Origin of the sequence: Embleya sp. NBC_00888 (genome assembly GCF_045207655.1) — a bacterium.
Lineage (GTDB): Bacteria > Actinomycetota > Actinomycetes > Streptomycetales > Streptomycetaceae > Embleya.
The window spans coordinates 1,438,050-1,553,392 of sequence record NZ_CP108784.1; the positions used below are offsets into that span (position 1 = coordinate 1,438,050).

A 115,343-nucleotide genomic window follows, 5' to 3' on the forward strand; every position below is an offset into this window, starting at 1 on the left:
AAACGCCCGTCCGGCCGCGTGCGTGGTGGTCCCGCCGACGAGCCGACAAATCCCATACAGGACAGTCAACGACGTCAGTCAGGGGGCGAGTCAGGCTCATCAGCAGAACCACCAGTCACATGATCACTGTCAGGGGGTGATGGTGATTGTGTAGCGGCCGTCTCGGGTGGTGGTGATTCGGGCCGTGTTGTCGCGGGTGTCGGTGTGGGTGCGGCCGGGGCCGGTGACGCGGATGGTCGGGGGCTTGGCGTAGACGTCCTTGGGGAGGGCGATCTCGGTGGGGCCCTGGGCGCCTCGGCGGGTGGTGAAGGTGAGCGTGTAGGTGCGGGTGTCCGGGTTGTAGCCGAAGCTCTCCGGGTTGCCGGCCACGGCGCGCGCGTAGGGCTGCACCAGCAGTTTGTTGTTGGGCTTCATCCGGCCGTCGGCGTCCAGCGTGCAGTAGCCGCCGCCGTTGCACCATTGCCAGCCCGCCCAGCCGGTGCCGAATCGGTCCATGGCCGCGGTCATCCGCTTGTAGAACAGCGGGATGTTGGGCAGCGACTGGTCCGGCGGCCCCCACTCCCCCACGATCACCGGGAGCTTGTTCGCCTTCGGGTAGGCGGTGATCGCGGCCTCGTAGTTCTCGATGAAGCCGCCGTCGGGGTCGTAATCGGCGCCGGTCTCCATCGCGGTCTCGTAGAAGTGCGGGGCGTAGACGACCTTGTCGTCGGTGATCGGGCCGAGCGCGGTGGGCAGGCCCAGGCCGACCACGGGGGTGGGTTCGACCAGGATCCAGTTGCGTCGGTCGACCAGGCGGATCGCGTCGGTGAGTCGGTTCCACATGTCGGTGATCTGGGTCGATTCGAGCCGGGCGGCGGCGGTGGGGATGTCCTCGCCCTCGCGGAAGCGGCCCATCGGCTCGTTCATCAGGTCGTAGCCGAGCACGGCGGGGTGCCGGCCGAACGTGGCGGCGACCTTCATCCACATCTGCGCGTGCGCGCGTCGCAGGTCGCGGTCGTTGTACAGGTGGTCGAAGGCGGCCTGCACGCCCGGCGTGTAGTACTCGGCGAACCAGTCGCCGGGGACCGGCTCGTACGGCAGGCCCTCGTCACGGGTGGTCCATTCCGGGTTGCCCCGGTGGTCGTTGAAGTACGGGCCGTAGATGTCCTGGTGGGCATCCAGCACGACCTTGATGTGGTACTTCTCGGCCCAGCCCAGGATGCGCTCCATCCGGGCCAGGTAGTCGCGGCTGTAGCGGCCGGGGCTCGGTTCCAGGTCGTCCCAGAAGAACAGCACCCTGGCCAGGTTGAAGCCCCGGTCGGAGAGTTCGCGGAACTGCTTCTCGGTGACGTCCTTGAACGCCTCGGCACCCCGGTGCTCCTTGTCGCCGATGTTGAAGCCGCGCCACTGGGTGGCCCGGCCTCGCTCGTCGGCGATGAAGGTGCGGTCGCCGACGGTGATCTTGTCCGGGCCGCGGCCGGGCCGGTCGTCGTGCGCGGACGCGGGGGTGGGCAGACCCGCCAGGAGCAGGCCGCCGGTGATCGCGGCGGCCACGTGCAGCCGGGTGCGGGTGGGGACGCGCATGGGACCTCCGTCGGAGTCGCGGATGGGGTGTGTGGGACCCGTGGTGCCGGGACTCTACTGAGCGGTAGTGGCGATTGACAGAGGCGCTCCGCCCCTCGGGCGCTCAGGGTGTCGCCCCGCACGCTTAGGGTGGTCGCCATGAGTGTCAGCCCCTCCGAAACCGCCTCCGACGAGGACGCCCCGGCCGTCGAGCCCGCCGCCGACGCCGCGGGTGTCGTGGTGCCCGCCCAGGGCGGTGAGCGCGGGCCCCGGCCGCCGGTGTCGTTGTCGCCGTCCCGGGCCGCGGACTTCATACAGTGTCCGCTGCTGTACCGGCTGCGGGTGATCGACAAGCTGCCGGAGAAGCCGAGCGCCGCGGCCACGCGCGGCACGGTCGTGCACACGGTGCTGGAGCGGCTGTTCGACCTGCCCAGCGGCGAGCGCACGCCGGAGCGGGCGGTGGCGATGGTGCGGCCGGCGTGGGACGAGTTGCTGGCCGAGCGCCCGGAGTTGGCCGAGTTGTTCGGCGAGGACGTCGCGGGTCTGGGCACCTGGTTGCAGGACGCGGACAAGCTGGTCGAGCGCTATTTCACGCTGGAGGACCCGAACCGGCTGGAGCCGGCCCGGCGCGAGCTCTACGTGGAGACGACGCTGGAGGACGGCCTGATCCTGCGCGGGGTCGTGGACCGGCTCGACGTGGCGCCGGCGGGCGATCTGCGGGTGGTGGACTACAAGACGGGCAAGGCCCCGTCGCCGATGTTCCAGGACAAGCCGCTGTTCCAGATGAAGTTCTACGCGCTGGTGTTGTGGCGGCAACACGGCCGGGTGCCGCGCCGGTTGCAGCTCGTCTATCTGGGCAGCGGCGACGTGATCACCTACGACCCGGACGAGGGCGAGTTGCTGGCGGTCGAGCGCAAGCTGCGGGCGCTGTGGCAGGCGATCGACCTGGCGACCCGGACGGGCGAGTGGCTGCCCCGGAAGTCGAAGTTGTGCGGGTGGTGCGATCACCGGGAGGTGTGCCCCGAGTTCGGTGGCACACCTCCGGTGTATCCGTTGCCCGTGGTGCCCGCGTAGCCGCCGGTCGCCGCCCCCGCCCCGGTCAGATCGCGCCGGGGCGGACCAGGCCGCTCTCGTAGGCGTAGACGGCGGCCTGGACCCGGTCGCGCAGGCCGAGCTTGGTCAACACGTGGCCCACGTGGGTCTTGACCGTGGTCTCGCTGACGTACAGCTCGGCGGCGATCTCCGCGTTGGACATCCCGCGCGCGACCAGGCGCAGCACCTCCACCTCGCGCTCGGTGAGCATCGCGAGTGTGTCGGGCGTGGGGTCCTCGGCGGAGGGCAGTCGTGCGGCGTACATGTCCAGGAGCCGCCGGGTGATGCTCGGCGCGAGCAGCGCCTCGCCCTCGGCGATCACCCGGATCGCGGTGACCAGGTCGTCGGCGGGCACGTCCTTGAGCAGGAAGCCGCTCGCTCCCGCGCGCAGCGCCTCGACCACGTACTCGTCGAGGTCGAAGGTGGTGAGCACGAGCACACGGGCGGTGTTCTCCCCGTCGCGGCCCGATCCGGCGATCCGCCGGGTGGCCTCGACGCCGTCCATGCGGGGCATGCGGATGTCCATCAGCACCACGTCGGGTTGCAGGGCGCGGACCTGTTCGACGGCCTGTTCGCCGTCGGCGGCCTCGCCGACCACGGCGATGTCGGGCTCGGCCTCCAGGATCATCCGGAAGCCGGTGCGCAGCAGTGGCTGATCGTCGACCAGGATGACGCGGATCGTCATGGGCGGGTCTGCTCCAGTCGGTCGGGGGCGACACCGTCCGGCGGGGCGGCGGTGTCGGCGGTGTTCGTGGTGGACAGGGGGATGCGCGCGAGGACCTCGAAGCCGTCCTGGGCCCGGGGCCCCGCGTACAGGCGTCCACCGTAGAGGGAGACCCTCTCACGCATGCCGAGCAGTCCGTGCCCGGTGCGGTCGCCGGTGGGTACGGTGCTGCCGCCTCGGCCGTCGTCGGCGACGCGAACCAGGAGTTCGGTGCGGCTGTAGCGCAGGAGCACGCGGGCCTCGGCGGGGCCGGCGTGCTTGAGGGTGTTCGTGAGGGCTTCCTGGACGATCCGGTAGGCGGCCAGGTCGATGCCCGGCGGCAGCTCGCAGGGGGCGCCCTCCAGGGACAGCTCGACCGGGAGCCCGGCCTCGCGGACCTGGGTGACCAGCGTGTCGAGTTGGTCCAGGCCCGGCTGGGGGGCGTTGTGGCCCTCGTTGGGCCCGCCCACCGCGTCGGTGGTGTCGCGCAGGATGCCGACCAGGCGGCGCATCTCCACCAGCGCGCCGCGGCCGGTCTGCTCGACCGCGGCCATCGCCTCCTTGGCCCGGTCCGGATTGCGCGCGACCATCCGCTGCGCGGCGGAGGCCTGCACGGTCATCACCGAGACGTGGTGGGCGACCACGTCGTGCAGTTCGCGGGCGATCCGGCCGCGCTCCTCGGCGATCGCGGCGCGGGTGTCCGCCTCGCGGGTGCGCTCCAGGCGGTCGGCGCGGGCCTCGAGTTCGGCGGTGTAGGCGCGCCGGAAGCCGACGCTGCGGGCGAACGCCCAGACCGCGAACATCGCGGCGAGGTTGGCGACGATGTCGAGGAACTCCACGTCGCTGTCGCGCAGTGCCAGCCACGCGATGGTGGCGCTCTCGGTGAACGCGAGGGCGCACGCGGCGGGTACCCGGGAGCGGCCGACCGCGACCGCGTACAGCGCGACGATCTGGCCGATCCCGGCGCCGGCGGATTCGTAGTTCGCGCCGGCCAGGATCAGCCCGGCGACGCTGACCGCGATCAGCACGCGCAGCGAGTGCGCGCCGCGCCACAGCAGCGGTACGGCGGTGAGCACGGCGAGCAGGACGCCCCACACGTCCGGGTCGCGGACGTCGTCGCGGCCGAGTTCGTGGAAGTACAGGCCGCCCACGGCGAATACCGTCAGCAGCAGCACCAGCGCCAGGTCGAGCACGGTGGGGCGCGGCCACGGCTGGCGGGTGTCGCGGCGGAGTTCCTGGACGAAGTCGGCCAGGCAGGCCCGTGCTCGGGCGAGCCGGGGCAGCGATGGGCTCGGTCCGGGCGGGGCTGGGGTCCCGGCGGGGGTGTCCGGGGCTGGGGTCACGGCGCGCACATCTCTTACGGTAGAGCCCCTGGCCGGGGGTTAAGACCCCCCAGGGGCCAGGTCTCGTCCCCTGGGAGGAGCGGTGGGCCGATCTCCTCCTCGGGGCGGAGTCGCGGGCCGTACTCAACGGTGTGGCGGCGCGGGCGAGGGGGTGCGGCGAACGCGAGGGACTTCCCTGAAGCCCTACCGTTCGCGATCACCAACACTGGACAACACACGGGGAACCCGGAAACGGGAACCGCGGGGATGTACTACGGGGGTAGTACGGGGGTCCGATCCTCTCGGGGTTCGGACGGAGCACGACCAGGAGACCTCTCGGCGGTCACGGGGACGGGGGAAACCGCCGCCGGGAGGTCGACAGGACCGACGGGGAAGCAGTACGGGTCGGAGCACGGGGGCTCCGGCACGGGGGAACGCAGTACACGGGGAAAACGCGGTACCGCAGTACACGGGGGAACGCAGTACGGGGGAAACACGGGGATGTGGGAGCGGACGGGCCTTCGGGCCCGTCCGCTCCCACCTGTTTGTGCCGACGATGTACGGCGGGGGTCGGCTCCCGATGCCTCGGGTTCGGCGTGCGAGGTGCGGGGCGCTGGGCGCGGCGCGTGGGGCGTGGCCGGCTCAGCGGGCGACGCGGGAGCGGACCAGTTCGCCCAGGAAGGCCAGGTCGACCTCTTCGAGGGAGTCGACCACGGTGCGCGTCGGCGCGGGCGTGATCGGTGTCATGCTCGGCACCGCCAACACGACGCAGCCGGCCGCCTCGCCGGAGGCGATGCCGGTGGGCGAGTCCTCGACGACCACGCAGGACCACGGCTGGGCGTCCAGCCGGCGGGCCGCGGTCAGGTACGGGTCGGGGTGTGGCTTGGTGCGGGCGATCTCGTCGCCGGCCAGGGTGAAGCGGAAGTGGTGGGCGCCCAGCGAGGGCAGCACCGCGTCGACGATCACCCGCTGGGACGCGGTGACCAGCGCGCACGGCACGCCGGCGTCGTCGACCTCGGCGAGCAGCCGTTTGGCTCCCGGGCGCAGGTCCACGCCGTCGCGCAGCGCGGCGACCATGCCGGTGTTGATCCGGTGTTCGAGTTCGGCGGGTGCGACGTCGAGGCCGGAGACCGAGAGCAGGTAGGCGACGGCGCGCTCCATCGGGCTGCCGAGCAGGTGCTCGGCGTGCTGCGCGGTGAGGGTGAAGCCGAGGTCGGCCATGACCGCGGTCTCGGTGGCGAACCAGTTGCGTTCGGTGTCGACCAGGGTGCCGTCCATGTCGAACAGGACCGCCGCGAGGCCGTGGCCCGGGCGTGATCGAGTCGTGGTCGTGAGCGCTGCCGTCATCGTGTGGCCGCCTCTCCCCCGGTACGGGAAATCGTGGTGTGGATGGGGTGGGTCGATCTCCTCACGCGGGTTCTCCATGGGTGCGATCCGCCGGTTGGCTCCGGCGGGTCCTCGATTGTGCGGCCCCGTCAGGGATTGGGCAACCGCCGAACGGGGTCGTATGCGGAAACGGTGACCGAAGCGGTCACGGCGAGCGGGTTCGCCAGCTCCGCGATCGCGGAGCGCAGCCGGCCGGGATCGGTGTGCCACGCGCTGGGGCCCATCGCCACCACGGTGGCGATGGCGGTGTGGTCGAGCGCCATGGTGAAGGTGTGCGTGTGCCGCTCGCGCACGGTGAACCAGGGCGCGAGTTTGACGTCGATGCGTTCCTGTTTGTCCGGGTCGACCTGGAGCAGGCCGAGCGCGGGCACGAGTTCGGCGAGGTGTCCCGCGGTGGGCGCGGCGACCAGCAGGGTGCCCTCGGCGGCCAGGATCCGGTGCAGTTCGGGCGGGTTGCGCGGGGCGAACACGTTGAGCACCCGGGCCGCGGCGCCGGTGCGGACCGGCAGCGGGCGCCACGCGTCGCAGACGGCGGCGCCCATCCGCGGGTGTGCGCGGGCGGCCCGGCGCAGCGCGTACTTGGAGATGTCCAGGGCCAGCCCGTGCCGCTCGGGCAGCGCGTCCAGCACACGGGCGAGGTGGTGTCCGGTGCCCGCGCCGACGTCGACGAGGGCGCCGGGCACCGCGCCGGCGCTCGCGGCGGCCAGCGCGTCGCCGATCGGGTCGTAGTGGCCCGCGCCGAGGAAGTCGACGCGGGCCGCGACCATGGCGGCGGTGTCGGCGGTGCCCACCGAGCCGGTGCCGGTGAGCAGGTTGACGTAGCCCTGCTTGGCGACGTCGAAGGTGTGCCCGGCGGCGCAGCGCAGGGTGTTGTCCGCCGCCGCCAGGTCCGCGCCGCAGTGCGGGCAGGCGAGGGTTCCTACGACGTCGCCGAGCATGTGCCTCGTTCTTGGGTGACGGGTGGGCCGGATTGCCTCAGCGGGCGTTGAAGTAGTTCGCCTCGGGGTGGTGCAGCACGATCGCGTCGGTGGACTGTTCCGGGTGCAGTTGGAACTCCTCGGACAGTTCGACGCCGATCCGCTCGGGCCCCAGCAGGCCGGTGATCTTGGCCCGGTCCTCCAGGTCGGGACAGGCGCCGTAGCCGAGTGAGAAGCGCGCGCCGCGGTAGTGCAGCTTGAGCATGCCGTCGAGGTCGTTCGGGTCCTCGCCGGCGAAGCCGAGTTCGGCGCGCACCCGGGCGTGCCAGTACTCGGCCAGGGCCTCGGCGAGCTGTACGGACAGGCCGTGCAGTTCGAGGTAGTCGCGGTAGGCGTTCTCGGCGAACAGTTTCGCGGTGGCGTCGGACAGGCGCGGGCCCATGGTGGCGATCTGGAAGCCGACCACGTCGATCTCGCCGGAGTCCTCCGGGCGGAAGAAGTCGGCCAGGCACAGGTGCCGGTCGCGGCGTTGGCGCGGGAAGGTGAACCGGGTGCGTTCGTTGCCCGCGTCGTCGAGCACGATCAGGTCGTCGCCCTTGGACACGCACGGGAAGTAGCCGTAGACCACGCCGGCGTCGAGCAGGTTGTCGGTGACGATGCGGTCGAGCCAGTAGCGCAGGCGCGGGCGGCCCTCGGTCTCGACCAGTTCCTCGTAGGAGGGCCCGTCGCCGCCCCGGGTGGGCTTGAGGCCCCACTGGCCCATGAAGGTGGCCCGCTCGTCCAGCCACGAGGCGTAGTCGTTCAGCTGGATGCCCTTGACCACGCGGTCGCCCCAGAACGGCGGGGTGGGCACGGGGTTGTCGACGGCCACGTCCGAGCGGGCGGGCATCTCCTCGGGTTCGGTCTCGATCACCTTGGCGGCGGCCACCTTGCGCCGGCGCAGCGCGGGCAGTTCGACGCCGGGCACGCCGCGCTTGACACCCATCAGGGCGTCCATCAGGCGCAGGCCCTCGAACGCGTCGCGGGCGTAGCGGACCTCGCCGGCGTAGATGTCGTAGAGGTCCTCTTCGACGTAGGCGCGGGTCAGGGCGGCGCCGCCGAGGATGACCGGGTAGCCGGCGGCCAGGCCGCGGGTGTTCAGCTCCTGGAGGTTTTCCTTCATGATCACGGTGGACTTGACCAGCAGGCCGGACATCCCGATCACGTCGGCGCGGTGTTCCTCGGCGGCTTCCAGGATGGCCGAGACCGGCTGCTTGATGCCGATGTTGACCACGTTGTAGCCGTTGTTGGACAGGATGATGTCGACGAGGTTCTTGCCGATGTCGTGCACGTCGCCCTTGACGGTGGCCAGCACGATGGTGCCCTTGCCGTCCTCGCCCTCGACCTTTTCGATGTGCGGTTCCAGGTGCGCGACGGCGGACTTCATCACCTCGGCGGACTGGAGCACGAAGGGCAGTTGCATCTGGCCGGAGCCGAAGAGCTCGCCGACCACCTTCATGCCGGCCAGCAGCGTGTCGTTGATGATCACCAGCGCGCTGCGCTCGCGCAGCGCCTCGTCCAGGTCCTCTTCCAGGCCGGCTCGCTCGCCGTCGATGATCCGGCGCTCGAGGCGCTCGTTCAGCGGCAGTGCGGCCAGCTCCTGGGCGCGGGTGGCGCGCACCGACTTGGCGTCGACGCCCTCGAACAGCTCCAGGAAGCGCTGGAGCGGGTCGTAGCCCTCGCGGCGGCGGTCGTAGACCATGTCGAGGGCGACCTCGCGCTGCTCCTCGGGGATGCGCGCCATCGGCAGGATCTTGCTGGCGTGCACGATCGCCGAGTCCAGGCCGGCGTCGATGCACTCGTTGAGGAAGACCGAGTTGAGCACGATGCGGGCGGCCGGGTTGAGGCCGAAGGAGACGTTGGACAGGCCCAGGGTGGTCTGCACGTCGGGGTGGCGGCGCTTGATCTCGCGGATCGCCTCGATCGTCTCGATGCCGTCGCGGCGGGTCTCCTCCTGGCCGGTGCCGATCGGGAAGGTGAGCGCGTCGATGATGATGTCGGAGACCTTGATCCCCCACTCGCCGGTGAGGGCGGTGATCAGCCGTTCGGCGACCCGGACCTTCCATTCGGCGGTGCGGGCCTGGCCCTCCTCGTCGATGGTGAGCGCGACCACGGCCGCGCCGTGCTCCTTGACCAGCGGCATGATCCGGCGAAAGCGCGAGGTGGGGCCGTCGCCGTCCTCGTAGTTGACCGAGTTGACCACGGCGCGCCCGCCGAGCAGTTCCAGGCCCGCCTCGAGCACCTCGGGCTCGGTGGAGTCCAGCATGATCGGCAGCGTGGACGCGGTGGCCAGCCGGCCGGCCAGCGCCTTCATGTCGGCGACGCCGTCGCGGCCGACGTAGTCGATGTTCAGGTCGAGCATGTGCGCGCCGTCACGGGTCTGGTCGCGGGCGATGTCGAGGCAGTCGTCGTAGCGGCCTTCGAGCATGGCCTCGCGGAACGCCTTGGAGCCGTTGGCGTTGGTGCGCTCGCCGATGGACAGGTAGGACAGGTCCTGACGGAAGGGCACCGACTGGTACAGCGACGCGGCGGCGGGCTCGTGCCGGGGGTGGCGCGGGGCGAGTTCGCGCCCGTGCACGCGTTCGACGACGGCCTTCAGGTGCGCGGGGGTGGTGCCGCAGCAGCCACCGACCAGGGCCAGGCCGTACTCGGTGGTGAACGTGTCGTGCGCGTCCGCCAGTTCCTCGGGGGTGAGCGGGTAGTGCGCGCCGTCCTTGGTCAGGATCGGCAGGCCGGCGTTGGGCATCGCGGTGACCCCGATGCCGGCGTGCTTGGCCAGGTGGCGCAGGTGTTCGCTCATCTCGACCGGGCCGGTGGCGCAGTTGAGCCCGATGAAGTCGATGCCCAGCGGCTCCAGGGCGGTCAGTGCCGCGCCGATCTCGGAGCCCATCAGCATCGCGCCGGTGGTCTCGACGGTGACCTGGGCGAAGATCGGCAGGTCGACGCCGGCCTTCCTCAGGGCGCGCTGCGAGCCGATGATCGAGGCCTTGGTCTGGAGCAGGTCCTGGCTGGTCTCGATGAGCAGGGCGTGCGCGCCGCCGTCGATCAGGCCGGCCGCGTTGATCTCGAACGCGTCGCGCAGCGTGGCGAAGGGGACGTGGCCCAGGCTGGGCAGCTTGGTGCCGGGGCCGATCGAGCCGAGCACCCAGCGCGGCCGGTCGGGGGTGGAGTAGTCGTCGGCCACTTCACGGGCGATCCGGGCGCCGGACTCGGCGAGCTCGTAGATGCGGTCCTGGATGTCGTACTCGCCCAGGTTGCCGAGGTTGGCGCCGAAGGTGTTGGTCTCGACGCAGTCGACGCCGACGTCGAAGTACTCCTTGTGCACGTTGCGCACGATGTCGGGGCGCGTGACATTGAGGATCTCGTTGCAGCCTTCGTGGCCCTGGAAGTCGTCCAGGCTGGGATCCTGCGCTTGGAGCATGGTTCCCATCGCTCCATCGGCGACGACGACGCGGGTGGCGAGTGCTTCGCGAAGCTGCTGCGGGGTGGCTGTCATGAGAATGCGTCTCCGATGGGTGCGACGGCTGTCGGCTTGCCCGGGTCCGTCGAGACGGATCGGGCCAGAGCGCCAGCTTAATGCGCTCGCCGCGCACGGCCCGGTGACGCGCGGGTGACGTCGCCCACTGGTCACCCCGCGCTCACCCGCGCTCACCGGGCCGTATGCGTCGCGTTCGCCGGGCGTCGCCCGGATTTCACTGTGGGCGAAGTCGACGCGGGCGGGTCTGGCCGAGGGTGCCTCAACCCGTAATGTGGGGACCGTACAGCTCTCGCGGCCTCGGGGACGGGTGCCCGCGGCGCACGGATCCCGGCCACGGCCGGAAGGAGGCACTGGGTGATCGAGCTCGACGACCTGCCCGAGCTGATCGACCCCGTCATGGTGGCCGCGTTCGAGGGGTGGAACGACGCGGGCGATGCCGCTTCCGCCGCGATCGAGCACCTCGACCGGGTCTGGAAGGGCGAGGTCTTCGCGGCCTTGGACGCCGAGGACTACTACGACTTCCAGGTCAATCGCCCGACGATATGGCTGGACGGGGACACCCGGCGGATCACCTGGCCCACCACCCGGCTGTCGGTGGTCCGGTTGGCCGAGCCGCGCCGCGATCTGGTGCTGGTGCACGGCATCGAGCCGAATCTGCGCTGGCGCTCGTTCTGCAACGAACTGTTGGGCTTCGCGCACGAGTTGGGCGTGGAGACGGTGGTGGTGCTGGGCGCGATGCTGGGCGACGCGCCGCACTCGCGGCCGGTCCCGGTCAACGGCACCACGTCGGATCCGGTGGTGGCCGCGAACGTGGGTCTGGAGCAGTCCCGGTACGAGGGGCCGACCGGCATCGTGGGCGTGTTCCAGGAGGCGTGCGCGCACGCGGGGATGCCGGCGTTGACGTTCTGGGCCTCGGTGCCGCATTACGTCGCGCAGCCGCCCTCGCCCAAGGCCACGCTGGCGCTGTTGCGCCGGCTGGAGGATTTCCTGGACGTGACCGTCCCGATGGGTGAGCTGGCCGAGGACGCGCGGGCGTGGCAGGTGGGGGTGGATCAGCTCGCGGCCGAGGACACCGAGGTCGCGGAGTACGTGCGCTCGCTGGAGGCGGCGCGTGACACCGAGGACCTGCCCGAGGCGTCCGGTGACGCGATCGCGGCCGAGTTCGAGCGGTACCTCAAGCGCAAGGGTGATCAGGCCGAGGGGTGATCAGGCCGAGGGGTGACCGGGGCTCGGGTGATCGGGCTGCGGTGTTCGGAGTCTGGTGATCGAGGCTCGGGTGATCGGGCTCCGGTGACGGGGCTCGGGTGACCGGGCCCCGGTGGCCGGGGCTCCGTTGATCGGACCAAGGGTGTCGGGGCCCGGTGGTCGGGGCCCGGTGGTCGGGGCCGCGCCATCGACCCGGGTGATCGGTCCTCGGGGTGGTCACGCCGAGCGTCGGCGCAGTTCCAGGGTCGCGAGCGGGATGAATCCGCCGGTGCCCGGTTCGGCGGCGGCGTCGGGGCCGGACAGTCGGCGCAGCATGGCCAGGGCGATGCGCTCGCCCTGTGCCTTGGCCCGTTCGGCGCGTGGTCCGGCGAAGCCGCCGTCGACGGTGGCCCGCCACAACTGGACCCAGCGGCCGAAGTGCCGGGCGGTCAGCGGCGCGGCGCGGTGCAGCGTGTGGTGCACGGCGAACGCGTCGCCGCGGTAGTCGGCGGTGCGCAGCAGCGCGCGCTCCCAGAAGTCGGTGATCCGGGGCAGGTGCGCGTCCAGGTCGGTGCCGGCGATCTCGGTGAAGTAGGCGCCGATCACCGGGTCGGCGAAGGCCGCGCCGTAGAAGCGGCGCAGGAGCGCGTCGAGGTCGGCGCGGGCGGTGATGTCGGCGCGGGCGGCGCGGGCGGTGTCCGGGCCGGAGTGGGCCTCGTGCCAATGTCCCCGGTCCGCTCGCGGCGGGTGCGGCGCTTGCGGGTGCGACGCCGGGTGTGGCGTGCCCGTCTCCGGTTTCCCCGGGCCCGGTGCTCCCCCGGCCGGGGCCGCGCGGAGCGTGAGGTCCGTCGGTTCGCGTGTGCCGTCGCCGTGCATGCCCGCCAGTCTAGGCCGCCGGTGTTCTCGGGGCCGGTGCCGAACGGCCCGTGCGGGTGGGGTCCTGGGACCCCACCCGCACGGTCTGTGCCGAGTCCGCCGTCCGCGCCGGTGGACGGCGGGCCCGTTCGTGGTGTCGTGACCGGGCACCCCGGTGGGCCCGGCCACGACCTGCGGTCACGAAGCGGTGAAGGCGGCCGCGTTCGTGGCCGCGCCCTAGGGGCTAGCCCAGGCCGCTGTGGATCGCGGACGCGAGTTCGCCGTTGGTGGTATCACCGCTGAACTCCCAGAAGAACGCGCCGCGCAGGTTCTGCGCCTTGGCCCAGCTCATCTTGGAGTTGACGGTGGCGGGGGTGTCGTAGCTCCACCAGTTGCTCCCGCACTTGGCGTACGCGGTGCCCGCGATGGTGCCGGTGCTGGGGCAACTGCTCTTGAGCACCTTGTAGTCCTCGATGCCCTGCTCGTAGGTGCCCTGGGCGGGGCCGGTGGCGGGGCCGCCGGGCGCGTCCTGGGTGACCCCGGTCCAGCCTCGGCCGTAGAAGCCGATGCCGAGCAGGAGCTTGCTCGCCGGAACGCCCTTGGTCTTGAGCTTGGCGATCGCGTCGGAGGAGTTGAAGCCCTCCTTCGGGATGCCGGTGTAGGAGGTCAGCGGCGAGTGCGGGGCGGTCGGACCCTTGGCGTCCCAGGCGCCGAAGAAGTCGTACGTCATCACGTTGTACCAGTCCACGGAGGCGGAGGCGCCTCCGTAGTCGGCCGCGTCGATCTTGCCCGCGGAGGACGCGTCGGCGGTGATCGCCGCGGTGACCAGGTTGTTCGTGCCGAACTTGGCCCGGGTGGCGGAGAGCAGCGTCTTGATCGAGGCCGCGCCGCTGGTGTCACAGGTCAGGCCGCACGCGTTGGGGTATTCCCAGTCCAGGTCGATGCCGTCGAACACGTCGGCCCAGCGCGGGTCCTCGACCAGGTTGTAGCAGGACTCGGCGAACGCGGCGGGGTTGGCCGCGGCCTGGCCGAAGCCGCCGGACCAGGTCCAGCCGCCGAACGACCACAGGATCTTGATGTTGGGGTACTTGGCCTTGAGCTGGCGCAACTGGTTGAAGTTGCCACGCAGCGGCTGGTCCCAGGTGTCCGCCACGCCGCTGACGCTCTGGTCGGCGGTGAAGGCCTTGTCGTAGTCGGCGTAGGAGTCGCCGATGGTGCACTTGCCGCCCTGGACGTTGCCGAAGGCGTAGTTGATGTGGGTGATCTTGGCGGCCGAGCCGGACGTGACGATGTTCTTCACGTTGTAGTTGCGGCCGTAGATGCCCCAGTTGGTGAAGTAGCCGAGCTTGACGGTGCTGCCGCCGCCGGGTCCGCCACCGCCGCCGGTGGTGTGCACGGTGACCGCGGCACTGGCCGGGCCGGTCTGGTCGACGGTGTCGCGGGCGATGACGGTGTAGGTGTAGTCGGTGCCCGCGGCCAGGCCGCTGTCGGTGTGGGTGGGCGTGGTGACGGTGGCGATCTTGGTGCCGCCGCGCAGCACGTCGTAGTTCTTGATGCCGTGGTCGTCGGTCGCCGCGGTCCAGGTCAGCTTGACGCCGTTGTCGGTGACGTTGCTCGCGACCGGGGTGCCGGGTGCGCCGGGCGGGTTGTCGCCGGGGTTGGTGGGTCCGCCGTCGCAGGATCCGCCGTTGATCTTGCACCCGGTCGGGTTGCCGGGGCCGGTGCCGTTGAAGCCGAAGGTCACCGAGGCGCCGGGGCCGACGGTGCCGTTCCAGCCGACGTTTTTGGCGGTGTAGTGGTCGCCGGTGCGCGTGACGGTGGCGTCCCAGGAGGAGCCGACGGCGGTGCCGGCGGGGAAGTCCCATTCCAGGGTCCACGAGGTGATCGCGGCCGTGCCGGTGTTCTTGATGGTCCAGCTTCCACCGAAGCCGGAGCCCCAGTCGGAGGTCTTGACGAACGTGGCGGTGGTACCGGCGGCCTGTGCGGGGGACGCGAGGCCGACCATCGCTGCCAGGGGAAGCAGCAGGGCGCTGATCATGGCGACAAGGGTGCGCCGGGACAAGGTCGTGCGTCGTTTGGTTCCTGTGCTCAAGGGAGCTCCTCGAGTGGGGCCAGACATACGGGGACGTGGCACCTCCCGGTGGGGAAACGATTCGACTACGGCCCCACCGCAGGTCCAGTGAGAGTAGGAAAGGTCTGGACCATGGGTCAATGGTCTGTACCAAAATGGTCTGGACCAACTGCCTTGCCCGGCACCGCAAATGCCACACGCGGGCCCCTCGGGGCCCGCGTGATCTGCGAGTTCGTCGAACTTGCCGAAATTTTCCGGGACGCCCGCCCGTCCGCCTTCAGCGCCGAGCCGGGGCGTACGGCGCGCCGGGCGCGGGCGCGGTGCCGTCCACGGCCGCGCGCCACCGGTCGTGCAGCCACATCTGGGTGCGCCGCCGGGCGGCCCGCTCGTCCCACTGCACGTCCCGCTCGTAGGTGAGCACGGACAGGTCCCCGGCGAGCACCGCCCAGGTGTAGAGCCCGTTGATGTGACGCGCGTTGACCCTCATTCCGCTCACCGAGGTGGCCCGACCGGCGGGCGTGCCGATGGTCTCGTCGTGCTGGGCGACCCACTGCACGGTCAGCCCCTCGGCGTGCAGCGGATCCACGTGGTGCCAGAACGCCTCGGCGGCGGCGTGCGCCTCCTCGGTGCCGGGCAGCGGGCCCGGGCGCGGGCCGTCCAGCCGGGTCCAGCCCAGCAGGGTGCCGTCGGCGCGGTCCACCACCACGCTGGCGTGCGGGCCGCCCGGGTGCGGGTGGGTGGCCGGTTGATGGCGCACGACCACGACGGGGCGTTCGTCGTGCCACGCGTAGTCGAGCGCCGTGAGTATCCAGTTGCGGGGTATCGACAGTCTGCACTTCGCCAGCAGAGCGGCGACGGCGGTGGTGACGTCGGTGTCCCTGCCGGGGAACAGGGTCATGGTGCGTCCTCGCGGTCGTGCGGGATCGGAACGGAGTCGAGGTGGATCAGGACGGTGCGGCGGCCGCGGCGGGCGCGGTGGGCTCGCGCACCGGGGCGGGACCGAGGAGCCGGGTCGGGATCTCGGTGCCGCTCGCGTCCGCGGGCGACGCCAGTTTGCCGCACACCTGTTCGGCGCCGTCGGTGAGGGTGAGCCGACCGACCCGACCGGGGCTCGTCCGCGCGTCGCCGCATCGGTCGGGCGAGCCGGGACCCCGGCCCCGGACGTGGCCGAGGCGCTCGGCGAGGGCGCCGGGCGCCGGGGCGCCGGCCGAGGGCGGCGCACAGGAGATCTGCATGAACCGGACCCTAACGATCGGCGGGCCGGATGAGAACAAGTTCCATCCTTTCCATACGGTCGCGTACGGACATTTGCCCGTGGTTGGGCGAGCTCGTACTTCGTGGGTGCTTCCGTTCGTGTGACGCGGGGCACGAACTCGAGGAAGCCCGTGTGCCGTTCGGCTAGGGTCCGGGCAACCCTGCTCGGGAAGGAGCGCGCGTGTCCTCGACCGTCGACACCGATCTGCTCGTCATCGGCGCGGGCCCCACCGGCCTGTACGCCGCCTACTACGCGGGGTTCCGGGGCCTGCGCACCGCGCTGTTGGACTCGCTGCCCGAACCCGGTGGGCAGATCTCCGCGATGTACCCGGAGAAGATGATCTACGACGTCGCCGGCTTCCCGGCGATCAAGGGCCAGGACCTGGTGGACGCGCTGGTCGAGCAGGCCGCGCCATTCGAGCCCGGCTACCTGCTGGGGCACCGTGCCGAGCAACTGGCGCAGGACGACGAGGGGGTCACCGTCACCTGCGCGAGCGGCCTGGTGGTACGCGCCAAGGTGGTGCTGATCAGCGGCGGGATCGGCACGTTCAGCCCCCGCCCGCTGCCCGCCGCCGACGCCTTCACCGGCGAGGGCGTGCGCTACTTCGTGCCGCGCCTGGCCGATCTGGCCGGGCTGGACGTGCTGATCGTGGGCGGCGGCGACTCGGCGTTCGACTGGGCGACCAGCCTGGAGCCGATCGCCAAGTCGATCACGCTGGTGCACCGGCGGGACAAGTTCCGCGCGCACGAGCACACCGTGCGGCGCGTACTGGACTCCACCACCGAGGTGATCACCTCCGCCGAGGTCACCGTGCTGCACGGCGACGGACAGGTCAGCGGCGCGGACGTGGTCGCCAAGGCCGACGGCGCGGTGCGCACGCTCCCGGTCCAGGCGGTGGTGGCCGCGCTCGGCTTCATCGCGGACCTGGGCCCGATGACGCACTGGGGCCTGGATCAGCGCAAGCGGCACATCGTGGTGAACCAGGCGATGCGCACCAACCTGACGCGGGTGTTCGCGGCCGGCGACATCGTCGACTACGACGGCAAGGTCAAGCTGATCGCCACCGGGTTCGGCGAGGCGGCCACCGCGGTCAACAACGCGATGACCGTGGTCGACCCCTCCGCGCACGTCTTCCCCGGGCACTCCTCCGATGTTCCCTAGTCGGGCCCGGTCACGGCACCGGCGCGGCGATATCGTCGCGCCGGTGCGGCATTTCCCGCGCCTGCCCGGGACCGGACTTTCCGGCCGGCCCCGACCGAAAAGCGGAATAGCCACTTGTTGTCTCGGCGGATGACTCGATAGGCTCACGCAGTCACAGATATCGATCCATTCCTGTCGAAGGACGTCATGACGCTCGTGGTGTCGGTCACCGCCTCCACGCCCGGGGTCTCCTCCCGGCGTGTCGAGGCCGTCGCGCCCTGCGGCGCGGCCGTGCGCCGTCCGCGAACTCCCCTGTGCACCCGCCGGCATGTCGATTTCGGCCGCGTGCACAGCTCGGCCTGTCGCACCCGCTGATCCCCGCGGACCGGGCTGCTCCGCCGCCGGACGCCCGCCGACGATCCCCGTGATCGCCGCCGGGCCGTCCGCCCGCCGTTCCACGACCTCCCCCTCGATTCGCCGCGTCCCGCGCCGGCGCGTTTTTTGACGCGTTCGCGTCCGATGCCGCGCGCTCGCGCGAATCGAGGAATATCCCTGCCCGAAATCACGCGCGCCGCCGCGTGAATTCGCCATGCCCGGAGATTCCCATGCGCATTTCGGCATTCGCCGCCCCCGCTCCCTCCCGAAGACTGCGTCGCGCCGCCGAAGCCGGTGCCGCCGCGGTCGCCCTCGCGCTGCTGGCCGGTGCCTGCGACAACGGCGGCGGTCAGGCCGCGAACACCGCCGAGGTCGGCCCGCCGCGGGCCGGCGGCACGCTCACCTTCGCGCTGGCCGCCGACCCCACGTGCCTGGACCCGCAGCAGTTCGGCGCGAACGCGAGCCTGAACGTGGGCCGCCAGATCGTCGACTCGCTGACCGACCAGGACGGCAAGACCGGCGAGATCAAGCCGTGGCTGGCCACCTCGTGGGAGGTGGACCCGCAGGCCACCCGCTTCACCTTCCACCTGCGCCCGGGCGTCACCTTCGCGGACGGTGCGCCGCTGGACGGCGCGGCGGTCAAGGCCAACCTCGACGGCGTGGTCGCGCTGGGCGCCAAGGCCACCATCGCGAGCAGCTACCTGACCGGGTACCAGGGCACCACCGTGCTCGACCCCACCACCGTGCGGGTCGAATTCTCGGCGCCCAGCGCCCAGTTCCTCCAGGCCACCTCGACCATGTCGCTGGGCCTGCTCTCCCCCGCCACACTGGCCAAGACCCCGGAGCAGCGCTGCCAGGGCGACCTGGTCGGCTCCGGACCGTTCACACTGCGCTCCTACAAGCCGAACCAGAGCGTGGAGTTGGCCAAGCGGACCGGGTACGGGTGGGGTTCGTCGCTGTTCGCCCACCAGGGCGAGGCGTACCTGGACCGGCTCGTGTTCAAGATCGTGCCGGAGTCCGGCGTGCGGGCGGGCAGCCTGGAGTCCGGCCAGGTGGACGCGATCAGCGACGTGCAGCCGCAGGACGAGGCACGGTTCGCCTCCGGGTACACCGTGCTGACCCGGCCCAACCCGGGCGTCGTGTTCAATCTCCAGGCCAACGTCTCCCGGCCGATCCTGTCCGAGGATGCGGTGCGGCGGGCGATCCAGAAGGCGGTGAACCGGCCCGAGCTGGCACAGACCGTGCTCACCCCCAAGTACAAGGCGGCGACCTCGCCGCTGGCCTCGGTCACCCCCGGCTACGTCGACCTGTCCGCGGAACTGGCGTACGACCCCGAGGGCGCCAAGCGGCTGTTGGAGGAGGCGGGCTGGAAGACCGGCTCGGACGGCATACGGGCCAAGGACGGGCGTCGGCTGAGCGTGGATGTGATCTTCGCGCCGCTGTTCAACGCGAGCCAGTCCGTCCTGGAACTGGTCCAGCAGGAGTTGCGCAAGGTCGGCGTGGACCTGCGGCTGCGCAAGCTGGCCGCCGGTGAGCAGAACCAGGTGCAGAGCGCGGGCGACTACGACTTCGCGTACTACAACGTCACCCGCGCGGATCCGGACATCCTGCGCACGCTGTTCGGTACCAAGACGGTCAACCGGCTCAAGATCGCCTCGGGCGAGCTGGACGTCGTGCTGGACGACCAGGCGCAGAACCTGAACCCCGCGCAGCGCGACGCCAAGGTCGCCCAGGCGCAGCGCATCGTCGCCGAGCGCGCGTACGTGATTCCGCTGTTCGAGTTGTCCCAGGTGCACGGGCTGGGCCCGAAGGTGCACGGGCTCGGCTTCGAGGCGTCCTCGCGCCTGCAGTTCCACGACACGTGGGTGAGTAACTGATGCGCGGGTATCTGGTGCGCCGCGTGCTCCAGGCGGTGGTGGTGTTGTGGGCGGCGTTCACCGTCTCGTTCGTGGTGCTGTATCTGCTGCCGGGCGATTCGTTGTCGATCAAGCTGGGTGGTCTGGAGGGCACCGCGACGCAGGCGCAGATCGACGCGGTACGCGCCGCGCACGGCCTGGACGATCCCCTCTACGTGCAGTACGCGCACGCGTTGGGCGACGCGCTCACCGGGGATCTGGGCACGTCGGCGCAGACCGGGGCGCCGGTGGCGCGCACGATCGCGGACGCGTTGCCGCAGACCCTGGCGTTGACCGGGTTCGCGATGGCGCTGGCGGTGTTCGGCGGTGGCGGGTTGGCGCTGGCGGCGACGTTCACCCCGTTGCGGGCGCTGCGCCAGGTGTTGTTGTCGTTGCCGGCGATCGGGATCTCGATGCCGGGCTTTTGGGTGGGGTTGCTGCTGGTGCAGGTGGTGTCCTTCCAGTGGGGGCTGCTGCCGGCGCTGGGCAACGACGGCTTCGAGAGCCTGGTGTTGCCGGCGATCACGCTGGCGCTGCCGGCGGGCGCGATGGTCGCGCAGGTGCTGGCGAAGAGCATGACCACGGCCCTGGAGGAGCCTTACGTGCAGACCGCGCGGGCCAAGGGGGCCGGCCGGCTGCGGATCCATCTGCGGCACGCGTTGCGCAACGCGTCGCTGCCGGCGCTGACGCTGGCGGCGGTGGTGACGGGGAACGTGCTGGTGGAGTCGGTGGTGGTGGAGACGGTGTTCTCCCGGGCCGGGGTCGGCCGGCTGACCGCGGCGGCGGTGGACACCCAGGATCTGGCGATGGTGCAGGGGGTGGTGCTGCTCGCGGCGGTGGTGTTCGTCACCGTCGCGCTGGTGGTGGATCTGTTGTATCCGGTGCTGGATCCGCGCGTGGGAAGGACGGTGTGACGATGGCCGTGGCCTTCCCGACGGGGGTGCTGCCCGCGGCGCGCGGGCACGCGCGGTTCGTGCTGCGCCGTCCCGGGTTGACGTTGTCGCTGGTGGTGTTCGTGCTGGTGCTGCTCGCGGCGCTGTTTCCGGGGTTGTTCACCGACGATGACCCGCTGGTGGGCACGCCCCGGGACAAGTTGCGGGGGCCGAGCGCGGAGCACCTGTTCGGTACCGATCAGCTCGGGCGCGACCTGTTCACCCGGGTCGTGTACGCCAGTTCGCTGTCGTTGCGGGCCACGTTCGTGGCGGTGCTGGTGGCGCTGGTGGTGGGCGGGGGGCTCGGCTTGTTGTCCGGGTTCTTCGGCGGGTGGTTGGACGACGTGGTGATGCGTGTGGTCGACGTGTTGCAGGCGATCCCGCGCCTGTTGTTGTCGCTGGCGCTGGTCGGCGCGTTGGGCTTCGGCACCACCAAGGTGGCGATCGCGGTGGGTGTGGCCAGTGTCGCGGGCTTCGCCCGGGTGATGCGGGCAGAGGTGTTGCGGGTGCGTTCGTCGGTGTACGTGGAGGCGGCGCGGGCGAGCGGGGTGCGTTCGGGCGCGGTTCTGGCCCGGCATGTGCTGCCGAACGCGTCCGGGCCGGTGCTGGTGATGGCCGCGTTGGAGTTCGGCATCGCGATCCTGTCGGTGTCGGCGCTGAGCTTTCTGGGCTTCGGTGCGCCGCCGCCGACCCCGGAGTGGGGCGTGTTGGTGGCCGATGGGCGCAACTTCGTGGCCACGGCGTGGTGGTTGACCACATTTCCCGGCCTGGTGATCGCGGCGACGGTGTTGTCCGCGAACCGCATCTCGCGGGCCTTGGACGGAGAACGGAGGCAGGACCGATGAGGGAGACGAGCAAGGGGCTCGCCGGCGACTCCCCCGTGCGGGAGTCCGAAGTCGCGGGTGTGGGAAGGGCGTCGGCCGCGTTGTCGGTGGTGGCGACCTCGGTGGACCCGTTGTTGGAGATCCGGGGGCTGCGGGTGTCCTACCGGACTTCCCGCGGCCCGGTGGACGCGGTGACCGCCGCCGACCTGAGCGTGGCGCCCGGTGAGGTGGTCGCGGTGGTGGGCGAGTCGGGTTCGGGCAAGAGCACGACCGCGCACGCGATCGTGGGGTTGTTGCCGGCCGGCGGCCGGGTCGGCGCGGGTCGGGTGTTGTTCGAGGGCCGTGACCTGTTGACGCTGCGCGAGCGCGAACTGCGGCGGGTGCGCGGGCGATCGATCGGGTTCATCCCGCAGGACCCGATGCTCTCGCTCAACCCGGTGCGGCGGATCGGCGATCAGGTCGCCGAGGCGCTGATCGTGCACGGTCTGGCGAGCGGCAAGGAGGCGGCGCAGCGCGCGGTGGCCGCGCTCGATGAGGCGGGCCTGCCCGAGCCGGAGGTCCGGGCACGGCAGTTCCCGCACGAGTTGTCCGGTGGCATGTGCCAGCGGGTGCTGATCGCGATCGCGCTGGCCTGCCGGCCCCGGCTGGTCATCGCCGATGAGCCCACCAGCGCGCTGGACGTCACCGTGCAGCGGCGGATCCTGGACCACATCGACGAACTCACCCACGCGCACGGTACGGCGATGCTGCTGATCACCCACGATCTGGGGGTGGCCGCCGACCGCGCGCAGCGGGTGGTGGTGATGTCCCAGGGCACGGTGGTCGAGCAGGGGCCCGCGGCGCGGATCCTGACCGATCCCGAACACCCGTACACCCGGCAGCTGATCGCGGCGGCGCCGAGCCTGACCACGCGTCGGGCCCGGCCGCGTCCGGTGCGCGAACCGGTGCCGCGGGCCGAGCCGTTGCTGACCGTGACCGGCTTGGTCAAGGAGTTCGCGCTGCCCCGGACCAAGGAGGGCGCGCGTACGCTGCGCGCGGTGGACGACGTGTCGTTCACGGTGCGCCGGGGCGAGACGCTGGCGCTGGTGGGCGAGTCGGGTTCGGGCAAGTCGACCACGGTGCGGATGATCCTGGGCCTGGAGACCCCGACGGAGGGTCGGGTCCTGATCGAGGGGCGGGAGGTGACCCGGCCCGGGCGCGGCGAGTTGCGCGCGCTGCGCCGGCGGATGCAGTTGGTGTACCAGAATCCGTACGCCTCGCTGGATCCGCGCTTCACGGTGTCCGAGATCGTCGAGGAGCCGCTGCGCGCGTACCGGGTCGGCACGCGCGCGCAGCAGCGGGCCCGGGCGGCGGCGTTGATCGACCAGGTGGCGCTGCCCGAGGGCGTGCTGCGGCGCAAACCGGCCGAGTTGTCCGGCGGGCAGCGCCAACGGGTGGCGATCGCCAGGGCGTTGGCGTTGGAGCCGGATCTGGTGGTGTGCGACGAGCCGGTGTCGGCGCTGGATGTCTCGGTTCAGGCGCAGATTCTGGAGTTGCTGGGCCGGCTCCAGGACGAGTTGGGGATCAGCTATCTGTTCATCTCGCACGACTTGGCGGTGGTGCGCCAGATCGCCGACCGGGTGGCCGTGTTGCGCGCCGGTCGGCTGGTCGAGAAGGGCGCGTGCGAGCAGGTGCTGTCGGCGCCCACGCACGCGTACACCCGCGAGTTGATCGCGGCCATTCCCGGGCGTCGGCGCCCGCAGCCGTTGGGAGCGGTGTCGTGAGGTTCGCCGTGTTCACGTTGGGCGCCAACGCGCCGCATCCGCTCACCGGGCACCGGGCTCCGGCGCACGAGCAGTTGGCGGAGTTGGTCGAGACGGCGGCACTGGCCGAGGAGTTGGGCTTCGACGCGTTCGGGGTGGGTGAGCGGCACGGTGAGCCGTTCCTGTCCTCGGCGCCGCCGGTGATTCTGGCGGCGGTGGCGCAGCGCACGTCGCGGATCCGGCTGTTGACCACGTTGACCGTGATCAGCGTGTTGGATCCGGTGCGGGTGGCCGAGGACTACGCGACGCTGGACCAGTTGTCCCGGGGTCGGCTGGATCTGATGGTCGGAAAGGGCAACGACCCGCGCCATTTCCCGCTGTTCGGGCTGGTCGAGGACGATCAGTGGGAGCTTCAGGAGGAGAAGTTCGAGCTGCTGCGCCGGTTGTGGAGCGAGGAGAGGGTCACCTGGTCCGGGCGTTTTCGCAGTCCGCTGCACGAGGTCACCACCTATCCGCGGCCGTTCCCGCGTGCGGACGGGCGGGCACCGGTGATCTGGCACGGCAGCGCGACGAGCCGGGCGTCCACCGAGTTGGCGGCCAAGTGGGGCGATCCGCTGTTCACCGCGAACGGCTTCCATCCGATGGCCAAGTACGCCGACCTGATCGACCACTATCGCGAGCGCTGGGCGGCGTACGGGCGTGATCCGGCGGACGCGGTGGTCGGGTCGGGCGCGGGTGGCTGCTATGTGGCGTCCACGTCGCAGGAGGCGCTGGCGCGCTATCGGCCCTACTACGACGCGTTCGCCAGGTCGGCGGCGGCACAGCACAATCGTTCGCCGTTCACGTCGTTGGAGGACAACGTGGCGAACGGGCCTGCCCTGGTGGGTAGTCCGGCGCAGATCGTGGACAAGATCGGCCGCTACCACGCGGCTTACGGGCATCAGGTGCAGGCGATCGGGACGGAGGGGCTCGATCGCGCGGAACGGCTGGCGGTGCTGGAGCTGTTCGCGGGCGAGGTGGCTCCGGCGCTGCGTGCGGCGATTCCTTCGCGGGTGTGGGACCGGGCTGCCTGAACGCGCGGGAGGGGGTGGGGTTTGGGCGGGCTCGGGCCCGGCGGGCGTGCGTGGACGCCCGTCCGGGATCCCGGGTCGCGCATGGGCCGGGCCGGCGTTCGTGGACGCCCGTCCGGGCCCCTGGGCGGGTCGGGTGCGGGTGGCGCCGAGGGGGTGGGTGCCGATGTGGCGGCGATCGGTGCGGGGCTCTTGCGGGGGGCTGTCTCGAGCGCGAATAATCACGAGTCATGGACGGCTGCGTGTGTCACGCGGGCCCCCGCTCGGGATTGCCCGGGGCGCGGGTCCTGATTGCCGTTCACCTTCTGATCCGCCGCCACATCGACTTCCTGCGCGTGTGCAGCGCGAGTTGTAGCGCGGTCTGAGTTCCACGCCACCGGTCCGCCCGCATCCGGGTCGGACCACGCCGTGCCGTGCCGTCTCGACCGTTGCCACACTCCACGACCCGCGCGAGGGAGACCCGTATGTCCACGACATCCCCGAAGGCCGCCGGACCGATCGACTTCCGCACCCACGGGCGCTACCGCGTCCGCCACCCCGGATCGCCGCTGCCGGGTCTGGAGGGCATCCGCCCGCCGATGCAGCGCTTTCGCGGCCGGCTCGGGGCTGGTTTTCGCGCCGAGCCCAATCGTTACCACCTCTACCTGTGCCTGGCCTGCCCGCGTTCGTTGCGGGTGGCCATCACGCGCGACCTCAAGGGTCTGGGCGCGACCGTGGGCACCTCGCTGGTGGACCCGATCCGCGACGGGCGCGGTTGGGCGTTTCGGGACGGGGACGGGCACGGCCTGGACCCGGTGGGCGGGTTCGCGTTCCTGCGTGAGGCGTACGAGGCGACCGAGTACCACTACGACGGGCCGGTGACGGTACCGGTGTTGTGGGACCGGTGGAGCGGACGGGTCGTCAGCAACCACGCGCCGCACATCCTGCGCGACCTGGCCACCGGCTTCGACGGCGGGCCCGAGTTGTATCCGGCGGAGCGGCGCGAGGAGATGTGCGCGCTGGACACGTTGTTCGAGGAGGACGTCACCGACGCCGCGCAGCGGGCCGGGCGGGCACCGGCGGGATCGCGTCGGGCCGAGGCCATGGGCACCGTGCTGGCCACCCTGGCGGTGGCCGAACGGCGGCTCGCGGTACGGCCGTTCCTGCTGGGTGACCGGCTCACCGCGGCGGACGTGCAGTTGTGGACCACGCTCGTGCACCTGGACGCGGTGCACAAGCGGCACCTGGACGCCGAGGACGTGCACCGGCTCGCGGCGCACCCGCATCTGTGGGCGTACGCACGGCGGTTGAACCTGATCCCGGCGTTCCGCGACAACCTGCGGCTGGACCACATCGCCCGAAACCACCGGAGCCACTGTCGGGGTCCGGCGGCCTCGGGCGTGTCGATCGCACTCAACGATTGGACGTGATCCCCGCGGCGTGGCGGTGCGGGCCCGGATCCCGGGGGCTCACACCGCCACGTCGGTCCGGTGCGCGCCGGCCGGGCGCGGTGCCGGCAGGCGCAGGTGTTCGCGCAGGGTGGTGCCCTCGTATTCGGCGCGGAAGACGCCGCGTTCCTGCAGGATCGGCACGACCTGGTCGACGAACTCGTCCAGTCCGGTCGGGGTCAGGTGCGGGACCAGGATGAAGCCGTCGCTCGCCCCGTCCCGTACGTGCACCTCCATGCGCTCGGCGACGTGCGCGGCGGTGCCGATGAACGTCTGTCGGGCGGCCACCTCGATCACCACCTCGCGCAGGCTCAACCCGCCCTTGGCTGCCGCGAGTTCGCGCCAGGTACGGGCCACTTCGAGCGGGTCGCCGCCGGTGCGGACCCGGCCCCGGGCGATCGTGGTGCCGTCGGTGACCGGGTCGAAGTCCGGCAGCGGGCCGTCGGGGTCCAGGTCGGACAGGTCGCGGCCCCAGACCTGTTCGACGAACTGGATCGCGTTGCGCGGGCTGACCTGTTGCCGGCGGATCCAGGCGGCCTTCTCCTGTGCCTCCTCGGTGGTCGCGCCGATCACCGCGGTCACCGCGGGCAGGATCCTGAGCTCGTCCGGGCCGCGCCCGTGGCGGGCGGCGCGGCCCTTCATGTCCGCGTAGAAGGCCCGGCCCGCGTCGTATTCGCCGTGCCGGGAGAAGATCACGTCCGCGTGGGCGGCGCCGAACTTGCGTCCGTCCTCGGAGTCGCCGGCCTGGATCAGCACCGGGCGGCCCTGCGGGGTGCGCGGCACCGTGAAGCGGCCCTCGATGGCGAAGTGCCGCCCGTGGTAGTCGAACCGCCCGGCGTCGGGGGTCGCGAACACGCCGCCTTCGGGGTCGGCGACGTGCGCGTCCGGGGCCCAGCTGTCCCACAGCGTGCGGGCGGCCTCGACGAACTCGATGGCCCGCTCGTAGCGTTCCTCGCGCGGCAGGAAGCCGCCCCGGCGGAAGTTCTCCCCGGTCCAGGCGTCCGGCGAGGTGACCACGTTCCAAGCGGCGCGGCCGGCGCTGAGGTGGTCGAGCGAGGCGATCTTGCGGGCGAGTTCGTAGGGCTCGTTGTAGGTGGCGGTGGCGGTCGCGGCCAGGCCGATCCGGTCGGTGATCGCGGCCAGTCCGGCCAGCACGGTGAGCGCGTCCGGGCGGCCCGCGACGTCCGACTCGAAAATTTTGCCCTGGTGTTCGCGCAGGCGCTGGCCTTCGGCCAGGAAGAAGAAGTCGAAGCGGCCGCGCTCGGCGGTGCGTGCGAGGTGTTCGAAGGAGTCGAAGTCGATCTGGCTGCCCGAGCGCGGATCGCTCCAGACGGTGGTGCTGTTGACGCCGGGGAAGTGTGCGGCGAGGTGGATGCGCGTGCGGTGCGCCGGGTCTTTGGATCGGGAGGCGCGGGAGCGGGTGTCGACGGACCTGGGGGCGCGGGACGGCGAGGCGCCCGGCTGCGGAGCGCGGGGGTGGGGGCTGCCGGACCGGGAGTTGTCGGGCTGAGAGCTGTGCGGCTGGGGGTTGCCGGGCCGGGTGTCGCTGAGCTGGGGGTTGCCGGGCCGGGTGTCGCTGGGCTGGGTGTCGCTGGGCTGGGCGTTACTGGGCTGGGGGTTGCTGGGCTGGGGGTTGCTGGGTTCGGGCATCGGTGACCCCTCCTCAGGTCCGGGCGTAGCGGTTGGCGGGCAGCGGCAGGCCCAGGTGGCCGCGCAGGGTGGGCGCGGTGTAGGCCGTACGGGTGTGGCCGCGTTCGCGCAGCAGCGGGACGAGGTCCTCGACGATCCGGTCCAGGTCGTGTGGCAACACGCCCGGGATCAGCGTGAAGCCGTCCACCGCGCCGCCCACGTACCAGCCGGCGAGTCGATCCGCGAGCGCCTCGGGGGTGCCGGTGAAGCCGAGGCCGCCGGCGACCGGTACGTCCGAGCGCGCGTCGAGCAGGGCGCGTTCGCGGCGGGCCTGCGCGTCGGAGCCGGCCAGGTGCACGGTGATCTCGGCGAGTACCCGCAGCTCGGCCGGGTCGCGGCCGTTGCCCTCGGCGATGGCGTGTGCGCGCTCGCGCAGTCGGCGGGCCTCGTCGGGGCCGGTCGCGTCGACGAAGAGCACGTCGGCGAACCGGGCGGCGATCTCCAGCGTGTCGGGGCCGTCCACGGTGATCCCGATCACCGGTCGGCCCTGCGGTGGGCGCGGTGTGATGGAGGGCCCGCGGACGTCGAACCAGGTGCCCTCGAAGTCGACGTAGTGCAGTTTCTCCCGGTCCAGGAATCGGCTGGTGGCCACGTCGCGGATGATCGCGTCGTCCTCCCAGCTATCCCACAACTTGCTCACCACGTCGGTGAACTCGCTTTGTTCGTCCGCGAGTTCGCCGGGCGTCGCGACGGGTTTGCGGCCGAAGTGGCGGGCCTCGATGCCGGTCCGGGACGGCAGCGGCCACCAGCCGGCTCGGCCTCGGCTGACGTGGTCGAGGGTGGCGATCGCGGTGGACACGTGGAACGGCTCGGTGTGCGTGGTGGTCGCGGCCGGGATCAGGCCGATCGACTCGGTGGCGGGCGCCACCCGCGCGGCCACCGAGACCGCGTCGAGCCGGCCCGGTACCCGCGGCGAAGGCGGCCCCAGCGAGTCGTCGAGGCGGATGAAGTCGAGCAGGCCGCGTTCGGCGGTGCGGGCCAGTTCGACCCAGTAGCGCGGGTCGAACAACTCGGCGGGGCGGGCGTGCGGCGAGCGCCACGCGGCGGGGTGGCGGCCCGCGCCGTCGAGCGCGACACCGAGGTGGAGATGGCCGGTGGTCATGCGAACTCCCTTGTCGTACGGGCGGGTCGGCCTGCGCCCCGGTCGGCGACCGGGGCGCCGACCGGAGCGGGTCAGGCGACGGCGGCCGGGCGGCGCAGCCGGGCGGAGAACGCGTCGGCGAGTTCCTCCAGCGGCGCGACGCCCTCGGCCTCGATCCCGCCGTCGGCACCGACGTACCGCTCGTGCACGAACCAGCCCTGCGCGACGTGGTCGGCGCCGAGCGAGGTCAGCACCGGGCGCAGCGCGTAGTCGAGCGCGAGCACGTGCGCGGGGGTGCCGCCGGTGAGCACCGGAAGGATCTCCTTGCCGCGCAGCGCGAATTGCGGGAGCACGTCCAGGAACGTCTTGAGCACGCCGCTGTAGGCGGCCTTGTACACCGGGCTGGCGATCACGAGCGCGTCGGCGTCGGCGACCCGGGTCAGTGCGGCGCGCAGGTCCGGGTCGGCGAAGTCGGCGTGCAGGAGCGCCCGGGCGGGCAGGTCGCGCACGGCGAGGGTGGACACGTCGTGTCCGTCGGCGGTCAGCCTGGCGGCGACGTGGCGGGCGACCACGCCGGTGCGTGAGGTCGCGGAGGGGCTGCCCCATACGGTCAGGACGGTTGCCATGGGTTTACCTCGGTTCGCGGTGGTTCCGGTGGTGGTTCCGGTGGTGGTTCCGGTGGTTCCCTGGTGGTTCTCTGGGGATTCCGGTGGTGGTTCTCTGGGGATTCCGGGGTCGATCAGGGGTTGGTCGGGGTTGATCAGGGGTGGTGCCGACGGCGGTCGAGTGGTAGGACCGGCGACGGTAGGGGGTGTCGGGGGTCACCGGAGAGGTGACCCGCAGGGGTTGGTCAGGGGTGGCGAGGGGTTGGCGCGGGAGGCCGCCGGGTGGGGCGGACGAGCGGTCGGCCCCGATCGGCGGCTTTCCCGAGGGTCGCCCCGGTGACCGGTCCCGGAGGTCGGTGCGTCCACGCGGGTCGCTCGAACGGCGATCGCGATCGGTGGCCGGCGGTGCCCTGCCCGGGAGTCGGGTCGGGTCCGGTCGGTCCCCGTGGGGTCGCGAACGGGCCTACGCGGGCGTCGCGACGTGCCGGAGGGCGTGTGGCGCGGCGGCCGGGTGTGGCGGTCGGGTCCCGATCGGGGCGACGCGGATGGCGCGGCCGGGACCGCGGCCTGCGGTCAGCGACAACAAGCGGCGCTGGTGACGCGCCCGAGGTCGATGTGGAGGCGGGCGGACAGCAGCCAACCGGCGGCGGACATGACCGCCCCGTCGCTGTGTCGCGCGTGCTGCGCCACCGGGATCCCCTCGCTGGGCCGTGGCGGAGCGCCACGGCGAGATGTTCCGGAACCTAACCCGCCGGGCGGTGCTCGGTCAATTGCTCGAAGGCGACCGCGTGGGATCGACGTTGACAATTCGTCGGGCGGCTCCGTAGCTTCGATGTCGTGAGCCCCGACCTCTTCCTCGTGTCGTGCCGCCACATCGACCTGTGTCGTGTGGCCGGCGGGCTGTGTCGTCCGCGCGGCTGACCTCGCCGCCGCGCTCCTCGGTCTGTCCCGAGGAATCCTGAGCTCCCGCCCGGGTTGCGCACCCGGCCTTGTGGCGCAAGGCCCTTCCCATCCGCCGAACCCTCGCCCCGGCGTCCCCGTGCCCGGACGCCGGTGACGGTTCGCGTTCTCTTGCCACACCCCCACGAGGGGAGAGCCATGCCCGACCATCCGTCCGGCCGCCTCCGCCCCGTCGCCGTCTGCATCGTCGGCGCGGGTCCCGGCGGCACGTCCGTCCTCGAACGCCTCTTGGCCAACGTGCCCGAACTGCTCGGCGACCGCCCGCTGCACGTGCACATCGTCGATCCCTACCCGCCGGGCGCGGGTCGGGTGTGGCGGCGGGCCCAGTCGCCGCTGCTCTGGGCGAACTCGTTGGCCTGCGACATCACGCTGTTCACCGACGAGGTGTCCACGATCGAGGGACCGATCCGGCCGGGGCCCTCGTTGGCCGAATGGGCCGCGGACCGCACCGAAGAGCTGCGCGAGGGTCGCGGGGCCGACGAACTGGAGCCGTTCGCTGAGGAGTTGGCCGCATGCGGGCCGACCTCGTTCCCGTCCCGGCCGCTGCTCAGCGCCTATCTCGCGTGGTTCTTCCGATCCACCGTCGAGGAGGCGCCGCCCAACGTGCGGGTGATCGTGCACCAGGCGACGGTGGTGGACGTCACCGAGGGCCCGCGCCGGCAGTTGGTGCATCTGGCCGGGCGCCGGCCGCCGCTCCGGGTGGACGCGGTGATCCTGGCCCAGGGCCACCTGGACAGCGAGCCGACGCCGCACGAGCGCAAGCAGATCGGGTTCGCCCGCCGGCACGGGCTCGCGTACCTCCCCACCGGGTACACCGCGGACCTGGACCTGGACGCGTTGCGCCCGGGTGAACCGGTACTGGTGCGAGGCATCGGGTTGGCGTTCGTGGACTTGATGGTGCGGCTCAGTCACGGCCGGGGCGGCACGTTCGAGCGGGACTCGACCGGTGTGCTGCGCTATCGGGCGTCCGGGCGCGAGCCGTTGCTGCTGGCGGCGTCTCGGCGCGGGGTGCCCTACCGGTCCAAGACCGGCTATCCATGGACCGGGGAACGCCCGCCGCTGCCACGGCACTTCACCGTGGAGGCGGCACGCGAGGCGGACGACCCCTGGCCGTTGATCGGCAAGGAGTTGGCCGGTGCGCACTACCACCGGTTGTTCACCGCGCACGGCGAGCGCACCACGATGGAATGGGCCGAGTTCGACGCGGAGTTCACCGCGGCCGCCGATCCGAGCGAGCTGATCGCCCGGGCGGTGCCGGATCCGGCCGACCGGTTCGACCAGGCGCGGCTGGATCGGCCGGTGCAGGGGCGGCGGTTCGCCGACGAGGGCGCGCTCCAGGAGTGGATGCACGCGCACATCGAGGCCGATCTGACCCGTCGGCACGATCCCGCGTACAGCCAGGATCTGGCGACGATACACGCGCTGTTGAGCGTGTACGGGGTGGTGCTGCGACTTCAGGACGCGGGTGATCCGGTGCCGGACACGACCCGGCTGTTGGGCTTCTTCAGCTACCTGGCCAGCGGTCCGCCGGGGCCGCGCCTGGAGGAACTGCTCGCGTTGGCCCGGGCCGGGGTGATCCGCTTTCTCGGCGAGGACGTGGAGATAGCGGCGGACGAGCAGGCCGGCGATTGGCGGGCGGCGAGTCCGAGTCTGCCGCGGGCGCGGGTGCGTGCCCGCGCTCTGGTGGAGGCCCGGTTGCCGGAGCCCTCGCTCAAGCGCACCCGGGACGTGCTGCTGCGCCGGTTGGCCGCGCGCGGCGACGCGTCCACGGACTCGGCGGGACGGCTGTGCACCCGGGCCGATGACCGCCGGGTGGTCAACGCGCGCGGCGACGCGCACCCCGGCCGGTTCGCGGTCGGACACGGCGTATCGGGCGGTGCCGGGAGCGCGGGGTTCTCCCGGCCCCGCTTCGACGCGCCGGCGTTTCGGGTCAACGACGCGTTGGTCCGGGGCGTACTCAATCATCTGCGGGACGTCGATCCCGCTGCCGATCGGACCCCCGATCGGCTGGAACTCGTGACAGGAGCCACCCGGTGACAACTCAGCTCGGCTACGCGAGCCCCGTCGACGTCGACACGTACGGCCCGTACGCGGTCACCGATCCGCAGTACCCGTTCGCCGGTCGGATCGGCGATCCGCAATTCCCGGAGGAAGCCGGCCGGTATCACCTGTACCTGTCGCACGGCTGCCCGTGGGCGCATATCGCGGCGATCGTGCGACATGCGCGCGGTCTCACCGAGATCGTGAGCGCGTCGTATGTGGACGAGGAACGCGACTCCCGCGGCTGGGCGTTCCGGGAGCGGTTCGGCCCGGACCCGGTGAACGGCTTCACTCTGCTGCGGGAGGCTTACGAGGCGACCGAACCCGGGTACGCGGGTCACATCTCGGTGCCGACCCTGTGGGACCGGAACAGCGGCCGGATCGTGGCGAACGCGTTCAACGCGATCCCGAACAACCTGGCCACGAGCTTCACCGCACTGATCGGCGAGCAGGCGCCGGACCTGTATCCGGAGGATCTGCGCGAGGCGATCGACGTCACCGACGCGGACTTCGCGACCGCCGCGCGCAAGGGCGGCCTGTGGACGTCGGAGGAGGGTGAGACGATCCACACGCTGGAGCGCTCGGACGCGCATCTGGCGGACAAGCGCTACCTGTTCGGTGATCGGCTGACCATCTCGGACATCCGGTTCTGGGTGAAGCTGCTGCGGTTCACGCAGACCTACCGGGCGGCGATCGGCGCGGACGGTCGCACGCTGGTGGACTACCCCAACCTGTGGGCGTACGCGCGTGACCTGTACACCAGGCCGGAGTTCCGCGAGACCACCGATCTCGCGGTGCAGGCGGAGAACGCGCAGCGCCGGTTCCCGGATTCGCCGGCCTCGCCGACCGCCGAGCACTGGGCGGCGCCGCACGATCGGGCGTCGCTGGGCTGACCGTCGACTCGCCGATCCGACGCGGGGTCGGGTCGGTGTCGGTCCTGCGGGATGCGCCGCACGTAGGGACGCGTGCGCGCTGGGGATCCCGGGGCGCGGGACCGGTTGGGGGGTGCCGCCGGGCGGAGGGGGTCCGCGGCGCATCCCCGGGGGGCGGGCGATCCGGTGTCGAGGCCCACCGGATCGCCCGACACCGGTCGGGTGGTGGCGACCGATACCGGTCGGGTCGGGTCGGGTCGGGTCGGGTGTTAACCGGCCGGATGGATGGATCGACCGGGCTTCGGCCCGGCCGGGTGGAGTGGCCGAGAGGTTAGGCAACGGCCTGCAAAGCCGTTCACGCGGGTTCGAATCCCGTCTCCACCTCGAAGGAGGAACAAAACGCGACCGTCGGACGGGGGCGCGGGGCGAAACGCCCTGTGTCACCCGGCCGACGGGACGCGGTGGTCTGGTCGGATGTGATGGAGTGGCCGAGAGGCGAGGCAGCGGTCCGCAAAACCGTGCACGCGGGTTCGAATCCCGCCTCCATCTCGCAGGACGGACCGCCGGTCGCGCCGTGCGGAGCCGAGGGCTTCGTACGGGCGGTCGACGGGACGCGGTTGTACAGGGTGGAGTGGCCGAGAGGTTAGGCAACGGCCTGCAAAGCCGTTCACGCGGGTTCGAATCCCGTCTCCACCTCGAAGGAGGAACAAAACGCGATCGTCGGACGGGGGCGTGGGGCGAAACGCCCTGTGTCACCCGGCCGACGGGACGCGGTGGTCTGGTCGGATGTGATGGAGTGGCCGAGAGGCGAGGCAGCGGTCCGCAAAACCGTGCACGCGGGTTCGAATCCCGCCTCCATCTCCAGTGTGGTGCGCGGGACTTGGGGTCCCGTTGCGGCCCGGGCGTGTGGGCCCTGTCGGGCGCGACGTTCGGCGCGGGGCCGGTGTTCGCGCGGTCGGTGTGGGCTTCGGCGCAGGGCCGGGTGTGAGCTTCGGCGCAGGGCCGGTGTTCGCGCGATCCGCGCGGGGGGCGACAAGGTCGGTACCGGGAACGACAAGGTCGGCCCGGAAACGACAAGGATGGGCCGCCGTCGGCGCGCCGGTGGGCGTGTGACGGGTGCTGGGAAGAAGATTCGGGCTCCGGGTGAACCTTGGTCCCCTTCGGGCCGCCCAAAGGATGGACGCCGTTCACCCGGAGTCCCGAGAATGTCCCGAACCTGTCCCTTTCGCTTTTCGGAGGCCCTGGGTGACATTCCGTCAACAATCGTCTCGACGACGATCCGTGCCGAGTTCGCGGCGGCGACGGATCGGTGTCGTGGCCACGACCGTGGCCGGCGCCCTCGCCGGCGGCGCGCTCGTCATCGCACCCGCTCCCGCCGTCGCGGCGCCGGCCGTGGACGTGCTGCTCGCCGAGGTGTACGGCGGCGGCGGCAACAGCGGCGCCAGTTTGACCAATGACTTCATCGAGTTGGGCAACAAGGGTTCGGCCGCGGTCGCGGTCGACGGTTGGAGCGTGCAGTACCTCCCGGCCGCGCCCAAGCCGACCTCGGCGTGGCAGGTCACCCCGCTGACCGGTGCGGTGGCACCCGGCGGCCGGTACCTGATCGGCGAGGCCAAGGGCGCCGGCGGCACGCTCGTGCTGCCCACGCCGGACGCGCAGGGCTCGATCAACATGTCCGGTACCGGCGGCACGGTCGCGCTGGTTCGCGGCACCACCGCACTGACCTGCCTGACCGCGGTGGACTGCCTCGCCGACGCGCGCGTCGTGGACGTCGCGGGCTACGGCGACGCGGTGGTCCGCGAGGGCACCCCGGCGAGCGGCGCCTCCAACTCGGCGTCGGTGGCCCGTACTTCCGCGCTCGCGGACACCGACGACAACGGCGTGGACTTCGCGGCGGGCGCGCCGACGCCGCTCAACGCGCGTGGACAGGGTCCGACCGACCCCGGTGGTCCGGGCGAACCCGAGCCGACCAACGCGCGCATCCACGAAATCCAGGGCACCACCCGGGTGTCGCCGAAGAACGGCGCCCGGGTGACCAGTGTTCCGGGTGTGGTGACCGGTGTGCGGACCTTCGGCAGCGCGCGTGGCTTCTGGTTCCAGGACATCCAACCGGACGGTGATCCCCGCACGTCCGAGGGGCTGTTCGTGTTCACCGGTACGGTCACCCCGCAGGTCGCGGTCGGCGACGCGGTCAAGGTGACCGGCAAGGTCGAGGAGTTCTACCCGGGCGGCATCGGCATCGGCGGCCAGTCGCTGACCCAACTCACCGGCGCGACCTGGGTGATCGACGCGTCCGGCCAGGCGTTGCCCGCGCCGGTCACGCTCGACGCGGCGACCCTGCCGGACGCGTACGTGCCGGCCGGGACGCCGTCGATCGAGGCGCTCGCGCTGGAGCCGTCGAAGTACGCGCTGGACCTGTACGAGTCGCTCGAAGGCCAGTTGACGCGCGTAGGCGAATCGCGTGTGGTCGGCCCGAGCACCTCGTTCGGCGAGTTGTGGGTCACCCTGGAACCGACGCAGAACGCGACCGCGCAGGGCGGCACGCTGTACGCCGGGTACGACGCGCAGAACGGCGGCCGGCTCAAGGTCTCCTCGCTGATCCCGTTCTCCCAGGAGCCGTTCCCACAGGCGAACGTAGGCGACACGCTCACCGGCACCACCACGGGACCGCTGACGTACGACAACTTCGGCGGGTACGCGCTGGCCGCGACCACCCTGGGCAAGGTGGTCAAGGGCGCACTGACGCCGGAGACCACGCGGGACCAGAAGAACACCGAACTCGCGGTCGCCACGTACAACGTGGAGAACCTCTCCCCCAAGGACGCCCAGGCCAAGTTCGACCGGCTCGCGAAGGGCATCGTCACCAACCTGTCCACGCCGGACGTGGTGGCTCTGGAGGAGATCCAGGACAACAGCGGACCGACCAACGACGGTGTGGTCGCGGCCGATCAGACGCTGGACAAGCTGGTCGCGGCAATCAAGGCGGCGGGAGGCCCGACCTACGCGTGGCGCTCGATCGAGCCGGTCGACGGCAAGGACGGCGGCCAGCCGGGCGGCAACATCCGCAACGCGTTCCTGTTCGACGCTACGCGCGTCGAGTTCGTGGACCGTCCCGGTGGCGGCCCCACCAGCGCGGTGGGCGTGCGCAAGGACTGGCTGGGGCGTACCCAGTTGACCCAGTCGCCCGGTCGGGTCTCCCCCGCGGACCCGGCGTGGGAGAACAGCCGCAAGCCGCTCGCGGCGGAGTTCCGCTTCCGTGGCAAGACGGTGTTCGTGATCGCGAACCACTTCGCCTCCAAGGGCGGCGACCAGGCGCTGGACAGCCGGTTCCAGCCGCCGACGCGCAGCTCGGAGGTCCAGCGGGTGGCGCAGGCGAAGGTGCTGCGCGGCTTCGTGGACGAGTTGTCGAAGTCCGACCCGAGGGCGAACCTGGTGGTGCTCGGCGACCTGAACGACTTCGCGTTCTCGCCGACGCTCAAGACGCTCACCGACGGCGGCGCGCTGCGCACGATGGTCGACACGCTGCCCGCGAACGAGCGCTGGGGATACGTGTTCAACGGCAACAGCCAGATGCTCGACCACATCCTGACCAGCCCTCGGCTCACCCGGTTCGAGTACGACATCGTGCACGTGAACGCGGCGTTCGCGGACCAGGCGAGCGATCACGATCCGCAGGTGCTGCGCGTGCACCCGAGCACGGGCAACGACTTCCTGGATTGCCTGGAGCGGTTGTGGGAGGAGCTGTTCGAGCGGTCCTGAGTCGGGTGTGACGCGATCCGAGAGTTGACGGAAGGTCACCTCGCGCCCGGTGCCGTGTTCGGCGCCGGGCGCGAGGGTTGTGGGGGCCGCGCGTGGGTTATGCGGCCGGGGTGGGTGGGTCGGTGGGAGCCGGTGGGTCGGTGCGGGCCGACGAGTCGGTGGGAGCCGGCGAGTCCGTGCGGGCCGGTGACTGGGGGCGGGCCGGCGACTCGGTACGGGCCGGTGACTGGGGGCGGGCTGGTGACTGGGGGCGGATCGGTGGGTCGGTGCGGGTCGGCGGGTCGGCCGGGGTGGGAACTTCGGTCGGGGACAAGGCTCGTGCGGCGGCTTCGGTGAGTGCGCAGGCGTCCGCGACGCAGTCGTAGTCGACGTGTTCGGGCAGGTCGGTGTGCAGGTGGTAGTGCGGGATCAGCTTCTGGTCGTCGATCGAGACCAGGGTCGCCGTCGGGTAGCCGTGGCGGTTGGGCACCACGCCGTCGGTGGAACTGCGCGAGCGCAAGCCGGTCAGCACCGCGATGTCGTTGCGGGTGGCGCACTCGGAGAGCAGGTTGTTGAAGGGGACGTCGTACGGCTCCATCCGCAACGGGCCTTCGGCCTCCAACAGGACGAGGTTGCCCGAGCCGACGGTGTCCACGTTCAGGAACCACGTGCGCTCACGGTCGAGTTCGGGGAAGTGCCGACGGGCGAATCCCCGGATGCCCTCCTGAAGCGCCTCCTCGGCACCGGCCGAGACGAGCAACACCCGTACGCCGTCGACGGGTTCGTCGCGCAGCGTGGCGGCGAGCGCGACCAGTACGGCGACCCCGGACAGGTTGTCGTTGGCACCGGGGACCGCGCGGCTGCGGCCGATCTGGGTGAACGCGGCGGTACTGACCGCGGCGAGGCCGATTCCGGCTCGGCGTACGCCCCGAAGCCCGGTGGCCGCGCCGAGCGCGATCAGCGCGGGGCCCGCGACCACCGGCCACCACATCGGCGGATTCTCGCTCGCCTTGTCCAGCAGTTGCGGGTAGCGGGTGGCGACCCATCGCGCGGCCCGCTCGTCGAACACCGCGCCCGTGGGCGCCGCGTCGTGGTGTGCGGTCACCACGAGGGTGCGCGGCGCGTCCGGGTCGCCGACGGAGGCAACCACGTTGTAGGCGCTGCGCGGTCGGCCGCCGAGGGCGCGGCGCGCGTACTGGCCGCGGTAGGAGATGTCGTCGGCGATACCGAGTGTGGCGGCGCCGGCGACCAGCGTCGCGGCCACACGGGAACGCTTCGCGAGCAGGCCGGCGAGGGCGGCGAGGGCGGTGAGGGTGCCGATCGGGCGCGCGTACGACGCGTACGCGGGCTCCTCCTCCACCACCGCGTCGCGCGCCCCGAGATCGCGCAGCAGCCCGGCTATCCGATGCGCGGCCTCGCGCTCGCCGGACGACGTGGGCAGACGCTCGATCTTGGCCAACGGCTCTATCACGGCCCGCAGTTCGGCCTCGGAGGGTCGGCGCGACCGGCTCCTCGTGCCGTTCGTGCCGTTCCCCCGACGCGAATCGTTTCCCTCACGGCTCGTCATCCCGCCACGATGCCACGGCCGGCCGGGTCGTGTCCGCCCCGAGGGGGACCTTTGTTACTCGCGAGTCGGGTCGGGGGCGGGCGGGTGCGGAGCGGGCGTTGCGTTGCGCCTGACGCGATGCGGCGCGATGCGTACGATGCGGCCGCAGCGCGATGCGTGCGATGCGATGCGTTTGGTGCGGCGCGGCGCGGCGCGTGCGGTCCGGCGCGTGCGGTCCGGCGCGTGCGGTGTCGCCACTCGATGGTGGAGCTCGTAGGTCGTTTCCACCACCTGGGCTATTCATGCGACTTATTGATTTCGTTCACAAATATCCCGCTCATTACGCTTCGTTCCGTCGGTGACGGCATGTCGGGCCGCCATCTCCCGATGGTTCGGAGATTCATGACCTTGCAAGAAGCGGAAGCGTTGTCCGCGCCCTGGTCGCGCGCGCCATCCCTGTCCTGCCCGGCGGTGCCCGCGCAGGGCTTCGCCGAACGGTACGCGGCGCCCGCGGCGCGACCCGGTGTGATGGCGGTGCGGCTGGCCGGCGGGCTGCCGGCGTGGGCGGTGACCGGGCATGCGGCCGCGCAGGCCATGCTCACGGATCCGCGGCTGGTCAACGACATGACCGTGGTGAATGCCCTCTCCGCGAGTACACCGCACGGGCTGCCGCGCACCCGCTACCCCGAGAGCTTCCTGTCCACCGAGCCCCAACTCCTGGCGCGCGACGGCGCCGAGCACCGCCGGATGCGCCGGATCGTGAGCCCCTACTTCCAGGCCGCCCAAGCGGGGCTCGTCGAGGCGGAACTCGAGTCCTGTACCGAGGACTTGGTCGATGCCCTGGCCCGACGGCCGCAGGGCGACCTGGTCGCCGACCTCGCGATCCCGCTGGCCGCCGCGGGTGTCGCCTCGATGTTCGACATCACCCCCGGCCGGGCGACGGCCGTCGTACGCGCCACCATGGCCGCGGGCCTGGCCGGCCACCCCGACGCCCCGCACGGCCGCGCCACGGGTCAGGCCTTCGTACTGCGGGTCCTGCAGATCGTGGCCACCGCCCGCAGGAAACGCCAGGACAATGCCGCCCGGGCACTGCTGACCGCCCACGGCGATGGGCGTCTGACCGGCCCGCAGACGGCCGCGATGGTGGGACTGCTGCTCGTCGGCATGGTGGAGTCACTCACGACTGTCATCCCCACCGCCGCCCTGATCGCGATGCAGCGCCCCGAGGTGCGGGCCGCGCTGCGGTCCGGCGACGCCGTACGCGTCGACGCCGTGGTGGAGGAACTACTGCGCCTGTCCACCCCGTTCCACCACAGCGCCTGGCGCATGGCCCGTGAGCCGCTGGTCCTGGACGGGACGCCCATCCGGGCCGGCGACGTGGTGGTGGCGTCCTTCCTGCACACCAACCTCGACGAGCGGCGCTGGCCCCGGCCCACCGAAGTCCGCCTCGACCGCCCGACGCCCCGCGGCCACCTCTCGTTCGGGCACGGCGCGCACTACTGCCTCGGCGCCGCCCGGGGTCGCGCGCAGACCCGCATCGCGCTGACCCGGCTGTTCACCCGCCTGCCCCTGCTCACTCCGGCCGCCGACCCGGCCGGCCTGTACTGGCACGGGGGCGGTCTGCGCCACCTGCACAGCCTTCCGGTGCACACGACCGGCGGTCCGGCCGGACCGGTCGGAGCGGTCGGACCCGTCGGACCTGTCGGATCGGGGGACGCCGGGTGAACACCGCCGGGAAGCCGTACGTCACCGCCGCTCTCCCGGCCGGAACCGGGGCCCGCGACTTCGGCCTGCGCACCCGGCACATCCGGCGCACCCTGCACATCCAGCACACGTGAGATCTCCCTCGGGTGCCCTTCCCACCGAGACCCGGGCGCCGTCCGCACGCCCGAGGAGCACTCATCCGGAGCGCCGGCGGCCCCGACCAAGGAAACGATCCAGCCGATGTCCGACCCCGACAAGGTCCTCCCCGTACGTCTTCCCGCGCTGACCAGCCTGCGGTTCGTCCTCGCACTCACCGTGGTGTTGTGTCACCTGACCCTCATCTCGGGCATCTTCGATGTGGGGCTGGACAGCCCGCTGGCGGTCATGGAGCCGATTGCCACCGGCGCGGTCAGCGGCTTCTTCGTGCTGTCGGGATTCGTCCTGACCTGGGCGCACACCCCGGGAGAGTCACGGCGGGCGTTCTGGCGCCGGCGCCTGTGGAAGATCGTCCCCAATCACGTCATCGGCTGGGCCCTGGCCGTCGCCTTCTTCGCCGTCATCAGCGCCACGCCGGCCACCGTGCTGGCCGACGGCGACAGCATCGGCGCCGCGGTGGCGGGCCTGTTCCTGCTGCAAAGCTGGATCCCGGACCCGGACTTCTTCTTCAGCTTCAACGCCCCGGCCTGGTCGATCTCCTGCGAGGCGTTCTTCTACGCCCTCTTCCCCGCGCTCCTCACCGCCGCGTCGAGGATTCCCACCCGGCGGCTGACCGCCTGCTGGGCGGTGCTGGCCGCGGCCACGCTGCTGATGCCGCTGGTCTCCACCCTCGTCCCGGGGCCACCCCTGTACGACTGGCTGCCCGTCAACGCGACCAGCCTCTGGTTCGTCTACCTCTGCCCGCCGGTGCGGCTCACGGAGTTCGCCCTCGGAATCCTCACCGCCCGCCTCATCCGAAGCGGCCGCTGGCCCCACCTGAACCGGGCGCAGGTCGCCGCCCCCGCGGTGGTCGTCTTCGTGGCGCCGGCCTATCTCCCCGCCCAATACGCCCTCGGCATGGCCATGGCCGCCCCACTCGCCCTGATCATCGCCGCCCTCACCCAGGCCGACCTCCAGGGCCGCACCCGGGTCATGCGCCATCCGTACCTGATCGCGCTGGGCGAGGCATCCTTCGCCCTCTACATGACCCACTACCCACTCATGCTGACGATCCGCCACATGCTCGGCGTCGAGAAAACCTTCACCCCACTACCCGGCACCCTGATCGTCACGACCTTGACCGCTGCCTCCATCGCCCTGTCCCTGGCGGTCTACCGCTACTACGAACTCCCCCTCATACAGCGCTGGTCCCGCCCGCGCCGCCCGGCTACCGCCGCCCCCGCCCGGGTTGCCGAAGCCCCGCCCCGGGTCCTCACTCCCCGTCCCCCCACCACCACACCGACCCACCAACCCGCCGACCCGACCGAACGTGACCCGCTCAACCGGGCGCCGACGTGAGGACCATCTAGCAGCGCTCGGAGGCGTCCACCGCTCCCGGCAGTTCGGGCGCGTCCTCCGTCGCCGCGACCGGCGTCGCGTTCTTGCGGGTCGCCAGCACCGCCCCGCCCAGGATCAGCACGAACGACGCCCCGATCGCCACCGTGAACTTCTCGTCCAGGATCAACACGCCGGCCGCCACCGCGACCGCCGGGTTGACGTACGTGATCACCGTGGCCCGCGCCGCGCCCACCTCGCGCACCAGCTCGAAGAAGATCACCATCGCGATCGCGGTGCACACGAGCGCCAGCACCCCCATCGCCCCGAGCGCCTTGCCGCCCGGCACGTGAGCGGGCCACTGCGCGGCGGCGAGCGGTATGTACACCAGCGCGGTGAAGCCCAGGCAGACCACCGTCATCGGCAGGCTCGGCACCTCCTTGAGCCTGCGCTCGGCCACCAGCGCCGCACCGGCGTAGCACAGCGCGGTCGCGAGCACCTCGACCGCCGCCCACGGATCCCCGCCGCCGAGCGTCGGCCCGGCCAGCACCGCGACCCCGCCGAACCCGATCGCCAGCCCGATCCAGCGCACCGCCCCCATACGCTCGGTGCCACCGGTCAGGTACACGAGCACCGCGCCGAAGATCGGCACCGACGCGATCAGCAGCCCGGTCGTCGAACTGGACAGCCGCCGCTCGGCGTCCGAGAGCAGCCACCAGGGCCCGACGAACTCGGTCACCGCGAAGACGAGGAGCGGCCACTTGTACGGGGTGAGCCCGCGCAGCCCCGCACCGCGCAACGCGAACGGCAACAGCAGCAGGGCCCCGAGGCCGGTACGCACGAACACCAGCACGCCCGGCGAGACCTCGTCCACCGCGACCTTGATCAGCAGGTACGGGATCCCCCAGATCACGCACATGCACGCGAACAACAACGCTCCACGACGACTCACGGCCGTGTCCCCTCAATCTCTGGATCGAAGAGGATGATCAACCACACGGGGCCGATCGGTCTAGAACGTTGTTGCGCAGCACGCTGCTGCGGTAGCCGGCGGGGGTGACGCCCAGGACCCGCCGAAACCATCGCCCCAGGTGTGCCTGATCGGCGAACCCGACCGCGAGCGCCGCCCGGGCGGGCGTCATCCCCTGGGCGAGCAGCGCCTGGGCGCGGGCGACCCGGTGCTGGGCGAGCCAGGCGTACGGGGGCAGCCCGACCACGTCGCGGAACGCGCGCAGGGTCTGGTAGCGGGACAGTCCGATCCCGGCGGACAGCTCGCTCAGCGAAGGGGGCCGGACGAGTTCGTCGGCGAGCCGCTCGCGGACCGCGCGGGCCACTCGGGCGGCGTCCGGCGAGCCGCGCCGATCGGCCCGGGAATGCACCGCGTGCCGCCCGACGAGCGCGCGCAGTACCTCCACGACCCGGGTCTCGCCCTCGAACGCGTCGCCGCCGGCGGTCAGGTGCGTGTGTACGGCGACCAGTTCGGCGGCGAGCGCCGGGTCGGCCACGAGCAGCGACGGGAAGTGCGGGGCGGGACCGGGCAGGTCCTCGCCGACCAGCGCGGCCGAGGGGTAGAAGACCCGGTAGGCGTACCCTTCCGGGATGCCCGGGCCGCCGGTGTGCGTCTCATGCGGTTCGGCGACCACGATCGTCCCGGGTCCGGACCGGTGCACCGCGCCGCGATAGTTGATCTGCTCGACCCCCTCGACGCACACCCCGATCGCGTACTCCTCGTGCGCGTGCGGCGCGTATCGGTGCCGCCGAAATCGCGCCGTCATCAGGTCGAGCGGGGTGTCCTCGACCCCGTACACGCGCGTCCACACCGCGGACTCCCCGCCCCGGCCGCCCCCGCCGACGAGGTCGTCGCCCGCGGCGCCCCCGGGCCCGCCCGGTCCCACGTCACCACTCATGTCGATTCGCTCTCAAGTACCCGTGCACGGGCCGCCCCGGCACGATCGGCTCGAACCACTCCTCCGGCCCGGGATCCGACAACCGCAGCTCGACCGACTCCGGATCGTCCGACGCCGCGTCACTGAACGTCACGAACGCCGCCTCGACGTCGTCGTCGTACAACCCGTGCCGCTCCAACAGCGACGCCGCCTGGTCCACCAACAACCGCAACGCCATCTCCTCCGCGAAGCACGCCGGCGGCGCCCACTCGGTCCCACCGAGCCGCCCGGTGACGGTCACGGCGGCCACCACGAACCGCCGGACGAACCCCTCCTCCAACAGTGGCAACGCGTCCAGCACGAAAAACGAGGCCCCGTCCGCCTCACGAAGATTCACCAGATCCGTGAACAGCAGGTCCACCAGCACCCCGACCGAGCTCGCCACCGCCCCCGCCGCGAGCCGGGCCTTCTCCTCCGGCACATCCGGCTGCGCGGTATCCGGCTCACACCCGAAGGCGTCCAGCCCGAAGGCCCGTACCCCCGCCGCCTGCCGCTCGATCCGCAGCCGCTCCTCCGGCATCGGCCGGCGCGCCCGCAACGCCGGATCCCCCGCCGGCGCGTCCGGCCCGTCGGCGGCCATCAAACTCTCGTACACCAACTCCTCGTGCAACTGCACCTCACTGCGCACCACCCGCCAATCCGCGAGCAGCACACTGGCCTCCAACACCGCCAACACGATCTGCCGCGCGGTGCGCTCGGCCGCCTCCAACGTCGGCGCGTCCACCGACAACAACACCGCGGCCCCATCCGACCGAGGCGTGACCCGATAGTCCACCAGGTCCACCCCGACCCCGTCCGCCTCCTCGAACCCCTCCACGGACTCGAGCCCATCACTCAGCAACGCCCCGACCCCGAGCCGCTGGAGTTCATCCAGATCGGGATAGGTCTCGAGCGGCACGACATCGACATTCACCGGATAAGCCACCCCAAGATCTTCCCGGACCCACCCCCCTCCCCACGCCCGACACCACCGAACAACCACGTGGCGGACCACCCCCCAAAGTGCGATATGGTTTCCGTGTTCGGCCAGCCGAACACCGGGACGTGGCGCAGCTTGGTAGCGCACTTGACTGGGGGTCAAGGGGTCGCAGGTTCAAATCCTGTCGTCCCGACCAGCGTTTACGCAGGTCGGAGGCCGTCTTCTCAGAAATGAGAGGGCGGCCTTTTCTGCGTTCTGGGGCGTGGTGGTCGCAGTGTGGTCGCACGACCGCCGCTCGGGTTTGGGGCTCACGAGCGATCGGCCCGCGACTGCGGCCGTGTAGAGCGGTTTGAACAGGTCGCGCAACCGGGCCGGGTGGTCGCGATGTGGACGCAACCGATTCAGCGGGTGCCTCGCCACGTCTGCCACGTCCACTCCCTCGGCAGCGGCGAGGGCTTCCTCGATGGCGTCGACGGCACCGTGGGCGGCCGACCGGGTCAGATGGGCGTAGATGTTCGCCGTCGTCGACAGCGTCGAGTGCCGCAACGTCTTGGACACCACCGTCAACGGCACGCCCGCGGTGATAGTCAGCGTCGCCGCGAGGTGTCGCAGGTCGTGCATCGTGATCCGCGGAACCCCCGCCAGGGCGGACCAGTGACGGAAGCGATCCAGCAGAGTCTGCGGCCGCAACGGCCGACCGTTGTCACGCGTGAACACGAGACCGGTGAACGGATCGGCAGGGTCCACACGGCGCGAGCCGCTCGCGCGAGCACGCCTGCGAAGGGCGGCGGCCACGCGCGGGGAGATCGCAACCCAGTTCCTGCTGCTGCGCGTCTTGGGCGCGATGATCACCAGCCGATTGTTGTCCACGGCCGAAAGCGTGTACCGCACGTAGAGAACACCCTCGTCCAGGTGCACGTCCGCCCAATGCAGGCCCAACGCCTCGCCCTTGCGCATCCCCGTCCCGATCAACACCTCGCACAGATCCGCGAGCAACGGGTCGCCCTCACGGCAACACCGCAGGAACCGCACCGCCTCGCGAGCCGACCACACCGTGCGCTCAGCCGCCCGCGGCCGAGGCACGATCGTCGGCCGCGCCGGGTTGTACTGCAACCGATGTTGGCGAACCGCCTCCCCCAACGCACTCGACAACGTCGCCAGACACCGATGCACACTCACCCGACCCCGCCCCGCCGCGAGCTGAGCCCGAGCAAAACCGACCAGATGCCGACGACCGAGCTCGTCCAACCGGATCGCACCGAGGTGTGACACCAGATCGTTGACCACATAGTCCCGGTAGCGGACCAACGTGGTCAGCTTCAGCGTCAATGACTTGGCCTGCAACCACTCCGTCAGGTACTCGGCCACCGTCTGATTCGGATCCGCGTCGAATCCGCCGATCGCCCCTTCCAACAGACGCCGCAACGCCGCCGCAGCGGCCTCGTCACTGCCGAAGCCGCCACGCCGAACCGTGACCCGCGAACCGGTCGGCGCGGGCAGATCCACCGCGAACGTCCACGTACCGTGCCCGGGATCAGTGACCAGCCCCGGACAACGAGCACCGAGCTGCCTGCGCTCCCCATCACGACAACCACACCGACGATAGACACGGCCTTTACAAGCTGAAGAACGCATCGTGATCGCTTCCAAAGCGCGAAGGATCCCCTACCTCAAGCCTGCGCGCCCACCCCGCGACCACAACCCGGCACCGACCCACCCCGACCAGCAGATATCCCTTGTCGTGCGCTCAAGTGCCGACACCAATCTCGTGCAGACTCCAGCGCTTACTTACCGAAATTGGCTACAGACTGACTGTTCTCCACCCGTCCCGTACGCTCGCAGCCTGGCGCATTAACCGCTCCCTCAAGGGGCCTTTGTAGCACCCGCACAAGGGCGGGTGACCAACCGAGGTACGCACTTGGCAATCGGTCGGCTGCGGTGTCATGGCAGGACCAGCCCTCGGGCGATCGCGGTGCCGGTGAGTTTGTCGGTGAGGTAGGCGGTGGCGTCGTGCGTATGGGAGCCGTTGTGGACGACTGCGTTGACCACCGCCTCGCCGAACCACGGGCGCAGATCCTTTTCGAGGGCGACCACGTCGCCGCGATCGGCGATGTTCGTCCACACGAGGTGTCCGCCACCGGGCCACACACCCCGGGGCTCCGGGTCGGAAGCGACCTTGCCGAGCACCTGGCGGAGGTGGCCGGGGCCCGTCGGCGCGGGGGCGGGGTCGAGCCGATCGAAGATCATCGGGGTTCCCAGCGGCGAGCCGAGGGTCACCAGGGCGCGGACAGCATGGCCGGGCAGGGAACACAGCACCTCGTAGGCCACAACCGATCCCAGCGAATGCGCCACCACCACACGGGTGTCTGCGGTGATCGCTGCCGCCACCCGGGCGCGCACCGCCTCGCGGATCTCGGGTTCGAGGAGGTAACGAGTGGTCTGCTTCAGGTCCGACACCAGCGCACGGAGCACCAGGCCGGTGAAGTAGCGGCTCTGGGGTAGGGCCCGCAATGCGGCCTGTGCCGAACGCGCCAACGTTGTGTGGGATCCATGCCCAACGCGCTCACATGCCGGTACCCCAACCGGCCGGTGAACAAGTCCAAGACACGCTCACGTGCCTCGTACAGCCCGGGGCGATCCCACCGCAGCCGCGCGGGAGCCTTGGGATATCGCGCGATCGCCGTCGCGATCAGAAATCGACCAGGTTCCCCCGTGCCGTCCGACACGCAAACCCCCGCACCCCGGAACTCCACCGAAGGACCACTGTAGAACGACGCATACAGCCGTTCGTCCGGACCGAGACAGCCGACGAGATCCTTGACTCCCTCGCCCGATTCTGCCAACGAATCTCCGGCGCAGGACACTAGCGCTTCCGTTTGTTCTTCTGCTGCTTCGGACGCGAAGCGCTTGCAGCGCGGCGAGGTGACCCTTGTGCGTGCAGGTTGATCGTGCGCCGAAGATCGGCAGCGGGCCGGAGGGACCTCAGGGTCGCCGTCAACGTGGCGTCCAAGGGCCCGATGTGTCCGTCGTAGAAGATGCCGACGAGATCCCGTGTCGGTTCGTCGTAGAGGAGAACCACACCTCGCGGGAGGTTGAGCTGGTGCTTCTTCGCACGCAGGTAGCCTCGCAACTGCGTCTCCGTTTTGGCTGCATCCTGTCCAGCCGGGCGTGTAGCCCAGACGACCAGCCATCCTTCGGCGGGATCCACGCTCCCTGTGAGAGGCATGGTGAGGCTACGACCTGCGCCATCAGGAGATGGATTGTCGAGGAGTTCGTCACCGTAGCGGGCGAACTTGTGCTGGACATCCGTCGTTGCGGACAACAGTGTGGCGCCGATACTGAGCCATCCTGTGACCCTCCTCGACTGCAGTTCGTCGAGGAGGGGTGCGACCGGTGACAGCACCATCGCCGGCTTCGGCACGGGATCGACGACCCAGGCAGCCGATTCTTTGGTGTGAAACCAGTGGTCGAGGGCGTCCGTCCGACTGCTGATCCAGGCTGGTTGGCGTGAGCGATGGCGGCGCAGCTCGGCTGTGGTCGGTTCAGGGAGGAACGGGAAAGCGGCACGGACCTGGGCCGGGTCGGGTTCGACCCAAAGCCCCGCCTCGAAGAAGTACAGGAACAGATCCAGTTCGTCAGGCGCGCGGAACATGACAGTGACGTCAGAGTTTCGACGTCGCCGAAGGTAGAGGAGAAACTCGGCCGGTCGAGCGACGAGTTCGGTAATCAGCTCGAGGTCGTGCAGCGACACGGTCCACGGAATGTTGTCGGGCCGGAGCACGTTGGCTCTCACCAACTCTGCGGTGGCGGTCATGACGGTTGAAAGGTCGTCGAGACTGACCGCGATGGTATGGATTTCGCGGACATGACTGAGGTCGACCCAGCCTTCTCCTTCGACTCTCAGGCCTCCGTCCCGTTCGATACCGTCACGCATCCGGCCGGCCTGCTCGGCTGCCTTCGTGATGATGCCGGTCAGGTCCGTACGGATCCGTGTGATCTTGCCACCTCGGGAGTGGCCACTCAGCGCTACGGCCTTGTCTTCCACGATGATCGCGACGTCGTCGACGAGGAGAAGGTGGTCGCCTTCGACGCGTTTGGTGTATCGCGTGGGATCGGCATTCGCCTCTTCAACGTCGTTCGCGGGCACGTAGTACTCGAATGCGTCCCTGAAGTTCCCATCGGGAAGTACCCGCTCAAGAGCTCTACGAGTCCGGGTCTCGAGCAGGTCGCCGCGATGCTTCGCGTAGCTGTTCCACGCAGTCGACGTCTTGAGGTGCTCTTCGAGGTTCTCCCGCACCGAGAACACGTTTAGCGCCGAGTGGGCCAGCATGATGCGTCCGTTGCCAGCGACAACGAGAGGACGGACGCGCATCGGATTCTTGCCTGTGGTGAACGCGTGGACAACTTCCGCAGGAGACGCTGTCCCCAAGTCGAGTCGGAAGGATTCGACAACGGCGTGCACGCGTTCCTCGGCGATGCCCGTATGCGCGACGATGTCTCCAACGGCGACTGTCACTTCGTCGGCAGCGGGCTCGAACATCGACATGAACCCGGACCGGGCGAGTTCCGTCATACGCTCGTTCATGTGGCGCAGTTGCAGATCGTGGCATGCCTCCAGAACAGCCAAGGCGTCGTTCGCGTCAAACCCGAGTTCGGCGATCAGCGCCGCGTGGACGTTCGGTTCCCCGTCAAGAAGGGCGCGGTTGGTAACCGCGACCATCTCCGGGTAGGAAGAGTTACGCATGTGCACCTCGGCACCCTGAATAAGCAGGGACACCATGGCAAGCTTGTCGTTCGAATCGATAGCGGCGAAGGCCCGCATGTGTGCGAGCCGGAGAAGCGCGTCGAGCTCTTCCTTTGCCTCGGAAACGAATTGGCTCATTTCCTGATCGGCAACGGCGTCACGGTCGCGGGTTCCGGGTGTCTCCGTACCCAGCTGCGCGGCGAGAGCAACCAGTGCAAGCAGTTCGAGGCGCGCGGCACTGGCCTCCGCATCTACCCGTATCGCGCCCTCGGGCGCCATCGGCAGGAACGCCAGACGACCCACCTCGATCAGCCGGAGCGCGTCGAACCGCCGCGCCTTGACGACGATCCGGGTGATGGCGTCGTCGAATGCCGCATCGAGCGCCGCCTCGGGATCCTCCGCCGCCGTGAACCTCTCCATGAGTTCCAGCACCGAAGTCCAGGAGTCGACAATGACCCGCGCATGCGGGTCGAATACCGCTGCCTCCGATTCGGCTCGACGTCGCCTTTTCTTTCGCGTTTCGTGACGCTTTGAACGAGAAGCCACCCGCCAATTGCACCACACACTGCGACCAAAGAGCCAACGGATTCCGGCAGGCACCACCTTCGGCTTACGGCTGGCGCTGTGGCCATCATGCAAACCCGTGGCAGGTGTCGTCACCGGCGGTTGCCTCGGGTTGGTAGCACGGTATCCGTCTCCGAAGACCGGCTCCTACTCCACCCGTTTCCTCAACAGGCCGCCTTGACATTCCTTGAGCCACCGCTCGACCGCTAGACAGCCGTCCTGGAGCGGAGATCTCCCCCGGAGGCAAAGACCGTGCAGCGGACCTTCTCTCAGCATCTGCCGGTGCACGGGCTGCGCCTTCGGTGTTCACCGGCCAGAAGCTCATGGCGATGCTGCGGACGTCGACGTCGTCGTAAAGCCCGTCGATTCGCGGTCGATCGGCCTTGATTCGGCATCTGCCGGCGTTTCCGACACACGCACGTCAGGGTCCTGATTGACGGTCGCGCCAGTCCCGCAGGACGGTAAGTGCCCAGTCGCGTCGTTGGTCCGACGTCGGATTCCAGAGACTGGTGTCGGTCGGCTGACGTGTAGCGTTGTCGAGGGCGGGTCCAAAGGTTCGCGTAGCGTTGTCCAGCCCGATCAGGCTCTCGACGCGGTCGGTGAATTCGCCTGCCGAACCTGGGAAGGCCGGGCTGTCGGGAACCAGCCGGATCACGAGTTCCAGAAGGAGCCAATGGCTGTTGCGTAGAGTGGTGTGGACCCAGGCTCGTACTTGATCAGGTGCGAAGACGTGCCACAGCACGAGGAGCGACAGTTCACATCCGGTCAGGTCCGTCGCAGACCGGGTGCGGGCCGGTTCCAGGCATGTGGGAAAAGCGGTGACCAGGCGCGTTCGTCCTTCGAGGGCCCATGGCGGAAGGCCGGGGGCGGCCGCCTGGGTCAGCGGTTGACCATCCGGAACGACCAGGTAGGCCAGTGCCAATGCCGCCAGTTCGGCACCCTGGCATGTTGCAGCCATCCGCTCGAGGACGTCTGGACGGTCGTGTTCGGCCACGGCTCGGAGAAGGTCGGCCGCGGCGAAGCGCACGGATCCTTCCGCGGTGAGGATCCCGTGTCCTTGAGCCGGGGTATTGAAGTCCCGGTACTGGTCTGCCATGAGTTCCAACACCTCTGCCAGTGGCAGAGGTTCGCCCTGAGACAGACGATCGCGAATCCGACGGACGATCCGATGCGTGTCAGAGCCGAGGAGGAGCACCAGGCGATCGCGTTCGGGACCTTGTGCTCCTGCGGCCAATTGGGCAAGAGCCTGCCTGAAGTCTGCTTCGGAGAGGTCATCTTCGGTGACTCCGAAGGCGAAATAGCGGTCGAAGTAGTCCACGTGGCCGGCGCCGAGGGGAACAGGGGCTCCTGTCACGCCGATTCCTGGACGCACCGTTCGGGCGACGGCTCCGAAGAGAGTGCAAAGGATGTCCAGGACGCCCTCACAGTGGCCCGGCGCCACACCGGCGTCCGCTATTAGTCTGCGCCACTCGGCGGCTCGGGCTTCAGCGGCATGCGACGGACTGAAGTCTGTTCCGGTCAGGGCTGCGCGCTGCCCGGGCAGCGCGGCGTACAGGGCCGGTTCCATCGTGCGGAGGAACGTCAGAAGCAAAAAGTCGACCGGATCGACGTTGCCGACAACCGTTGCCAGGCTCGCGTCCGCTTGGGCGAAGTACCGCTTGATTGCCCGAGGAGTGCGAAGCCGGGAGCCAAGGTGCGCGTGATAGCTCTCTCCGAATCTGCGCAGCTGCGGCTCGGAGAATGTGATCCCGTGACCTGAGAGCAGTTCGTCGATCGCCTGCTCGACAAGCGCAATCGCATCCTGGTCACGGAAGGCAGGCAAGTCCAGGCGCACCTGGATCATCTTCTCGAGAAACTCACGCGCCCGAGATTCCTCGCCGCCTACCAGGTCGCTGCGCTGGAGAACATCCAGCAGCGTGCGCTCGTCGAAGCAGAGCAGGTAGTGCACGTTCGGTAGGCGCCCGACCAAGCGCACCATCTTGAAGACCACCAAGAGTTCGTCCGGCGTCAAGCGGTCCAGATCGTCCATGACGACGAGCACGGGTGTACAGACGTCGCGTAGTGCCTTCTCGGCCTTGTGCCTGGTGGCCGATGCGCTCGTGTCACCCGCCATACGATCGGCTACGGTCTTGGCGAGCTCGGAGACGTCCATGAAGCCGATGAGGCCGGCGAGCTTCCCGATTGGACTGACCGCCCCGGCGTAGCTCGCGAGGGTCTGCCGCGCGGTCGACCAACGGTCTCCCTTCGGGAGCGCTTCGCGGATCTCGCCGAACAGCGCAAGTGCCAGCGACTCCGGATCCTGGTAGAGCCACGGATTGAGTTCGGCAATGGACCACGCCTCCTGTCCGGAGGCCTCATACGACAACCGACTGGTCACCAAGTTCAACACGGACGACTTGCCTGACCCCCACGAGCCGACCAGGGACAAGACGACAGAATCGTCCTGTCCGCGGACACGGCGCAGTATGCGAACGACGTGCTCCGCGTATCGCCCGCGGCCAAGTGCATCGGGGCGGCCCGGCGAACCATTAACGGGCTCATCGCTGAAGAAGGGGCGCGAACTCACGTGCAGATTCTCCCAGACGAGACTCGTACGTGCGAATTTTTGCGACGGCGCACCATGCCTGCACACGTCGCGGCACGTCCGTTGCTACCCGTCGGCAGGGCGCGCGCCCCCGCCCAGTTGAACCACCGCAATCGGGGCAACCACCAGGCGGCCGGGCGGCCGGGCCGATACTCGGATGAGCTCGCCCTTGTCCAAAGCCTCCTTGACCACCAGCGACGCAAGTCCCCGAAAACACCATGCTCACCGAATCGTTCGCGGTCAACACTCGCGGATGAGCACGAACTCGCCCTCGGCCGCCACCGGATGGAGACAAATCCGTTCAGCAGTGGTAGGGGGATATGTTGGGAGACAGGGGACGGAGTCGACACATCACCATCGGTACTACTCCGGAGCTCGGTACTCAGGGTGGGATTTGTCGAGTACGTGCGCGAGGTGCAGCGGGGCCGGGCGTCGTGTCCGTCCATCCCAGGCCAACGACTGGTGACACAGTTGAGCGGTGAGGAGTGCCAAGTCTTCAGCGGCCCAGGGGCCTTGCTGTGCCACGTCGATGAGCGTGCCGGTGAAGTCGTGCCAGTCCTTGCCCAATCGGTGACGGTGTTCCTCGGGAACCGTGAAGCGTGTGTACTCGCCGCTGGCTCGTCCGATGGGGCCTCCGGTGTATTGCCGTGACGCCTGTCCGATGTACCAGTGTTCACGGCCGGTGTCGGACGTGCGTCGATAGAGGGTGTCCTTCGGCGGCAGCGGTCGTTCGGGATATTTGCGCCATCCATCGCGATCGACGGGTTGCGGAGTCTCCTCGTCGGTGATGTTGACGCAGACGACGGCGAGCGGGCAGCCGTCCCGCCTCAGCGAGTCGCCCGGGAGAGCGCCATCACCGAGAGTGGAGTACTGGAGTCCGGGCCAGATGGTGCGGGTGGCCTCGGCTTCCACCCAGACGCAAATGGGGCGGTCGCGGGGCAATAGACGCAGTGCCGACTCGACGCTGTCGCGGACCAGACGCGCGCCCTCGCGATGGCGGGCGTGGTCGGCGTGTCCGATGGGTCCGGAGGCGTAGGCGCTCATCGCGTCCGCGACGGGTCGCCATTGATGAGTGGAGGCGTCGTACATCCGCACCTGAGCGGGCGATGTGGCATCGCGGTTGAGTTCGATCGAGGTGAGGATCTCGATCATGCGGGTTCGCGTTGCTCCGCGGGGGTTTCGGTGACTGACATGTTGCTGGCGCACGTGGATGCCTACCAGGAGCAGGTCTTGTTCTGGTGAGGCGGCCTCGCTCAGGCGAGTGTCGACGAGGCCGGCACGGACGAGGAGTTTGCGCACCGCGCCCTCGGCCGGATGGTCGCGGACCGGCTCGTCGGTCGGGGCGTGGGTGTCGTCGTCCGGGGTGCTGCGGGTGGCGAGGAACTGTGGGATGACGCGATGCCCGTACAGCCATCGCTTGAGGTCGTCCTTGTGGTCGTGCCGTGAAGGACTGTCCTGTGCGGGTCGGCGGCGCGTGGCGGGGTTCGCGTGCCAGTGTGTCTCGACGAGGGCGACGTGGAGGGTGGTGGCGTCGGTCGAGGGAAGGTCCCGGAGTTCGGTGTCCCAGTCGACCTTCTCAGGGGCGTCGAGGGCAGCGGTGTGGCGGAAGACGACGGACAGGCGTTGGGTCAACGGATAGGACTGTGTGTCCTGTGGAAGGAACTGCCCCGAGTCGTCGATACCCGCCAAGGCCGCGATTTCGGCTGCCATGCGGCGCCGGGTGCCGGCGCTGTCCTGGAGGACGTGGATGACCACGTTTTGCTTGCCGGTTCCCACGATGGCGTCGTCGAGATTCTGGGCGGGAACGCGGCCGGTTACGGCGCGCTGGAATCGTCGTCCGGTGTCTTCGTAGGCGATCTGCTCGATGACCCCGGCCAGGCAGTCGGCGAACTGAAGGGTGAGGTACTTGGTGAACAGGGCCCCGGGCCCTCGTCCGAGGGGGTGTCGATCGGAGGCCGCCGTGAGTGAGCGCACGGGGCCACGTAGATGCTTGAGGTCGTCGTTGTCACCCAGGTCGATGATCTCGACACCGCAGGCTTCGACGACTTCCGCGGCGGCATTGCGAGCGAAGGGCTCCCACAGGGTTTCGCCGTCGCGTGTGACGCGCCTGTTGCCGACGGGAAGACGAAGGACCACGCCCTTGCCGCGGGCAATGTAGGCGCTCTTCCTGCCGGCCCAGTGGTCTGCCAGGCGACTGAACACGGGAATGACGTGGACCGCGAGGCGAGATTCGCCGGGCATGGCGACGACTCGGAGTTCGACCCGATGCATGCAGCGGCCGACGGTGCGTCCGTTGTAGAGAGTGCGGGTGACGATGTCCTTCTCGTCCCAGGCCACGAGGTTGCCGTCGGTATCCAGGCGCCAATCGATCGCACCGTGACCGGGGATCACCAACGGTGTCCGAGACAGGACGTCGGCGCAGTGCCAGGCTGCGACCCGGAAGAACCATCGTGGGGCTCGCGGCGTCCCTGCGGCCGCGCCCTGAATGAAGGCGGCCAGGGGCTGCGTCTCGGGCACGATTCCGGCGAAGGCCCGACTGAGGGTGTCCGTGGTGACGTCGCCGCGGATGTGCCGTTCCCATGCACGGACGGCGGCGATAAGGACCGACGGAGAGATGGGTCGGGTGGTGACCAGGACGAGAGGGGCGGGATGTTGTGGGTCGGCGTCGAGGTCGTCCGGCATCAGGACGACGGGTTGCCCGGTGACGGCGCTCAGGGCAGTGGCGAGGGCAGCGTATCGGGGCCGGGTGGGGCGTCCGGTGGACCCATCGCTGTAGCCGGGCAGTTGTGTCCAGGCGTGTTCGAACAGGTCGGTGAGGCGGTAGATGCAGACATGACCCAAGGCGTCGGGGCTCAGGAGGAAGCCGCGTGTCCTCAGCATGGGAAAACGTCCCTTCAGTGGCGGTCGGCGAAGGCGAAGAAGGCGTCCAGGGTGGTTCCGTACAGGTCGCGGAGGGTTTCGAGTTGTCCGTTCGCGCGCCAGTCGTCTCGTAGGGCGCGGATCAGCCGGGGCAGGCCCGCCTTGCCGTCGGGGTCGAGGAATGCGGCATCAACGAGGTTGACGCGACCGGGTGTTCCTCCGCGTCGAGCACGCCCGACGAGCTGGATGAGGCTGATGACCATTTCGGCGGCGATGGCCTTCTTGGCCCGATCGGGCAGGGCGCGGAAGTAGCGTCCCCCACCGACGATCTCCTCGAAGTAGGTACCGGCCCGGAGTCTGCGGCGACGCAGTTCCTTCCACGGTTCGGAGTGCGGCACGGCGTCGTCCAGGGCGGCAGCCTGGATATGGGCGAGGAGTTCGGCGGGCTCGTCGATCAATGCCATCGGGCGTACGACGAGCCAAATCGAGCCGATGGCGGAGCGGGTGTGACCCGGGACGAGGATGTTGAGGCCGCGTTCGGCGCGTCCCAGTGGCGCGATGAGGATTCGGGCTTCACGCATGTAGGCGAAGTCCTCGAGGCGGTCGCCTGGAATCTCCGGCCACGGCAGCGCGCGATCGATTGACCGACGTTGGGTCGTGGGGCGAATGGCCACGCATACGCTGCCAGTTGGGGCGCCCGCTTGGTACATGCCTTCGGCGAGGTGTCGGCAGCTGTCGTAGGAGGTGGTGACGACCAGGACGCGGTCCTGGACGTCGCTTCCGGGCGCGCGGGCGAGCACGTCGAGTTCGGTGCATAGACGTGGCCACAGTCGTTCCGCCATGGTGCGGGTGGCTTCGATGCGGGCTTTGCCGGTGAGGCCTGAGATGCGAATGGCCTCTCGGTCGTCTCCCAACCCCGGGATGGTTTCGGCATGGATGCTGACCGCTCCTTCGGCAGTGTCCGGCAGCCACCAGGTGGGGTGTTCGTGGACGTGGTGGCGATGCGCGAGCGGCATGTAGGCGGTAGCCGAGAGCCCGAGAACGATGCGACGGTGTCCCGTGTGGGCAACCGCGGTGGTGTGTCCCAGGGTGAGGACGTCGGTGTGCGGATCGCCGCCGAAAGCGGCCACGGACAGCTGGGTATCGCGTCTGCGGTGGGGGTCGTGGCGTTCGGAGAACGCGAAGAACAACCGGCCCAGCGGCCCGTAAGGTGCGGCGCGCCAGGCGCTGTAGGCACCGAGCGCGTCCGCGATGACACGCGCGGATTCGACGCCTGCGGCGTGAAGTTGGGGCGCGGTGTGCACGAACCCGTACAGGCAGGTGCGCAGCGGTGCAAGGAATGCCCGGCGCAGGAGGCGGTGGATGAGAGTCGCTCGGATGCGCGGTTGAGGGACCCAGGGAGTCAGGAGGGCATCGAGAGCACGACGCGTGTCTGTGAGGTTTCCCGGTTCCCGGTGAGGATCGGCGATACGGGAAATGATGTCGGCAAGGCGACAGTGGGGTCGGGAAAGTGTCTCACGGGGAGCGTGGCGGTCGAAGAGGTCGCGCAGTGCTTGGAGGTCGCGGGGGTCGGCCGTTTGCTGCGTCGTGGTGGCGATCAGGTCGGGGTCGTCGCGTAGCAGAGGACGGAGGTGGTCGGTGAGCCAGCCGTCCCAGCGTTGGGGAACCAGCCAGCGTGTCTGCGCCGGTCTCGGGCCCAGCCTCCGCGTTTTGGGCAGATCCGCTTGGAGGTCGGGTCCCAAGCGATCGTAGGCACGATGGCTGACGTAGGTCTCGGGAGCCAGCGCGCCCGGGCAATGGTGTTGCGTACGCTCTCGTCGACGGTGGTGTGCACGCGGCCGAATGCGGCGGCGAATTCGGTGTCGACGGTACGCAGCGGCATCTCGTGGGTACTTTCGCCTCCGGCAAGGAGGAAGCCTCGGGCGCTGTCGTCCAGGGCGGATGCCTGGTAGGCGTCGATCTCGTCCATCACGACGAGTTGGCAGTGCCGGAGGATGAACTCCTCGACGGTGAGGTTGTCCCTGAGTGTTCCGTCGACGAGGAGGGGCAGGTGCATGCTCCCCTTGCGGAAATTGCCGTGCGAGGTGACGACGACACGCGCGCGAGTCGCCGCGCGGGCCAGACGGTATTTGTCGCAGTCGTGGTCGCGGTAGGGACATACCTTGGAAGCGGGGGTGCGATCGCGGCGACCATCAGTGCTCACGCGGTCGGGAACGAGTGAGGTGCAGGGTTCGCCGCCCCCGACCCAAGTGTCCACCTCTCGGTCGGTGAGGGCTCCGGCGGACATGGCGCATCCATATCCCAGGCGGGCGTGGGCCCAGTCGATGAAGTCGTGGTCGGTATGGGTGGCGGCAACCCGGTCGAGGGTGGCCATGATGCCGTCGGGGGCCATCAGTGCCGTCACCAGGTGTTCGGGATGCTTGTGGCCGAGGGCGCGAAGGTCGTGTTCGATCCCGTGGACGACCTTGAGAACATCCATGTTGTTGGGGACCACCAGGGCCAAGGTGACGCCGGTCTCGACGGCCCACGTTCCCAGGTCCCGGCACAGCACGGACTTGCCGATGCCGGTGGGCGCTTGGAGCAGGCGGGTGCGACCTGATCGAAGGACCATGTGGTCGCCGATCGGGCCCTGGCGGGTGAGCATGCCGTCGAACAGCCGGGTGAGCGTGTGTTCGCGGAACGGCTTTTCTGTCGCCGTGTCCAGGCGTTCGGCGATGTCGAGATGCTCGCGGACCTTCCAGGTCAGTTCATCCAAGGCAGGCGCGGTGGTGAGGTGGGGGTGGATGGGTCGGATCAGGGGCGCCTGGTGGTCGGCGAGGATGTAGTGGGTATCAATGGTGATGGGGTCTGTGGCGCCGGCTCGCGGAATACGCAGCACACTGGTGTATGCGCCTGGTGTTGCAGTGCGCGACAGGTGGCCTTGCCGGGCGCGCAGGGTGTCGAGTTCGTCAAGGAGCGCGTCCGCGCAGGCTCGGGATTCACGTCCGTGACGTGGAAGGAGGTGTTCCTGATCCGCGAGGAGGTCGTAGTGGGCAACGGTGTGGTTGTCGCACACGCGCGCGGCGATGTCGCGCACCTTCTCCTCGTACGCCAGAGGGCTCATACGGTGTTTGAGGAACCTGCCCAGGCGTAGCTCGTCGGCGTCGGACAACTCGGCGTGGCCGTTCCAGGTGTCGTGTTTGCCATCGAGGAAAAACGCGGCGGCCGTCACGGTGGTGACGACGCCATGGTCGCGGTGGTGTACCGGAAAATGGGTCTCGGCAAGCGCGAACGCCACACCGAAGACGCGGGCGACGATCGCCGGATCGGCGTGGCTCGGATCCCGGTATCCGTCGGAGGGAATCGGGTGCCGTTGCGTGGTCATCGTGCCGCCTTGCAGGCGACGCGAGCCACCTTCGCGACGACTTCCGTGGCCGTCCATACGCGCAAGTCAGGGACCAGGTCCTGGAGTTCGCGTTGTTGGACCGGGCCTCGATAGTCGGGGACGACGATGTTGCGGGTGGCGGGTGGTTTCCTGCGTAGGCGATCGACCAAGGCCACGGCGCTCGCACTGTCCTTCATGTCCCACTCCAAATGCCAGTCCAGCAGTGGCACGAACGCTTCTCCGTCCACGCGGTCCTTGTCCGGCCACAGACGTGCCTCGACCACGCCCGGTCGGCGGTTCACGCGCTCGAACAGCTCGACTTCGGGCAGTCCGGGGACCACCGTGTGCCGCCAGACGGCGGCTTCGACGCACACCGACGCCCCAGGTCCGTCCGGTTGGTGTGGCAGGGCTGCGGGCGGCCTGGGAGCCTGCGGGAATGCCCGTGCCAGAGTCGGGCGCCGCGAGTTGCTCGGGCGAACGAAGTACCGGGCCTGGTGAGGCTCGAAGTCACAGCCGGCGTCGTCGCCGTCAACGCGCATCGGCCATCGGCATACCGGGCAGGGCCACCGCACCCCCCGAACGTGCACGCGATCCGCGGGCACAGCCACGTACGGCACCGTCCGTCGTGTTCCGAGCGAAGCCGCCGCTTCCGCAATTCGGTCGGCCGGTCCCGCCGAATGCTCGACGACGAAGCGCCGTCCCCTCGTGTACTGCTCGTCCGTGGCGCCATCGCGCAGGCGGGCGAACGCGTTGCCCTGTACCTGTTCGGCCCGCATGTACGCCCAGGTCGGCATCCACGTCCGCGTGGCGCCGGGTGATTCGATGAGTTCAACGATGCGTTCGCAGCCCCGATCGAACACACCCGGACCGATCTCGTCCCGCCCATGAACGTCCACGATGACAACCAGGTCTCCGAGTGGATCCCCCTCGAAGCAGTCCGGCGCGATACGTCCGAGCGGTTGGCGCAAGCACTCGACCAAGGCGTGGGGCGACCGCGGACCCCGACCCGGTCCGCAGGCGGCCATCACCACGCCGGTCATCCGCGCCAACTCCCGCCATGCCTGGTCCTGTTCGTGACGTTGCGTCCATGCATAGGCGGCTCTGATGGCCGCTGTAGCCAATACCTCGCGGCGACGCATCGTCGAATCTCCCAAATCCAGCATCGAACCCACCTCGCGATCACCCATGGTGCTCGGGAAGTTACGATCCGACTCCGACAACGGGCAGACCCGTCCTCATCGAACACAGGTCCCTGAATGGCGCCCCACCAGGCTGCAATGCTCCTCCCGATGCCGATGGGACCCTGGGGAGATTCACTCGATCGGGTGTGTCAAGCCCGCGCGGCACAGCCGGGATCTGAACGTCGCCGAGTCAGTCTCGTGAATATCCAAGCGCCCCGCGCGGCAGGCAGCGATGATGGCCGACCATGAGTGATGGTGGGAGACGCACGAACGGACGACGTCGGGCCTGGCTTCTGGTGTGTGTAGTGGGCACCGCCGTGATAGCCGGGTGGAGACTTGAGCGAGGCGGTGTCGACCCGGTCGACATGCTGTTCACCTCGACCGGGTTAATCGTGGCGGTGTGGTCGGGATTATTGGCCAAGGCCGCGCTTCGGCACCTGGAAAGAGACAAGATCGCGATGGCCGGTCTGCTGGCCGGTCAGGTTGTCCGGTCCGAGACCCGAGAGCGTGCTCGCCTGCTGGGCAACGAGGCCGAGGCAATCGACGTGCGGTTCGTCCTGCGCCCGGCCTCGGCCCACAACGCGACAGGCGCCGACCCGGACGGGCAACTGAGCCGGGTGGTCGACTACTACCGTGCACTGCGCCCCGGACGCCTTGTCATTACGGGCAAGGCAGGGTCGGGCAAGACCGTCCTGGCCATCCAACTCCTCCTCGCCCTCGCCCAAGTGCGTGGCCCCGAGGATCCGGTACCGGTACGGATGTCACTCGCTTCCTGGACAACCCTGTCCATCGACCTCGGCACATCCGCCAGCGCCGGAGCAGGGGACGCGGTGCGGGCCTGGATCCGGACGCATCTGGTGGACACATTCGGCCTGTCCAATACCGCAGCCCAGGTACTTGTCGACGCGGGGATGATCCTGCCCGTCCTGGACGGCTTGGACGAGATGGACCCCGCTGACCCGCCGAACCTCGCCTCCGGCCCCTCGGCGCCACAAGCTCCCCGGGCGAGACGGGCGTTGGTGGAACTCAACGCCTACCAGCATGGAATCGAGAGAGCGAGCCTGATCCTCACCAGCCGCGGCGAAACCTACGACGCACTGGGTCTGCGCGCACGGGACACCGCCCGCATCGAAATCGCTCCGATCGACCCGGCCCGAGCCCGCGCGTTCATCCTGTCCAGAGTCGACGAACCCATCCAGTGGCGTGATGTCGTGGACGAACTGGACCTCAATCCCGCAGGTCCACTCGCGAGAGCACTGTCCACACCCTGGCGGCTGACGACCGCCGTCGCCGTCCACGACACCCACCCGCACCTGCCACATCTCCTGCTATCCCCCGTTCTCAATACCGAACCCGCCCTGCGCGACCACCTCATGCGCCTGTTTTTCCAGAGAGCCGTCACCGCCTTCTCCCGACCTCCGGGCAGCCTCGACCCCCGCCAAGTCCACGCTCGACTTCGGGTCCTGGCCCACTACCTTGAGGAGAACACGAACAGCCCACGGATCCTTCACGGAAGGACCCTGTCCGGTACCGATCTGGTTCCCCACGAACTATGGCCGCTGGCCGGGGACCGCTACGTCCGCGCCGCACACGCGTTCGCCATAGGCGCGTTCGGCACGGCAGCGATCATCGGTTTCTGGATCACCGGTGTCGGATCCACGCCGGCTGGTCCGATCATCGCCACCATCGTCTTCGTTCTCATGAGCGCACTCGGGGCAATCCATACCTGGTCGAGGGCCTGGGCCGCCCCCGCGTGGTTCGACCTGGAAGGTTTCCGAACGGCCAAACGCCGACGCCGAGGAGCACTCGGCCTCGTGGTCGCGCTTGCTCTCGGCTCCCTGGTCGGCCTCGAACTCGGATTCGTATTCGGGCTCGCGGTCGGACTCGCGATCGCACTGCTCGGATGGCTCGGGGCTACGGCAAGCGGGTTCGGGGACGATGCGACGAGATTCATCGATCCACGAGACCTTCCCCGCGCCAACTTGGCGGTGACGCTCGTGTTGAGCCTTGCAGGCGGTCTCTCCCTCGGGCTCGTCTGCGTACTCCTCTCCGGACCCGCGTTCGGTCTCACGGTCGGCTTCGCCTACTCGCTCATGGTCGGAATCGGAGCGTCGCGGGGCATCGTATTCCTGATGTGCGTTCGCCGAGGGCCTCACCGATTGCCGTGGCGGCTGGGACGGTTCCTGGACTGGGCCACCGAAGCCGGACTCCTCCGCGTCGCCGGGACCGCCTACCAGTTCCGCCACCGCGAACTCCAGGAGTGGCTCGCCCGCACTCCGGCACCTTGACCACAGTCCTTCGCCGTATGCGGAACTCGGCGGACGGTCAACCCGCACTGGGTCGGTGCAGCAGGGAACTCACAATGCCGGCAGGCAAGGGTTTGACCTCGGCGTCGGCACTCCTTCAACGGAGATCGTGGAGTCCCAGCAGGCGCGGCGGGTCTCGCCGAACGCGACCGAGAACGGTTCACACGGCAGCGGGTGCAACCGCGTTCGCTCCTCGGCGAGCATGTCCGCGGGGCGACGGCGGGTCACGCGGTGCGGGCGGGCGTTGACCTCGTCCGGAACGCCCGGCAGGCCGCAGTTCGCCGAACGTCTTGTAGTGCTCGCGAGGAGAGGCCCCGGAGCACAGCTGGCCCTCGGATCCGCAGTCGAGAACGCGCGCGTGAACCTCGCCGACCCCGATCTGTCACCCGAGGAACGAGCCCTGAACGAACGGGGTTTAGCCTCTTTTCAAGAGATGCTCGACCAGAAGCAAAGCGAACCCGATGGCCCATCGACTGCTCCGTAGGCGATCGTGTAGCGCGCCGTCGTCCGCCGCGCCCTTCACATCTACCCTCGACCAAACAACCCACGTTCCTGCGCGAGAGGCCACCCGAGATGATCAATGCGGACTACGAGTCCCCCGAAGTACAGCGCATGATCCAAGAGGCCCAGGAGGCGATGACCGAGGAACTCTTCGAGGAAGCGATCCGTACCCGGGCCAACGTAGAGCCCGACGACCTGACCACGCTGCTGGACCTCTTGGCGCTGGGCATCACCAACGGCGCCTGGCGGAACAGTTGCGTCGAGAACTGGCACGCCGACGGCCGACTCTCGGACGGCGACATGATGCGGATCAACAGCCACACCACCGACGGCATACGCCGACGCCTGACCGGGTGGACCACCGAGTACGGGATCACCTCGGCGGAAGCCTCCGCACTCGCCCAGGTCGATGCGGAAGATGCGGGAGTCCTCGCCACCCGTCTCTTCCGGTGGCTGACGAATCCCCGGCGCAAGCTGCCCACTGGCATCACCCTCGGCGAGTTGGCACGAACCGGAGAAGACCTCGCGGAGTACCAGGACCACGCAGACCGCACCCTCGGCGGATTCGTCGGCCTGATGGAGGACAAGGGTGTACGGTTCGGCCTGCTCCGCACCGCCTCGCACGGCGCTCTTTCATGTGCTCGGTGGTGGGCACACCCCGCATGGCTCGATCTTGTCGAACGCTTCGTCTCCGCCCTCGACGAGCCGACCCACTCCCACTGGGGCCCCGACGGTCAATGGCGCACGAAGCTCGGCGTCGAACCCGTCTCCGTGCAGGACCGCCACACTCTGCGTGCCACCCTGCTGGCGGCTCCGTGGAAGCTGGACGGCGATGCCGCCGAGTGGATCACGAACGCCGGGATCGGATACATGTCCCCAACAATTACACCGCCTTCCGCACCCACATCCAACTGAAGCTTGTCGCCGAAGGAGACCGTGGGACGCGGCCGTTGTCTGACGCCCGTGGATTGAGCGGGCTCCGAGCGCGGATGCGGCACCTCCACAGCCACAGATCGCCACTGGCCGACACCAAGGCCGCACGATATACGAACGCGTGCGCTGGCGACGGCCATCACTCTCCAGAAGTGAGCGCTCGCACCGACGACCAAAGCACAGTGAACCCGTCAATCCTGTGGACCAGTTGTGGACCACACGACATGCGCGGATCGGCACGATAGGGTAGAAAACGAACGCTGTATTGGGCGTCAAAACACGCCTGACCTGCGAAAACGCTCCCCTCGCCCAACTGGGGGTCAAGGGGTCGCAGGTTCAAATCCTGTCGTCCCGACGGTGTTCAAGAGGCGTTGACAAGGGCAAAAGCCCAGGTCAACGCCTCTTACTGGTTTAGGCCATTGGATAGGCCGGTAACGCGTTTCCGGGTCGCCGTGGACCAGATGCGGCTGGAGGAGCCCGCTCGGCCGGATTTCCGACCGAAAGAATTGACTGTTTAGTCGGATTTGCCGCTCGATTCCGGCACGCAGCGTCAGGTTTTCATCACCCTGTGCCTTGGGAAAGGTGCTTCCCCGTAGGCCATTTGACCGCCAGTCAAGTGCGCTACAACCCGCAGCAGCCGCAGATCGGCGTCGGGCAAGGCCCTCCACGCCACCGATGACCTGTGCCTGACGCGCCGAACTGCCGGATCGACATCAGCGCCCGCGACGCCATGAACTGTGGCCTCCCTTGCGGGGTTGCCCGGCCGCCCTTGGGGGGTGGCAGTCGCAACAGCGTTGATACGTAGGGTCATTCACGTGCCAAAGCGGCACACGAGATGGTTCGTCATCGGGACGGGTCGCCCACCGGAGGGCCTGTCCCAGCCAGCGGACCCACGCGGCCGACCGGCTCGCCGCCCTGGTACGGCCATCGGGTACCGCATCGGCACCGGCTTCCTGGACACCCGCTGATCTGTGACGCGCTCGCCGAGCACGGCCACCTGGACACCGCGTATCGGCTACTGCTGCAGCAGTAATGCCCGTCCTGGTTGTACCCCGTGACGCAGGGGGCGACGACCGTCTGGGAACGCTGAGACAGCCTGCGCCCGGACGGGACTGTCAATCCGGACGGCATGAAGTCGTTCAACCACTACGCTTACGACGGCTGGCCGGGGAGCACCTCGCACAACGCCGAGTTCGTGCCTGACACCCAGGTGAAGGCACAGGTGGACAAGCTCACGGCGGCGACACGCGACTGACCCGTCCGACCCGACCCCGGGCACCGACGAGCGCGGCCGGGGCCGGGTCGCCGACGGACCGTCACACCACGCCCAGCGCCGGGCCATCACCACATGCCCCACCCCACCACCCGCGCGTCTGCGAAACTGAATTCATGCCGACCGACTCCGACGCCAAGAACGCCCAGGAGTCCGCCCGGGCGGATACCCACACGACGCCCCTCCCCCGGGAGCGAAGCGCCGCGCGTGTGCTGCGGCGGCTGCGTGGGATCGGGGTCCTTCTACTCGTCCTCGCCCTGCTGTTCGTACTGCCCTGGTGGACGCTGCTCGGTTCCGGCACCGACTGGCCGCTTCCCGTATTCGTGACCGGCACCGTCCTCTTCTTCGGCGCCCTGGCGGCCTTCCCGTTTCTGATGTTCACCGGCCACGCGCGGCGCGCGGACCGGATGGCCCGCGTCGCCGACAGCATGCTCGGGGTGGTCTGGGTCCTGTTCACCTGGTCGGTGCTCGGCGGCCTCGTGCATCTCCTACTCATCGGGTTCGGCACCGGCGGCGCGCACCGGGCCAGGATCGTCGCCGTCGCCGTCGCCGCAGTGTCGGTCGGACTGTTGGCCTGGGGCCACTTCGAAGCGATGCGCGTACCCCGCGTGCGGCGGTTGGACGTTTCCCTTCCCCGGCTCGGCGCGGGCCTGGACGGGGTCCGCGTCGTCGTCCTGGCCGACACGCACTACGGGCCGATAGACCGCGCCTTCTGGTCGGCGCGCGTGACCGAGGCGGTCAACCGACTGGACGCCGACATCGTGGTCCACGCCGGCGACATCGCCGACGGCACGCCCGACCAGCGCCGGGAGCAGTCCGCGCCGCTCGGGGTGGTCCGGGCGCGGCTGGCCCGGGTGTACGTCACGGGCAACCACGAGTACCTCGGCCAGGCCCAAGGCTGGCTCGACCGCATGACGGAACTCGGGTGGGAGGCGCTGCACAACCGCCACGTCGTCGTCGAGCGCGCCGGCGACCGTCTCGTTCTCGCCGGTGTGGACGACCTGACCGCCGAGCACTCTGGGCTGACCGGGCACCGCGCAAACCTCAACGGCGCACTGGCGGACGCGGACCCGGAACTACCGGTCGTGCTCGTCGCGCACCAGCCCAAGTACATCCCTCAGGCCGCCGCCGCGGGCATCGACCTCCAGATCTCCGGGCACACTCACGGCGGCCAGATCTGGCCGTTCGGTCTGCTCGTGCGGATCGACCAGCCAGTGGTGCAGGGCCTGACCCGGCACGGCGAACGGACCCTGCTCTACACGAGCCGGGGCACCGGCTTCTGGGGACCGCCGTTCCGCGTGTTCGCACCCAGCGAGATCACACTGCTCACCCTGCGCTCGGCGGCCTGAGGCTCCTGACCGAAACGGTGTGGGTGGGTTTCACAGTCGCGGGCGAGGCATCGGTATCCAACTCTGAGGCGGTAAACCGCACATGCCGGGCGACGAACCCCACGGCCTCACCGGGCGACTCGGCCCGACCCCGCGGAAACCGGCCGCACTGCGTGAAGAACCTCAGCAACACGGCGAAGCCCAGCCGCGTCGCACCGCGCTTGCCGGACCCGCATCCCTCCTCGTCCTTCAACGGCGTCCAGTACCCCACCGGCTCGTCCAAGTCCAACGGGGTACAGACCACGACCGTTGATCGTCCTCGCGGAGTTCCACACACCGCGGGCTTCGGCATCGCCCGAGCCCTGTACGGCGAACCGGCCCTGTCTGCCTCGAGGAACCCACCTCCGCGCTGGACCCCCGCGCGGAGCACAGGATCTTCGCCGGGCTGCGGGCCTTCGCCCGAGACAGCGCCGTCGTCCTGGTCACGCACCGGTTGGCGAACGTCGCGGTGGCGGACGAGATCGTCGTCATGGCATCGGGGCGCGTGACCCAACCACGGGGGCGACCCCACCGACAACTCGTCGAGCGATGGTACGCCGACCGTCCATCACGCCGAAGTCTGCCGTTCCCGGGGGCTGATTCCGACGATCAGGCATCCCCCGGAGGGGTTCGCCGACTCTTCGATTCCGGTGGGCTGTCGGATGGTCGGCCACCAACGTAACGGTTTTGATGACCGAGACATGGGAAACGATCGCCGACTGGTATGCCGAGCGGGTGCGGACCGGTTTCGCACTGCACGCATTCGCCAGAGACGTCCTGCTCGACGAACTGCCCGCCGACCTGGCGGTCGGCGCATCCTGGATCTCGGGTACGGGGAAGGGCTCGTCACCCGCGCTCTGGCCCGACGCGGCGGGTCCGTCGTCAGTGTCGACCCCTCCCCCGCATGATCGGCCACGCCCGGACCGCCGCGACCGGTGCCCGCTACGCCGTGGTGTCCGCACCAAGGGGCTGCAACGTTGGCGCACCGTACGAAGGTGGCGCGTCGGGGCCGCATGCCATCACAGCTCTGCCACTGACCGACACGCACCGATGTCCACCGTTGATCCTGCCAACCGTGGGCTGTCAGGCCCCTGTCCAACTCCCCTTCCAACGCGGCCATTTGCGACGGATCTAACCTGGGCACAGACGCGGGACCGCTCGATCGCAGGCCCTCGACACCCGCCTCGCGCCAGGCACGACGCCACCGCTCCACCGACCGACGCGCCACCCGCAACTCCGACGCGATCACCGCGTTCGACTCCCCGCGCTCGAACCGCTCGGCGGCGTCCAACCGCAACCGCTCCCGAGCCGCGCGTTCCTTGGGAGTCAACCCACCACCCTGCGCATACCGCATATCCACGGCATAGCGCAGGGATCTACAACCGTCCACGACACCACGACGAAAACCTCAGTAACCGACAGCGCAGAGCGCGCCAGTCGGAGAGGAGCACGTGAACTACGCTGGATCGTCACACTCCGGCACGGCCGGTCGATACATTCGCCGGGCCTGCGAAGTGAGCGACGGGCGTGGTCCGTTGAGCTCGTCATGATGGTGGCGGACCGGGGGTGGGGCATGTCCCAGGGGTGGAAGATCACGGTCGCGGTGATCGCGGGGTTGGTGATCGTTTCGACGCCGTTGGTGTGGTTGTTGGACGGTCCGGACGCGGGGCAGATCGTGGGGGCATCCGTTCAGGGGGCCACGGGGGCGGGCGCGCTGCTGTGGGCCCTGCTCGGGCAGCAGCCCACGCCTGCCGGGAACGAGGAGGTCATCAATACCGGCAGCGCCGAGGCGACCCGTGGCGGTGACGCCCAGACCGGGATCCGGGGCCCCGCCGGCCCCGGTGGCGGGTCTGCGAGAGCGGAACACACCGGACGGGCCGTCGCCGACGGCCCCGACAGCAGCGCCGGTACCGGCATCGACCACCGTCCCTGACCGGACCCGCCACCACCCGCACACCGGGACACACCGGAGAAAGCGAGGAAGCCACCGTGCGATGGCGCCGACGCGACCGCGCACCCGACGACGCGCCCGTCGCCGGGGAAGAGGTGGTGGTCGCCGACAGTGGCGACGCCCGCGCCGCCGACGGCGGAACCGCAGTGACCGGCCACCGCGGACCGCCACTCCCGGGGAGCGCCGGCGCGGGGACGGTGCGCATCGAGAGGACCGGGGCCGCCATCGCATCCGCACCCCATGCCGTGGCCATCACCGGCAATGTCCACATCGACCACGTCGACGTCCACGCCGCAACCACCCCGGAGTCGGTGCGGTGGCCGCTCCGGCCCAATCCCGTGCGGGCGTTGGCCTCCGCGTTCCAGGACCGTGCCGGGCTGCGCGAGCGGATCGACCGGGCCCGAGCCGGCCACGCGAGCGTGGTGCTCTCCGGCGGCGGGGGCATGGGCAAGTCCCAACTCGCCGCAGCCTGCGCCCACCAGGCCCGCGCCGACGGCGTCGACCTGGTCCTGTGGGTCAATGCCGCCGACACCGAACAGGTGATCACCACCTACGCCCGCGCCGCCCTCCTGATCGCCGCCCCGGGCGCCGCGGGGCAGGATCCGCAGGACGACGCCCGGGCGTTCGTGAACTGGCTGGCGACGACGACGCGTTCGTGGCTGGTGGTCCTCGACGACATCACCGACCCCCGATCCCTCGAACCCTGGTGGCCACCGACACCCTCGCCGTCCGGCCGCGGACGGATGACGGCCTCCACCCGCCGCCGCGAGGCCCTGCTCTCCGGCGGCGACCGCGTCGTGATCGACGTCGATACCTACACCCGGGGCGAAGCCGAGGCGTATCTGCGCGAGCGCCTCACCCACGCCGAACACGCCCACCTCCTCGACGAGGACCTCCCGCGACTGGCCCGGGAGTTGGGCCTGCTGCCGCTGGCCCTGGCACACGCCGCCGCGTACATGATCAACGAGGACGTGCCCTGCGGACGCTACCTGCACCTGTTCACCGCCGGCACCACCCGCCTGGACAAGCTCCTGCCACCGGACGCGGACACCGAACGCTACGGCCGCCCCGTCGCCGCCGCCCTCCTGCTGTCCCTGAACGCCGCCCAACGCGCCGAACCCGCCGGACTCGCCGCCCCCGCCCTCACCCTCGCCGCCTTCCTCGACCCCGCCGGACACCCCCGCAGCTTCTGGACCCACCAGAGCGTCCTCGACCACCTCAACACCCACCGCGCCCCGGCCCCCGACACCACGAACCACACACGCGTCGACGCCGAAGACGCCCACGCCGCACTCCGACTGCTGCACCGCTACGGCCTGATCACCGACGACTCCCGCAACAACCCCCGCGCCGTACGGATCCACGCCCTCACCGCCCGCGCCGCCCGCGAAACGCCCCCCGACACCGAACTCCCCGCCCTCGCCCGCACCATCGCCGACGCCCTCCTCGGGCTGTGGCCCGAACAGGACCACACCAACGCGGACCTGACGGCCGTCCTACGAGCCAACACCGACACCCTCACCACACACGTTGGCGACCACCTGTGGCACCCCCACGGCCACCTGGTCTTGTACCGAGCTGGCCAAAGCCTCCTCGACACGTGCCTCCACAGGGCCTCGACCCCCCACTGGGAACGCACGACCGCCGACGCCGAGAGGCTGCTCGGCGGGGAACACCCCGACACGCTGACGGCGCGGGCGAACCTGACGGTCTCGTATTGGCAGGCGGGGCGGACTGGCGAGGCCATCGCCCTGGCGGAGCGGGTGTTGGCCGACATAGAGCGGCTGTCGGGCACAAAGCACCCCGACAGGCTGAAGGCACTGGCGAACCTGGGCGCCTTGTACCGCCAAGCGGGGCGGATCGGCGAGGCCATCGTCCTGGAGGAGCGGGCGTTGGCCGACCACGAGCGGCTGCTGGGCGAGGAGCACCCAGGCACGCTGTCGGCGCGGGCAAACCTGAGCCGCTCGTACCGTGAGGCGGGGCGGATCGGCGAGGCCATCGCGTTGGAGGAGCGGGTCCTGACCGACTGCAAACGGCTGCTCGGCGGAGAACGACCCGACACGCTGACGGCGCGGGCGAACCTGGCAGTTTCGTACCACCAGGCGGGGAGAAACGACGAGGCCATCGCCTTGGAGGAGCGGGTGTGGATCGACCGCCAGCGGCTGCTCGGCGAAGAACACCCCGACACGGCAAAAGCCCGGGTAATCCTGGGGCTCTCTTACTACCGGGCGGGGCGGATCGACTTAGCGGATCGGGTGCTGGCCGACTGCGAGCGCTGGCTCTACGCTGAACACCCCGAAATAGGGCTGACGGTCCGGGCTGGTCTGGCCCTCTCGTACTACCGGGCCAGGCGAATCGGTGAGGCGGTTGCCCTGCTGGAGCGGGTGCTGGCCGACTGCGTGCGGCTGCTGGGCGCGGAACACCCCGACACAGCGGCGATCTCGGTCGTCTTGCATGACTGGATAAACGAGTAGATGTTCACAGTCGAGTGCATAATTCCGAATTTCTATTCGGCTTGGATGCAGTGCTCTGCCCTTCCAGCTGTCAGGACTTCCTTGTCCTGCCGAAAACGTCTCCTTGGATGTTCAGGAGTCGTGGAGTCCATTCACCTTGACCCTGGGTCCCTTTGCAGGCGCTTCTGTATTATTGACCGCCCCAAGCCCGACTCTTCATGGATGTGAGGTCGACACGTTTCGCGTGACGCAACGCAGGAACCGGAGGCCCCATCGACGTGGGTCCGAGCTTGCACGCGCAGCACCACGCTCCGGCAGAGCGAAACCCTCCCTTTTCCGCCCCAAATGCGAGAACGATCTTTCCGCCTACCTCCTACACGAACTCAGGCTGCGCCTCTCGAACTCCGAAGTCGTCATCAACAGGGAAGTGCAGGTCGACCGTAAACCTGGGGGCTTCGGGAACCGCACCGACCTGCTAATCCAAGCGTTCCCTCGAAAGGCCGGTCAGCGCGTCACGGCCTCATATCCCGTCAGCGTTGTGATCGAAGTCAAGGGCAACTCGAACAGAAAGCTGTACACGGCCATGCACGAGCAACTGGTCGAACCTAGCGCCAACTCCCGCCGGTGTTCGGCGCGTCCTGGCAGACGATCCACCACCGGTTCACGGAGTGGAGTCGCGCCCGGGTGTGGGCGAAACTGCATCGGGTCCTGCTTGACGAACTCGGCGCGCGCGGCTCGCTGGACTGGTCGCGGTGCGCGGTGGACTCGGTGAACATGCGGGCCTTGAAAAAGGGGAACTGGCACGACGTCTACTGGCTCCAGTCCTGGCAGCACACCCACACCTCGGATGCCCTGGTCATGCGACCCATCGCAGACTGGTGACGCCGCGCACTGACCGGCACACGGGAGTGTCCACGAATTCGCGCCCCACGAACCGCACAACGGCCACTCAACGAATGAATTACACCCCCTGAGCCCGCTCCACCGCGACGAATTATCAGGTCTACCCGCGCTCTTCGCCCGGACGTGGCCGAGCAGCTCGTCCATGAAATGCGGAAAACACCTGTCGTGCGCTCAAGGACGGACGCGAGAACATCACCCGAAGTACCATCTCGATACTCGCGAATCGCCATAGTTTTTGATCCCGCCGCGGCTACCGCTCTCCACCTGCGCAATACGGAGCCCCATCACACGAGTGCCCCAAAGTGTCCGCCGGAGGCGGCCGATTGTTGTGGCGAAACCGCAGGTCACCAAGCGCTGGCCCCGCGCTGGCCGTGTCACCGCCGCCAACACGCGCAGGCGTCGCGTGCCAGCCCGGCCAGCGCGCAAGTCGGCGAGCACTCGAACGTCAGCGACGGCTGATCACGCACGTCGTGCTTCGGCGCCGGCGGCCAAATCGTTGAGTGTGGCGTTGACTACAGGCCAGCACAGATCGACCGTGTCCCGGTCAGGGCTGTGCTTGCTGCGCACCTCCCGGTGTGGGTGGACCGAGTTGCGGTAGTGGCGGACGAGCTCGAAGGCCATTTTGGCGTCGAGGTCGATCCACCCGTTGACGTGAGCGAATTGGACCAAGTCCTGCAGACCCAAACGGTCCAGCGGCTTCGGTAGGGGGCTCGTGGATGATCGGGAACTCGCAGCGTGTAACAGGACGCCCTCCAAGAGGCTCCCAAGCATGATGATCGTGGCGATGTACGCCCCGTTTTCGTAGCAGGTCCGAGCCTCGTCCAAGCGGCGCTGTACCGCAGCGGCGAGTTCCGGGTCGTCGACGACCTGACTGATGGATACCTGCAGCTCGACGCGGGGCACGATCCGAGCACCGAAAACCGGGTCCTGTTCGGAAAGCACCGGCATACCGCGTACCAGATCGACTCGCCACCCCTCCACGAGCAGAAGCTGGTTGAGCCGATCCACCGTGGCTCGGTATTCCTTCTCCTGGCCGTGGTACTCGCGGGGGTTCGCCAGGCGCAAGACGGCCTGTTCAACTTCCTCCGGCCGCAGGAGCCGACGCTCGTTCAACAGAGCTGTCGTCCATTGGTGCCGCGGGGTGCCGTCGTGCTCCGGAACCTCGGACCAGTCCGCCCGCCGAAAGAACTCGGGAAGCTCCCAGCCTTGCCGATACACCAGCGGGCCGTCGTCTCCGCAGATGAGATGGGCGACCTCGGTCAAAGTGCTCTCATCGAACGACGCAGTCATGTCACGCTCCTTGTGTGGGAAGGTCCCGACGAGCTGCGCCAAAGGGCGTGCCGTCGATAAGGGCGACGTTGTCCATGGGCAGGTCCTCGGTGTCACTGTCCGAAGCTTCGGAGTCGAGTTCGACCGGCATCCAGTCACTTATCAGATCCCCCGTGTCGTCCCTCGAGACGCCGGGGCGAATACCCAAAGCGTCCAGTCGAGCCCAGAGCGGTTCGAGCGACTCGTCTGCCGAGAGCGCGAAGGTACTGCTGCGGATGCGCCAGAATCGCCAGCCTGCTCGGCGCAGTTCGCGTTCGCGTTCGAAGTCGTCATGGATCTGTTGGAGAGAGGAGTGGTAGGGGCTTCCGTCACATTCGACCGCGAGCCGACCGGCTTCCCCGACTACGACGAGGTCGATCAACTTGCGGTTGACCTTCCATTGGGGCACGACGTGGTAGCCGCGCTGTCGGATCTTGAGGAAGACGCGCTGTTCGAAGAGCGATTGGAAGGGTGCCCGGGGCTCGTCAGGAGACACGTCAGCCAGCTCCGGCGGTGTCTGTTGGAGGATTGGCGGGGACTGCATGTAGGTGAGCAGAGAGCGCCGAAGGTCCTTGTCCGGCAGCTGGTCGATCGTCACGCTGGCAAACAGCCACATCTGGTCGCGGGCGCGGCTGGCGGCAACGTTGAACCGGCGTCCGTCTGCGAGGCTGCGGATGGCGCGGACGTGATCTGCGTCGACCACCATCGACAGCAGCACGACGTCGCGCTCGTCGCCTTGGAACTGAGCCGCGGTACCGACCCGAATGTTGTGGCGCTCGCGGGCCGCCGCATCGAGGGTCGTGTCGATGAGGTCTTCCAGCAGCCGCACCTGGGCACCCGAACGAAGTGAGATGACACCGAATGACCGGTCGGCGTAGTCCGGGTCGTCGGTGAGGCGCTGCAGCGTGGCGACAATGCGCTCCGCCTCAGGCAGGTTGCGCAGGCGGTCGCGGCCCCCCTCGCAGTGACCGTCGGGGACGTGCACCACGCGGAGTGGGTGGAGGCGATCCGCACCGTGCTGGCGAAGGGGAACGAGTTCGTGGTCATAGAACTGCCGGGACGACCATTGGATGATCTCCGGCATGCAGCGGAAGTGCTCGACGAGGCGCACCACCTCGCTGAATCGGGACGACATGATGGTGTACAGGCTGGACTTGGGATCCAAGCCGTCTCGCTGCCAGTGGTCGAGGTCCGGGAGTAGTTCGTCGACCCTTCGGTGAAGCCGGGTGTGATCACCGGCCATGTATAGGGGTGCGCACTGCTGGTCGTCGCCGACCACGATGATGCGAGGGGCCAGCCACAGCAACAGCAGTCCGTCCAGGCCCACTTGGCTGGCTTCGTCGATGATGACCACGTCGAACGAGTCCGGTTCGGGCACAATCATCGCGGCGACCTGCTTGAGTGGCATCACCCAGGCGGGAACCGCGCCACGGGCCTCGCGCATCGCTGATCGCGCGGCCCGCAAATGGCGCTTCCCGTGTACGGAAGTACCTCGGCCCGCGTGGTTCATTGCGGTGATGTATGCGGACAACGCTTGCTTCTGCGCCGCAGTCATACGATTCAGACAGTGCATACGTGCGTGAGTCGAGGCCAGCCGCTCTACCGTCTCGCGCAGTCGCGCCTCGACTTCTCCGAGTTCGGTTTCCAACTGCTTCTCACGGCCCGGGGTGAGGAGTCGGTCCACGAAGTCGGCGGCTCTCCGCCACGCCCAAGCCTGCTGGAACGCTGCCAACCGTGCGGGCCACTCAGGGGCCAGCGGCGACAGCACGAGGGCACGCGCCAAGTCGGGGTGGGCTGCGGCCAACTGTTCAAGGAGTTTTAGCGCCTCGCGACGGTCGGTCTCGCGCACATATGCCAGTCTCAAAGCCTCAAACGCCTGGGCGTAGGCATCGGCGTCATAGGTCGCGAGGGCTCGGTAGGCAGCAGCGAGTTCCGGACTCCGCCGCGCATCGAATTGGGGTAATGCCGCTACGAGTTCGTCGACTGTCTGTTGTGCAGCCGCGAGTACGATCCGCAGGGAAGCTCTGTTGGCGGCCGAACGCAGGTCTTCCCACTCTTGCGGCGAACGCACCGCTGTCGGGATCCGGGCATCGACCAACAGGTCGTGGAGATCTCGTGCGGCCGATGTCACTGCGGCGATGGTTCGTAGATTGCCCGCGCGGTCGGCAAGGTCGGCCAGTGCGACGAGAGCAGGCTCGGGGCCGGTCGGTTTCACCCCGACGAGTTCCCAGAATTTGTTGGCCTGGTGTACGGCTTGCTGGGCTTCGAGGTACGTGACGACGGTTGCGACCTTGACCGCGCAGTCGGGGCGTCGTCCGTCCACGCGGCAGGTCTCCAGCAATGCGCGGGCGTCGCGCTGGGCAGGGCCGGCGAACCAGCGCCGGAGTTTGCCTCCTTCGCGCAGGAAGTCCGCAAGGACTCGGCCCGTGGCGATCATCCGGGCGAGGGCAGCGGGCTCAGGCTGTGGAACATCGACGTGCGCGGTTTCGAGTGCGTGCAGTCTGTGCTGGGCCTGCTCGGCACGAACCGATGCTTGGGCGACCTGCAGCCACAGTTGCTGCCGGCGCCCGGCCATGCCATCGAGCAAGACAGCCACGTGCCAGCTCTGCCCCTGTCCAGCCATCAGCTGCGTTCCGAGGCCGCCGCGCCGGAGAGCCTGCATCCCTTCACCAAGGCAGGCGTTGACCTGGCTGAGGAAGTCTTGCCCCCGATCGGCCAGCGCGTCGGCGACGGTATCCGGACCTGCGCCCCCGCAGACGGCGCGAGCAGCGGCGACTTCCGCCACGGCACGAGTGGCAGCTGAGGGTGCCGGGAGTGTGTCCGGATCCGGACACTGCGGGGCGTCTTGCGCGAGCAGGTCGGGCCCGTGGCGTTGCAGGAGCTCGAGAAGACGTCGCGCCTCCCCGGTGCTGAGTCTCGGCAAGTCGGGTGCATCGTCGGGTAACGGCGGCAGCCAGGAGTAGTGCTCCTGGGCTGCCTGCACCGACTCGATGATCGCGCGAAGCTGCCCCTGGTATCCGGGAGCCACCTCAGGATGGACGAACCACTCGGATTCGCGAAGCTCCCGAAGGGCCGTGCGCAGGCGTGCCCCGTGCCCGAGCAGTTCCTGCCGTTCCGTCGCATCGCGCGAGGCTTGCGCCGCGAGGGCTTGGGGGCTCGTGGCCGCGTTCAGCTGGGCAAGTGTGCGCACGGACCGATCCAACTCCGCTGTGCCGCCGCGACGCGGGTCGCCTTGGAGAACACATAATCCGCGAATGTCGTCAGGCAACTTGTCTCTCAGGACTCGGAGCGCCTGATCCTTCTCACTGGTGACCAGGACCCTTTTGCCGTCCGCGAGCAGCGCGCAGACCAGATTTGCGATCGTGTGGGTCTTACCCGTTCCGGGTGGTCCTTGGACGACGACTCCGGTGTCGCGCTGCAGCCGTTCCAGGACATCGCGCTGCGCCGCGTTCACGGGCAGGGGGAAGAGTGGATCGGGGCCGAGCGTCGGCGTCACGGCCGTGCCGGTCGCGATCCAGGCGACACGTTCGGTGTCATCGAGAGGTGACAGCAACTGAGCGAGCCCGAGGGGACTCGCAGCACCGGGACGGGCAAGCCTGGCGGCGATCGCGTCGTAGAAGGAGACGATGGAGCTTCGGCCACGTTCGCGAAGTAACACGGCCGGAGCCAGCGTGACCTCGTACCTGCCGGCGTGCGATTGTGAGCCCGAACCACGGTCGCGCGTGGGCTGGTCCCAGGAGCCATTGCACCGCACTGGCACAGTCGTTCCGAAGGCACGTTGTGACCATGCCTCCAGAACGGACTCGCACTCGGACGACAACGGATGGCAATCCGACTCCTCAAGCCGGTTGCGGACGGGCGCCAGGAGTTCGCTGCTGTAGCCATCGGCTTCGTCCAGGAACTCGGCGTCCTCGAAGCGAAGCGACCAGTCCGGTACCACCGAGACAGAAATACGCATCGTCGCCGCATCCATCGTGACGGCGATCGGTACCGCCAGGAGATGGCGATGCAGGCTGCCGCCGACTCGATCCGCGCCCCCGGTGATCAGGCCGACGCCGAGCGCCGCTTCGAAGATGTCGCTGTCCTGTTCAATCCGGCGTGCGATCCGTTGTAGTCGACGGTGGAGCTTCCGGTACGACTCCGCGGCGCGTTCGCGCTCGGACCAGCGACGCCACTGTGGAAGCCACCGGTGATAGTTGCGCAACAGATCCGGCTCGCTGTCCTGTTCTTCGACGAGTTCGTCCGGCGCGTCGCGTTCGCCGGCGGGACCGCGACCATCGTGATGATCGTGGGCTGCGGCGCCTGCCGGCAACGCCCTCGTGGTCACCAGGTCGGGATCGTCCGGCGAGGGCACGGCGACGACGCCGGGCTCAAGCCACCCGACCAGTTCGTCAGGAATGGCGGGCGCGGGTACACGTGGACGGTGGTCGACAGTGAGGATCACGCGATCGGAGGACGGCTGCCGCCGCAGTACGTCACGAGGGAGGCTGTGCAGCCAAACGACATCCTCGTACTTCCGGCAATCGCGAATCGCCTTGTGCGCCGTCCGCACGAACTCCCTGAGGTACTCGATCAGATTCCGTGTCTGCCGGAGCATCGCCGCGTCATCGGCCGAGGCTGCCCGTCGCTGAACCATGAACTCTCCCTGAGTACTCCTGAGAAGACCAACTTTCCAGAATGGGAGGATCTGTGCGTGCCCGCAAGCGATATCGCCAGAGTCGGTTTCTCCCCGCCTCCCTCCCCACTCGATACGCACCGCCCTCGACGCGGCCGTACGATCCGGCGCCCCGGCGAGAGGGCAGCCGCTGCGGGCATGCCGCAGCCGTCAGCGACCGACAGGTGAGGGCCTCGCCCTTTTCGGGCAGGGCCCAACACGCGACGCCTTTCTCCACCGGTTAGCCGTTGGCCAGCATCTCAGCCAGCAGCCGGGCTTCGCGGCGGCGGCCTAGCTGTCGCAGATGCTCGGGCACCTCGTCCGCCAGCGGTCGCGGTGTGTGTTCGCTGACCATCCGCAGGAACTGGTTGATGGAGGCACGAAGGCCGCGGGCCTCGGCGAACGCCTGCACAAGTTCTGCTGCACCTAGGGAATCGGTGCGCTGAGCGTAGACTCTCAGATATGCCCGCGCGGCAGCGTCGTTGCCCTGTTTGAGCAGGAGCTTGACGAGGTGGGAACCATAGTCGGAACGCTTGCCGACGCTGCGCAGTAGTGCGCGCAACGGGTCGCGTCCGCGCCAGGTGTCAGCGGGGTAGCCCTGGACCTGCGCGATGAGGTCGGCGAGATAGGGATCGCCTTTGGGGCCCTGGGTGCTGCCCGCCAGGTTCAGAAGCCGAATGCCTTCCTCTGGCAGGGTCGACATCAGGGCGACGACCAGAGGGATCGGATCCCGAGCGGGGTGGGCGGACTGGTCGATGATGAGGCTGCGGGCTTCGCCCTCCGGGAGTTCCAGGGCCTGACGGACGACTTCTTCGGGCGGCAGCAACTTCTGGTTGCTCAGACTAAGGGTAATGACGCCAGCGTCTTCGGGCGCGGCCAGTTTGAGCAGGGCGCTGTCTTGCGGGCCGTCTGCGTCGGCCTTGTTGCCCTCCATGGCCCGGTACCAGAGGGTCTGAACTTCACGGACGGCAGCAGCAATGTCCTCGGGCCCGGGACGGTCGACGCTCTCGTCCAGGTACTGGCGGAGCAGTGCTTCCAGCTTGTGCCATCGCTGCGGTATCACTTTGCCCCGCAGGATCTTGCTGATCGCCTCGTGGCTGATCGTGTCGTGTAGGTCGTCCCGCGCCCGGATCGATCTGCTGGTGCGGTGGATGCCAGGGCTCCCGGCGTCCATGTACAGCTGGTGTACGGCGAGCAGGAGCCGGCGGTGCGGCCCGTCCGGAACATCACTGGTGGAAGGCATCTGGATCGGCACGCGGACTCCCTGGTTGACAGTTGTTGACAGCGCCGTGGCCCGTACAGCATGCCTGGGGACTTGCCTCAACTTCATTCAACCCAGGTCAACTTGTGTTCATGCGGGGTTCATGGACCGTGACGCTGGAATGGCTGAAGCTGAACGGCTCCGGCGCCGGCGTACCCGGCTGATCCCTTGTGGAGGGGCTTTCGTGACACGAACCGACAAGCAGCGCTCTCGCTTCCGTACCCTGGTCCGGACGGCGACGTTCTCGTTCGTCCGCGGCGGTGGGATGGCGGCGGGCGGCTGCGCCGTATCCGCACTGGCTTGGCTGGTGCACTACTTCGTCGAGTAGAGGCCGGGCGGACTGGCGATCGTGCCGCTTCTGCCGGATGGGTGGGCACAAGAGCGAGCCCCAGGCCGCTGCGGTGGTTCCTCGCACGTAGCGGTCCCCGTCGACCGGGAGGGCAAGAAGCGCGGGACGGGTAGCTGCGGCCAGTTGGCCGGTGTCGCGCCCGGGTATTCGGGCAGTCAGCGGAGTGGAGCCGCCGCGACACCTCCGACTGCGGTCCGGGGCATTGGTCAACCATTCGGTAGTCCCGCGGTGTTCATGCCGTTCGATGCGGTGCAAGCGCGTTTCGATATCGACCTGCACGCCCGGTGATCGGTGTTATTCGACGCCCTGGAGGTTCCCTGGCTGTATCGGCTGCAGACGTTCACCAACAGCGTCGGCGGTCGATGCGACCCGGCCTTTTGGCTACCGCGTCCCGGGATCTGGTTCGACGCCGTTGACACGGCCGACCCTGAACCCGGAGGACGAGGGCGGTTCGGCTGCGCGGCCGCAGGCTGCGCCGCCGAATGCCTGTCGTTCGACCGTGACGACGGGTAAAGCACGGACGAGGCTGATGGCACGTCCGTCGCGAACGGCCCAGTCGTCGTCGAGGACCCGTTGCCGCCGTTGTTCGTGGTCGACGAGGCCTGGCAGGGTGTGGCAGTGCCAGCGGCTCGATCCCCATCCCGGGCAAGCTTTGCGGGCCCATCCGGATCAGCCCTTGAGACGATCGCGGCGACGCGTGTCCCTGACGACGAGCGGTCGCGAGGCCTCGACTCGGCATCTCCCAAGAAGACGGACCTGCTTGTGGGCAGTGCGCCGCTTCAGCCAGGCGCACAGAAGTCTGCGCCCAAGACGAAGAACGCACCGAGGGCCGCTCCAACTTGTATGTCCCCAAGAACGACTGCGGTGGAAAGAACTGGCTTGCTCAGACAGCGAGTTGGAGCACGCAGTGTCGCAACCCTCCTCCGGCTCAGCATCCCCCGGGGCTCGTTCACCATGTCCCAGGCACAGCCCTCAGCTCTCATAAGGTGCCCGTTTCGCTGTGTGGTCGGAGGTTCGCGGTGAAGGATGCGATCCGGTAGTGACGGCAACTGGAGCCATGGCACGGACCTCTGGGCTCCCGTACTCACCGGGTGGGGCTGATTACCGCAAAGGCCACGGCCACTCCCGGGCAGGTTCGCCGACCTGCCGCCGGCGTACACGGGGTCCCGGTGCGCACGCACAAGCAAACACCCGATGCGTGGATGTGTGGCACGCTACCCTTGGCACTCGAGTCGACCCGGGTCGTCGCTTGCAGCGACGGCACCAGTCATCTCAATCCTCTTCGTCGTCCGGAGACGCGCTCGCACCGCGTCCATCCAGCGGCATCCTCACCGGAGCGCAGTCCATCACAACTGCCTGCTTCCCACTGGAGCATGCCCATGAATGCCTCAACGGCCGCCCCCGCAGTCCCCCGCGACTACTTCTGCGAACACGGTGCGAGCAAGAGTCGCGTCCTCGTTCTCCTGGCCCACCCGGACGGGCCGTCCTCACTACAGGCGGTACTCACCTGTCGGGACGCCACACTCGCCCAGCACGCGGCCGCGTTGCTGCGAACCCTGACACTCAACGGAGATCTGAATCGCTACCAGCAAGCCGTCGCACGTCACTTGGACTCGGCACTACCCGACGCACCCGCGGCCTCGCTCCGTGAGGCCCTGGCTCGGGCACGCAGCGGAGTGTGGCCCGGTCTCGCACCCGCTCTCTTCCGATGGCCTGCCAACGATCCACTCGCTCCGAGCGATGTGGACGACCACCCGGACGAACTCCCCGTAGCCGTCACTCGTACCCCGAGCGAGGCGCGCCTGGCGGAACTACCCGGACGCGTGGTTCGGGTCGTACAACTACGCGAGTACCACGTCTACGACGAGAATCGACTGCTCGCCGCCGTGGCGGCCGACGGTTGGACACCGTTGCCGGTCGAGGAACCCGGCGACGATCCGCTGGACTTGGTCGGCGCCTTGATGTTCGCGGCAACGAACGGTGACGAACTACCGGGAGCAGATTGTCTGACCGACGCGCAACAAGCCGCGGAACTGCTGGTTGCGCATGGCGATGAGGTCGCCGACTGGACCACGGCTCCCGTGCGGGCCGACTTCGGTACCGGCTGGCGGTTGCCGAACGAGACCACACCGGCAATGGCCCACCCGGGCGTCGACGAGCACGCCGCGGACTTCGTCGCGCTCTTCCCGCTGACCGCTCACCGGTGTGAAGACGAAGAATGCGAGGAGTGCGGTTGGCAACTGACACCGCGCACGGCCGATGTCCTGCACACGGCCCTGACCTGGCTCGCGGACTCCGCCTACGACGACACCGAGAAACTGAACGACGCGCCGATCACCTCGGAAGAAGACGAAGAGTACGAGTTCTTCGGGCGCCTCCCACACATCACCTGGCGCCAGAACAAGGCATGGCGCAAACAGGTCGCCCGAGCCTGCGACGACCTGGCACACGACATCGAGAGCGGCAACTGGCCGCAACCCACCTGCACAGCGGAGGAGATCGTCCTCCACCTCGCACTCGAAGACGCACCCGATCTCATCGACGCCAGTAGTCACGGTGGCGGCATCCCGATGCCCCAACACGAGGACGACTACGACTGGGCTGCCTGCTCCGAGTTCTTCTTCCAGGACCACGACGTCCTGTGGCTCTACGACTCCAAGTTCACCGGTGTCGAAGCCCCATCCCATCCGCTTAACCAGACCCTCGGCGTCGGCGACGCAAAGCCACTCGCGTGGTTCGAAGACTTCGGCAACGTCATGCCGCGCAACCCGAACCGCGGTTTCCGGTAGGCCCGACTCAGATCGTCGAAGTCCGATGCGGAACCGTTGCACCCAGACGAATACACAGCATCAACGCTCGGACGCTGTGGACCAGTTGTGGACCACACGGCATGCGCGAAATGGCACGATATACTGGAAATCGAACGTCGTATTGGGCAGCAAAGTGCCCCTGACCTGCGGAGATGCCTCGTCTACTTGACTGGGGGTCAAGGGGTCGCAGGTTCAAATCCTGTCGTCCCGACGGTGTTGAAGAGGCGTTGACCTGGGTGAAAGCCCAGGTCGATGCCTTTTCCTGGTTTGGACCACTACACGAGCAGACCGACCGATCACCGGGCTGCCGTGGACCACAGGCGGTTCAAGGGGCCTCTGACCGAATCCCAGATCGAGAGAAACGCCCGTTTGATCGGATTGATCGCTTGTTTCTGACACTCTCCGACTCGCTTCATTACTCTGCGCTTTCGTAGAGCTGCTTACCAGTCAGCCATTTGCCACCGGTCAAGTACGCCAAGAGCTGACACCGAGCCATGAGGGGGGCCACGTGTCCCCACTGTGGCGGGAAGTCAAAGTCGGGCGGGAGCCGGAAAATTGCCGACCACCCGTGCCGAAGGCGACCTACACCAACGATGCAGGCGGGGTGCACCAACGTCCCGGTGTCGCTCTCGTCCGTCGAGCCCGCGCAACGGCCTCGACGTCGAAAGGCGTCGCCGACGCGGAGACGGACCCCACCACCGACCCCCGCACTCGCCGACAGCTGGTTTTGGGCCAGCAAGGGCGACGGATACCGAGCCAGTTGGGGCCGGCAGGCGTGTCGACGAGTTGAGGCCAAGGCGCGTGCCGTCGCCACCCGGGAGGGTTCGGCGCCGTACCGTTCCTCGCGGCGCTTCACCGTCGGGACGGCATTACACCACCGGCCGAAGACGCTGCGACCACGTCCGTGCACTGGTCACGGCCTCGCTCGGCGAGACGCCCGAGGTGTACGAGCTGGGAGTCCTGGGCGTCCTGATCGCCGTACTCCACGGCGTCGCGCAGAGCGTCGCGGGCAGCCAAGATTTCCTTGCGGAGCGTCGTCGGGTAGGAGTCCTGCTCGGCCAAGCGGATGGTGAGGATCGCGGTGCGGATCGCCGGATCGAGTCCGGTCCAGAGGTCCTCGGCCTGTTCTGCGGCAGCTTGCATCTCCTTGACGTCCATGGCCCTGCGCGCGTCTCCCACCGCTTCGCCGGCCTTCCGCAGTCTGTCCAGGAGCGACTGCGGTAGCAGCCCACGCCCGTACCGGGCGGCGATGGTTGCCCTCACCCCGGCATTGCGAGTCTGTTCACACAACTCCAATGTGTCGCGGGCCGAGTCGAGCACTCCGTCCAAGGAACGACCCAGGGGTTCCCCCCTGCCGAGGGCAGCCAGGTCCGCCAGGGCATCGGTCAGGGCGTCGCGCTCTGCGGAGGTGATCTCCTTGTCCCAGGTCTTCAGGAAGTCCACGCAGCGGTAATGGAGTTCGGACGCCTTTCGGCTCACGGCAGGCAGCACCCTGGTGCGGTTGAGCTGTGCTCCGTGCCAACCGCCGGAGCCGATACGGACCTTGAGGTCGATGGTCCGATCGACGTCGAGCCGCGCCTCAAGAGTGAGTGGTACGTCTCCTGAGAATCCGTCGGCGCGTTCATGAGCGAAACTGCCGCAGAACTCGTTGCGATGCGCCGAGCGCGTGTGCGGGCCTTCCCAGAGGTGGAAACGCACCGGCCCACTCCTGTCACCACGCACCACGAGCGTATCCACCCGCTGCCATTCGGTCGGATACGGAGTTCCCCTGGGGAAGAGCACCTCCACGGTACCGTCCGCGAGTTCGAGCCCGATGTCCTGAGCGGTGACCTGTTGGGCAAGGGCAGTGCCGAATGCTCCGTCACAGAAGGAACAGGAGCCGAGGCCGGCGGCATTGACCATGCCGCAGCCGGGGCACTCCAGGCCGCCGCTGTCCAGTGGCGCGTCGCAGTCGAGACAGACGGTCGCGGACGCAGGATTGTCGTCCCGGCCGCACTCCGAGCACTCCGTGCGGGTCACCGCCGGCGGGACCGCATGCATTCCGGACAGGTCCGCGGCGCAGACAGCGCAGCCGGCACTGCCTTCAGGGGCGGGCACGTGGCAGCCCGGACAGTCCACCGTCGGGGCGCCGAGGAGCGAAGTGGCGCACTCCGGGCAGGCGTCGGCGGTGGCGGGGATGCGCTCGGTGGTGCAGGTCACGGCGGGGCAGTCGAGGGTGTCGAGCAGGCCGGCTTCCACGGCCGCCCCATGGGCGACGGCCAGCATGGGGTCCACAGCATGCGACACGGTTCCGTCACCGAAGAGGTCCTTGAGCTCGCGTCGGACGGCCGGGATGTGGGTGGACCCGCCGACCAGGAGCACATGCTGGACGTCCCCGGGCAACGCCCCGGCCGCCTTCAGCATGGACTCGACCGTCTCGCGCATGCGGCGTACATGCTCGGAGAGGAGTCCTTCGAAGGCCGTGCGCGGCACCGAACCCGACCAGGACCCGCCCTGGCGGCCGAGTGGCGCGAGGGTCACCTCGGCAACGTCCTGTGCGGACAGTTCGATCTTCACCCGTTCGGCGGCGGTCCGGATCCGGGAGGCGTCTCCCTCGCCGCTGTGGTCGCGCCCACCGATTTGCTCACGCAGGTGCTTGTCGAGCAGCGCGTCGAAGTCGGCACCGCCGAGGAGGTTGTCGCCGCTCAGCGCGTCGACCGAGAAGTAGCCGGGGCCGATCGTCAGCAGTGACACGTCGAAGGTGCCGCCGCCCAGGTCGAAGACGAGCACGCTGACGTGGTCCCGGGTTCCGCCCTGTTCCGCCGACCTGACGCCGAACGCGTGTGCGGCGGCAGTCGGTTCCGGCACGATCCGTGCCACGTGAAAGCCGGCCAGCCGCCCTGCTTCCCGCACGGCGTTGATCTGCGGCTCGGCGAAGTACGCCGGCACGGTGATCACCGCCCTCCGGAACGCCGCCCCTGCGGCGCTTTCGGCGTCCTGCTTGAGCCGCCGCAGCAGGATGGCGGACACCTGCACCGGGGACAGGTAGTGCCCGCCCAGCCGGATCTCCACCGAGCCGTCCGCACTCTCCCGGACGGGCGGCGCGTCGTCGGGCCGCGCCTCCAGCACCTGCTGCACGAGCTCGTCGTCCCAGCGTCGCCCGATCAGCCGCTTCACTTCCGTAATGACCGAACCGGGTTCTCCTGCGAGCCAGTTGAGGGCCTCGCTGCCGACCAACAATGCGCCATGGGAGTCGATGCCCACAGCCGAGGCAGTGGCCTGCCCCCCGAGCCGGTTGGCCAAGACCACGGGGACTCCGTTGCTCAGCCAGGCTGCGACGGAGTTGGTGGTTCCGAGATCGATGCCGAGAGTCCGCTGCATGGATGATGCTTTCTCGTGGTGGGTCATGGACGTGGTGAGCACCTGCATGGGCACAGCGCGCGCACATGCAACGTGCTGCCCTTTGGTCAGGAGCGCCCGCGTCGAGCCGACGGTCTCCGTAGCAGGCGTCGCTGGGAACGGGTGGTACGTCGAGGCTGTTTCCGATTACCACGTGTGGTGGCATCGGGCCCGGGCGGAGCCGGAGCCGGGCCGTCGTCGACCGGCCAAGCAAGCTCTTGGTTCGGCTCGCGTTCCGGCGCAGGGCTTGGCATCGCGATGATTACCTGCGCGGGCCGGAGGACGGTGGCGCCCAAGCGGAACCCGGTGAGCTTCTCCTGCAGCACCGTGCAATCCGCAGCGCCGGGATGCGACTCGGTTCCGACGACCTCCATCTCCGCCGGATCGGCCGGCCTGCCCAGCACCTGAATCGGCGTCACGTCGTGCCGGGCGATCTCGCTGCGAAGCATGCGCTGGGCCGCGTCGATCTGCTCGCCCACGGCCACCAGTGCCGCAGTTGTTTCGCGGGCGGATCGAGCCTCGTGCAAGGCCCCGGTCCGACGGCGCGTATCGGCGAGCAGATCATCCAACGGCAGCAGCGAGCGCAGCAGGGCATGCAGCCGGGACTCGGCCTCGTCTCGCTTGCGCGACAGCGCCTCGACCCGGTGGCGCAGTTTGTCGATCTCGGACGGGGCATCGGTGATGGAGGCCGGGGCGTGTCCGTTCACGTGCATTCCTCGGGAGCGCGACTGGGAAGGGGCGGGGTGAGCATTTCGGCGACGACGGCGTCGACGATGCCGTGAGAGCTCCGGTCGGCCCGGCGGATGCGCTCGCTCTGTACCGGATCGCGCCGGGCCGCGGATTGGGCCTGCGCTGCCTGTTTGCGGAGCAGCGGAGGACGGGCGCCAAGCGGAATTTCGGGGACGAGTTCGTACAGCGTGGGGCCGAACCAGGGGATGGAAGGCAAATCCGGACCCTCGCCGTCCGGAACTGCTGGGCTGTCGGTCAAAAGAGGGTTTCCTGTCCGGTGGGCTCCTCACCGACGTCGACGCGAATCCGGTCCGCAATGTCGGCGGCAGCATTCAGGAGTTTCACGCGGCGCCTCGCTCCGGCACGCGTGCCTTTGTCCGCGGCATGTTCGGCCTCGCCCAGCAGGAGTTCAACGAGCTTCTCGTCGACGAATTCCTCGTCGGACGGGCCTGCGTGGCCATCGTAGTGGAGCATCTTGCGTGCGGCGGAGCGGGCTTGGACGGTAAGCCCACGCACCCCTGCTGTAACTGCCTTCTCCGCGTAGTGATCGCCGAGCCACCTCCGGGCGAACGCACACTCCGGATCGCGCCGGAGCAGGTCCCGCACCTCGTGGACACGGAGCTTCCCGTCTGGCTGAGCCCCATCGAAAATCCGGCACAATGCCACCCGAAGATGGTCGTCGAGCCCGGCCCGAGCGTCCTTGTCGCCAGGCGACACGGACAAGGCCCGGGCGAACCGCTTCCTACTCTGCTCGGTATCGCTGTCGAAGACCTTCTGGCCCTGTCGCACCAACTCTGCGGTGAGCTCGGCAGCCAGTGCGCTGTCCCCGGGCAGCAACCGATAGGCCAATTCGAGGCCATGGATTCGGGCAATGGTCGAGTAGCCGTACCCGTTCCAAGTGCGCCCGACGTTCTTCCACGCGCGGCGCACGGCTGCCTGGTCACCAGGGCCCAGGGGATGGCCGAGCCGCGCAGCCGCGGCGAAGTCGGCGAGCGCATCGCCCCATTCCCCGGTCTGCGCGCGATCCTGTCCCCGTTGCGACAAGGCTCGGGCCAGCGCATCGGCGCAGACAGGATTATCGACGGAATCCGCGCTCCAGGTGTCCGGGTGCGGGTGGCGCGCGCTATAGGCCTCCAGCAAGGCGAGACCTTGTCCGTGGCCGACGAGATATCGGGCAGCACACTCGAGCGGAATCAGGCTGTCGGGCCCGGCTCCCGCAGACTTGGGCGCGAGGCGTTCGGCCGCCCAGGCCGTCTCCCACGCGGCGAGAGCATCTCGGCCGGCGCGGGTGTCCAAAGCACGCAGGAGGTCGGTGATGCGCTTGGCCAGACGGCGGCGAGCCTCGTCCCAGTGATCGTCGGCGAAAGCCGTGCCGCGCCGCGAGGTGAGCAACGCGCGGAAGTCGCCTGGGTCGTCTTCGTCCAACAGGTACGCCCACAGCACGATCACGAGCGCGGTAGTGCCGGATTCGGAATGCCCTTCGGTCTCGCAAAGCCTGCGAAGGGCTGCCAACGCGACGGCGTGCACCACACCTGTCTCCGCTCCCTCCAGGCTCCCCCTGTCGGGGCACCACCGGACCACCTCGGTCCAGTTCCCCACACGCGCGGCCAGCACGCTGCGCAGCACGGCATAGCGTGTCGCTTCGTTGGGGTCGGATGGAGTGCCGAAATCGTGCTCAATCCTGCGCAGAAGCGGGCGGATACCGGCGAAGTCCGCGCGCAAGCAAGCTCGTTCGGCCGCGCTGAGTAAGGCGGGAACCGTGGCGGGCCACCCGAGCCCATCCATGTCGTCCACCTGCACGATCTGTTGTCTCCCCTGGCCCCCGACACAGCGCAACCAACGGTAGATACGTCTGTCGGCAACGTCAACGCGTATCCGGGTGAGCCGGCTGCTTCCATGACGCGGTGATGGGCAAACCACACATGCCGGATGTGTAGTAAGCACGTGGACGCGCGAAGCAGACGGCGTGCTGCCTGCTCCACTATGCCGAGACAGCAGGAGCACAGCGGCTGGACGCAGCGGACGTCATCGACACGCATTTGGTGTGCGGCGACCTGCCCGTTCGCGTCGGGTACTTGGGGTCAGGCAACGGCGGAACCGGACGGAGGTCCCTCGCCTGAAAGCAACTCGGCGGCGTTGTGTGCCTGCGCGTCGGAGCCCTCGGGCAGGAGGAAGTCGCTTGCCGTGCCGTTCCAGCTGACCACGAGTTCGTCGCGGGCGCGGGTCGCGGCGACGAACAGCGTGGATCGTGCCCGTTGCCGTTCCTGACGATAGCGATCGGGATTGGTGTGCCGGAAGGTCTCGATGCTCTGATGCGGTACCTGGCCGTCGCTGATGCCGGCGAGGAAGACGCGTTGGAATTCGAGGCCCTGGTGGACCACACGCCATGGGTGAAGCGGCACGATACGCGCTCCGCCCGTGCATCGCAGGCGTCCTGAGGGCAACGCCGCCACGACATCCGCTCGGGATTTCGAGACGGCTGGACGACTTGTCTCAGTGGGCCGCGAGTTCGTCCAGTCGGGCGGCCAGGACGCCGCGATCGTATAGATGTGCCCATCGTTGGAGTTCCGCCCGATCGGTGCCCTTGAGGTCCAACTGTTCGGCGATCCGCGCGAGGCGATCGTCCACGTCGTCGCGGGTGGGACGACTGCGCGCGCCGAGGTATTCGTCCATCCGCTCGACCAAGGCTCGGCGCCGGGTTCCCGGGTCCGCGCACCACAGTTGGAAGAGACATCCCGAATGTCGCGTGAACGAACCGACCTTGGTGAGTGTGAAGGGCGCGTTCGGGCCGAAGGACTCGGGGGGAAAGGTTGCGCGCCAGCCCCCGCGGTCGAGTGCCTCCGGGCCCGTGGCGGAAGGGTGCTTCTCGCGCATCCATACCTGGGCACGCTCGGGATCAGTCTGCTCCGACGCCAATGCGGAAACGATCTCGACTGTCTCCTGCGCCATTGTGCTCAAATCCGGGTCGGCTTCGTCACCCGCCTGCCCGTACGCGAGATGGCGTAGCCGACCGCCCGGACCGCCCTCCCATCCTCGCACTATGTAGACCGGCAGGAAGACCATCTCCTCGCCGAGGCTCTGGGGTTGGTCGATCCGGGCGGGCAGGTTGTAGCGGTCGCGTTCCGGGCTCGCGCTCAACCGGGCGAGCGCGTCCCGGGCGAACCCGTGCGTGCTCACGAGCAGGGTGAAGCGCTGCCCGTTCCGACCGGCCTGGGCGGCGTCGAGTTGGCCGCCGGACACCAAGGTCACCGGATCGCCTGCGTAGTAGCGCCGAGTCAGCGGCCGCGACCCGAAGGCGTCGAAGTACAGCCTGCGCCGATCCTCGTGCGTCACCACGTAGCGGGTGCCCGCGCGCACCGATCGACGACCGAGTTCGGTAAGTTCCACCGCGTTCCCGGTGCGAACGACATGGTCGATCGCAACCAGCGAGCGCAACGCACGATCCACCAACACCGCGTCGAGGCCGAGGAATCGAGCCAGGCTGTCGACCGTATCCAGGTGGCCTTCGTCGATGGCGCGTTCAAGGTAGTGGTCGATCAGGTCGTACGGCTTCCCCTCGGTCACGGTGGCCCGGATTTCGACGGACCACACCGGGAGCAGCACCGGGAAGACACCGGTGGGCGCGATACCTTCGACGAAGGCCGCATGCTCGACCGCGCGCGTCTCCGGGTATGGGATCGTCCACTTCGGTGTGGCCTGCGCTTGAGATCGGGGACTCACGCCCGCCTCCAGTCCGTGTCGAAGTCGGCCAACCGTTTCCGCACGTCGAGGTACTGCAGAATCTCGCCTCGGTCCACGAGGTGTGCCCGTAGCGCCTCCGCGAGCTTGCGGAACTCCGGATCATCGGCGTTTCCGATGGTCTCGGCGTCGCCGACCAGGACGAGTTGCCGCTTGACCCGGGTGAACGCGACGTTGATCCTGCGCAGTTCGCGCAGGAAGCCCACCTTGCCATTCGGGTTGCTTCGGGTGAAGCCGTACAGGATCACATCGCGTTCGCCGCCCTGGAACGAGTCAACGGTGCCGACGTTGTGCCGAGCGACGTCGAGATCGCCGATCCGACCCGCCAAGATGCGGGTGATCAGGTCCACTTGCGCGCGGTAGGGCACGATGACTGCCCATTCGGCTCCTCGGCGGTGGTAGAAACACGCCAATTCGACCAAGAGTTCGGCCTCGGTCTCGTTGCTGGTGCCGGGGATGTTCCCGTCCTCCGCGGTGCCACCGGACTGTTCGTACCGGCGGCCCGGCGGCAACCTTGCGGTGTCCACGAACACCATGGGCGCGGTGAAGAGCGGGTCCCTGTGCTCGCGATGGACCGCAGCAGTGTGCAGTTTGCCGCCGTAGAACCTCTCGGAGACGAAGCCGCAGACCTCGGCCGGCATCCGGCGTTGGAGGGTGAGTTGCACAACGTGGCTGCGGGGCAGACCGGCCAGGAGCAGTTCGAGGGCGCTCTTCGCGAGCAGGTCCCGGGTCTCCTGGTCGGCACCGGCGCCCCATCTCTCGACGTCTGTGTCCAGGAAGGGCGGGAGTTGGCGCTCGTCGCCGACCAGGATCCCGCGCTTCGCCCGGACCAGGGGTACCAGCACGTCGGTGACGCCGATCTGTCCGGCCTCGTCGACGATCGCGAGGTCGAAGTCGAGCTCGGCGAGTTCCGGTCGGGAGGCCGCGCCGATACAAGTCGCGGCGATCACGTCCGCGTAACGGATCAGTTCCGGGTGCAATTGGTCGGTCTCGCCGCTGACGGCCTCGTGCCATTGCTCGCGCAGGTGTGCCCGCGCGGCGATCAGCGGCATGTACGCGTTCAGCCACGCGCGCAGTTCGCCGAGCCTGCGCCCGCTCGGGTCCGGGTCGGTTGGGTCGTAGGGCGGCGCCAGTCCCTCCGCCGGGCCGAGCGCCGCGCACGTCTCGCGGGCCGCGACCCGAGCGCGGTCGTGGGCGGCCTGCCGCTCCTGCCGGGTGGCCGCGAGCACGGCCGCGGCGGCACGCACCGTCGGGGCGGCATCGGCCTCGGCGAGGGCGGCGCGTTCGGCGACGTCGAGTTTGGCCCGGACGTCGACGACCGCCGCGTCGAGCTCCGCCGCCCGAACGAACAGCGCGTCCAGCCGAGCCCGCAGCCTGCGGGCTCGGCGCGCGAAGAGGCCCCCAAGGATCGGCATACCCGCGCGCGAGGCGACCTTGTCGTGTTGTCGGACCCGAATCTCGATGTGCCCGCGGTGCCCCTCCGCCGCGTCGCGTGCCAGGGCGAGCCGCTCGGTCCACGCAACCGCGGCGTCGCGCGCCGGCCCACGGACCGCACGGCGTTTCCCGTCGAGATCCGTACGGGCTCGGGCCGCCTGTTCGGTCAGTACCGCGAGCTCGTCCACGTACAGCGAGAGTTCGTCGGCCCAAGGCGCGGCGTTCTCGGGATCCGTGCACGCGTCCGGCGCATGCGCGGTGCGGCCGAGGATCTCGCCACGCAGGTCGGCGATCTGGCGGTCGAGAAGGTACGGCTTGCCCTCTGCGGTGACGCTGTTCTCGTGGCCCACCCGCACGATCACGAGGTCGCGAGGCAGCCGGGCCAGCACGTTGTCCACCGCGCGATGTGTATGCGACGTGACCAGAATGCGCTCGGGCGGCTCCGCGATCGCGCTGGATCGCACGATCTCGCTGATCGTCCGGGTCTTGCCGGTCCCCGGTGGGCCGAGCACGATGAGTAGATCGGGGACGGTCAACGCCTTTTGGTATGCCGAAAGTTGATCGGGATCAAGCGGCTCTGCAGGCTGTGTGACGGCCGCCCGGAACGGTTGCACCCGGCGCTCGGTCAGCATCGGCAGGAGCGCCGGATTGGCTTCCTGGCCGGTTCGCAGCCGGGCGACCGCTTCACGCTGTTTGCGGTAGACGACATTGGTCGGGGTCATCTCCAGTTCCCCCTGGGGCGCGAGGTCGCCCCACGCGACGGGCTCGTCGAAGCGCACGGTCGCGATTTCGTGACCACCCTCGGCGACGACCCGGACCACTTGACCGCGCCGCTCCGACCCGCCACGCAGTTGGACGAAGGTGCCGTCCTGGGGAGTCCGCCCGCCGGCGAGGTGGAATCGATACACCGCCCGGGTCCCCCGTCGTCGCTCGCCGGTCGCGCTCACATCCCGGTACGGGAACGGCGGGGCGGCGCGCGTCTTCTCGCCGTCGATCCGCTCGGTGGCGTCGATCAGCCGCTCGAGCGTTTCCAGCAGGACCGTCGAACGGGCCGTTGGGGCGGCGGGCACACCGTGGGCGGTGGAGTGCGCCGCGAGCAGTCTGGTCCATTCGGCGTCGATTCGGGGCCAGTACGCGTCGGAGCCGGCAGGTATCTGTCGCGGCTCGTGCACCGACCGCCAGAGCGGCGGACGCACGCGGAGGTAGCGGTCGGCGAGCCGGCTGTGGTCGGCGGCGCGCAGCGGGTATATCCCGGCGATCGTGTATCCGTCGCGATGCCGGGTGGGGAACAGGCGTACGACGTAGGAGGGTCCGAACAGGACCATGCTCTTGTCGGTGCTGCCGGGCCTGGGTTCGTCCAGGGCAGCCGGCACACCGTCGGTGCGGCCGTTCAGGTAGCCGATCAGCGCGCGGAGGTCCTCGGGAACGTACGGATTGCTCGCCTGCCGACGCAGTTGTCCGTCCAGCGTCTTTCCCGGGACCAGCGTGACGGCCCCGGGTAGTTCAACGAGGTGGATCGGCATGTGTGCTCCTCTACTCCTTCGTTGCGGCGGAGCGTCGTCAGGCGAGTTCGTCTCGGACGGCGGTCAAGGCTGCGGCGAACTCCCCGATGTTCGGACGGGACCGCGGGTCGGCCCCAAGACCCTGCCCCAGGGCTCGACCGAGTGACGCCGGCAGGTCCGGCCGCAGGTTCGCCCCGAGCGTGGGGGCGATCGGATGCGGTGCCCGGCCCGTCACCAGGTGGTACGCGATCGCGGCGAGCCGGTACACGTCCGTATGCGGCCCGGGAGTGCCCGATCCGCGGCGCCGGCTCTGCTCGGGAGCCTGGGGTCCGTCCGGTGCTTCGCCCGATCGGGGCTCCCTCGCGGCGAGGCCCAGGTCACGAAGCACGAGTCGGCCGTCGTCGAGCATGATGATGCCGTTCGCGGCGAGCCGGCGATGACCGGTCCCTCGACGGTGCAGCGGTGCCAAGGTCGCGCAGAGTCCGGCCAGGCCGGCGAGCAGGCGTGCGGTCCGCCAGGGGTCCAGCGGCGCGGCCCGTGCGCCACACGCCTCGGCGAGTGTCTCGCCCGGGCCGCCGCCGAGGCGGGCCGGCGGCCAGCCAAGCACCAGGGTCGACGTTCTGCGTCCGCCGGCCACCGCGATCGGTAGCGGCAGACCTGGGATGGGACCGAGTTCGTCGATCAGGCCGTACTCGGCAGCGAGTTCGCGTAGTGCGGTGCGCGCTTCGGGCCCGTCGGTGCGGGCGTCGACACGGTGCAGCCACACGTATTCCCCTGCTGAGGAACGTCCCTCGCCCCGAGTCAGGCTCAGTCCCCGAGCCCGGCGCGAGTGTACCGAGCGGACAGCGCAGAACGTGTCGTCCAGGTGCTCGCTGTGTAGCAGATATCGACGCCCTTCCACATCGACCTCCGCGCCGCCATGCCAACCGGCAGCCGACTTCAGGGGTGTGGCGGCGTCGCTCGTGGCGACCACGATTCTCGCGGACGCCGGGGAGGGATTCGGCGTTCGCCCGGGACCGGATGGAACGCGTACTGATGGCAGCCGATCAAGACGGAGGGAGGTGCCGAGTAGGTCTTCCAACGCCGGTACGCGCGCCGCGTCGACTCCGTCCGCCCACCGCTCGGCCGACACGGCGGCCAGTGTCCCCAACCCGTCCGAGCGATGGTGGCGGCTGACAATGCCGACGACGTGTCCGGCGACCCATACTGCCGCACCGGACATGCCTTCCCAGGGCGACGCCCTGGGATCCACGTCGCGGTCGGGTGGGCTCACGGCGATCGACAGGGTGCCCTCGCGGCGATTCGAGAGCGGGGCGAGCGTGCCGAACGCGTCGCACATGTCCCGGTATTGGGATCCGTCCCGTGAGTCCATTCGCAGCTTGAACCGAGGGAAACCCACCGCTCGGCATTCGTAAAGGAGTTCGTGCCCATCGAGGCGGCCGAATTGCACCGGTGGCCGGTCCTCCCCCGGCACGAGTAGCACGGCCAAGTCGGTCCGTTCGTCGGCCCACGCCGGCTCCCCGACCAGCTCGCGCGCGCCGGGCCGATCCGCGTCGAAGCGCACCCTCACCACCATCGCCCCGGCGATCACGTGAGCCGCCGTCAGCACCCGCCCAGGACCGATCAGGTAACCCGAACCACGCCGACCGCCCCCATCGTCCAAGGCCACGATAATCTCCGCAACCCGCCCGGGGGTGACCCCCGCCCGCACTGCCATCACGTGGTCAGCGTTCTCTGTGGGCCTGCTCTCCGGAGATGAGCGGTGGTGCGTTCGTACCTGCCAGTCTCGGCTGGAGGGTGAGCGAAATCTGTTGAGTGTGCTCGTGGCCCCGTCGGCCCTGTGCGTCACCCTCGACCACCCAGAAGCGCACCTTGGCACCGGCACCGGCCTCACGGGTGACCGTAACGGTGGCGGTGATCTCGACCGGCCCCAACTCGAAGCGCAGGCGTTCGCCCGCGCCGTGTTCCATCGCGTCGGTCAACTCGCGCCGTAGATCACGGATCATCTCCGCCAGCTCGATCACTTCGCATCCTCCCCGGTGACGCACTGATCCCCGTACCCACGCACGAACCCGGCGAGCCGGCCACAATTGCCCGTTTCCCGGAGTGGGACCCTCGGTCTCCACCGGTCCGCCGCCATGTGCAACGAAGAGACTACACATGGTGCCGAGACGAGCGTGCCCCGAAGCCGGCAGCACCCCGAGGGGCCGGCAACGCGAGGGAGACGCTCCAGCCGCCACCGAGGCGTAACCAGCGGATGGAGCACCGCGAAGGGCACGAGCACCCTCGCGATCGGGGTTCTGGTGTCGCCGAACAGAGTCGCCATGCCCCCTAGCGTCGGTTCAGCGGGCCGAACGTCCGGTTCACTCCAGGATCGGCGTCTTCGAGTGACCGATTCCGTAGACCGCTTGTTCGCGGTCCGGCCAGCGGTCGACGGCTTGGAGGGCTTGCGCGAAATTGGGGCGGTCGAAGCCTGCGTCGTGCTCTTCGGCGAGTTCGAGGAGGCGTTCCGGGGTGTAGCGGCCGGAGGCGAGGGCGGCGTTCACGTCCAGGTAGTCGCGTGGGGCGGCCCGGCCGAACAGTGCGATGACCTTGTTGGCGACTGCGTCGTAGGGGTGGAGGACGGGGCCGACGTCGAGTTGTGTCGTGGCGGGGTCGTCGCGCGTTTCGCGGTGTCGTCGATCCCGGCTCGTGTCCGTCGGGGAGAGCCGCCCAATCGCGTGCGGGCCGCCAGGTCGGCGACAGCAGGGAAAACCGCCCAATCGCGTACGGGCGGCCAAGTCGGCGACAGCAGAAAGAACCGCCCGATCCGGTACGGGCCGCCAAGTCGGCGACAGCGGGGAGAACCGCCGAGGTGGGCCGGGGCCCGGGCGGGTCGGTTACAGGTGGAGTTCCTGGCGGGATTTTGCGCCGAGTTTGCGGAGCACCTTGGCCACGTGCTCCTCGACCGTCCGGCGGGAGAGGAACATCGCCTGGGCGATCTCGCGGTTGGTGCGGCCGTTGGCCAGCAGGCGCGTCACCTCGCGTTCACGGGGCGAGAGTTCGTTGCCGTAGCCGCGGCGGCCGCGGGGTGAGGGAGTGCTCACGCCGATGCCGCGGATCAGGTGGCGGCAGCGGGCCGCGTCCGTGGTCGCGCCCAGGTCCTCGTAGCCGCGCACGAGGTCGCCGAGTGCGGCGACGTCGCCGGCCCGCGCCGCCACGGTCTCGGTGAGCCGGGCCGTGCGGTAGGGGAAGCCGAGGGTCTCGAAGCGGCCGATCGCCTCGTCGAAGAGCCGGGCCGTTGCGGCGACGTCACCCGCGGCTTCCGCGAGTTGCGCGCGCGTCGCGGTCAGGGACGCCTGGGCCAGGGGCGCGTCCACCCCCTCGAGCCCGGCGGCCAGGTCGGCCACGAACGTGTGCGCGTCGTCGTGGCGCCCGGCGGCCACGTACGCCTCCACGGCCGGGCAGGCCAACTCCCCCGCCCACGCCCACAGGCCCTTGCGGCGGATCAGTGCCGCGCCCCGGTCGGCGTACCCGCAGGCCGCCGCGGTGTCGCCGCGGTTCGACAGCAGCGTGACCATCCCGCCGATCGCGGCGATCACGACCGGGATGACGGCCGAGTCGGGCTGATCCATGCGGGTGGCCTTGAAGGCCGCCTCCGCGCGGACCCAGTCGCCACGCGCGGTGGCCAACCAGCCCTTCACCAGGTTCAGTTCGCTGGTGACCCAGAGCAGGTGCGGGTAGGTCCGGGTGAGCCGCTCGGCCCGTTCCGCCAGACCGTCCCAGTCACCGACGTGCCAGTCCAGCCGGGCGCGGGTGGCCTCGGCGGTGCCGACCACGTAGGACGCGCCCGCGCGCTTGGCCAGGTTCAGACCGCTGTGCAGGAACTCACGGGCCCGTGCGTAGTGTCCGGTCCACGCGCATCCGTCGGCGAGATTGCAGTGCGCGCGGGCGAGCGCGCGCAGCGTCCCGGTGTCGACCGGTTCGGACGCGGAGGGCAGGAGGCCTAGCCGATCCCACACCCGCGGGTCGCCGACGAGCACCCTGGCGCCGAGCGTGGACGCCAACAACTCGGTGCGCGGACCACCCGGCTCCAGGTCCTCCAGACTCTCCTCCACCCGCTCCAGCCAGACCAGATCGGCGGCGAACGGATGGGTGCTGATATAGGGCAGGGCCAGCACGGCCATGCCGCGCAGGCGGCGTTCGGGCCGGCTGTGCAGCGCTTCGACGGCCAGTTCGATCTCGGCCCGGCCCCGGCCCATCGCACCTGCCTCACGGATCAACAGCAATCCCAGCCAAAGGTGTACCTCGCCGCGCGCCTCGTCCGAGAGCCGGGGATCGGAACACAACCGCTCGATCTGCGCGGTGACCTCCCGGTGGTGCAGGTTGATCAGCGCGGATTCGCACAGGTTGACCGCGAGTCGGTCCACGTCCGAGGCCGATACGGTGGGTTCGGCCACCGCGGCGCAGAGCAGTTCCATCGCCGTGAGGGCGTCCCCGGCCCGCACCGCGGCGTCGGCCGCCGCCTCGCTGTAGCGCAGCCAGTCCTCCGTCAGCCCGGCGCGCCTGCTGTGCGAGGCCAGCCGAATCAGCGGCGGCGGGTCCAGCCGGACCAGCTCCCCGACCGCACGCACGTGCAGCTCCTGACGGTAAGGGCCGGAGAGCGCGTCGTACACCGCCCGTCGGGCGAGCGAATGCCGGAAGCCGTACTCGTTCTCCGCCACCTCCACCAGGACCGCCTGCTCCAACAGCCGGGTGACCTGCCCCCGGCTGCGGTCCACACCGGAGACCGCGCTCAGCAGGGCGATCGAGGCGGGCATCCCCAGGACCGCCGACGCGTGCGCGACGGCACGCGCGTCGTCCGGCAGCGCGTGCATGCGCTCGAGCATCGCCTCCCGGACCGGTACGGGCACCTCGACGATGTCCAGCAGCCGGCGTGCCGTCACCTCGTCGGTACACGGCCGCTCGTCCAAGGCGCGCAGCGCGCAGGCGGCCTCCTCGACCACGAGCGGGATGCCGCCGGTGTGCTGCCTCATGATCTCGGCGACCCCGGCCGCCACCGGATCGCCGAGGATCGCCTCGAGCATGTCCCGTACGCCGTCGACATCCAACGGCCCCAGGCTCAGGTGCGCTCCGGTGACGCCCGGTGGCGGGCGGAACGGTCGTCCCAGCGGCGCGCTGCCCGCCAAGTCCTCGCGGCGGTACGTCATGACCAACGACAGGCCGGGCGGCGGGTCGGTCATCGTGAATCGCAGGAGTTGCCGAGTGCCCTCGTCCGCCCAGTGCACGTCCTCGATCACCAAAACGACCCGGCCCAACGCGGCCAGCAGGTCGCGGGCGGCGCGGAAGAGCTGGTGTCGTTCGGCGGCCGCGTCGCCCGGTGGCGGGGGCGCGGGCGGCAGCGCGTCGGCCAGTTCGGGCAGGTAGGGGCGCAGCGCGCCGACAACGGGGCTCAACTCCCCACTCTCCTGGGCCAGTCGGCCCGCGCACCGGCGCAGGAGGTCGAAGACGACGCCGTAGGGGAACGGATCACGCAGCGGCTGGCAGTACCGGACCGGAACCCATGGCGGACGGTGGCCCGGATCGGCGGTCGGATCGGCGATCAGTTCGGCGATCAACCGGGACTTGCCGATGCCCGCCTCTCCCTCGACGAAGATCACCGACGGTGCGGCAGTCACCGCGGTGGTCAGGGTCCGCAACTCCCGGTCGCGGCCGACCAGCACCGGTGAACCGGTCCGCGGCGCTGCCGGGGACGAGCCCGCGGTCGGCTGCGCGCCGTTTGTCATCATCCCGCTCCCGCCGGAAAGCCCTGGCTCGACCGTTGATCGCTGATGAGGTTCCCAGAGGATAGCCGGCCCGATGGTGTTGCGGAAGGTCGCCTACTCGCACGCCTGAAACCCGTATCCCTACGGGTGGTTGCCACGGTTGTTCGGGTAATGGCGCCGGACGGATCGTTCTCGCCGAGTGGCTCACCCTTCCCTGACCCCCGGCAGCCACTCCTCGAGTCCGGTCCACCGGCCCCGAGCGGGGAGACGGAGTTCTCATGCGAGACAGACCCCTGCGCGGCGCACGGCGTGTCGGCGCGGTGGCCGTGCTGGCCGCCGGCGCGCTGGCCTTCGGCGGCGCAGCCGGCGCCCAGCCGTCCCAAGTTGCCGCCCCGATGGCCGAGGCCGCGGTCCATCAGGCGTCCCGGCCGGTTCCGGGACAGTACATCGTCGTTCTCAAGGAGGGCGCGCCCCAGGCCGCGGCCGGTCGGGCCGCCGGTTTGGCCCAGACGTACGGCGCCGTGGTCACGAGGACCTTCTCCGCCACGTTCAACGGGTTCACCATCCGCGACACCGATCCGCAGGAAGCCCGGCGGCTCGCGGCGGATCCGTCGGTCGCGGCGGTGTACCAGGACGGCACCGCCCACGCCGCGGGCGAGCAGCCGAACCCGCCCTCGTGGGGCCTGGACCAGGTCGACCAGAAGACGACCGCTCTCGACAGGAAGTACACCTATCCGAACACCGCCGACGGCGTCACCGCCTACGTCATCGACTCCGGTGTGAACAAGAACCACGCCGAGTTCGAGGGCCGGGCCGGCTTCGGCTACGACTTCGTCGACAACGACGCGGATGCCGGTGACTGTTACTGGCACGGAACGCACGTGGCCGGCACCATCGCCGGCAAGACCGTCGGCGTCGCCAAGAAGGCCGGAATCGTCGCGGTTCGGGCGCTCGGCTGTGATGGCAGCGCACCCGACTCGGCCACCGTCGCCGCGCTGGAGTGGGTCGCCACCAACGGCAGGGGCCCGGCCGTGGTCAACATGAGCCTGGCCATGGACGTCGTCGGCGTCGGCGACCAGCAGGTCAAGGCGCTGGTGGCCAAGGGCTTCGTCGTCGTGGTCGCGGGCGGCAACAACGGCCAGGACGCCTGCGGTGTCAGCCCCGCCCGGGTGCCCGAGGCGATCACCGTCGGCTGGATGAATCAGGGCGGCGGCCGCAGCGGCAACTACGGCACCTGCCTCGACCTGTTCGCACCCGGCGGCAACATCACCTCCGCCGACCACACCGGCGGCTACCGCTCCGGCAGTGGCACGTCGATGGCGACCCCGCATGTCGCGGGGGCGGCGGCGATGTACCTGGAAGCCAACCGCGGTGCCACACCGCAGCAGGTACGCGACGCGCTCGTCGACAACGCCACGCCGAACCTGGTCACCAACGCCGGGGCCGGTTCGCCGAACAGGCTGCTCTACACCGGCTTCATCGGCGGCGGCACCGGACCGGTGTGCGGCACCGGGACCAGTACCGAGGCAGTGCCCATCCCCGACGGCGGGGAAGGCGGCAGCAACATCACCCAGGACTCCTGTGCCGGTCGGGCCTCGGCCACGTTGCCGGTGAAGGTCGACATCGACCACACCTACAGCGCCGACCTGTCCATCGACCTCATCGGGCCGAGCGGCACCACGTACTCGCTCAAGCGTGCGGGCGGCATCGGCACGGCGGACGGCGTCCACCAGACCTTCACGATCGACGCTTCCGCCGAGAACGCCAACGGCGTCTGGAAGGTGCGGGTCAAGGACGCGTACCGGTACGACACCGGCGTGCTCACCGGTTGGTCGATCACCTTCTGAGCCGGCCGGAGGGCCACGGGCCGGTCCCTTCCCGGGCCCGACCCCGGCGCCTCGCCCGAGGTACGCCCGGGGACGACCGCTTCCTTCGTGCCCTTCGGTTGCGCGTCCTCTCCCACCCACCCCATCGGCAAGGAGACGTCCATGAGAGCAAGGCATCTGATCGGGCCACTGATCCTCGCGGTGGCCGCGGCCGTCCTGCCGGCCGCCGTACCGGCCGCCGCCCAGGGCACACCCCCGCCCGCCATCGCCGCCACCCCCACCGACCAACTGCGTCCCGAGGGCGGAACCAGTCCCCGGGTGGTCAACGGGCAACGCACCACGGTCCGGGAGAACCCGTCCCTCATCACCGGCCTGCGCGTGGGCGGCGGCGGCCCGCAGGGCGCCTCCTGCACCGCCTCGGTGGTCGGCCGGAACAAGATCCTCACCGCGGCGCACTGCATGATCGACGTCAGCGGTGACAAGAGCTATCTGTACGGCGACGACGACCTGAACACCGCCGGCGACGAGAGCTTCCGCACCAAGGTCGCCTCCTACAAGGTCCACCCGAGGTACACCGGCCCCAACAGTTGGCAGAGCGGCTACGACGTCGCCGTGGTGACCACGGTGGACGACATCCCGGTGCCCGCGAACCAATGGGCCAAGGTCGCCGGCTCGTCCGACGAGGCGCTCACCCGACCCGGCAAGTCGGGGACGGCGATCGGTTGGGGCAAGGTTTCCGGCAGTGGCTCGTCCGGCGTGCTCAACAAGACCACGATGCCGGTCAACGACGCCGCCGACTGCCAGGTGTTCGACATCCGGGTCAACCCCGACGTGATGGTCTGCGTCGGCTACAACGACGGCCGCACCGGGACCTGTTCGGGAGACAGCGGCGGTCCGTTCACGGTCGACGGCGTCGTGGTCGGCGTCGTGTCGTGGGGGTCCAGCCAGTGCGACCGCTACAGCGTCATGGCCCGTCTCACCAATGTGATGGGTGACTGGGCCAAGGGCGAAATCGGCGGCGGCAACCCGGGGGACGGGAAGTTCTCGGTGGGTCTCAGCCCCTCCTCCGGACGGGTCGCCCCCGGCAGGTACGTGTCCACCACGCTGACCAGCCAGGCCGGTGACGCGGGCTCCGAGCAGATCGAACTGTCGGCCACCGGGCTCCCCACCGGTACGACCGCCACGTTCCAGCCCACGTCCATCCGGTCCGGCGACACGTCCAAGGTCACCTTCGAGACCACCGCGCAGACCCCGAAGGGCAATCACACCATCACCGTCCAAGCCAGGGGCGCATCGGGCACCAAGACCGCGACGTACACGCTCGCCGTCGACGACGGCGGCACCCCCGAAGGCCCCAGGCCCGTGCCGGCCACGGATTCCGCGACCACGGCCCCCGGCGGCATCGTCCAGGCACGGATCTCGGTGACCGGCGGACAGGGCTCCAGCAGGCTCACCGCCACCGGTGTGCCGATGGCGCCGATGTTCTTCCCACAAACGGTGGCGCCCGGCGGTAGCTCACAGATGACCGTCTTCGCCCCGTTCCAGGCCGGTGTCTACAAGATCACCGTCACGGCCACGGACGAGGCGGGAAGGAGCGGCAGTTCGGACTACACCCTGACCGTCCGCTGAGCATCCACCAACGAGTCCGAAGAACGACACGCGAGCACCCGCGAGCACCGCTCGCGGGTGCTCGCGTGCATGCGGGGGTGGTGGCAGCCGGGTCGCGGCCTCCGAGTTTCGGGTTTCACCGCTCCGTTGTCGCGCGCGGCGAGGAGACTACACATGGCGCCGAGACGGGCGCGCGTTCCGAAGGCGGGTCCATACCGCGCGGGGGCTTCGGGTGGATCGACGGGTTCGGCATGAACTCTCTTTCCGCGTGCTCTCGTTCGCGTGATTCCGCGCACGCGCGCGGCGAGGCAGGAAGCCGGTGGGGGCGGGCGCGGACGACACCGCCACGTCACCGCCGCCGACGCCCTCCTCGCCCCGTGCCGAGCCGGCTCACGCAGCCTCGGGTGTCCGGCTCGGAGCATAGAAGTGTCACATGTGAAATGGTACCGTCCGGAATATCACAACGCGATGATCGGGGCGTGCAATGGGTGACATGGGTGACATGGGTGACGACGACATGACCGGCAACAGGGCGCGTGGGGCCGAAAAGCATGACCACGCGGTGCCGGCGGCGCTGGCGGAGGCGTTTCGACACGGGTGGGCCGACACCGCGATACAGGCGCCGCCCGTGTCCGGGGCGGCGTACGCGGCCAAGCGGCGGGCGGCGGTGTCCGAGCGCTTTCCCGGTGAGCGGATCGTGGTGCCGTCGGGTGGGTTGAAGGCGCGCAGCAACGACTTCGACTACGCGTTCCGGCCGCACTCGGCGTTCGTGCACCTGACCGCCGAGCAGGGCACGCAGGCGGTCCCGGACAGTGTGCTGGTCTTCGAGCCCGACGGGAACGGGCACTCGGTCACGCTGTTCACCCGGCCACGCTCACCGCGCGACGGCGGGCCCGACGGTGCGGGGTTCTACGGCGACCGGCGGTACGGCGAGTTCTGGGTCGGGCGCCGGCGCACGCTCGCGGAGACCGCCGACGCCCTCGGGATCGAGTCGGCCCCGCGCGAGGACCTCGAACGGGCCCTGCGCGGACGGAAGGCACCGACCCGGGTGGTGCGCGGCGAGGACTCGCTCGTCGACGCGCTGGTACCGCCGGCGTCGGGGGCCGGCGCCGAGGCAGAGGCCGAACTGCTCACCTTCCTGTCCGAGTCGCGGCTGGTCAAGGACGAGTGGGAGGTCGAGCAGCTGCGTGCGGCCGTGGGCCACACGGTGGCCGGATTCCACGACGTGGTGGGCGAGTTGGATCACGCCACCGGTCTCGAGCGTGGTGAGCGCTGGATCGAGGGCACGTTCAATCGGCGGGCCCGGCTCGAGGGCTACGGGCTGGGCTTCGAGACCATCGCGGCGGCCGGCGCGCACGCGTGCGTCCTGCACTGGATGCGCAACGACGGACCGGTGCGCACGGGCGACCTGTTGCTGCTGGACGCCGGTGTCGAGGCCGACTCGTTCTACACCGGCGACGTCACCCGTACACTGCCGGTCGGCGGACGCTTCACCGACGTGCAACGCCGGGTCTACGACCTCGTCTTCGCCGCCCAGTCGGCGGGTATCGCCGCGCTGCGGCCCGGCGCGCGGTTCGGCGACTTCCACGCCGCCGCGATGCGCGTGATCGCCGAAGGCCTGGACGAATGGGGCCTGTTGCCCGGCGGGGCGGAGGCGGCCCTGGCCCCCGACTCCGGCCTGTATCGCCGCTTCACCCTCTGCGGCTCGGGCCACATGCTCGGCCTGGACTGCCACGACTGCGCCGCCGCCCGTCGACAGAGCTACCCGGACGGCCTGTTGGCACCCGGGCACGTGCTCACCGTCGAGCCCGGCCTGTACTTCCAGCCCGACGACCTGACCGTGCCGGAGGAGTTGCGCGGGATCGGTGTTCGCATCGAGGACGACTTCCTGATCACGGCCGACGGCGCACAGTGCCTGTCGTCGGGCCTGCCACGCGCCGCGGACGAGGTCGAGGCCTGGATGGCCTCGCTGCGATGACCGTGCGCGGTCCACTGGTGGACCAGGTCTGCGGACAGTTACGGCAGGCCGGCGTGGTGGCGGTGATCGGGCCCACCGGGTTCGGCAAGTCCGCGGTCCTGGACGCCGTGTGCACGGCGTGGCAGGCGGCCGGGGATCCGGTGGTCCGGCTCAGCTCGGCGCGCGCCGACGCGAACATCGCCTACGCGCCGCTGATGGACCTGTTCACCGCGTGTCCGGCCGAAGTGCGCGGCGAACTGTCCGAGCTGCAACGCTCGACGATGGACTGGGTGTTGCGGCGCGTCGCGGGGCCCGAGCCGGACACCGCGACGTTCCGCGGCACGGTGTTGTCCTGCCTTCAGGCGTGGGGGCGCAGGGCCCGGCCGTTGTTGTCCGCCGACGACGTGCAGTGGTGGGGTCCGGGCAGTCTGGACGTCTTCGGTTTCGCCGCGCGGCGCAGTCGCGGCAGCGTGTCGCTGCTGGCCGCGTTGCGGCCCGACGGCCCGTCGCCGCACGACGTGCTCGGCGGCGGCGCGGTCGAGATCGGGATACCACCGCTGAGCCCGGAGGAATCGGCGGCCGTCGTACGGTCGTTCGGCATCCCGCTGCGCACCGCGGGCCGCATCCACGCGGCGACGGGCGGCAGTCCGCGACTGGTCTCGGACATCGCCGCCGGGCTGGCCCGGGCCGGGCGTTCGGCCACGGCGTGGGACGCCGAACCGCTGGCCCCGCACGCGCGCAAGGCGATGCGCGCGTGGCTGGCGGACCTGGCCGAACCGGTGCGCCGGGTGCTGCTGTTGGCGGCGTTGGCCGCCGATCCCTCGCTCGACGGCATCCGTCGGGCCACCGGGTACACCGCCGACGCCGCGCCGACCGCGGACGCCGCCCTGGCCACCGCCCAGGACGCCGGGCTGATCCGGGTGATCGACGGTGCCGTGTCCTTCCCGGCGCCGGTCCTGCGCGAGGGCATCGTCGCCGAGGCCGGGCGCGAGTCGGTGCGCCGCGCCCATCGCGCACTGGCGGCGGTGTCCACCGGCGCCGACGACCGGACCTGGCACGAGGCGTCCGCCCTGGCCCCGGCCACCACCGCGGCGCGTCTGGTCCTGGTGCTCGCCGACGCCGCCGCGGCGGCGCGCGAGCGCGGCGACCACACCCGGGCCGCGGAGTTCGCCCTGCTGGCGGTCGACCGGGCCGGCGGCACCCGACCCGATCTGCTGGTGTCTGCCGCCCGGGACGCCGAGACTGCGGGGCGCTTCGACCTCGCCTGGACGGCCCTGGACCGGCTGGACCGCACCCGGGCCGGACCGGCACAGCGCGCCCGGGCCCGCATCGCGGTCGTGGACGCCGCCGGCCGCGGCGCCGCGCTGCTGGCGGACATCGCGGCCCGGGCGCTGGCCGACGCCACGGCCGCCGACGAACCGGCGTTGGTCTCGGCGGCGCATCTGCGGCTCGCCTGGAGCGCGCACCTGACCCGGGGCTATCCCGCCGAGGCCCTGGCGCACGCGTGCGCGGCCGTGGAGTGGGCGGATCGGGCCGGCGACCCGGCGAGCCGCGCCGCCGCGATCACCTTGACCGCCCGGATCCAGCAGGGTCGCGGCTCGCCGGAGCATGCCGGGACGCTGCGCCTGGCGTTGCAGCCGGGCGCGACGGGCGGAACCGGGGCGGGTGGCGCCGGTGACCCGCCTCCGATCTCGGACGATCCGCGCCGGGTCGCGGTGTCCTTCGCCCTCCTGGAGGACCGCCTGGACGAGGCCGGGCGGTTGCTGGACGCGCTTCGCCCGGGGTTCGGGTCGGCCGCCGGGCGGGCCGACCCGGGGCGGCTCCTGGGCTGCGCCGTACTGATCCACGCGCACGGCGGCGACGGTCGGGCGGCGCGTGAGGAGGCTCGCCGACTGCTGGCGCTGGCCCGCGAGTTGGGCGCATCCCCCGGCCCGCCGTGGTACGCGGCGGCGACCGCCGAACTCGCGGGCGGAACCCTGGAGCAGGCGCTCGCCTACGCGGGGCTGGGACTGACCGCGTCGGAGGAGGAGAAGGACACCGTCTTCGCGGCGCACTGCCTGCATCTGTCCGGCCGTACGCGGCTGTTCCTGCGCGACACGGCCGGCGCGCTGGCGGATCTGCTGCGCGTGCGGGATCTGGTACGCGAGTTGTCCGTCCGGGATCCGGCGGCGATCCGCTACGACGCCGACCTCGCCGAGGCCCTGGTCGCCGCCGGGGATGTCGAGGCCGCGGCGCGCACCATCGCCGATGCCCGAGACCCGGCGCGGGAGTTGTCGCGGCGCGGCGTACTGGCCTCGCTCGACCGCGCCCAGGCACTGTGCGCGGCGGCGGCGGGCGAGTTCACGGCGGCCGAGCGGCTGCTCACCCGGGCCTGGGAGGCGTTCGCGCGGTTGGGCTACCCGTTGGAATGCGGCCGGGTGTTGCTGACCCACTCGGCCGTCGAGCAGCGACGCAGACGCCCCGCCCGCGCCCGGGAGTTGCACGCGGCGGCGGAGGCGGTGTTCCGCAAGGCGGATGCACCGCTGTGGGAGCCGGACCGACCTGAGCGAACCGGGGCACGGGCCGGGCTCGCGGGCCTGACCGACGCCGAACAGCGCATCGCCGAACTGGTCGCCGACGGGTGCGGCAACCGGGACATCGCGGCGTCGTTGTATGTCAGCGTCAAGACCGTGGAGGCGGTCCTGACCCGGATCTATCGCAAGCTCGGCGTGCGGTCGCGGATCCAACTGGTGGCGCTCGTACACAAGGACAGGCACCAGCCGGCGCGGTAGTGCCGATCGTGGTTGCCCCGGGGCGGAAGCGGTCGGGGGAGGTGGGTGGGTCATCGAAGGCCGGGTGTCGTCGTAGGAATGGCGGTGTCGTCGCAGCCGTGTGAGGTGTCGTCGCGGGCCTGGGAGGTGTCGTCGCGGGCATGGGGCTGTCGTCGAAGGCCGGGTATGTCGCCGAGGGGCCGGGCGTGTCGTCGAAGGCCCGGCAAGCCCCGGCGAAGACCCGGCGAAGGTGTCGAGGTCAGTCCGCGAACGCCCAGGAGATCGCGCCTCGGGAGGCGTTGACCACCTTGGAGTCGGCGGAGCCGCGCACCAGTGCCCCGTTGGTGCGATCGCCGTAGGCGTAGACGCCGAGCACGAAGTCGAACTCGGCCGTCTTGCGGTGCCCGGCCTCCTCGGCGCTCGGACCGTCCGCGACCGGGAGTTCCAGCGTGGACGCTTCGACCATGCGCTGACAGGTCCAGGTGTCCACCCCGTCCGCCACGAAGCGCTCGCGCAGGGCCGGCGCGGAGTGCTCGGCGCCGATCAGGACACCGTCGCCGCCGTAGGTGTAGCTGTGCTTGAAGACGTAGTCGCCCCGGGAGGCCAGTACGTCGTCGAGGGTGTCCGGCGCGAGGTCGAAGGTCATCGGTACGTGGTGTCGGAGAGTCTCCACCTCTTCCGGGTCGAGCAGGTGATGCAGGTCGGGATCGCACAGCAGGGAGAACCATTTGCGGTGCATGCCGAGTTCGGCCTCGAACATGCACGAGACGGTGGCGCCGCTGTCGTCGACGGCCTTGAGGAAGGCGCCGTCGTCGTCGGTGTCGGCGAAGGTGATCAGTCGGTGGACGAGGATGCGGCGCGCGTGCGGCGCGCGCAGCCACTGCGCCCGGTAGGAGGTCTCGTTGCAGTAGACGACGTCCAGGTCGGGCGCCATGATCCGGAGGAAGTCCACGAGCGGCTGGTCGCGGCCGTAGCCGCGTCGGGAGTGCCGCACGGAGTCCAGGATGACCAGGCGGTCGAGCCCGAGTCGGGTGCACTGCGTCAGGTAGTGCCGGGCCAGGTCCAGGAACGGTGAGGCGCCCGCCGCGGGGAGTCCCAGCAGTTCGGCGTGCAGTCGTGCGCTGTGCTGGCATTCGCCGCCGCCCACGCCGGAGAAGGTGTTCAACTCGCAGAAGGCGTAGCCCGATTCGGTGGGAATGATGTCGGCGCGGGCCAGCGCGGTGCCCTCGGTCATCCATTGCCAGTGGATGTGGCCCGCCATCGCCTCCGGAATCCGGAACGTGGCCGCCAGTTCGGCGGTCGACAGGGACGAGCACACGTGCCGCATCACCTTGCGGTGGGCGGAGACCAGCCGGGCTGTGGCTGACCGGAGTTCGTCGAGGGTGGTCCGGTCCAGCCGGAAGTGTGTGGACAACGTCGGGAAGAGGAAGCCGAGATCGCGCAGGTGCCGGTCGCAGACGTCTCGGGCCAGGGCGAGGTCGTGCGGGCTGTGTTCGGTGAACACTCGGTCCAGGAAGGCGCGGTTCTCAGCGGCGAACATCGGCGGGCTCCGATTCCGGGTCGGGGCGGTGGGCGCGGATGGCGAGGTCGGGGCCGAGGCCGAGCCCGACGTCGGGACCGGATCCCGCCCCGACTCCGGCTGCTCCGGCTACGGTTCCGGCTCGGGTTCGGGCCCCGGCTCCGGTCAACCGCGGCCTGGTGTTCCGCCGACCGAACTCGGCCTCCAGCGCCGCCCCCGCCCGGAACAGACTCGCCTCGCCGAACTTGCGTCCCACGAGCTGTAGTCCGATCGGCAGCCCGTCGGCGGCGAATCCCAGCGGCAGCGACAGGGCCGGGTGTCCGGTGACCGCGAACGGGATCGTCTGCATGTCGTTGGCCATGCGTGGCGGCGGCCAGTCGGTGGGAAAGTCGTCGAAGCGGGCCGCGGTGGCCTGGCCGCAGGCGGTGACCAGCACGTCGTGGTCGGCGAACACCTTCCGCTGGAAGGACTCGACGAGGCGCCGGCGTACGTCCATCGCGCGGAGCAGGTCGCCCGCGCCGACCCCGGCCCCGGGCATCAGCTTCTGGTAGGTGAACCGCCCGTAGGACCAGGGGAAGCCGCGCAGATTGCGCTCGTGCACGGCGAAGCCCTCCGCCGCCAGGATCACCCGGCCGCAGGCGTCGAGCACCTCGTACGGGGGCAGTTCGCACTCCTCGACGATCGCGCCGAGCTTGTCCAGGTGGGTCAGGGCCCGCTCGATGCCTTCGGTGATCTCCGGCAGCGTCGCGGGGTCGTGGGCGTACCACGCGGTCGAGTACGCCACGCGCAGGCCCTTGACGTCCTCGGTTGCCGCGCCGAGGAAGTCCGGCGCGGGTGTGTCGCGGGTGCGCGGGTCGCGGACGTCCGGTCCGGCGATCACGTGGAGCGCGGCGGCGGTGTCGGCCACCGTCCAGCCCAGCGGCCCGAAATGGTCCATGGTGTACGACAGCGGGGTGGCGCCGTACCCGGACACGCTGCCGTAGGTGGGCTTGAGGCCGACTGTCCCGCAGTGGAACGCCGGGCCGCGGATCGAGCCGGCGGTGTCGGAGCCGAACGCGACCCGCAGGAACCCCGCGGCGACCGCGACCCCGGCGCCCGACGACGAACCGCTGGGGATGTGCTCGCCGTTCCACGGGTTCCGTGCCGGCGGGAAGGGCAGGTCGACGCTCGGCCCGCCGAGCGCGAACTCGTAGGTGGCCAGCTTGCCCAGCAACACGCCGCCGCCGGCCCGCAGTCGGGCCTCCACGGTGCTGTCCTCGCCGGCCACGTCCGACACGGTCAACCACGAGTGGTTCGTGGTGGGCAGTCCCTCGGCGGCGAAGATGTCCTTGAGCGCGTACGGGATGCCGTGCAGCGGACCTCGGTCGAGGCCCTCGCGCAGTTCCCGGTCGGCCTGCCGGGCGCGCCGCAGCGCCTGCTCGCGGGCGACGAGTACGAAGGCGTGCAGCGTCGCGTCGTGCGCCTCGATCATGCCGAGCGCGTTCTCCACCAGGTCCATCGAGGTGAGCCGGCCCGCGCGCAGCAGCGCACCGGCCTGTGCGACGGACAGTTCGGCGAGCGCGCCGGGGCCGGTGCTGTCGAGGTCAGCCATCGGTGGTCTCCATGGTGCGCAGCAGTTCCATCTTCGCCCGCAGCCCGCGGTAGCCGGCCAGCACACCGGGCGCCAGGTCGCGCGGCATCTCGATGCCGAGCCGTTCCAGGGTGGCGGCGAACTCGCGGTCCGCGGGCTCGACTTCGACGCAGACGGGGTGGTCGGAGTGATCGGGAGGATTGGGGCGGTCGGCGTCATCGATGCCGACGCGTACGCCATCGATGCCGGCGCGGTCGGCGCGGTCGGCGCCGTCCATGGCGATCCGGTCGGCGCTCACGCGGCGGGCCCGTGCCCGCCGGGCAGGCGCGGGCCGGCCTCGCGTTGCGCGGCGAGCCAGGTCTCGGTCTCGCGCGCCCCGATCGGCAGCGCCGCCGACAACACCTGAACGCCGTCGGCGGTCACCCGTACGTCGTCCTCCAGCCGCACGCCGATCCCCCGCAGCCCCTCCGGCACCAGTTCGTCGTGTGGTTGCAGGTACAGGCCGGGTTCCATGGTCAACACATGGTCCTCGCCGAGCACGCCCTGTCCGTAGTACTCCGGGCGCGCGTGCCCGCAGTCGTGCACGTCCAGGCCGAGCATGTGGCCGAAGGCGCACAGGGTCCACCGCCGGTACGGCTGCCGCTTGTCCTGCATGGCCTCCTCGACGCCGCACTTGAGCACGCCCAGGTCGCGCAGGCCCTCGGTGAGGGTGCGCCGGCAGGCCAGGTTGACGTCGTCGAACGCGACGCCGGGCGCCATCGCCGCCAGGCCCGCGTCGCGCGCGGCGTGCACGATGTCGTAGACATCGCGCTCGGCGGTGGTGAAGGTGCCCGACACCGGCAGGACGCGGGTCACGTCGGCGGTGTAGCAGCTCCGTGCCTCGGCTCCCATGTCCATCAGCAGGATGCCGTCCGGCCGGACCGGGCCGTCGTTGCGGCCCCAGTGCAGGATGGTCGAGTGCGCGCCGGCGGCGACGATCGAGTTGTAGCCGACGCCGTTGCCGTCGTGGCGCGCGCGGGTGGCGAAGATGCCTTCGAGCAGCCGCTCGGAGACCGCGCGATCGCTCGGCAGGGCGCGCGCGACATCCTCGAAACCGCGGACGGTGATGTCCACGGCCTCCTGGAGTTGCGCGAGTTCCCAGTCGTCCTTGCGCAGCCGCAGTTCGGCGAGCACGCTCGCGAGCAGCGCGTCGTGGGCCGCGTTCTCCTCGGTCGCGGGGAGCAGGCCCCGGTCGATGCCCGCGTCGTAGCCGCGCAGCACCCGGGTGTTGCGGCCGGCGCGCCGCAACGCCGCCGGGAGGTCGGCGATGGCACGGGTCTGCACCCCCAGCACCGTGGTCTTCTCCTCGGGCGAGAGGCAGCGGCCCTGCCACACCTCGCCGAGGATGCGGTCGAGGTAGCCGACGCCGGACGCCGGGTCGTGCCGCGGGTCCACGTACAGCACCGCGTCGTGGCCGCCGGCGATCGGGTGCATGACGAGCACCGAGTTCGGGTCCTGGTCCGCCGTCAGCCACAGCAGGTCGCTGCCGCCGCGGAACGGGTAGGGCGCGCCGTAGCTGCGCCATTGGATCCGGCCGGTCGGGATGACCAGCGTTTCGCCCGGGAAGGCGTTCGACAGCAGCGCGCGGCGCGCCGACAGCCGGTCGAGGTGGGGTACCGGGACGAGCTCGATCTCCTGTTCCCGCCAACCGCTCGTCATGTAGTCGACGAACTCGGTGGGGATCTCGGTGTCGTGCGCTCCGGTGATCTCTTCCTTGCCGACGTTGGGCACGTTCGGTATTCCCTTCGATGCGGTTCAGTGGTTCGGGTGCGCGACCAGGTGGGCGCACGTGACGAGGTCGAGTGCGGCGTGGCCGGTGGAGCTGAAGACGGTCGGGCGTTCGTCGAGTCCGGGGTGCTCGCCGGTCTCCAGGGATTCCAGGTCGATCGCGGTGCGGTGGATCTCGCCGGCCTCGGCGACGGCGGTCTCGATGGATTCGACGATGAGCGGGCCGGCGGCCAGCAGTTCGCGGGTCAGTTCGCGTGATTGCGGGGTGTGTGCGCCCATGCAGTTGATGTGCACGTGCGCCGGGAGGTCGGTGGCGATCGGCAGCGGGCTTGTCGAGGTCGTCGCGGTGGCGACGACGTCCGCTCCCGAGGTGGCTTCGGCGGCCGAGGCGCAGACGTGCGCCGTTGCCCGGCCGGCGGCTCGGATGCGCGCGCACAGGACCTCGGCGTGCGCGGGGGTTCGGGAGTGCACCCGTACCCGGGTGATCTCCCGTACGGCCGAGACGCCGAGGTATTGCTGCCAGGCCTGGACGCCGGATCCGATGATCGCCAGGTCGGCGCTGTCGCGGGCCGCGCAGTGGTCGGTGACCACGGCGGTGACGGCGGCGCATTTGAGATTGGTGACGGCCGCGCCGTCCAGGACCGCGAGCAGGTTCCCGGTGCGCGTCGAGAAGACCGGGACCACGGAGGTCACGGTCGGCCCCGGGCCGTTGCCGATGGTGGCGATCTTGGCGATGTAGAGGCCGTGGTCGAGGGAGACGGCGGGCATCGAGACGAACTTGACGCCGTGTCCCTCGTCGACGACCTGGCGCATCGGCACGGTCATCCGGCCGAGCGTGCCGCCGCGCAGGCCGTCGCGGATCAGCCCGGCCACGGCCAGGACGTCGCCGGCGCGGGTGTCGGGCGGGGCCAGGCTCATCCGAGTCCCGCCAGGGCGTCGACGAGGTCGTCCGCGAACCGCTCGGCCAGTTCCGTGGGCATGTCGCCGCGCAGCATCATCCGCACGCCCGCGTCACCTTGCGCCACGATCGGGAAGAACATCGCGGAGCAGTAGTAGCCGCGGCGGTAGAGGTCGGTGGACAGTCGTACGGCCCGGTCGTTGTCGCCGACGGTGACGAATTTGATGTGTGATCCGGTGCCGCGGACGTCGTGTCCGCGCAGCCGGTCGTCGAAGAGGGCGATGTTGTGCGCGAGTTGCTCTTGGCGTTGGGTCAACTCGGGGCCGCGGTGTACCCGGAGGGCGCCCAGGGAGGTGCCGACGGCGGCCGTGCGCAGGCCCTGTGACCAGGCCAACGGCCCGGATCGGTAGAGGAAGTCGTAGATGTTGCGTTCGCCGATCATGGCGATGCCGCCGGTGCTGCCGAACGCCTTGGCGATCGAGGCGACGATCACGGTCCGTGCGCCGAGGTCCTCGAACACGGTGCGTGCGTAGCCTTCTCCGCGCGACCCCACGGCGGACAGCGCGTGCGAGTCGTCGATGTAGACGAACATGCCGTAGCGGTCCTGGAGGGCCTTGACGCCGGCCAGGTCGGCCTGTCCGCCGACCGAGTAGACGCCTTCGCAGACGTAGGCGACGCGCGGGTATCGCCGGCACACGTCCTCGAGGAACTGCATGTCGTTGTGCGGGCAGGTCAGCACCAGCGTCTCGTCGGCGACGATCGGCTTGAGGAAGTTCATCGAGAAGTGCGCGAACCGGTCGAAGACCACGACGAGGGGCTCGCCGTCGCCGAGGTGCCCGGAGGCCAGCAGCGGCAGGATCGCGGCGCTGAGCACCCCGCAGGACACGGACGGCAGCACGTGCGTGCCGAAGTGTTCGGCGAGTTCCTCCTCGAGTCGGTTCATGATGCCCAGCCGGATGCGGAACTCGCCCATCGACAGACCGGTGATCCGCTCGTCGGCGAGCGCGGCGCGCCCGGCCTCGATCACCGCGGGGTGGCTGTTGAGTCCCAGGTACGAGCACGAGGACAGGTTGGCGAACTCGTGCCCGGAGTCGATCTCGCGCAGCCGGTTCTGGCCGTCCACGGCCTCGACCACCAGTCCGAGCATGCCGTGCTTCTCGGACAGGCCCCACGCCGCCTCGGCGGCCGGCACCATCTTGCGGTTGTTGCGGAATCGGTGCGGGCCGACGATGTCCTCGCTCATCGGGCCGCCTCGGCCCGCTCGTGCAGCCAGCCGCCGAGTCGGGCGATGGCCTGGCGTGCCTTGCCCAGCCGCGTGTAGTGCAGGTGCCACACGTGCACCATGCCGGGCCACACCTCCAGGACGCCGGTGGAGCCGGCCCGGCGCAGCGCGGCGGTGAACCGTTCCGCGTCGCTGAGCAGGATCTCCCGGCTGCCCACCTGGATGAGCACCGGCGGCAGTCCGGCCGGGTCCCCGTACAGCGGGGACGCGTAGGGGGTGGTCGGCTCGGCGCCCGCCAGGTAGGAGCCGGCCACCAGCGCGACGATGTGCTTGCTGACCAGGGGGTCGTCGTCCTCCAGGGTGCGGAAGCTTTCTCCGGTGCCGGCCAGGTCGGTCCACGGCGACACGCAGGCCGCCGCGGCGGGCAGCGGCAGTCCGAGGTCGCGGAGTCTGAGCAGGGTCCCCAGGACCAGGCCGCCGCCGGCGGAGTCCCCCGCGAACACCACCTCCCGGGCCGGCACGCCGCTCGCGAGCAGGTTCTCGTACGCGGCGACCGCGTCGTCCAGTGCCGCCGGGTAGGGGTGTTCGGGCGCACGGCGGTAGTCGACGAAGAACATCCGGCTGTGCGCCGCCCGGGCGATCTCGGAGACGAGTCCGCCGTGGCTGCGCAGCGAGCCGTAGACGTAGCCGCCGCCGTGCAGGTAGATCCCGGTCCGCTCGCCGCGCACGTCCGGTGGGGTCAACAACACGCCGCCGTCACGGTGTTCGACCTTGATGTCGTCGGCGATCGGGGTGCCCCACGCGTCGTAGAACGGACGGGCCTCGTCGATCGCCTCGGGCCATTCGTCGGCCGTCAACGCGGCCAGCAGGTCGTCGAGTTCGGCCATCTCGTGCTCGGTCATCACCGGCACGTCGGGTTCGGTGGGTGTGCTCACCGGGCCGCCCCGCCGTCGGCGCCGACCGGGTCGACGCCGCGGTGGTAGCGCTCGCGGGCGGCCTCGTCCGGGACCTCGAGGGTGGGCTCGGGGATCTCGAGGCGGTAGTGCCGGTACCACTTGGCCAGTTCGTCGCTGTCGGCGAATTGGTACTCCAGGTGCCGGATGGGCCGGCGCGAGGGCTTGCCGGGGTCGGCCGGGCGGGGGATGGAGCCGGCGTGCGCGAGGCCGCCGTCCACCTCGTTGAACAGCACGATCATCACCAGATCGGTGTCGAGGTCGACGTCCACCGCGGTGGCGTGCTCGGCCAGGATGCGGTCGGCGTGTTCCTCCTTGACGGCCACATTGAAGCTGTGCGGCATCAACTCGACCAGGTCGGCGGGCGGTACGTCCGCGTCCCGGCAGTAGGCGCGGGTGTCGCACAGGATCGGGACGCCGCCGTCGATGTTGGTATTGGGTCCGTAGATGTTCGCGATGAACGGCGTGGCCGCGTCGAAGTGCACGCATTTGGTGGTGAGGAACTCGCGTGCCGTGGTGTGGTCGTCGTTCGGGGTGAAGTGGGTGTTCTTGTTGTAGCCGTCGACGTCCATGCCGGCGATGCGGTCGTAGCCGATCGCGACCGGGGTGAACTTGGCGACCTCCACCCGGGTGCCGAAGGCGCGGAAGAGCGATTCCAGGTAGTCGCGGGCCACCGAGGCGTCCCGTTCGTCGTGGATGTCCAGCCCGTGGCGGGCCAGCGTGCGGTCGAGGCCGTGGCAGACGGCGACGCCGGCGCCGCCGGTCACCAGGCGCACCAGTTCGTCGACGAGTTCGTCGTCGGCCCGCTCCAGTCGGCCGTCGACGAGCACGCTCTCGTGGGCCGACACGTCGATGATCGCGTGCTGCGGCAGGATCTTCACTGGGTTCTCCCGATTCGGTGGTGCCGGTGCGGGGCGGGTTCGGCGTCGGCCGCGTACAGCCGGAGCATGCGTCTGGCCCGCAGCACGAACGGCGGGGCCAGCACGCGGTCCTTCTCGACCGCGAAGCCGTAGGGCGTGGCGTCGTAGTCCTCGACCACGCGCCGGTATTCGGCGATCTCGTCCGGGCCGACCTTGAACGTCTGTGCGATCACGTCCACTTGGCGCGGGTGGATGGCCGCCTTGCCGGTGAAGCCGGCCTCCCGGGCCGCCTGGCATTGGGCCTGGACCACTGCCAGGTCGTGCAGTTCGAACGAGTTGGTGTCGATCGCGGGCAGCCGGTACTTGGCCGCCGCGACACACAGTCGGGCCCGCGCGTGGTCGAGGTAGGACTCGTTGGCCGTGTACATCTCGGCGGTCAGGTCCGCCTGGCCGAAGCACAGGCCGTCGCTCTCCGCGGCGATCGCGAAGGCGTTCTCGACGGCGTCGACGGTCTCGATGAAGCTGATCACGCTCGGCGGTTTCGAGGTTTGCGCGAGTAGTGAGCGGTAGATGGCCACGTCGCCCGCTCCGGCGATCTTGGGGATGAATATCGCGTCGATCGCGACGCCGCCGATCATGGCGTCCTGTTCGATCACCGCCTTCATGTCCTCGAGGCCGTCGAGGGTGGCGATGGTGTTCACCC

General features: G+C 69.8%; 74 protein-coding genes, 6 tRNA genes and 4 pseudogenes (1 of these 84 only partly in view). 34 read left to right on the forward strand and 50 right to left on the reverse strand.

What is annotated here, in order from left to right; translation table 11 throughout:
* Nucleotides 1-129: 129 nt before the first annotated feature.
* On the reverse strand, nucleotides 130-1,563 hold the full coding sequence (locus OG948_RS05645; RefSeq protein ID WP_406294307.1) for a cellulase family glycosylhydrolase: 1,434 nt from the start codon (nucleotides 1,561-1,563) through the stop codon (nucleotides 130-132).
* 138 nt (nucleotides 1,564-1,701) lie between these two features.
* On the opposite strand from OG948_RS05645, the gene OG948_RS05650 reads away from it, so the two are divergent.
* The gene (locus OG948_RS05650) at nucleotides 1,702-2,616 is read left to right on the forward strand and encodes a RecB family exonuclease (protein ID WP_406294309.1); all 915 of its coding nucleotides are present in this window, start codon (nucleotides 1,702-1,704) and stop codon (nucleotides 2,614-2,616) included.
* Nucleotides 2,617-2,641: 25 nt separating this feature from the next.
* Here OG948_RS05650 and OG948_RS05655 read toward each other — a convergent pair whose 3' ends face one another.
* The 5 genes from OG948_RS05655 to metH form a co-directional block, all read right to left on the reverse strand.
* Entirely contained in the window at nucleotides 2,642-3,319 is a 678-nt protein-coding gene (locus tag OG948_RS05655) for a response regulator transcription factor (protein WP_020552051.1), read from the reverse strand.
* Complete coding sequence (locus OG948_RS05660) at nucleotides 3,316-4,680, reverse strand: sensor histidine kinase (protein WP_406294310.1); 1,365 nt, start codon at nucleotides 4,678-4,680, stop codon at nucleotides 3,316-3,318. The genes OG948_RS05655 and OG948_RS05660 overlap by 4 nt, the downstream gene beginning before the upstream one ends.
* A 621-nt stretch (nucleotides 4,681-5,301) precedes the next feature.
* Nucleotides 5,302-6,006, reverse strand: coding sequence for an HAD family hydrolase (locus tag OG948_RS05665; RefSeq protein ID WP_406294311.1), 705 nt, complete (start codon nucleotides 6,004-6,006; stop codon nucleotides 5,302-5,304).
* Between the two features lie 128 nt (nucleotides 6,007-6,134).
* A complete protein-coding gene (locus OG948_RS05670) occupies nucleotides 6,135-6,983 on the reverse strand; it encodes a putative RNA methyltransferase (protein ID WP_406294313.1) in 849 nt (282 codons plus the stop codon).
* A 37-nt stretch (nucleotides 6,984-7,020) separates the two neighbouring features.
* Entirely contained in the window at nucleotides 7,021-10,497 is a 3,477-nt protein-coding gene (gene metH / locus OG948_RS05675) for a methionine synthase (RefSeq protein WP_406294314.1), read from the reverse strand.
* Nucleotides 10,498-10,833: 336 nt separating this feature from the next.
* On the opposite strand from metH, the gene OG948_RS05680 reads away from it, so the two are divergent.
* The gene (locus tag OG948_RS05680) at nucleotides 10,834-11,685 is read left to right on the forward strand and encodes a PAC2 family protein (protein ID WP_395873002.1); all 852 of its coding nucleotides are present in this window, start codon (nucleotides 10,834-10,836) and stop codon (nucleotides 11,683-11,685) included.
* 216 nt (nucleotides 11,686-11,901) lie between these two features.
* On the opposite strand, the gene OG948_RS05685 is transcribed toward OG948_RS05680, so the two are convergent.
* The 4 genes from OG948_RS05685 to OG948_RS05700 form a co-directional block, all read right to left on the reverse strand.
* Nucleotides 11,902-12,540 carry a group III truncated hemoglobin gene (locus OG948_RS05685; RefSeq protein WP_406294315.1) on the reverse strand — a complete coding sequence of 213 codons (639 nt, stop codon included), beginning with the start codon at nucleotides 12,538-12,540 and terminating at the stop codon, nucleotides 11,902-11,904.
* A gap of 223 nt (nucleotides 12,541-12,763) precedes the next feature.
* A complete protein-coding gene (locus OG948_RS05690; RefSeq protein ID WP_406300188.1) occupies nucleotides 12,764-14,557 on the reverse strand; it encodes a glycosyl hydrolase family 18 protein in 1,794 nt (597 codons plus the stop codon).
* A gap of 310 nt (nucleotides 14,558-14,867) precedes the next feature.
* Entirely contained in the window at nucleotides 14,868-15,488 is a 621-nt protein-coding gene (locus tag OG948_RS05695; RefSeq protein WP_406294317.1) for a hypothetical protein, read from the reverse strand.
* A 46-nt stretch (nucleotides 15,489-15,534) separates the two neighbouring features.
* On the reverse strand, nucleotides 15,535-15,825 hold the full coding sequence (locus tag OG948_RS05700) for a hypothetical protein (RefSeq protein WP_406294318.1): 291 nt from the start codon (nucleotides 15,823-15,825) through the stop codon (nucleotides 15,535-15,537).
* A 200-nt stretch (nucleotides 15,826-16,025) separates the two neighbouring features.
* On the opposite strand from OG948_RS05700, the gene OG948_RS05705 reads away from it, so the two are divergent.
* From OG948_RS05705 to OG948_RS05735, 7 genes are all read left to right on the forward strand, one after another.
* Nucleotides 16,026-17,006 (forward strand): NAD(P)/FAD-dependent oxidoreductase, encoded by a 981-nt coding sequence (locus OG948_RS05705; RefSeq protein ID WP_406294320.1) that lies wholly within the window; start codon nucleotides 16,026-16,028, stop codon nucleotides 17,004-17,006.
* A 584-nt stretch (nucleotides 17,007-17,590) separates the two neighbouring features.
* Nucleotides 17,591-19,237 carry an ABC transporter substrate-binding protein gene (locus tag OG948_RS05710; RefSeq protein WP_406294322.1) on the forward strand — a complete coding sequence of 549 codons (1,647 nt, stop codon included), beginning with the start codon at nucleotides 17,591-17,593 and terminating at the stop codon, nucleotides 19,235-19,237.
* Nucleotides 19,237-20,169, forward strand: coding sequence for an ABC transporter permease (locus OG948_RS05715; protein WP_406294323.1), 933 nt, complete (start codon nucleotides 19,237-19,239; stop codon nucleotides 20,167-20,169). Before OG948_RS05710 ends, OG948_RS05715 begins: the two co-directional genes overlap by 1 nt.
* A 2-nt stretch (nucleotides 20,170-20,171) precedes the next feature.
* Nucleotides 20,172-21,032 carry an ABC transporter permease gene (locus OG948_RS05720; protein WP_406294325.1) on the forward strand — a complete coding sequence of 287 codons (861 nt, stop codon included), beginning with the start codon at nucleotides 20,172-20,174 and terminating at the stop codon, nucleotides 21,030-21,032.
* Nucleotides 21,029-22,774, forward strand: coding sequence for a dipeptide ABC transporter ATP-binding protein (locus OG948_RS05725; RefSeq protein ID WP_406294326.1), 1,746 nt, complete (start codon nucleotides 21,029-21,031; stop codon nucleotides 22,772-22,774). The genes OG948_RS05720 and OG948_RS05725 overlap by 4 nt, the downstream gene beginning before the upstream one ends.
* A complete protein-coding gene (locus OG948_RS05730) occupies nucleotides 22,771-23,826 on the forward strand; it encodes an LLM class flavin-dependent oxidoreductase (RefSeq protein WP_406294328.1) in 1,056 nt (351 codons plus the stop codon). The genes OG948_RS05725 and OG948_RS05730 overlap by 4 nt, the downstream gene beginning before the upstream one ends.
* 461 nt (nucleotides 23,827-24,287) lie before the next feature.
* The gene (locus OG948_RS05735) at nucleotides 24,288-25,232 is read left to right on the forward strand and encodes a glutathione S-transferase C-terminal domain-containing protein (protein ID WP_406294329.1); all 945 of its coding nucleotides are present in this window, start codon (nucleotides 24,288-24,290) and stop codon (nucleotides 25,230-25,232) included.
* A gap of 39 nt (nucleotides 25,233-25,271) precedes the next feature.
* Here OG948_RS05735 and OG948_RS05740 read toward each other — a convergent pair whose 3' ends face one another.
* The 3 genes from OG948_RS05740 to ssuE form a co-directional block, all read right to left on the reverse strand.
* Nucleotides 25,272-26,900 carry an NtaA/DmoA family FMN-dependent monooxygenase gene (locus OG948_RS05740; RefSeq protein WP_406294330.1) on the reverse strand — a complete coding sequence of 543 codons (1,629 nt, stop codon included), beginning with the start codon at nucleotides 26,898-26,900 and terminating at the stop codon, nucleotides 25,272-25,274.
* A 13-nt stretch (nucleotides 26,901-26,913) separates the two neighbouring features.
* Nucleotides 26,914-28,041, reverse strand: coding sequence for an LLM class flavin-dependent oxidoreductase (locus tag OG948_RS05745; protein ID WP_406294332.1), 1,128 nt, complete (start codon nucleotides 28,039-28,041; stop codon nucleotides 26,914-26,916).
* Nucleotides 28,042-28,112: 71 nt separating this feature from the next.
* Nucleotides 28,113-28,646, reverse strand: coding sequence for an NADPH-dependent FMN reductase (gene ssuE / locus OG948_RS05750; protein WP_406294334.1), 534 nt, complete (start codon nucleotides 28,644-28,646; stop codon nucleotides 28,113-28,115).
* A gap of 1,077 nt (nucleotides 28,647-29,723) precedes the next feature.
* Between ssuE and OG948_RS05755 the strand changes: the two genes are divergently transcribed.
* From OG948_RS05755 to OG948_RS05785, 7 genes are all read left to right on the forward strand, one after another.
* Nucleotides 29,724-31,622 carry an FAD/NAD(P)-binding protein gene (locus tag OG948_RS05755; RefSeq protein ID WP_406294335.1) on the forward strand — a complete coding sequence of 633 codons (1,899 nt, stop codon included), beginning with the start codon at nucleotides 29,724-29,726 and terminating at the stop codon, nucleotides 31,620-31,622.
* Nucleotides 31,619-32,518 carry a glutathione S-transferase C-terminal domain-containing protein gene (locus OG948_RS05760; RefSeq protein ID WP_406294336.1) on the forward strand — a complete coding sequence of 300 codons (900 nt, stop codon included), beginning with the start codon at nucleotides 31,619-31,621 and terminating at the stop codon, nucleotides 32,516-32,518. Before OG948_RS05755 ends, OG948_RS05760 begins: the two co-directional genes overlap by 4 nt.
* Before the next feature lie 292 nt (nucleotides 32,519-32,810).
* A tRNA-Cys gene (locus tag OG948_RS05765) sits at nucleotides 32,811-32,881 on the forward strand.
* A 94-nt stretch (nucleotides 32,882-32,975) separates the two neighbouring features.
* Nucleotides 32,976-33,046: transfer RNA gene (locus OG948_RS05770), tRNA-Cys, on the forward strand.
* A gap of 76 nt (nucleotides 33,047-33,122) precedes the next feature.
* A tRNA-Cys gene (locus tag OG948_RS05775) sits at nucleotides 33,123-33,193 on the forward strand.
* Nucleotides 33,194-33,287: 94 nt separating this feature from the next.
* Nucleotides 33,288-33,361: transfer RNA gene (locus tag OG948_RS05780), tRNA-Cys, on the forward strand.
* Between the two features lie 450 nt (nucleotides 33,362-33,811).
* Nucleotides 33,812-36,256 carry an endonuclease/exonuclease/phosphatase family protein gene (locus OG948_RS05785; protein ID WP_406294338.1) on the forward strand — a complete coding sequence of 815 codons (2,445 nt, stop codon included), beginning with the start codon at nucleotides 33,812-33,814 and terminating at the stop codon, nucleotides 36,254-36,256.
* Nucleotides 36,257-36,353: 97 nt separating this feature from the next.
* On the opposite strand, the gene OG948_RS05790 is transcribed toward OG948_RS05785, so the two are convergent.
* Nucleotides 36,354-37,802, reverse strand: a complete 1,449-nt coding sequence (locus OG948_RS05790) for a M28 family peptidase (RefSeq protein ID WP_406294340.1) — start codon at nucleotides 37,800-37,802, stop codon at nucleotides 36,354-36,356.
* A gap of 381 nt (nucleotides 37,803-38,183) precedes the next feature.
* Between OG948_RS05790 and OG948_RS05795 the strand changes: the two genes are divergently transcribed.
* Both OG948_RS05795 and OG948_RS05800 read left to right on the forward strand, forming a co-directional pair.
* Nucleotides 38,184-39,506, forward strand: coding sequence for a cytochrome P450 (locus OG948_RS05795; protein ID WP_406294342.1), 1,323 nt, complete (start codon nucleotides 38,184-38,186; stop codon nucleotides 39,504-39,506).
* Between the two features lie 219 nt (nucleotides 39,507-39,725).
* On the forward strand, nucleotides 39,726-40,979 hold the full coding sequence (locus tag OG948_RS05800) for an acyltransferase family protein (protein ID WP_406294344.1): 1,254 nt from the start codon (nucleotides 39,726-39,728) through the stop codon (nucleotides 40,977-40,979).
* Nucleotides 40,980-40,986: 7 nt separating this feature from the next.
* On the opposite strand, the gene OG948_RS05805 is transcribed toward OG948_RS05800, so the two are convergent.
* The 3 genes from OG948_RS05805 to OG948_RS05815 are packed head-to-tail and all read right to left on the reverse strand — an operon-like array spanning nucleotide 40,987 to nucleotide 43,826.
* Nucleotides 40,987-41,907 (reverse strand): DMT family transporter, encoded by a 921-nt coding sequence (locus OG948_RS05805; RefSeq protein WP_406294345.1) that lies wholly within the window; start codon nucleotides 41,905-41,907, stop codon nucleotides 40,987-40,989.
* Between the two features lie 37 nt (nucleotides 41,908-41,944).
* Nucleotides 41,945-42,862, reverse strand: coding sequence for a helix-turn-helix domain-containing protein (locus OG948_RS05810; RefSeq protein ID WP_406294347.1), 918 nt, complete (start codon nucleotides 42,860-42,862; stop codon nucleotides 41,945-41,947).
* Nucleotides 42,852-43,826: a hypothetical protein gene (locus tag OG948_RS05815; protein WP_406294349.1), complete on the reverse strand. Its 975-nt coding sequence runs from the start codon at nucleotides 43,824-43,826 to the stop codon at nucleotides 42,852-42,854. The genes OG948_RS05810 and OG948_RS05815 overlap by 11 nt, the downstream gene beginning before the upstream one ends.
* Before the next feature lie 113 nt (nucleotides 43,827-43,939).
* On the opposite strand from OG948_RS05815, the gene OG948_RS05820 reads away from it, so the two are divergent.
* Nucleotides 43,940-44,016, forward strand: a tRNA-Pro gene (locus OG948_RS05820).
* Here the strand turns inward: OG948_RS05820 and xerC are convergent.
* From xerC to OG948_RS05860, 8 genes and pseudogenes are all read right to left on the reverse strand, one after another.
* Nucleotides 43,995-45,470, reverse strand: coding sequence for a tyrosine recombinase XerC (gene xerC, locus OG948_RS05825; protein ID WP_406294351.1), 1,476 nt, complete (start codon nucleotides 45,468-45,470; stop codon nucleotides 43,995-43,997). The two genes, OG948_RS05820 and xerC, sit on opposite strands and share 22 nt — an antisense overlap.
* Nucleotides 45,471-45,761: 291 nt before the next feature.
* Nucleotides 45,762-46,355, reverse strand: a complete 594-nt coding sequence (locus tag OG948_RS05830; RefSeq protein ID WP_406294353.1) for a hypothetical protein — start codon at nucleotides 46,353-46,355, stop codon at nucleotides 45,762-45,764.
* A gap of 328 nt (nucleotides 46,356-46,683) precedes the next feature.
* Nucleotides 46,684-48,996: a preprotein translocase subunit SecA gene (locus OG948_RS05835; protein ID WP_406294354.1), complete on the reverse strand. Its 2,313-nt coding sequence runs from the start codon at nucleotides 48,994-48,996 to the stop codon at nucleotides 46,684-46,686.
* Nucleotides 48,997-49,549: 553 nt separating this feature from the next.
* Nucleotides 49,550-51,694: a P-loop NTPase fold protein gene (locus OG948_RS05840; protein WP_406294356.1), complete on the reverse strand. Its 2,145-nt coding sequence runs from the start codon at nucleotides 51,692-51,694 to the stop codon at nucleotides 49,550-49,552.
* A gap of 381 nt (nucleotides 51,695-52,075) precedes the next feature.
* Nucleotides 52,076-54,592: an RNaseH domain-containing protein gene (locus tag OG948_RS05845; protein ID WP_406294357.1), complete on the reverse strand. Its 2,517-nt coding sequence runs from the start codon at nucleotides 54,590-54,592 to the stop codon at nucleotides 52,076-52,078.
* A 14-nt stretch (nucleotides 54,593-54,606) separates the two neighbouring features.
* Nucleotides 54,607-56,313 carry a hypothetical protein gene (locus tag OG948_RS05850; RefSeq protein ID WP_406294359.1) on the reverse strand — a complete coding sequence of 569 codons (1,707 nt, stop codon included), beginning with the start codon at nucleotides 56,311-56,313 and terminating at the stop codon, nucleotides 54,607-54,609.
* Between the two features lie 1,618 nt (nucleotides 56,314-57,931).
* A complete protein-coding gene (locus OG948_RS05855; RefSeq protein WP_406300189.1) occupies nucleotides 57,932-58,309 on the reverse strand; it encodes a hypothetical protein in 378 nt (125 codons plus the stop codon).
* A gap of 309 nt (nucleotides 58,310-58,618) precedes the next feature.
* A pseudogene (locus tag OG948_RS05860) lies at nucleotides 58,619-59,122 on the reverse strand (hypothetical protein); the annotation flags it as partial.
* Nucleotides 59,123-59,481: 359 nt separating this feature from the next.
* On the opposite strand from OG948_RS05860, the gene OG948_RS05865 reads away from it, so the two are divergent.
* From OG948_RS05865 to OG948_RS05885, 5 genes and pseudogenes are all read left to right on the forward strand, one after another.
* Complete coding sequence (locus tag OG948_RS05865; RefSeq protein ID WP_406294360.1) at nucleotides 59,482-61,404, forward strand: NACHT domain-containing protein; 1,923 nt, start codon at nucleotides 59,482-59,484, stop codon at nucleotides 61,402-61,404.
* Between the two features lie 591 nt (nucleotides 61,405-61,995).
* Complete coding sequence (locus OG948_RS05870) at nucleotides 61,996-62,838, forward strand: hypothetical protein (protein WP_406294362.1); 843 nt, start codon at nucleotides 61,996-61,998, stop codon at nucleotides 62,836-62,838.
* 897 nt (nucleotides 62,839-63,735) lie between these two features.
* Nucleotides 63,736-64,009, forward strand: a pseudogene (locus OG948_RS05875) (alpha-L-rhamnosidase); the annotation flags it as partial.
* A complete protein-coding gene (locus tag OG948_RS05880; protein ID WP_406300401.1) occupies nucleotides 63,986-64,111 on the forward strand; it encodes a hypothetical protein in 126 nt (41 codons plus the stop codon). The pseudogene OG948_RS05875 and the gene OG948_RS05880, both read left to right, overlap by 24 nt.
* A gap of 134 nt (nucleotides 64,112-64,245) precedes the next feature.
* Nucleotides 64,246-65,478 (forward strand): metallophosphoesterase, encoded by a 1,233-nt coding sequence (locus OG948_RS05885; RefSeq protein ID WP_406294363.1) that lies wholly within the window; start codon nucleotides 64,246-64,248, stop codon nucleotides 65,476-65,478.
* 586 nt (nucleotides 65,479-66,064) lie between these two features.
* On the opposite strand, the gene OG948_RS05890 is transcribed toward OG948_RS05885, so the two are convergent.
* Complete coding sequence (locus tag OG948_RS05890; protein ID WP_406300190.1) at nucleotides 66,065-66,850, reverse strand: helix-turn-helix domain-containing protein; 786 nt, start codon at nucleotides 66,848-66,850, stop codon at nucleotides 66,065-66,067.
* Nucleotides 66,851-67,042: 192 nt separating this feature from the next.
* Here OG948_RS05890 and OG948_RS05895 point away from each other — a divergent pair, with 192 nt between their 5' ends.
* From OG948_RS05895 to OG948_RS05905, 3 genes and pseudogenes are all read left to right on the forward strand, one after another.
* On the forward strand, nucleotides 67,043-67,429 hold the full coding sequence (locus OG948_RS05895; protein WP_406294365.1) for a hypothetical protein: 387 nt from the start codon (nucleotides 67,043-67,045) through the stop codon (nucleotides 67,427-67,429).
* A 56-nt stretch (nucleotides 67,430-67,485) separates the two neighbouring features.
* A complete protein-coding gene (locus tag OG948_RS05900) occupies nucleotides 67,486-69,921 on the forward strand; it encodes a tetratricopeptide repeat protein (protein ID WP_406294366.1) in 2,436 nt (811 codons plus the stop codon).
* Between the two features lie 591 nt (nucleotides 69,922-70,512).
* A pseudogene (locus OG948_RS05905) lies at nucleotides 70,513-70,689 on the forward strand (IS5/IS1182 family transposase); the annotation flags it as partial.
* A 573-nt stretch (nucleotides 70,690-71,262) separates the two neighbouring features.
* On the opposite strand, the gene OG948_RS05910 reads toward OG948_RS05905, so the two are convergent.
* The 3 genes from OG948_RS05910 to OG948_RS05920 form a co-directional block, all read right to left on the reverse strand.
* Nucleotides 71,263-72,093, reverse strand: coding sequence for a hypothetical protein (locus tag OG948_RS05910; RefSeq protein WP_406294368.1), 831 nt, complete (start codon nucleotides 72,091-72,093; stop codon nucleotides 71,263-71,265).
* 1 nt (nucleotide 72,094) lies between these two features.
* Entirely contained in the window at nucleotides 72,095-76,747 is a 4,653-nt protein-coding gene (locus OG948_RS05915) for an AAA domain-containing protein (protein ID WP_406294370.1), read from the reverse strand.
* Between the two features lie 259 nt (nucleotides 76,748-77,006).
* Nucleotides 77,007-78,020 (reverse strand): hypothetical protein, encoded by a 1,014-nt coding sequence (locus tag OG948_RS05920; RefSeq protein WP_406294372.1) that lies wholly within the window; start codon nucleotides 78,018-78,020, stop codon nucleotides 77,007-77,009.
* A gap of 190 nt (nucleotides 78,021-78,210) precedes the next feature.
* On the opposite strand from OG948_RS05920, the gene OG948_RS05925 reads away from it, so the two are divergent.
* The 3 genes from OG948_RS05925 (at nucleotide 78,211) to OG948_RS05935 (ending at nucleotide 81,396) form a co-directional block, all read left to right on the forward strand.
* On the forward strand, nucleotides 78,211-78,354 hold the full coding sequence (locus tag OG948_RS05925; protein WP_406294373.1) for a hypothetical protein: 144 nt from the start codon (nucleotides 78,211-78,213) through the stop codon (nucleotides 78,352-78,354).
* Between the two features lie 1,400 nt (nucleotides 78,355-79,754).
* Nucleotides 79,755-81,164, forward strand: a complete 1,410-nt coding sequence (locus OG948_RS05930; RefSeq protein ID WP_406294375.1) for a hypothetical protein — start codon at nucleotides 79,755-79,757, stop codon at nucleotides 81,162-81,164.
* A 168-nt stretch (nucleotides 81,165-81,332) separates the two neighbouring features.
* Nucleotides 81,333-81,396, forward strand: a tRNA-Leu gene (locus tag OG948_RS05935).
* Nucleotides 81,397-82,037: 641 nt separating this feature from the next.
* On the opposite strand, the gene OG948_RS05940 is transcribed toward OG948_RS05935, so the two are convergent.
* From OG948_RS05940 to OG948_RS05995, 12 genes and pseudogenes are all read right to left on the reverse strand, one after another.
* On the reverse strand, nucleotides 82,038-84,545 hold the full coding sequence (locus OG948_RS05940; protein ID WP_406294377.1) for an Hsp70 family protein: 2,508 nt from the start codon (nucleotides 84,543-84,545) through the stop codon (nucleotides 82,038-82,040).
* A gap of 86 nt (nucleotides 84,546-84,631) precedes the next feature.
* Complete coding sequence (locus OG948_RS05945) at nucleotides 84,632-85,270, reverse strand: nucleotide exchange factor GrpE (RefSeq protein ID WP_406294379.1); 639 nt, start codon at nucleotides 85,268-85,270, stop codon at nucleotides 84,632-84,634.
* Nucleotides 85,267-85,509 carry a hypothetical protein gene (locus OG948_RS05950; protein ID WP_406294381.1) on the reverse strand — a complete coding sequence of 81 codons (243 nt, stop codon included), beginning with the start codon at nucleotides 85,507-85,509 and terminating at the stop codon, nucleotides 85,267-85,269. The genes OG948_RS05945 and OG948_RS05950 overlap by 4 nt, the downstream gene beginning before the upstream one ends.
* Nucleotides 85,510-85,547: 38 nt before the next feature.
* Nucleotides 85,548-87,092 (reverse strand): hypothetical protein, encoded by a 1,545-nt coding sequence (locus OG948_RS05955; RefSeq protein WP_406294383.1) that lies wholly within the window; start codon nucleotides 87,090-87,092, stop codon nucleotides 85,548-85,550.
* Between the two features lie 281 nt (nucleotides 87,093-87,373).
* On the reverse strand, nucleotides 87,374-87,694 hold the full coding sequence (locus tag OG948_RS05960) for a 3'-5' exonuclease (RefSeq protein WP_406294385.1): 321 nt from the start codon (nucleotides 87,692-87,694) through the stop codon (nucleotides 87,374-87,376).
* A 91-nt stretch (nucleotides 87,695-87,785) separates the two neighbouring features.
* Nucleotides 87,786-89,012: a hypothetical protein gene (locus tag OG948_RS05965; RefSeq protein WP_406294387.1), complete on the reverse strand. Its 1,227-nt coding sequence runs from the start codon at nucleotides 89,010-89,012 to the stop codon at nucleotides 87,786-87,788.
* Nucleotides 89,009-91,987: a DEAD/DEAH box helicase gene (locus tag OG948_RS05970; RefSeq protein ID WP_406294389.1), complete on the reverse strand. Its 2,979-nt coding sequence runs from the start codon at nucleotides 91,985-91,987 to the stop codon at nucleotides 89,009-89,011. The genes OG948_RS05965 and OG948_RS05970 overlap by 4 nt, the downstream gene beginning before the upstream one ends.
* A 37-nt stretch (nucleotides 91,988-92,024) precedes the next feature.
* Entirely contained in the window at nucleotides 92,025-92,732 is a 708-nt protein-coding gene (locus OG948_RS05975) for a hypothetical protein (RefSeq protein WP_406300402.1), read from the reverse strand.
* 423 nt (nucleotides 92,733-93,155) lie between these two features.
* Nucleotides 93,156-93,683 (reverse strand): annotated as a pseudogene (locus tag OG948_RS05980) (trypsin-like peptidase domain-containing protein); the annotation flags it as partial.
* 7 nt (nucleotides 93,684-93,690) lie between these two features.
* Nucleotides 93,691-93,990, reverse strand: a complete 300-nt coding sequence (locus tag OG948_RS05985; RefSeq protein WP_406294390.1) for a trypco2 family protein — start codon at nucleotides 93,988-93,990, stop codon at nucleotides 93,691-93,693.
* Nucleotides 93,991-94,329: 339 nt separating this feature from the next.
* Nucleotides 94,330-94,746 (reverse strand): nucleotidyl transferase AbiEii/AbiGii toxin family protein, encoded by a 417-nt coding sequence (locus OG948_RS05990; RefSeq protein WP_406294392.1) that lies wholly within the window; start codon nucleotides 94,744-94,746, stop codon nucleotides 94,330-94,332.
* Between the two features lie 99 nt (nucleotides 94,747-94,845).
* On the reverse strand, nucleotides 94,846-97,734 hold the full coding sequence (locus tag OG948_RS05995; RefSeq protein WP_406294393.1) for an ATP-binding protein: 2,889 nt from the start codon (nucleotides 97,732-97,734) through the stop codon (nucleotides 94,846-94,848).
* 254 nt (nucleotides 97,735-97,988) lie between these two features.
* On the opposite strand from OG948_RS05995, the gene OG948_RS06000 reads away from it, so the two are divergent.
* The 4 genes from OG948_RS06000 (at nucleotide 97,989) to OG948_RS06015 (ending at nucleotide 105,872) form a co-directional block, all read left to right on the forward strand.
* Entirely contained in the window at nucleotides 97,989-99,557 is a 1,569-nt protein-coding gene (locus OG948_RS06000) for a S8 family peptidase (protein ID WP_406294395.1), read from the forward strand.
* Between the two features lie 141 nt (nucleotides 99,558-99,698).
* A complete protein-coding gene (locus OG948_RS06005) occupies nucleotides 99,699-101,165 on the forward strand; it encodes a trypsin-like serine protease (RefSeq protein WP_406294396.1) in 1,467 nt (488 codons plus the stop codon).
* A 472-nt stretch (nucleotides 101,166-101,637) separates the two neighbouring features.
* Entirely contained in the window at nucleotides 101,638-103,122 is a 1,485-nt protein-coding gene (locus OG948_RS06010; RefSeq protein ID WP_406294398.1) for an aminopeptidase P family protein, read from the forward strand.
* Nucleotides 103,119-105,872, forward strand: coding sequence for a LuxR C-terminal-related transcriptional regulator (locus OG948_RS06015; RefSeq protein WP_406294400.1), 2,754 nt, complete (start codon nucleotides 103,119-103,121; stop codon nucleotides 105,870-105,872). Before OG948_RS06010 ends, OG948_RS06015 begins: the two co-directional genes overlap by 4 nt.
* A gap of 238 nt (nucleotides 105,873-106,110) precedes the next feature.
* Here OG948_RS06015 and OG948_RS06020 read toward each other — a convergent pair whose 3' ends face one another.
* The 9 genes in view from OG948_RS06020 to OG948_RS06060 are tightly spaced (at most 24 nt apart) and all read right to left on the reverse strand, a layout consistent with a single transcriptional unit that may run on beyond the window.
* Nucleotides 106,111-107,391, reverse strand: coding sequence for a hypothetical protein (locus OG948_RS06020; protein WP_406294402.1), 1,281 nt, complete (start codon nucleotides 107,389-107,391; stop codon nucleotides 106,111-106,113).
* The gene (locus OG948_RS06025; protein ID WP_406294403.1) at nucleotides 107,378-108,961 is read right to left on the reverse strand and encodes an amidase; all 1,584 of its coding nucleotides are present in this window, start codon (nucleotides 108,959-108,961) and stop codon (nucleotides 107,378-107,380) included. Before OG948_RS06025 ends, OG948_RS06020 begins: the two co-directional genes overlap by 14 nt.
* Complete coding sequence (locus OG948_RS06030; protein WP_406294405.1) at nucleotides 108,954-109,238, reverse strand: hypothetical protein; 285 nt, start codon at nucleotides 109,236-109,238, stop codon at nucleotides 108,954-108,956. Before OG948_RS06030 ends, OG948_RS06025 begins: the two co-directional genes overlap by 8 nt.
* The gene (locus OG948_RS06035) at nucleotides 109,235-110,710 is read right to left on the reverse strand and encodes an aminopeptidase P family protein (protein WP_406294406.1); all 1,476 of its coding nucleotides are present in this window, start codon (nucleotides 110,708-110,710) and stop codon (nucleotides 109,235-109,237) included. The genes OG948_RS06030 and OG948_RS06035 overlap by 4 nt, the downstream gene beginning before the upstream one ends.
* A gap of 24 nt (nucleotides 110,711-110,734) precedes the next feature.
* Nucleotides 110,735-111,625, reverse strand: coding sequence for an ornithine cyclodeaminase family protein (locus OG948_RS06040; RefSeq protein WP_406294408.1), 891 nt, complete (start codon nucleotides 111,623-111,625; stop codon nucleotides 110,735-110,737).
* Nucleotides 111,622-112,848 carry an aminotransferase class I/II-fold pyridoxal phosphate-dependent enzyme gene (locus OG948_RS06045; protein WP_406294409.1) on the reverse strand — a complete coding sequence of 409 codons (1,227 nt, stop codon included), beginning with the start codon at nucleotides 112,846-112,848 and terminating at the stop codon, nucleotides 111,622-111,624. The genes OG948_RS06040 and OG948_RS06045 overlap by 4 nt, the downstream gene beginning before the upstream one ends.
* The gene (locus tag OG948_RS06050) at nucleotides 112,845-113,762 is read right to left on the reverse strand and encodes an alpha/beta hydrolase (protein ID WP_406294411.1); all 918 of its coding nucleotides are present in this window, start codon (nucleotides 113,760-113,762) and stop codon (nucleotides 112,845-112,847) included. The genes OG948_RS06045 and OG948_RS06050 overlap by 4 nt, the downstream gene beginning before the upstream one ends.
* Nucleotides 113,759-114,661 (reverse strand): hypothetical protein, encoded by a 903-nt coding sequence (locus OG948_RS06055; protein WP_406294412.1) that lies wholly within the window; start codon nucleotides 114,659-114,661, stop codon nucleotides 113,759-113,761. The genes OG948_RS06050 and OG948_RS06055 overlap by 4 nt, the downstream gene beginning before the upstream one ends.
* Nucleotides 114,658-115,343, reverse strand: the 3' portion of a protein-coding gene (locus tag OG948_RS06060) for an HpcH/HpaI aldolase/citrate lyase family protein (protein WP_406294414.1). The gene runs 193 nt beyond the window's last position; only the last 686 of its 879 coding nucleotides appear in the window; the start codon falls outside the window, past its right edge; the stop codon is at nucleotides 114,658-114,660. Before OG948_RS06060 ends, OG948_RS06055 begins: the two co-directional genes overlap by 4 nt.

Coding starts and splice junctions, on each gene's coding strand:
- OG948_RS05685 (WP_406294315.1), bottom strand. CDS start 12,540: ATGCACGGCGACGGCACACGCGAACCGACGGACCTCACGCTCCGCGCG.
- OG948_RS06040 (WP_406294408.1), bottom strand. CDS start 111,625: ATGAGCCTGGCCCCGCCCGACACCCGCGCCGGCGACGTCCTGGCCGTG.
- OG948_RS06015 (WP_406294400.1), top strand. CDS start 103,119: ATGACCGTGCGCGGTCCACTGGTGGACCAGGTCTGCGGACAGTTACGG.
- OG948_RS05870 (WP_406294362.1), top strand. CDS start 61,996: ATGATCAATGCGGACTACGAGTCCCCCGAAGTACAGCGCATGATCCAA.
- OG948_RS05690 (WP_406300188.1), bottom strand. CDS start 14,557: ATGATCAGCGCCCTGCTGCTTCCCCTGGCAGCGATGGTCGGCCTCGCG.
- ssuE (WP_406294334.1), bottom strand. CDS start 28,646: ATGGCAACCGTCCTGACCGTATGGGGCAGCCCCTCCGCGACCTCACGC.
- OG948_RS05670 (WP_406294313.1), bottom strand. CDS start 6,983: ATGCTCGGCGACGTCGTAGGAACCCTCGCCTGCCCGCACTGCGGCGCG.
- OG948_RS05735 (WP_406294329.1), top strand. CDS start 24,288: ATGTCCACGACATCCCCGAAGGCCGCCGGACCGATCGACTTCCGCACC.
- OG948_RS05995 (WP_406294393.1), bottom strand. CDS start 97,734: ATGATGACAAACGGCGCGCAGCCGACCGCGGGCTCGTCCCCGGCAGCG.
- OG948_RS05930 (WP_406294375.1), top strand. CDS start 79,755: ATGAATGCCTCAACGGCCGCCCCCGCAGTCCCCCGCGACTACTTCTGC.
- OG948_RS05645 (WP_406294307.1), bottom strand. CDS start 1,563: ATGCGCGTCCCCACCCGCACCCGGCTGCACGTGGCCGCCGCGATCACC.
- OG948_RS06020 (WP_406294402.1), bottom strand. CDS start 107,391: ATGTTCGCCGCTGAGAACCGCGCCTTCCTGGACCGAGTGTTCACCGAA.
- OG948_RS05890 (WP_406300190.1), bottom strand. CDS start 66,850: ATGCGGTATGCGCAGGGTGGTGGGTTGACTCCCAAGGAACGCGCGGCT.
- OG948_RS05715 (WP_406294323.1), top strand. CDS start 19,237: ATGCGCGGGTATCTGGTGCGCCGCGTGCTCCAGGCGGTGGTGGTGTTG.
- OG948_RS05700 (WP_406294318.1), bottom strand. CDS start 15,825: ATGCAGATCTCCTGTGCGCCGCCCTCGGCCGGCGCCCCGGCGCCCGGC.
- OG948_RS05745 (WP_406294332.1), bottom strand. CDS start 28,041: ATGACCACCGGCCATCTCCACCTCGGTGTCGCGCTCGACGGCGCGGGC.
- OG948_RS06005 (WP_406294396.1), top strand. CDS start 99,699: ATGAGAGCAAGGCATCTGATCGGGCCACTGATCCTCGCGGTGGCCGCG.
- OG948_RS05695 (WP_406294317.1), bottom strand. CDS start 15,488: ATGACCCTGTTCCCCGGCAGGGACACCGACGTCACCACCGCCGTCGCC.
- OG948_RS06000 (WP_406294395.1), top strand. CDS start 97,989: ATGCGAGACAGACCCCTGCGCGGCGCACGGCGTGTCGGCGCGGTGGCC.
- OG948_RS05790 (WP_406294340.1), bottom strand. CDS start 37,802: ATGACGAGCCGTGAGGGAAACGATTCGCGTCGGGGGAACGGCACGAAC.
- OG948_RS05650 (WP_406294309.1), top strand. CDS start 1,702: ATGAGTGTCAGCCCCTCCGAAACCGCCTCCGACGAGGACGCCCCGGCC.
- OG948_RS05720 (WP_406294325.1), top strand. CDS start 20,172: ATGGCCGTGGCCTTCCCGACGGGGGTGCTGCCCGCGGCGCGCGGGCAC.
- OG948_RS05710 (WP_406294322.1), top strand. CDS start 17,591: ATGCGCATTTCGGCATTCGCCGCCCCCGCTCCCTCCCGAAGACTGCGT.
- OG948_RS05810 (WP_406294347.1), bottom strand. CDS start 42,862: ATGAGTGGTGACGTGGGACCGGGCGGGCCCGGGGGCGCCGCGGGCGAC.
- OG948_RS06010 (WP_406294398.1), top strand. CDS start 101,638: ATGGGTGACATGGGTGACGACGACATGACCGGCAACAGGGCGCGTGGG.
- OG948_RS06045 (WP_406294409.1), bottom strand. CDS start 112,848: ATGAGCGAGGACATCGTCGGCCCGCACCGATTCCGCAACAACCGCAAG.
- OG948_RS05895 (WP_406294365.1), top strand. CDS start 67,043: ATGATGGTGGCGGACCGGGGGTGGGGCATGTCCCAGGGGTGGAAGATC.
- metH (WP_406294314.1), bottom strand. CDS start 10,497: ATGACAGCCACCCCGCAGCAGCTTCGCGAAGCACTCGCCACCCGCGTC.
- OG948_RS05970 (WP_406294389.1), bottom strand. CDS start 91,987: ATGCCGATCCACCTCGTTGAACTACCCGGGGCCGTCACGCTGGTCCCG.
- OG948_RS05880 (WP_406300401.1), top strand. CDS start 63,986: ATGAAGTCGTTCAACCACTACGCTTACGACGGCTGGCCGGGGAGCACC.
- OG948_RS05845 (WP_406294357.1), bottom strand. CDS start 54,592: ATGCTGAGGACACGCGGCTTCCTCCTGAGCCCCGACGCCTTGGGTCAT.
- OG948_RS05885 (WP_406294363.1), top strand. CDS start 64,246: ATGCCGACCGACTCCGACGCCAAGAACGCCCAGGAGTCCGCCCGGGCG.
- OG948_RS05655 (WP_020552051.1), bottom strand. CDS start 3,319: ATGACGATCCGCGTCATCCTGGTCGACGATCAGCCACTGCTGCGCACC.
- OG948_RS05795 (WP_406294342.1), top strand. CDS start 38,184: ATGACCTTGCAAGAAGCGGAAGCGTTGTCCGCGCCCTGGTCGCGCGCG.
- OG948_RS05665 (WP_406294311.1), bottom strand. CDS start 6,006: ATGACGGCAGCGCTCACGACCACGACTCGATCACGCCCGGGCCACGGC.
- OG948_RS05940 (WP_406294377.1), bottom strand. CDS start 84,545: ATGCAGCGGACTCTCGGCATCGATCTCGGAACCACCAACTCCGTCGCA.
- OG948_RS05865 (WP_406294360.1), top strand. CDS start 59,482: ATGCTGTTCACCTCGACCGGGTTAATCGTGGCGGTGTGGTCGGGATTA.
- OG948_RS05755 (WP_406294335.1), top strand. CDS start 29,724: ATGCCCGACCATCCGTCCGGCCGCCTCCGCCCCGTCGCCGTCTGCATC.
- OG948_RS06025 (WP_406294403.1), bottom strand. CDS start 108,961: ATGGCTGACCTCGACAGCACCGGCCCCGGCGCGCTCGCCGAACTGTCC.
- OG948_RS05910 (WP_406294368.1), bottom strand. CDS start 72,093: ATGACTGCGTCGTTCGATGAGAGCACTTTGACCGAGGTCGCCCATCTC.
- OG948_RS05915 (WP_406294370.1), bottom strand. CDS start 76,747: ATGGTTCAGCGACGGGCAGCCTCGGCCGATGACGCGGCGATGCTCCGG.
- OG948_RS05800 (WP_406294344.1), top strand. CDS start 39,726: ATGTCCGACCCCGACAAGGTCCTCCCCGTACGTCTTCCCGCGCTGACC.
- OG948_RS05740 (WP_406294330.1), bottom strand. CDS start 26,900: ATGCCCGAACCCAGCAACCCCCAGCCCAGCAACCCCCAGCCCAGTAAC.
- OG948_RS05725 (WP_406294326.1), top strand. CDS start 21,029: ATGAGGGAGACGAGCAAGGGGCTCGCCGGCGACTCCCCCGTGCGGGAG.